Source organism: Pseudomonas sp. OST1909 (genome assembly GCF_015277575.1).
Classification (GTDB): domain Bacteria; phylum Pseudomonadota; class Gammaproteobacteria; order Pseudomonadales; family Pseudomonadaceae; genus Aquipseudomonas; species Aquipseudomonas synxantha_A.
Window position 1 is genome coordinate 5,410,112 of record NZ_CP063780.1, and the last position, 115,343, is coordinate 5,525,454.

Consider the following 115,343-nt stretch of genomic DNA (forward strand, 5'->3'; position numbering starts at 1 on the left):
AACTTCAACCAGGCATGGCGCGCATCCGGGTCAAAGACCTGTGCCTGCGTACTTTTATCGGCATCAACGAGGACGAAATCCTCAACAAGCAGGATGTGCTGATCAACCTGACCATCCTGTATGCCGCTCAGGACGCCGTGCGCGACAACGATATCGACCACGCCTTGAACTACCGCACCATCACCAAGGCGATCATCGCCCATGTGGAAGGCAACCGCTTCGCCCTGCTGGAGCGCCTGACCCAGGAATTGCTGGACCTGGTGATGAGCAACGAATCGGTGTTGTACGCCGAGGTGGAAGTCGACAAGCCCCACGCGCTGCGCTTTGCCGAGTCGGTTTCAATAACGCTAGCTGCAAGCCGCTAGCTGCAAGCTTTAAGCTAGAAGCCATACGTATTACAACTTGCAGCTTGAAGCTTACCCGCTTGAAGCTGTCTCGAAGAGACCGCCATGAACGACCAACAACGCCTCGAACTTGAAGCCGCCGCCTTTCGCCGATTGGTGGCCCACCTGGACAGCCGCAAGGATGTGCAGAATATCGACCTGATGAACCTCGCCGGCTTCTGCCGCAACTGCCTGTCCAAGTGGTACAAGGCCGAGGCCGATGAGCGCAAGATCGAGGTCAGCCTCGATGACGCCCGTGAAGTGGTGTACGGCATGCCGTACGCCGAGTGGAAAGCCCAATACCAGCAAGAAGCCAACGCCGACCAACAGGCCGCGTTCGCCAAAGGAAAGCCCCATGACTGATCTGAACAACCTGCGCGCCAGCCTAAACAGTGGCGAACACGTCTTTGCCGACACCCTGGCCTTTATCGCCGACGGTTACGACTACCAGCCACAAGCGTTCACCAATGGCGATGTGGAAAACGCAGCCGGACAAAACGAAGGGTCGTGCAAGACCCTGGGTCTGGCCTTGCTGGAAGGCTTGAGCGATCAGGAAGCGTTGCTGGCGTTTGGCGAGCATTACCGGTCGGTGGTCGCGACGCCTGAGGGCAGTGACCATGGCAATATTCGGGCGTTGATCAAACAGGGCTTGGGCGGCGTGACGTTCACAACGCTGCCACTGACTCGAAAATCCTGAGTCAAACAACCTGTGGGAGGGGGCTTGCCCCCGATGGCGGTGTGTCAGCTACAGATAGGCTGACCGACACTCTGCTATCGGGAGCAAGCCCCCTCCCACATTTGTTTTGCGGTGTTGGCTAGATCGCGCACATAAAAAAACCGGCCTCGCAGCCGGTTTTTTCAGTTCAATGGGTTCAGAACGAAGCGTCCTTCAAACCATCGAGGTAGCGCTCGGCATCCAGGGCCGCCATGCAACCGGCGCCAGCCGAGGTAATGGCCTGGCGGTAGACGTGGTCAGCCACATCACCGGCAGCGAAGATACCTTCGATGTTGGTCGCAGTCGCATTGCCTTCACGGCCGCCCTGCACCACCAGGTAACCGTCTTTGGCTTCCAGCACGCCCTCGAACAACGAAGTGTTCGGAGTGTGGCCGATGGCAATGAACACGCCATCGACTTTCAGTTCGTCGAAGCTGCCGTCGTTGTTTTTCAGGCGAGCACCGGTCACGCCCATGTTGTCGCCCAGGACTTCATCCAGGGTGGCATTGAGCTTGAGGATAATCTTGCCTTCGGCAACACGTGCATGCAGCTTGTCGATCAGGATTTTCTCGGCGCGGAAAGTCTCACGGCGATGAACCAGGGTCACGGTGCTGGCGATGTTGGCCAGGTACAGCGCCTCTTCGACAGCTGTGTTGCCACCGCCCACAACGGCAACCGGCTTGTTGCGATAGAAGAAACCGTCGCAGGTGGCGCAGGCGGAAACGCCCTTGCCCATGAACGCTTCTTCGGACGGCAGGCCCAGGTAACGTGCGCTGGCGCCAGTGGCGATGATCAGCGCGTCGCAGGTGTACACACCGCTGTCACCGGTCAGGCTGTAAGGCTTTTTCGAGAAGTCGACCTGGTTGATATGGTCGAAGACGATCTCTGTTTCGAAGCGCTCGGCGTGCTCTTTCATACGCTCCATCAGCACCGGGCCGGTCAGGCCGTGGACATCGCCCGGCCAGTTGTCGACCTCAGTGGTGGTGGTCAACTGGCCGCCCGCCTGCATGCCAGTGATCAGCAGCGGCTTGAGATTGGCCCGGGCAGCGTAGACGGCAGCGCTGTAACCGGCAGGGCCGGAACCGAGAATAATCACTCGGGAATGACGGGTATCAGTCATGACTCACTCCTATCGACCGCCCGGACCACAGAGCGGCTGGAATAAAAAAGGACGGCGAAGCACTTGGGGAAGGCTTTAACTCGCCAGGTCCTGAAAATAATGGGTGCAGCGTATCGAGGGGGGCAAGATTAAGGAAATACGCATTAACAATCCAGCTCATAGCTACTCTCTATGCGCCTGGTCAGGTTAATCGATGCCTTTGTAACCCCGGATGTCGCCTGCCGGCCCATGCTTTCACATCGCGTGCAAAGCCGGTAAGGTCGGCGCGTTCGTCACCTTGCTCGGAGTTCTCCATGCCTGCCCCTGCTCTTTCCGGCCCGCAATACCTGCGTGAAGGTCTCAAACTGGTGTTGAGCCCCGGCTTGCGCCTGTTTGTACTGCTGCCGCTGGCGATCAACCTGGTGTTGTTCGTCGGACTGATCTATTTCGCCGGCCATCAGTTCAGCCTGTGGGTCGATAGCTTGATACCGACCTTGCCCAGCTGGCTAGGCTTTTTGAATTACTTGTTGTGGCCGCTGTTTGTCGTGCTGGTGGTGCTGATGGTGTTTTTCACCTTCACCATGCTCGCCAATATTATCGCCGCGCCGTTCAATGGGTTTCTCGCAGAGAAAGTCGAGGTGGTGGTACGTGGCACCGATGACTTTCCACCGTTCAGTTGGAGTGAGCTGATCGCCATGGTGCCCCGCACCCTGGCCCGGGAGATGCGCAAGCTGGGTTACTTCCTGCCGCGGGCCATCGGCCTGTTTATCCTGTCGTTCATTCCCGTGGTCAACCTGATCGCGGCGCCGCTGTGGTTGCTCTTTGGCGTATGGATGATGGCCATCCAGTACATCGACTACCCGGCCGACAACCACAAACTGGGCTGGAACGAGATGCTCGCCTGGCTGCGCCAGAAGCGCTGGCAGAGCATGAGCTTCGGCGGCATTGTCTATCTGGTGCTGCTGGTGCCGGTTGTCAACCTGCTGATGATGCCGGCGGCAGTCGCCGGGGCGACGTTGTTCTGGGTGCGTGAGCAAGGTGCCGAGGCGATGGCGCAGCAAGCCGTGACCCCGTCATAAATTCATCATCACACAGACACAATGGCGACATGGCCCACGGTGACACTGTGGGTCATGACGACAGCCTCGCTTCACATCACCCTTATTACCGAAACCTTCCCGCCGGAAATCAACGGCGTGGCCAATACCCTTGGCCGCCTGTGCGAGGGTTTGCGCTCGCGTGGTCATCAGGTCGAACTGGTGCGTCCACGCCAGGGTGCCGATCAGAGCCGACCGAGTGACGATCAACTGCTGCTGTGCCGCGGCTGGCCATTACCCGGTTATCCAGGGCTGCAATGGGGCCAATCGTCGATGCGCAAACTGCTCAGACGCTGGAGCCGCCAGCGCCCGGACGTGTTGTATATCGCCACCGAAGGGCCGTTGGGTTTATCCGCTCTGCGTGCGGCGCGGCGTCTGGGAATCAGTGTTGTCAGCGGCTTTCATACCAATTTCCAGCAGTATTCGAACCAGTACGGTTTGAGCCTGCTCAGTCGCATTGTCACCCATTACCTGCGCTGGTTTCACAACCGATCGAGCCTGACCCTGGTACCGAGTGCCAGTCAGCGCCTGGAACTGGAGCGTCGGCATTTTGAGCGCCTGGGGATGTTGGCCAGGGGCGTCGACAGCCAATTGTTCCACCCCGCCAAACGCGACAGCGCTCTGCGGGAAAGCTGGGCATTGAATAATGGGCAAATCGCAGTGCTGCATGTAGGGCGGCTGGCCCAGGAAAAGAACCTTGGCCTGCTCAAGCGCTGTTTCGAGACCTTGCAGAACAGATACCCATTGCGCCAGATGAAACTGATCATCGTCGGTGATGGACCACAACGAGCAATGCTGGAAAAGGACCTTCCCGAAGCAATTTTCTGCGGTGCCTTGCGCGGTGAAGAACTGGCTCGTCATTACGCGTCAGGCGATGTGTTCCTGTTCCCCAGCCTGACCGAAACCTTTGGCAACGTGGTACTGGAAGCCATGGCGTCGGGGTTGGGTGTCGTGGCCTATGACCAGGCTGCCGCCACCCAGCATATACGTCATGGATACAACGGGGTGCTGGCGATGCCGGGGGATGAAAATGCGTTTTGCGATGCCGCCAACTGGCTGCTGGAGGACGCAGAGAGTCTACGCCGTATGCGCCTCAATGCCCGTCAACACGCAAGCCGCCAGGGTTGGCCAGCGATTGTCGAACAGTTCGAACAGCAGTTGCGAGGTGTGTGTGGGGAACATTTTATCGTCCCAACACAGCCGCACGCAGGCTGAAGACTCAGCAATGACTGTAAGCCACTTCACCTGCCTGACAGACGAGCCCCCGAGTAATGGCCCAGGCGGTAGGCTTTTTCGCGCCAGAGCGCCTGAATAAGCGCCCCCCAACAGGATATTTCTGGAACGCCACAGGATTTATCACCACCCACATGACACCTGTCTTATCAGGGGTGTCTTTTACAGATCGCACCCGAGAGGCAGGCATTCATGATGGAAACTTGAGAGATAACTATGTCGACACTGATAAACGAATCCATGGTTCCACGGTACCCGACTACCGATACCTTCGGCCAGAGGCCTACGGGGCCCGACAATGGCTGGCATCGCCCACAGCAACCCCCACGCCCCGACTACGGCTGGCATCGCCCGCAGCAACCTACACGTCCCGACTATGGCTCGCATCGTCCGCAGCAACCCACACAACCCGATTATGGCTGGCATCGTCCGCAGCAACCCACACAACCCGATTATGGCTGGCATCGTCCGCAGCAACCCTCACAACCCGATTACGGCTGGCATCGTCCGCAACCCTCACAACCCGATTACGGCTCGCATCGTCCACATCAACCCACACGCCCCGACTACGGTTCGCATCGTCCACAGCAACCCACACATCCATACGACCAAACCCTGACGCAGCCAGTACGCCCCTATTGATCAGCCAACCACAGGAGATACGGAACATGTCAATTTATGGAATGGGTGTACGCAATGGCGTCAACATGCCAACCGCGCAATGGACCCAGCAGCAACAATGGCTGGATCAAGCCCGTGCTGAACCGCCAATCTACGGCCAGCCTGGCCATAAAGACGCGCTCAAGACTGATCACGGTAAAGAGTTGAATAAGCGACCAGAGTATTAATCGCTAAAGAGAAGAAACTCCCTGTGACGCTCACAGGGAGTCCAGCCTTTTACACCAGAGTGGTCAACGCGTCGCGACTGAAGGGCAAGATGTCACTTTCGCGCCCTTCACGCACCTTCACGGCCCAATCCGGGTCTACCAGCAGCGCACGCCCTACGGCCACCAGGTCGAACTCATCGTTATTGAGGCGCTCCAGCAGCTTTTCGAGGCTGGCAGGTTGCGCGACCTTGTCGGTGTTGACCATAAATTGCAGGAACTCGCCATCCAGGCCAACACTGCCCACGGTGATGGTTGGCTTACCCGTGAGCTGACGCGTCCAGCCAGCCAGGTTGAGGTCGGAGCCTTCAAACTCCGGCTCCCAGAAACGGCGAGTGGAGCAGTGGAAAATATCTACGCCGGCCTCAGCCAATGGCTTGAGGAACTCACCCAGCGCCTCAGGGGTTTGCACCAGGCGTGCGGTGTAATCCTGCTGCTTCCACTGCGAGAAACGCAGGATGATCGGAAAGTTCGGCCCTACAGCAGCACGAGTGGCCTCGATCAACTCAATGGCAAAGCGCGAACGGTTGGCCAGGCTGCCACCGTATTCGTCGGTGCGCTGGTTGCTGCCCTCCCAGAAGAATTGATCCACCAGGTAACCGTGGGCGCCATGGATTTCTACACCGTCCATGCCGATCGCCTGGGCGTCCTTGGCAGCTTGGGCGAAGGCGTTGATCACGTCCCTGATGTCCTGTTGCGTCATACCGTGCACAACCACGTTGCCGTCCTTGAGCTTTTCCATCGGGCCATAAGCAGGCACGCTGGCATCAGGCTCGGTGCCGATACGGCGCACGCTACCCACATGCCACAACTGCGGGACAATCTTGCCGCCTTCGGCGTGTACTGCGTCGACCACTTTCTTCCAGCCGGCCAGCGCGGCTTCACCGTAGAAATGCGGGACGTTGGGGTAGCCGTTGGACGCCCGGTGATCGACCACGGTGCCTTCAGTGATGATCAGGCCCACACCGGCAGCCGCACGACGACGGTAGTACTCGATGACCTTGGAGTTGGGTACACCACCCGGAGAGAACGAACGGGTCATGGGCGCCATGACCACGCGGGTCGACAGTTGCAGTCCACCGAGCTGGAAGGGTTTGAACAAGGCTTGGACAGGCATGGCGCACTCCACCAGGACGGGATTTATGACGCGGATAATATGCTGAGTGTGCAGCGCTTAGTAGCACTATTGATCTGGGTGATTAAGGGGTATGAAAGCAGTGGGTAGCTGCAAGCTTAAAGCTGCAAGAGAAGCGGTGGCGCGTCTACTTGCAGCTTAAGGCTTGGGACTTGAAGCTACACCGAAAGGTGTTCAGCTCAGGGCTTTTTCGATGGCCAGGATGATAGTCGGGTCATCCGGAGACGTGCGCGGCGAGAAACGCGCGAGCACCCGGCCATCTTTACCCAACAGGAATTTCTCGAAGTTCCAGGTGATATCCCCAGGAAACTCGGCGCCCTCGCCCGCCAGCAGGCGATACAACTGATGGCGCTCAGGACCGTTCACTTCGAGCTTGCTGCCCAGAGGAAAGGTCACGCCGTAGTTCAGGCTGCAGAACTCGCGGATCTCTTCCTCGGAGCCCGGCTCCTGGCCCGCAAACTGATTGCACGGCAACCCAAGCACCGAAAACCCCTGGTCTTTGTATTGCTGATAGAGGTTTTCCAACGCCGCGTATTGCGGGGTCAAACCACATTTGGACGCCACATTGACCACCAGCACAACCTGGCCCTTGAAGGGCGCCAGCGGTAGCTCTTGTCCGTCCAGGGCTTTGAGTTTCAGATCGTGGAAAGCACTCATGACGAACTCCAGATATCCCATATTCTTTGCATTGCAGCTCTCGGAGCTTACAACCGGCGAGTCTGCAATCATAGACGCCGGTGACAAAACTCGCCTGCAGGTTACTGAGCGGTCGGCCAAGGCAGAATCGGAATCGCCGTCACCGCGTTCTGCGGGCTGCCTTCGATCAAGCGGTCGCTGTAGACCAGATACACCAGGGTATTGCGCTTCTTGTCGAGGAAACGCACCACCTGCATGGTCTTGAACACCAGGGAGGTGCGTTCCTTGAAGACTTCATCCCCGTCCTTGAGTTCGCCCTTGAAATGGATCGGGCCAACCTGGCGGCAGGCAATCGAGGCCTCAGCGCGGTCTTCGGCCAGGCCCAGGCCGCCTTTGACGCCACCGGTCTTGGCACGCGACAGGTAGCAGGTCACACCGTCGACCTTGGGGTCGTCAAACGCTTCGACCACAATCCGGTCGTTAGGGCCGACAAACTTGAACACCGTCGAGACCTGGGCGATTTCTTCGGCCGAGGCCAGCAGTGGCATGAGCAATAACAGGCCGAGTAATCCCTTCATTACACGCATCGGGTATTCCTTTCGTTTAAACCAGGATGAGGTTATCGCGGTGCACCAGTTCCGGCTCCGCCATATAGCCCAAGAGTCCGACAATAGCGTCAGACGATTGTCCAATAATCTTCTGCGCCTCAAGGGCGCTGTAGTTGGCCAGGCCACGGGCAATCTCACGACCGTCCGGCGCGACGCACACCACCATCTCACCACGGCGGAAGCTGCCCTGCACCAGCTTGACGCCCACCGGCAGCAAGCTCTTGTTGCCTTGGGACAACGCCGACACCGCGCCCTCGTCCAGCACCAGGGTGCCACGGGTTTGCAGATGCCCGGCCAACCACTGCTTGCGCGCTGCCAGCATGCCGCGTTCCGGTGATAGCAGCGTACCGATGCGCTCACCGGCCTTGAGGCGATCCAGCACGCGCTCCAGGCGCCCACCAACGATGATGGTATGGGCACCGGAACGCGCAGCCAGGCGAGCGGCGCGCAGTTTGGTCTGCATACCGCCACGGCCCAGGGCACCGCCGACACTGCCAGCGACCGCATCCAGTGCCGGGTCATCGGCGCGGGCTTCATAGATCAACTGGGCATCGGGGTTGTTGCGCGGGTCGGCGTCGAACATGCCGTCGCGGTCGGTGAGGATCACCAACAGGTCGGCTTCCACCAGGTTGGCCACCAGCGCAGCCAGGGTGTCGTTGTCGCCGAAACGGATTTCGTCTGTTACCACGGTGTCGTTTTCATTGATGACCGGGATGACCTTGAGCTCCACCAAGGCGCGCAAGGTGCTGCGGGCGTTGAGGTAGCGCTTGCGGTCGGACAGGTCGTCGTGGGTCAGCAGGATCTGCGCCGTGTGGCGGCCGTGCTCGGCAAAGCTGGACTCCCAGGCTTGCACCAGGCCCATCTGGCCGATGGCCGCGGCGGCTTGCAGTTCGTGCATCGCGCTGGGTCGCGCGGTCCAGCCGAGGCGGCTCATCCCGGCGGCAACAGCCCCGGACGACACCAACACCAACTCGACACCGGCCTCATGCAAGGCCACCATCTGCTCGACCCAGACGCTCATGGCTGCGCGATCCAGCCCCTTGCCATCGGCCGTCAGCAACGCACTGCCGATCTTCACGACCCAGCGCTGCGCACCTGTCACTTTGCTCCGCATCATCTTCAACCTTAGAGTGAGGGCCGCGCGACCCAGCGCCGCCCATAACGTTATACCCGGATACCAAAACGCCGCTCCAGGGAGCGGCGTTCAAGTTTATCGCAACGAATCAATCGCGCACGTAAATGATTTCCGGACCGTCTTCATCATCCACGTCTTCTTCGTCCCAATCATCGTCGCCGATGTCATGGACCGACTTCACGCCGCTGCGGCGCAGGGCACGCTGGTCGTCCAGGGCCTGCAACTGGGCACGGGCTTCGTCTTCGATCTGCTGGTCAAGCTCGGCAAGCTCGGCCTTGAATACCGGGTCGGCCGCCAGGCGGTCAGCACGGTCTTCCAGGTAACGCATGATGTCGCGGGTCAGGCGTTCGGTGCCTTCTTTGGCAATGGCCGAGATCACATAGACCGGGCCTTCCCATTCCAGGCGATCGACGATTTCCTTGACGCGCTCTTCGTGCTCTTCCTCAAGGATCTGGTCGCACTTGTTCAGTACCAGCCAGCGATCACGCTCGGCCAGGGCCGGGCTGAACTTGGTCAGCTCGCTGACGATCACTTCGGCGGCATCCGCAGCGCTGGTGTCATCCAGCGGCGCCATGTCGACGAGGTGCAGCAGCAAACGGGTGCGGGACAAGTGCTTGAGGAAGCGAATGCCCAGACCAGCACCGTCGGAAGCGCCTTCGATCAGGCCAGGAATGTCGGCAACCACGAAGCTCTTCCAGCGGTCGACGCTGACCACACCCAGGTTTGGCACCAGGGTGGTGAACGGGTAGTCGGCGACCTTCGGCTTGGCGGCCGATACCGAGCGGATGAAGGTACTTTTGCCGGCGTTCGGCAGGCCCAACAGGCCCACGTCGGCGAGTACTTTCATTTCCAGCTTCAGGTCACGCTGTTCGCCCGGCTTGCCCGGCGTGGTCTGGCGCGGCGCACGGTTGGTACTGGACTTGAATCGGGTGTTACCCAGGCCGTGCCAGCCGCCCTGCACAACCATCAGTTTCTGGCCGGCCTTGGTCAGGTCGCCAATCACTTCCTGTGTCGCGGAATCGATGATCGTGGTGCCGACCGGTACGCGCAGTACCAGGTCCTCACCTTTTTTGCCGGTGCAGTCGGTGCTGCCGCCGTTGGAGCCACGCTCGGCATCGAAGTGCCGGGTGTAACGGTAGTCGACCAGGGTGTTGAGGTTTTCGTCGGCCATCATGTAGATGGAGCCGCCGTCACCGCCGTCACCGCCGTTCGGACCACCGTTTTCGATGAATTTTTCGCGACGGAAACTCATGCAACCGTTACCGCCGTCGCCTGCTTTTACTCGGATGGAAACTTCATCAACGAACTTCATAACAAAACGCCTCTCGCCGCATGGACGAGCTTAAGAAACCAAGACATAAGACTCTTGCAAAAATGAGCGCAGCGACCTCAATCAGCGACCGAAAACTTGCGCCTGAGCTCATCACAAACAGCTTTGCAAGAGACTCACTCCACAAACGAAAAAGCCCCGTCGCAAGACAGGGCTTTTCCAGCGATCTCGCAATTAAGCTGCGACAACGCTCACGTAACGGCGGTTGAACGCGCCCTTTACTTCGAACTTGATCACGCCTTCGATTTTAGCGAAGAGGGTGTGATCTTTACCCATGCCAACACCGTAACCGGCGTGGAATTGGGTGCCGCGCTGACGCACGATGATGTTGCCCGGAATGATTTTCTGGCCGCCATACATCTTCACGCCAAGGCGTTTGGCTTCTGAGTCGCGACCGTTACGGGTACTACCACCAGCTTTTTTGTGTGCCATGAGTCAATTCTCCTAGTGAGGAATTAGGCTGAAATTAAGCCTGAATACCGGTGATTTTGATCTCGGTGTACCACTGGCGGTGGCCCATACGCTTCATGTGGTGCTTACGACGACGGAACTTGATGATGCGGACTTTATCGTGACGACCTTGGGAGATCACTTCAGCCACAACGGTAGCGCCAGCAACAACTGGAGCGCCGATGTTCACGTCATCGCCATTGGCGACCAACAGAACGCGATCAAAAGTAACGGATTCGCCAGTAGCGATTTCCAGTTTTTCGATCTTCAGGTATTCACCTGGGGCGACTTTGTATTGCTTGCCACCAGTAACAATTACTGCGTACGACATGGTATTTCTCCGATAATCCTGCTCACCCAGCGCTTTATAAGAAGAGGTATTGGCTGGCATGGCTGCATGGGATGGACGTCCCGAATGCAATTGCGTAAGGCAGGTGCTGCCCAGGAAGTTCAGGGTGCGCGATTGTACGCAAGGTAAATAGGTGTTGCAAGGGGCCGCCAGTCGCCTTGAAAGCGTAACGAGCGAAGGGAAGACAAGGAAAAAACAGGCGAGGAAGCGGAGTTTACTGGTTGTAAATGAGCATTCCGAGCCTGTTTTTGACGCAGGATTACCGAGCGCAGTAGCTTTCATGGTGACTGGGCGCGCCTTGACACTGCGGGGTCAGGGTCCTAGCATGCCGCGCAACCCTTCTGGAGCGACTGTCGCTGATGCAACCCCAAGCTTTCTACCGCGCGGTCGCGGACGATTTTAGCGCCGTCGACGGCATCATCAAGCAGCAGCTGACGTCTAAAGTGCCGCTGGTCTCCAAAATTGGCGACTATATTACGTCGGCGGGCGGTAAACGCCTGCGTCCTTTATTAGTGCTGCTGTGTGGCAAGGCGCTGGGCCGCGAAGGCGATGACCTGCGCTTGCTGGCCGCGACCATCGAGTTCCTGCACACCGCCACCCTGCTACATGACGACGTGGTCGACATGTCCGGTATGCGGCGTGGCCGCGAGACCGCCAATGCCATGTGGGGCAACGCACCCAGCGTGTTGGTGGGCGACTTCCTGTACTCGCGCTCGTTTGAAATGATGGTCGAACTGGGCTCGATGCCGGTGATGAAAATTCTTTCACAGGCCACGCGCATCATCGCCGAAGGCGAAGTGTTGCAGCTGTCCAAGGTCCGCGACGCCAGCACCACCGAAGAAACCTATATGGAAGTGATTCGCGGCAAAACCGCGATGCTCTTCGAAGCCTCCACCCACAGCGCCGCCGCGCTGTGTGGCGCCACCGCGGAACAGGCCGAAGCCCTGCGTACCTTTGGCGATCACCTGGGCGTGGCGTTCCAACTGGTGGATGACCTGCTCGACTACAAGGGCGATGCCGAAACCCTGGGCAAGAACGTCGGTGATGACCTGGCCGAGGGCAAGCCAACCTTGCCGCTGATCTACACCATGCGCGAAGGCACGCCGGAACAGGCCGCCCTGGTGCGCAAGGCCATCCAGAAAGGCGGGATCGAAGACCTGGAGGCCATCCGTGCCGCCGTCGAAGCCTCCGGTTCCCTGGAGTACACCGCGCAACTGGCGCGTGACTACGTGGCGCGGGCGATCCAGTGCCTGGAAGCCTTGCCGGCCAGTGAATACCGGGATGCATTGGTGGAACTGAGTGAGTTCGCGGTGGCCCGTACTCACTGATTCCGCGTTGATTAATGTGGGAGCTGGCTTGCCTGCGATGACGGTAGTGAATTCACAATCGCTATCGCAGGCAAGCCAGCTCCCCCATTTAGATCGCATTCACCACTGACCTCCCCGCTCTCGCCGCAAAACCCTATATAATGTGCGACTTTTAGTCATCCCTGAACCTCAAGGAGCTTTAGTGAGCACGTTGCCACCCTGCCCGAAATGCAATTCCGAATACACCTACGAAGACGGCACCCAACTGGTCTGCCCGGAATGCGCCCATGAGTGGTCCGCCAATGGCGAGGCCGAAGTGGCCGGCGATGAGACCGTGAAGAAAGACTCTGTGGGCAACGTCCTGCAGGACGGCGACACCATCACCGTGATCAAGGACCTCAAGGTCAAGGGCACCTCACTGGTGGTCAAGGTCGGCACCAAGGTCAAGAACATCCGCCTGTGCGACGGAGACCACGATATCGACTGCAAGATCGACGGTATCGGCCCGATGAAACTCAAGTCCGAGTTCGTGCGCAAGGTCTGAAGCTGCTGCATCCATCCCGCGCCCGCCGCGGGATGGCGTTTCGCCCTCCTGATTGATCGAAAACAATATCCACACAAAAAAACCCGGAAACCGCCAATAGATACTTGCTATTCTACGAATAAGAATTATTCTCATTGAAACTCATCAAGGAGAACGACCATGACTTATTTGATAGATGCCTGGCTGGATCGCCCCCACCCTTACCTGCGAATCCTGCATCGGGAAACCGGCGAAGTCTGTGCGGTGCTTGAGGAAGAAGCGCTGAACGAACTACAGGACCAGGGTGACCTGGACGTCAATGGCCTGAGTTCCAGTGAGCCTGGAGTACTGAAGGAAGTGGTGAGGAATTTGTTTCTGTTCTGCTATGCCCGAGCATTGCGCCCGGCGACCGACTTGAATGGCAAGTTCCATCCATGAAGAAACTGGCAAATGCCTGTTGGGGCGAACGCGTTCGTCCCAACAGGTAACCAGCAGGTCTTACAGAACGTCGAGCAGCTCGACGTCGAATACCAGAACGCTGTGCGGCGGGATGCTGCCAACGCCTTGAGCGCCGTAAGCCAGTTCGCTCGGCACGTACAGACGCCATTTGCTGCCGGCATTCATCAGTTGCAGGGCCTCGGTCCAGCCAGCGATCACGCCGCCAACCGGGAATTCTGCAGGCTGGCCGCGCTCGTAGGAGCTGTCGAACACAGTGCCGTCGATCAAGGTGCCGTGGTAGTGGGTACGCACTTGATCTTCACGGGTCGGCTTGGCGCCGGTGCCAGCAGTCAGCACTTCAAATTGCAGGCCGGAAGCCAGGGTGGTGATGCCATCACGCTTGGCGTTTTCAGCCAGGAATGCCAGGCCGGCACCCGCAGCAGCTTCAGCCTTGGCAGCGGCTTCGGCTTGCATGATCTCGCGGATCACTTTGAAGCTGGCAGCCATTTGCTCCTGGTCAACACGGCTAGGCTGGCCTGCAAATGCGTCGGTCAGGCCGGCCAGGATTGCGTCCAGGCTCACGCCCGGTGGCGGGTTGTCGCGCAGTTGGTCGCCCAACTGACGGCCGATACCGTAGCTGACGCGGGTTTCGTCGGTGGACAGATTAACTTCGGACATGAAGAGGCTCCGCTGTAGGACAACATGGTTTCCCGTGCTGCCCAGAACTAAAAGGGCCCGCAGACTAGCACACAAGAGCGGCCCATGATCAGCCCCACCCCGGCATCGCCTTAGCGCACCAGCGACCCTTCGTCGCCCATCAATAAAAGTATTTCAGAATTATCCCATGCCGCCGATACAGCCCTACACATCTTGGCTGGCTCAAACAACAACACACCGTCCAGCAGACAGACATCACTCTTCAAGGAGCTTTCGATGAACAGCTGGTTCGGTAACATCAGCGTCAACCTCAAACTCGGCCTGGGCTTTGGCCTGGTGCTGGTCCTCACCTCGATCCTGGCGCTCACCGGCTGGACCAGCCTGGGCGGCCTGATCGACCGCAGCAACTGGATGAGCGACATCACCCAGCTCAACGCCTCGCTGACCAAGCTGCGGATCGTACGCCTGCAATACATGCTGGCCAATGGCGACGAAGCCGTGGCGCAGAATGTGCAGACCAGCCTGGATGCCTTCGCAGCTCAACAACAGAAATTGCTGGACAGCTTCAAGAGCCCGGAAAACCTCAAACTGCTCAATGACCAGAAAGCCGTCATCACTGCTTACCGCCAGTCCCTGAACAAAATGCGCGAGGCCTACCGCAATGGCAACGCTGCGCGCGACGTCATGAGCGCCAAAGCCGATGTCGCCAACGCACAAATCAATGCACTGGAAACCAGTGTGCAGCAGGCGCCCGATAGCCCGGAGCGCTTCACGCAATTTCTGGCCGTGACCCAAGCCAAGAATGAGTTCCAGCAAGCTCGCTACGAAGTGCGCGGCTATACCAATAGCCCCAACGCAGAAACCGAAGCCCGCGCTGCTGCGCAACTGGAAAAAGCCGTCGGCGGTTTGAAGGGCCTTAGCGCGGCGTTCGGTACCGGCCAGCAAAACGCATTGTCCGCACTGGAAGCCGCCCTCGGTGCCTATCGCAGCGCCGTGCAGAGCTACAAGGCAGCCAACGCCAACATCGTCACCGCCCGCGCCGAAATGACCACCCAGGGCGCCGATATCGTGACGATCAGCGACAAGCTATACGACATCCAACTGGAACGTCGCGACGCTGAAAGCACCCAGGCCCGCAGCCTGCAATTGATCAGCACCTTGCTGGCACTGCTGGTCGGCGTGATTGCCGCCTGGGTCATCACCCGTCAGATCACCCGCCCGATCCAGGACACCCTGGCGGTGGTGGAGCGCATCGCTTCAGGCGACTTGAGCCAGAACATCCAGGTGACCCGTCGTGATGAGCTGGGCGTATTGCAACAAGGCATCCAGCGCATGGGCACGACCCTGCGCGAATTGATCAGCGGCATCCGCGATGGCGTGACCCAGATCGCCAGCGCCGCTGAGGAGCTATCGGCCGTGACCGAGCAAACCAGCGCCGGTGTGAACAGCCAGAAGATCGAGACCGATCAGGTGGCCACCGCCATGCATGAAATGACCGCTACCGTGCAGGAAGTTGCGCGCAATGCCGAGCAGGCGTCCCAAGCCGCCTCCGACGCCGACGGCCAGGCCCGCGAAGGCGACAAGGTGGTGGCCGAAGCTATCGCCCAGATCGAACGCCTGGCGGCCGAAGTCGCCCGCTCCACCGACGCCATGACGCACCTGCAACAAGAGAGCAACAAGATCGGCAGCGTGATGGACGTGATCAAGGCCGTGGCCGAACAGACCAACCTGCTGGCCCTCAACGCTGCCATTGAAGCGGCGCGTGCCGGGGAAGCCGGCCGTGGCTTTGCCGTGGTCGCCGACGAAGTGCGTGGCCTGGCCCAGCGCACGCAGAAATCCACCGAAGAAATCGAAGGCCTGGTGGCCGGCTTGCAGAACGGCACCCAACAAGTCGCCAGCGTGATGAACAACAGCCGCAGCCTCACCGACAGCAGTGTCGAACTGACACGCAAGGCCGGCGTGTCACTGGAAAACATCACCCGTACGGTGTCGAATATCCAGTCGATGAACCAGCAGATTGCCGCGGCCGCCGAGCAGCAGAGCGCCGTAGCGGAAGAGATCAGCCGCAGTATCGTGAATGTGCGGGACGTGTCGGAGCAGACCGCGACTGCCAGTGATGAGACGGCCAAGTCGAGTGTGGAACTGGCTCGATTGGGTAGCCAGTTGCAGCAGATGGTCAGTCATTTCCGGGTGTAGACACCAAAAAGCCGCCTCGATCTAGACCGAGGCGGCTCCACCTCTCAGACCTTAACGGTCATCGAAGCTGTCCCGCAGGAACTTCCATACGTGATACGCACGCAGGCAGTTCACTACGAGGTTCCATGTACGTCGTGCAAACTTAGACATACTCGGCCCTCCGTGAGTTGGGCCTTACCTCCAGCGCACTTACCGGAACATGTGGGCCTTTGGATGCACACCAGTGCTCCTGTGAGGCGGCTGGGTTTATGGTCCTCCCGCGTGAATCCGGCACGGATTACTAGCCCGTGGCGGGCGGTCCAAAATTTGCGCGCGAACCCAGCCAACCTACTTCACGACGAACACAGAACGAGGGCGATACTAGCTCAGCACTCTGCTCCAAGGTGTAACGAACAACGGCCAGCTAGCCTTAAAATCTGTTGCTGTTTTTTGCAAAGTTAAACAACACAAAAGATCAATGCTGCCGTGAAAAACTCTTGTTCGTCTGGTGTTGCATAACGCCCTAAAGCAGCAGTAGTATTGTGACCACGCCAGTGCTCCTGTGAAGCCGCAACCCCAGCCACTAACTGGGTTTGCAAAAAAAACCGCCCTATCAAGGCGGTTTTTTATTGCCTGCCATTTGCCACTTAGCCCTCGCTGTCCTCGACAAACACCAAGCGATTCCCGAACGGATCCCGGATGCTCATTTCCCGCGATCCCCAAGGCGTTTCCTCGACCCCAGGCTTGGCATAGCGGTAATCCTTGCCGAGCAATTGCTGCTGGTACGCATCCACCCTTTGCGCCTGGATCCGCACCGCCGCGCCCGGCGAAGCATCGCCATGGTGCTCGGACAAATGCAACACGCACTCACCCAGCGACACTTGCAGGTACAACGGGAAATTCGCCTCGAACCGATGCTGCCAATCGACCTTGAACCCCAGGAAGTCGACGTAGAATTCCAACGCTTTGGTGTCGTCGAAAATCCGCAGGATGGGGGTGACTTTTCCTAAGTGCATGGCGACCGCTCCGTGTATGAGAACGCCCACTATAAAGACGAAAAGCCGCCACGCAAATCCCCACTGCGCGCCAGGAATCGCCCTGGCCGCTGGCCATTGGCCTGCCCATTGCTGTAGCTCAGTACGCCGTTAACCCACACACCGTCGATCCCTTCCGCTGCACGTTGCGGTGTGTTGAAATCTGCCACATCACGCACCCGCAACGGGTCGAACAACACCAGGTCGGCCCAGTACCCTTCGCGGATTTCGCCACGCTCGGATAAGCCAAAGCGCGCTGCCGACAGACCAGTCATCTTGTGCACCGCCGTGTGCAACGGGAACAAGCCGACATCGCGGCTGAAGTGCCCCAGCACCCGCGGGAACGCCCCCCACAAGCGCGGGTGGGGAAACGGATCTTCGGGCAAACCATCGGAGCCCACCATCGACAACGGATGGGCGAGGATGCGCCGCACATCGTCTTCGTCCATCCCGTAGTACACCGCTCCCGCCGGTTGCAGGCGACGGGCAGCGTCCATTAGCGAAACGCCCCACTCGGCAGCGATAGCCTGCAGATCCCGCCCACCCATTTCGGGGTGCGGCGTCGACCAGGTGATGGTGATGCGAAACGCGTCGGTCACCTGCTTGAGATCCAGAGTCGAGGAGCTGGCGGCGTAGGGGTAGCAATCGCAACCCACCGGGTGGTTTTTCGCCTCAGCCTCCAGGGCCGCCAACAACTGCGGACTACGCCCCCAGTTACCAGCACCAGCGCATTTAAGGTGGGAAATAATCACCGGCACCCTGGCATGTCGGCCGATCAGAAACGCCTCATCCATTGCCTCCAGCACCGGCTCGAACTCGCTGCGCAAATGCGTGGTGTACACCGCACCATAGGCCGTCAGTTCCTCAACGAGTTGCAACACTTCATCGGTCTCGGCGTTGAATGCGCTGGCGTAGGCCAGGCCTGTGGATAACCCCAGGGCACCGGCCTCCAGGCTCTCTTGCAACTGCACGCGCATGGCCGCGATTTCATACGGTGTGGCGGTGCGATGCAGATCATCCATATGGTTGCTGCGCAGCGCGGTGTGACCGATCAATGCCGCGACGTTGACTGCCGGATGGGCGCCTTGCACTGCGTTGCGATAATCGCTGAACCGCGGATAACAGAACTGCTCACGGCTGCCCAACAAGTTCATTGGGTCTGGCGGGTCACTGCGCAAACTCACCGGCGAAGCGCTGATGCCACAGTTGCCGACAATCACCGTGGTCACGCCCTGGCTGAGCTTGGGCAGCATCTGCGGCTGGCGGATCACCACCGTGTCATCGTGGGTGTGTACATCGATAAAGCCCGGCGCCAATACCAGGCCATGCGCATCGATGACATGCGCGGCCTCGTCGGTGGACAGGTCACCCATCGCCTGGATACGCCCACCGCGCACGCCCACATCGGCGACAAACCCTTCGGTGTTGCTGCCATCAATGACCAGCGCCTGGCGAATCAGCGTGTCGTATTTCATATCAGTCTCCAAGCGGCAGGCTGTCAGGGCCGCCGCGGTAATCATCCAGGGCCAGCTTGATCCGGCGCAGGCGTTCCTGATTGTCGTCCGGCAAGGCCAGCGCCAGCTCGGTGGCAAGCAGGTCGATGGCCAGTAACATGCCGTAGCGGGCGGCGGTGGGTTTGTAGATAAAACTGGTCTCCGCCGGTTGCAGCGGCAGCAACACATCCGCCAGTTCGGCCAGGGGTGAGTCCGCGAGGGTGAGGGCAATAATCCGCGCGTCGTAGTTGCGCGCCAGCTTCACCACATCCAGTAATTCGGGCGTACGGCCGGTGAGGGAACAGACAATCAAGGCATGTTGCGGGCCCAGGGTCGCGGCCGTGACACGCATCATCACCGGGTCATGGCAGGCGGCAATCGGGTAGCCCAGACGCACCAGGCGCACTTGCAGTTCATCGCTGCACAGGCTGGAGGGGCCGCCCATGCCGAACGCGTGAATCATCCGCGCCTTGCCCAGCAAAGTGACCGCATCGGCAAAGCTGTGCTGGTTGAAACCGGACAAATGCTGGCGCAACGTCGCTTCGATATCGCCCAGGATTTGCCGATGAAAGGCCGACTGTTCCGGCAGCCCCGCCGGGTCCAGGAAGCGACTGCCCACGCCACTGGCCTGGGCCAGTTGCAGGCGCAAATCGCGTAAGTCACGGCAGCCGACGCTGCGGGCAAAACGCGACAAGGTCGCGGTGCTGACCTCGGCCCGCTGAGACAACGCCTCCAGGCTGGCCGAGGCGGCAAAGCCCACATCCTCAAGCATCAACTTGGCGATACGCCCTTCGCCGGCGCTGAACGAGTCCTGGCGGGCGCGGATCTGGTAGAGGATGTCCATGGAGGCTCCGGTTAGAGGGTCAGGCTCATAAAACCAGTGACAGGCCGTAGGTCAGACCGAAGGCGACCAGCGAAATCAGGGTCTCCAGTACGGTCCAGGTCTTGAAGGTCTGGATCACCGTCATATTGAAGTATTCCTTGATCAGCCAGAAGCCGCCGTCGTTAACGTGAGAAAAAATCACCGAACCCGCGCCGGTCGCCAGCACCAGCAATTCGGGGTGTGGATAACCCAGGCCCAAAGCGACGGGCGCGACCACCCCGGATGCAGTGGTCATGGCAACGGTGGCCGAGCCCGTGGCGATGCGCATCAACGCAGCGAACAGCCAGCCCATCACCAGCGGCGACAAGTGGAACGCGTGGGCCAGGCCGAGGATTTCATTGGTCACACCGGCGTCCACCAGAATGCGATTCAAACCACCGCCCGCGCCCACCAGCAAGGTGATACTGGCGGTCGGCGCCAGGCATTCGTTGGTGAACTTGAGAATCGACTCCCGGTTGAAGCCCTGGGCCAGGCCCAGGGTCCAGAAACTCACCAGGGTCGCGACCAGCAGGGCAATCACCGAGTTACCGATAAACAGCAGGAACTGATTGAAACCACTGCCCGGGGTGGAAATCACATTGGCCCAGCCGCCGATCATCATCAGTACCACCGGCAACAGGATGGTGCCCATGGTCAGTGCAAAACTGGGCAGGCGAGTACGCGGTTCGCGCTCGATAAACTGGCGTTCCAGCGGGTTCTCGGCCGGCAGGTGAATATGCGGCACGATGAACTTGGCGTAGACGGGGCCGGCGATGATCGCCGTGGGGATACCGATCAAAATCGCATACAGCACCGTCTGCCCGACCGAGGCGTTGTAGGCCAGCACCGCCATCATCGCCGCCGGATGCGGTGGCACCAGCGCGTGCACCACCGACAAGCCGGCGACCATCGGCAGGCCGACCATCAGGATCGACACGCCCACGCGCCGCGCCACGGTAAAGGCAATCGGCACCAGCAGCACAAAGCCGACCTCGAAAAACAGCGGCAGCCCCACCAGGAACGCAATGCACACCATCGCCCAGTGGGCATTACGTTCACCGAAGCGGTTGATCAGCGTACGCGCCACCTGCTCGGCGCCACCCGACTCGGCCATCATCTTGCCGAGCATGGTGCCCAGCGCCACCACCAGGGCGATATGCCCCAGGGTTTTACCGACGCCCGCCTCATACGACCCCATGATCGTGTCCGCCGGCATTCCGGCCATCAGCGCGAGGCCGATGGACACCAGCGTAATGACGATAAAGGGGTTGAGTCGGTAACGTGCAATCAGCACGATCAATGCAATGATGGCAATGGCAGCGTATGCCAATAGCCCGAAGCCCGGTAATGCGGCCATGCGGTACTCCTCGGAAAGGGTCACGTCGAATTGGTTGTGAAACTCATAAATCATTACCGAGGAGTATTTTCAATTTTCATGAAAGTAATTTTCGCCCACGGACAAGCGCTGTCGCATGGAGATATGTCCAGCGCCAGCCCATGAAAATACGGGGGATGTTCTTACATGAAGATCAGGAATGCCGGAAACTCAAGCGCCGCCCTTGAGTCATAGAATGCGCATCCACTCATGCTCAGGAAACCGCCCATGATTCGCACCACACTCGCCGCCAGCGCCCTGCTTCTCTGCTTGGGTGGCACAGCGTATGCCGCCGACAATGCCGCGTTGAAAAAATGCATGGACAGCGCCAATACCACGGCAGACATGGTCAATTGCAACGCCAAACAAGCGAAGGTTCAGGACGAGCGCTTGAACCGCGCCTACAAGACCGCCCTCGCCGCCCAGGACGGCGCGCACAAGCAGCAACTGCAAGACGTGCAGCGCCTGTGGATCAAATACCGCGATGCCAACTGCGCCTTCGCCGGCAGCGCCACCGGCGGCACCATTGATCAGGTCAACGGCTCCGGCTGCATGCTGGACATGACCCAGACCCGCGCCCAGGAGCTTGAAGACCTGGTAGGCCCCTGACTGCTGGAGCCGGTCTATTGTGGCGAGGGAGCTTGCTCCCTCGCCACAGGGGCTCACTCAGTCATGGTGAACCCTGGCGCGCTTGAGCAGCTTCTTGCAGCGCTCGGATAAATGCAGCACCCGCAGATGCTTACCGGCCTTGGTATAGCGCTCGCGCAAGGTCATCAGCGCAGCGATCGCCGAATAGTCGACAACACTCAGGTGGCGGCAATCCAGCGTCACCTGGGCCGGGTCATTGGCCGGGTCGAATTGGTTCAAGAACGGCGTGGTCGAGGCGAAGAACAAGGTGCCATGCACCCGGTAAAGCTTGCTGCCGTCGGCCTCCAGATGTTCATCGGCGTACAGCTCTCGCGCCTGCTGCCAGGCAAAATTCAACGCGGCGATGACGATACCGCACAGCACCGCGGTGGCCAGATCCGTGAACACGGTGATGATCGTCACCGCCATGATTACCAGCACATCATTGAGCGGCACCTTGTTGATCACCCGCAACGAGGCCCAGGCGAAGGTCTGCTGCGACACTACAAACATCACGCCCACCAGCGCCGCCAGCGGAATACGCTCAATCAGCGGTGACAGAAACAGAATGAACAGTAGGATCATCACGCCGGCAAACACCCCTGAGAAACGCCCGCGCCCACCGGAGCTGAGGTTGATCACGGTTTGCCCGATCATCGCGCAACCGCCCATGCCGCCAAACAGGCCCGAGACCATATTCGCTGCGCCCAGCGCCACGCTTTCGCGGTCGGGGTAGCCTCGGGTTTCGGTAATTTCGTCGGTGAGGTTGAGGGTCAGCAGGGTTTCCAGCAGGCCGACCATCGCCATCAGGAACGCGTAGGGCGCGATGATGCCGAGAGTGTCGAAGGTCCAGGGGATTTGCGGCAGGGCGAAGGTCGGCAAGCCACCGGCGATGTGCGCCATATCGCCCAGCGTACGGGTCGGCAGACCAAGCAGGTACACCGCCAGACCAACGCCAAGGATCGCCACCAACGCGGGCGGCACAGCGCGGGTCAGGCGTGGCAGCAGGTAGACAATCGCCATGGTCACCACAACCAGGCCCGCCATCACATATAAAGGCGTGCCGCTTAGCCAGCGTTCGCCGCTCTTGAAATGTTCCAGTTGCGCCAGCGCAATGATGATCGCCAGGCCATTGACGAAACCGAGCATCACCGAGTGCGGCACCATGCGCACCAGCTTGCCCAGGCGCAGCAGGCCGAAGGCGATCATGATCAACCCGCCCAGCAGTACTGTCGCCAGCAAATACTCCACACCGTGTTGCACCACCAGCGCAACAATCACCACCGCCATCGAGCCGGCTGCGCCCGAGACCATGCCCGGGCGGCCGCCGAACAAGGCAGTGAGGGTGCAGATGATAAAAGCGCCGTAGAGCCCCATCAGCGGGTTGAGGTGGGCCACCAGGGCAAAGGCGATGCATTCGGGCAGCAGCGCAAAAGACGTGGTGAGGCCGGCCAGGGCGTCGGCGCGCAGACGGGTGAGGTTCATGGAGTACCGGGGAATTGCGAGGGATAAGGCGGGGAATGGTACGGAATTGCGGCGAGTGGGGCTAGCCTCCAGGACTGAGTGGCCCCAATCGGGAGCAAGCCCCCTCCCACACTTGAATGCATTCCAAAGTTGGAAATCGGTCAAATGTGGGAGGGGGCTTGCTCCCGACAGCTACACCCAGGCCTCAAGCGAATCAGACCATCTCGTTGCGAATCCACTCCACCACCGACGTACGCTTGGGCACCCAGCCCAACAGTTCGCGGGCGTGCTTGCCGCGTACGCGACTGTTGGAGCCCAACCCGTAGTTGGCCATTTCATAGCCCCACTCGGCTTCAGCCTCGGCCAACGGCCAATCCTGCGGTTCGCCCAGGTTCAGCGCCTGGGCAATCGCCGTGGTCATGTCGATAAACGCCGCTTCGCTGCTTTCCACAAAGTAGAAAGTACCCGGGACGTTTTTGGTCAGTGCCAGCAGATACAGGGCGACCACATCCTCAATGTGCACGTTGGACCAGATGTTCTGCCCGCTGCCCACATGGCGCACTACACCGCTCTTGCGTGCCTGCTTGAGCAAGCGTGGCAATTGCACGCTGTCACGCTTTACGCCCAGGCTGTGGCCGTAGATCAGGGTGTTGCAGATCACCGCCGAATTCACACCGTCACTGGCCGCCGCGAGGATCAGGTTGTCGATCGCCACCCGCGCGGCTTTGTCGGCGGTCGGCTCAGGCAGGTTGTCTTCGAAGTAGATGACTTCACTGGCCTTGCCGCCCGACGCATCCCCAACAATGCTCGACCCGCTGGTATGCAGGAACGGCTTGTTCGAGCCTTTCAAGGCGGCCAGCAAGGTTTCCACGGCGGCGCGATGGTCGCTGCTGGCAGCGTTGATCACCGCATCAGCCTTCTGTGCCTGCTCGGTCAATACGGCTGCGTCGTCGAGGGTGCCGATCACCGGCGTAATGCCCAGGGCGGTCATTTCGGCGGCTTGCTCGGCGCTGCGCACCAGGCCGGTGACGTCATGGCCAGCGTTGACCAGGCCGGTGGCGATGGAACCGCCGATAAACCCTGCTGCACCGGTAACGAATACATTCATGGAGGTTGCTCCTGACTGGGTAAGTGATGCGCCCAGTATCGAGCCCCCACTGCTGTCGAATAAGCCCGTACGGCCCAATTCACTCTTGCGTGCAAGTCACGAATCAGCGCGCATACCGCGCCAGCTTGGCCTGAATGAACTCCAGGAAGCACTGAATGCGCAGCGCCAATTGCGAGTTGCGATAGAACACCGCGTGGATCGGCTGGCGATAACCGCTGTTGGACGCCTCCAGCATGGGCACCAGGCGGCCAGCATCGATATCGTCGACCGTCATGAAATTCGACAGGCAACAAATACCCTGCCCCTGCAGCGCCAACTGGCGCACAGTTTCGCCACTGGACGCGCTGACACTGGGCTGGATCAGCCAGCGGTCACCTTCGCCATGACGCAGCGGCCAGTGGTTGAGGGTCTCGGTGTGAGTGAAGCCCAGCAAGGTGTGATCGGCCAACTCGGCAACGGTCGTCGGCGTGCCGTACTGCTTGAGGTAGTCGGGGCTGGCCAGGATATGCAGCGGCGTGCTGCCCAGGGAGCGCGCATGAAGGGTCGAGTCGGCCAGGGTGCCGATACGAATGGCGATGTCGGTGCTTTGTTCGAGCAGGTCGATGATCAAGTCGTCGCTGTTGAGTTCCAACTGGATATCCGGGTACAAGCGGCGAAACTCGGCGATGTACGGCACGATCCCGTGCAGCATGAACGGTACTGCGGCATTGATACGCAGGCGGCCGGCCGGTTTTTTCTGGCGCGACGACAGGCGCTCTTCCAGCTCGTCCATCTGCGCCAGGATCACCTTGGCCTGCTCGAAGAAGTACTTGCCCTCTTCAGTCAGGTCCATGCGTCGCGTGGTGCGGTTGATCAGCGTGGTGTCGAGCTTGGCTTCCAGGCGCGACAGCGTGCGGCTGACCGCAGACGGCGTTTGCCCGACCTTTTCGGCAGCGGCAGAAATCGAGCCGCATTCAATCACGCTGACGAAGATCTGTAGCTCATCGGAACGGGCTTTCACGGGCGGTCCTTCATTTATCGGCTGACACAGGCACGGTCATTATTAACCAGCCAGCAACAAATGGCCTCCCAACAACGCCATGCCCGTGAAAAACCCGCGTTTGAACCACAGCGCACTGATGCGTCGGCGAACCACTTGGCCCAGCCACATCCCCAGCAATGCCGGCACCAGCGCCAACACTGACGCACCGATTTCACCACCGCCCAGGGCTCCGCGCCAGGCCAGCCCGGCGGCCAGCGCCAGTGTCGACACCGTGAACGACAGCCCCAGCGCCTGCACCAACTGATCACGGCTCAAGCCCAGCGCTTGCAGATACGGCACCGCAGGGATCACGAAAACACCGGTGGCCGAGGTGATGATGCCGGTGATCAGCCCACACAAGGGCCCCAGCCAGCGCTCGGTTCGGGGCGCGACCTTGAAGGTCGGCAGGAACAAGCCGCTCAACGCATACACCAACAACGCCGCACCCAACGCGCGGACCACCCACGGCCCACCGTCCATGCCCAGCCACACGGAGCCCAGACCGGTGCCGAAAAAAATCAGCAACAGCATCGGCCACAGGCGTTTGAGCAAGGCACTCAAATGACCGCCAAACGTCAGCTGCCAGAGATTGGTGATAGTCGAAGGAATGATCAGCAACGCCGCAGCCTGCGTCGGTAACATAGCCAGGCCGAGCATACCCATGGCTACGGTGGGCAGGCCGAGGCCGATGATGCCCTTGACCGTGCCGGCCAGCAGGAAGGTAGTGATGACCAACGCCGTCAGGGTTGGACCAAGGTTTTGGTAGAACGCTAGGAAGGTATTCATGCACCGATTGTGCAGGGCTGGAGAGAGGCTGAAAATTCGCCATATACTGAGGCAGCCTCTTGTTTTTTGTGAGGCTGATGCCGTCATCGCAGGCAAGCCAGCTCCCACACTTGAATGTATTCACAGTCAAAATGTGGGAGCGGGCTTGCTCGCGAAGGGGCCCGCCCAGTCACCGGAAACCTGCAGCCATGCACTTTGACCTGATCGACCTGCGCCTCTATCTGCACATCCTCGACAGCGGCAACATCACCGCCGGTGCGGCTCGCAGCCATTTATCCCTGGCGGCCGCCAGCGCACGCATCCGGGCAATGGAGTCTTCACTGGGCATCGCGTTTCTTGAGCGTGGCCGCCGTGGCGTCACCCCAACGCCGGCAGGCGAAGCCCTGGCTCGGCACGCTCGCCTGCTGTTGCAACAGGCCGAACACCTGCAACAGGACCTGGCCGAATACGCCAATGGCGTCAAAGGCCAGGTACGCTTGCTGTGCAATACCACCGCCCTTAGCGAGTACCTGCCTGAATTGCTCGCACACTTTTTGCGCGAGCACCCCAACCTCGATATCGACCTGCAAGAATTGCCCAGCCTGCGCATCACCCACGCCTTGCGCCAGGGCACCGCCGACCTGGGGATTATTTCCGATGCCGTGGACACCCATGGCTTGCAGACCCTGGCGTTTCGCGATGACCCACTGGTGCTGATCATGCCCCTGGACCACCCGTTGACCCGCCCGAGTTTTATCGACAGCTTGCAATACGACTACGTGGGCCTGGCGGCCAACAGCGCGCTGGCGGTTTACCTGGAAGAACAGGCACTGCACGCAGGCTTTCGCTTGCAGACGCGCATTCGCGCCGACGGTTTTGATGGGTTGATTCGCATGGTCGCCGGCGGCGCGGGCCTGGGTATCGTGCCTCAGGCAGCCCTGGAGCGCTGGCCGTCAGAACGCCGTTTCAAAGCCCACCCCCTGCAAGAGGAGTGGGCCTGCCGCTCGTTGCTGTTATGCGCACGCTCGTTCGAGCAACTGCCGGGTTACGCCAGGGCTTTGTTCGACGCCTTGGCCCTGCCCTTGCGGAAGAACCCGTAATACACCGCCGACAGAATCAACAGGAACGGCACGCCGAAGACCAAGGTCATCTTGAACGCTTCGGTGAAATAGGTGGTGATCATTACCGCCCCCATCAGCACCAACCCCAGCAGCGTACTGTAGGGAAACAGGCGCAACTGGAACGACAACTTCGCCCCGCCATGGCGCTTGCGATAGCGACGAAAGAACAGGTGCGTGAGGAAGATCATGAACCAGGTGAAGATCGCGCCAAACATCGAGATCGCCATCATCAGGGTGAATGAGCTTTCCGGGTACACCACATTCAGCAGGGTCGCCAGGGCAATGCCCGAGCTGGAAAGCAACAAGGCATTCAGCGGGATGCCGTTCTTGCTCAAGGCGCCCATGGACTTGGGTGCAAAACCTGCGCGCGACAGGCTGAACATCATGCGCGTGGTGATGTAGAGCTGGCTGTTCATCGCCGACAGCGCTGCGATCAGAATCACGAAATTCATCACCCCGGTGGCGCCCGGAATGCCGATGGTCTGCATCACCGTGACGAACGGGCTCTGGGCCTGTCCGGCCTGGTTCCACGGCACGATGGCGAGCATCAGCGCCAGGGTCAGCAGGTAGAACACCACCAGCCGTACGATGGTAGCGCGGAACGCTTTCTTCACCGCCTGCTCCGGGTCGGCGGCTTCACCGGCGGCCACGGCGATCATCTCGACGCTGAGGTAACTGAAGATCGACACGATCACCGCGATCCACATGCCACTCAAGCCATGGGGAAAAAAGCCCTCGTGGGCCGTGTAGTTCTGCACGCCGTACTGCGGGTTGCCAGAACCGAACACCACATACACCGCCAGGATGATGAAGCCGACAATGGCGCTGATCTTGATGGTCGAGAACCAGTATTCGAAGTTGCCGAAAGTCTTCACGCTGATCGCATTGAGCACAATCAATACACTGGAAAACGATACGATCCATACCCATTCCGGCACATTGACGAACCAGTACTTCATGTACATCGCCACCGCCGTAACCTCGGCCCCCACCGCCAGCACAATCGCCGCCCAATAGGCATACCGCACCAGGAACCCGGCCAGCGGGCTGATGTAGAACTCGGCATAGGCGCCAAAGGAGCCAGAGGTGGAATGGGCCACCGTCATCTCCGCCAGGCAGCCCATCAGCAGCAAGGTGATCAAGGCGCCGATGGCATAGCTCACCAGCACGCTGGGCCCGGCATAGCCAATGGCGTAGGCGCTGCCCATGAACAGCCCGGTGCCGATGGCGCCACCGATAGCGATCATGCTCATCTGGCCGGAAGTGAGCTGGCGCCTGAGGCCCAGTTCGCGGTGGGTGATTTCTGCAAAGCCGTTGTCTGGCGTGGTCACTGGAGTGCCCCTTTATTATTGTGATGGTGGCTGACGCTGAACCTGTGGGAGCTGGCTTGCCTGCGATAACGGTAGTGAATGCACCGACGCTATCGCAGGCAAGCCAGCTCCCACATTTGACCTGTGTTGCTCTTAAGTAACGCTGTTGCGAACTTTGAATTGCGCTTGGTTCCACGTGGCGTTGTCGAGGATCTCACCGAGGATTTCCACGGCGTCCCACACCTCGGTAAAGCTTGTGTACAGCGGCGTGAAACCAAAGCGCATGATCCGCGGCTCACGGTAATCGCCGATCACGCCTCGGGCGATCAGGGCCTGGATCACCGCGTAACCTTCGGGGTGTTCGAAGCTCACATGGCTGCCGCGCCGGGCGTGCTCACGCGGCGTGATCAGTTCCAGGCCATGGGCGGCGCAGCGGCTTTCGACCAACGCGATAAACAGGTCGGTCAATGCCAGGGATTTGCTGCGCAGGCTGGCCATGTCGGTCTGGGCGAAAATGTCCAGGCCGCATTCCACCATGGCCAACGAAGTGATCGGTTGGGTACCGCACAGGTAGCGCGCGATGCCGGCGCTGGGGGCGTAGCTCGACTCCATGGCGAATTGGCGGGTATGCCCGAACCAGCCCGACAACGGCTGACGCACCACATCCACCAACGCCGGATTGACCCACACAAATGCCTGAGAGCCCGGGCCGCCATTGAGGTATTTGTAGGTGCAGCCAATGGCATAATCAGCGCCGGCCTGGTGCAGGTCCACAGGCACCGCGCCCGCTGAGTGCGCCAGGTCCCAGAGGCTCAGCGCGCCACACTCGTGGCTCAGCGCAGTCAGCGCCGCCATGTCGTACATGTAGCCAGTCTTGTAGTTGACGTGGGTGAGCATCACCACCGCCACGTCTGCGTCGATGGCCTTGGGCAGTTCGGCCGGGCTGTTGACCAGGCGCAGGGAATAGCCTTGTTGCAGCAGTTCGGCCAGGCCCTCGGCGATATACAAATCGGTGGGAAAGTTATTCGCTTCGCTGACGATCACCTTGCGCGCCGGAGAGCGTTGACGCTGCACACTCAACGCCGCGCTCAGCACCTTGAACAGGTTGATCGAGGTGGTATCGGTGACCACCACTTCGTCCTCACGCGCACCGATCAACGGTGCGAGGCGATTACCCAGGCGCTGGGACAAATCTGCCCAGCCCGCGCTGTTCCAGCTGCGAATCAAGCCATTGCCCCACTCTTGGGCGATCACCTGCTGCGCCCGCTCCAGCGCTGCCACCGGGCGCGCGCCGAGGGAGTTGCCGTCGAGGTAGATCACGCCCTCGGGCAGGGCGAATTGGGCACGCAGGGGAGCCAAAGGGTCCTGGGTGTCGAGGGCTTGGCAATGGCTTCGAGTGGTCATGGGTCGTCCTGGTTTTTATAAGTGAGGATGGACCAAATAATGAACGAACTTTTAGAGAATTTTCGTGCAAAGTGGTGGGTAAACGGCTATTTAAGCTGTAGGAAATTCGAATTTAAACTCAAAACACGCGGATATCTTCCAAGCATGATTCTCGACGCCACCGACCTGCGCCTCCTGCATTTTCTGCAACAGGATGGCCGTATCAGCAACCAGGAACTGGCGGAAAAAGTCGCGCTGTCACCCTCTGCCTGCCTGCGCCGTTTGCGCTTGTTGGAGAGCGAAGGAATCATCAGCGGCTATCGCGCGGTATTGAATGCCGAACAGTTGGGGATCGAACTCGAAGCCATCGTGCACCTGTCGCTGCGCCAGGATATCGAGGACTGGCATGAGACCTTTATCAAGAAGGTGCAAGGCTGGCCGGAGGTGGCGAGCGCCTATGTGATCACCGGTGCCAGCAACTATGTGCTGCGGGTGCAGGCACGCAACCTCAAGCACTTTTCGGACTTTATCGTGAACCACCTGAACCGCACGGCGGGGGTGATGGATATCCGTTCGGAGATAGTGCTGCAGAAGATCAAGGACCGGGATGAGGTGTTGGACCTGGTCGTGCGCAAATAACACAAACACCCAAAACCAATGTGGGAGCTGGCTTGCCTGCGATAGCGGTGGAACATTCACCATCGCTATCGCAGGCAAGCCAGCTCCCACAGATCAGTCCTCGAGGGCACGTACGCGCTGCATGCGTTTCTGCTCTACCGGCGCATCAGCCACCTGCAACTCAAAGTCAAAATCAATCTGCGCAAACCGCCCTTCCACGCCAAATTCGCGCGCCAGTTGCGGATCGTCGCTGAAGCGGATCTCGGCAATCAGTTCATCGCGGGTGGCATAGGCAAAGTCATCATGCAGGTACGGGTCATCCGAGAGGTTGATCTGGGTGGTCAGGTGCCGATGCCCGGGCGCCGAGATGAAAAAGTGGATATGCGCCGGCCGTTGCCCGTGGCGCCCCAATTGGTCGAGCAACTGCTGCGTCGGCCCGGTCGGCGGGCAGCCGTAGCCCGAGGGTACGATGCTGCGAAAACGGTAGTGGCCCTGGGCATCCGTCTCGATACGTCGGCGCAGGTTGAATTCAGACTGATTCGGGTCGAACCACGAATAAGTACCGCCCGTATTGGCCTGCCACACATCGACAACCGCCCCCGCCAATGGCCCGCCCTCGGTATCGCGCACTTGCCCGCGCATGAACAACGGCACCGCGTCATCCTTGCCATCATCCAGCCGTGCCTCGTATTTGGACAGCGGCGCGCCGGCCACGTACAGCGGGCCTTCGATGGTGCGCGGTGTACCGCCGGACTTGCCCGCCTGCTCATCGGCGGCGTCCATCAACAGGTCCAGGTAATGCTCCAGGCCCAGGCCAGCGGCGAGCAGGCCGGCTTCCTGGTTTTTACCCAGATCATTGAGGTAGTTGACCGCCTTCCAGAACTCCTCGGGGGTCACTTCCAGGTCTTCGATGATGTTCACAGTGTCGCGCAGGATCCGGTAGATCAGCGCCTTGGCGCGCGGGTTGCCGGCGTCATTGAGGTTGCCGCTGGCTTCTTCGAGAAAGCGTTGGGCGTGGGCAGTCTGGGACAGGCGGATGGACATGGTGCACTCCTTATCTTGTAATTATCAGGTTGAAACCGGCTTAGCGGTCGTCCGCATGGATGGACGACGGGTGCCGGCACAGCGCATTCACTTCGATAGCCATGTAAGGAAACAATGGCAGTTGCATCAGCAGGTCATGCAGGTCCTGCACGCTGTCGACATCGAACACGCTGTAGTTGGCGTAGTGCCCGGCGATGCGCCACAGGTGGCGCCACTTGCCCTCTTGTTGCAGGTGTTGCGCCAAGGCTTTCTCTTCGGCCTTGAGGCTGTCGGCAAGCTCGGAGGGCATGTCGAGGGGCAGGTTCACAGTCATTTTTACGTGGAACAACATGGCAGGCGCCTCTTAGTGTTTGTCACGGCAAAAGAACGCCAGACGCTCTTCATCGAGCGCCAGGCCCAGGCCCGGAGCGGTGGAAACATGCAGCTGGAAATCGCGGTACACCGGTGGCTCGGCAAGGATGTCTTCGGTGAGCAACAACGGGCCGAACAGCTCGGTGCCCCACGCCAGTGTGTTCAGCGTGAGGAAGGCATGGGCCGACGCCAGGGTGCCGATACCACCTTCGAGCATGGTGCCGCCGTACAGGCCGATGCCTGCCGCCTCGCCGATCGCCGCCGTACGCAGCACGGCGCGGGGCCCACCGTTCTTGGCAATCTTGAGGGCAAACACCGAGGCCGCGCCTTCACGCGCCAGGTTGAACGCATCTTCGACACACTCGATGGACTCATCGGCCATGATCGGCACCGGGCTCGACAGGTTGAGCCGGGCCATACCGCCACGGTTGTTGCGTGAGATGGGTTGCTCGATAAGGTCGATACCGTTGTCGCCGAGCACCTTGCACGCCCGCAGCGCCACGGCCTCATCCCAGGCCTGGTTGACGTCGACACGCACACTGGCGCGCTCGCCCAGGGCTTTTTTGATCGCGATCACATGGGCCAGGTCGCGGCTGACTTCACCGGCGCCGATCTTCAATTTGAAGATGCGGTGACGGCGCAGGTCGAGCATTTTCTCGGCCTCGCTGATGTCCTGTTCGGTATTGCCGCTGGCCAGGGTCCAGGCCACCGGCAACGCGTCACGCACGCGCCCGCCCAGCAGTTCGCTGACCGGCAGGCCCAGGCGTTTGCCGAGGGCGTCGAGCAAGGCGCTTTCGATGCCGGATTTGGCAAAGGTGTTGCCGCGAATACTGCGCTCCAGGCGCAACATGGCGGCGTTGATATTGTTCGCATCCTGGCCGATCAACAGCGGCGCGAAATGGCGGTCGATGTTGACCTTGATGCTGTCGGGGCTTTCATTGCCATAGCTGAGGCCACCGATGGTGGTAGCTTCGCCGATGCCTTCAATGCCGTCGGTGCACCGCAGACGGATAATCACCAGGGTCTGGTTTTGCATGGTGTGCATCGCCAGCTTGTGCGGGCGAATGGTGGGGAGATCGACGATGAGGGTGTCGATCGACTCGATGGTGCAAATCGGCATGGCAATACCCGTTGGGTTCTTTATAGATTAGCGTCGATTCTGTTCCGCATTTTTTCGGGGTTCCAATATAGAATTGGTCTTGTGCGATACCCTCAAGGTATGAAAGGAGTCGATATGGAACTGCGTCACTTGCGCTATTTCCAGGTGCTGGGCGAGACCCTCAATTTCACCCGGGCTGCCGAACGCCTGCACATCGCCCAGCCGCCCCTGAGCCGGCAAATCCAGCAGCTGGAGGATGAACTGGGGGTGCTGCTGCTGGAGCGGAGCCGACCGTTGCGCCTGACCGAAGCCGGGCGGTTTTTCTATGAACACGCCAATGTGCTGCTCGAACAGCTGGGCACGGTTTGCGACAACACGCGGCGTATCGGCCTTGGCGAGAAGACGTGGCTGGGCATCGGCTTTGCACCCTCGACCTTGTACGGCGTGCTGCCCGAACTGATTCGCAGGCTGCGCAATCACGAGGCCCTGGAGCTGGAGTTGGGCTTGTCGGAGATGACTACGCTGCAACAGGTCGAAGCGCTCAAGGCCGGGCGCATCGATGTGGGTTTCGGGCGCATTCGCATCGACGACCCGGCCATCGTCCAGCGCGTATTGGTGGAGGATCGCCTGGTGGCCGTGCTGCCCAGCGGCCACCCCTTGCTGGGTACCCCTGCCACCCTCGCCCAGTTGGCCACCGAGCCCTTTGTGCTCTACCCAGGCAACCCGCGCCCCAGTTATGCCGACCATGTGATCGCGCTGTTCGACGCCCACGGTTTGAGCCTGAAGGTGGCGCAGTGGACCAACGAGTTGCAGACCGCCATCGGCCTGGTAGGCGCCGGTATGGGTGTGACGCTGGTACCGGCGTCGGTGCAGGTGCTGCATCGGGCGGATATCGGCTATACGCCGGTGGTGGAGGCGACTGCAACCTCGCCGATCATTCTGAGCCGACGGGTGAATGACCAGTCGCCGGGGCTGACTCATTGCCTGCAACTGGTGGAGGAGTTGATCTGAGATTCCATATGCACTGAAAATCCAATGTGGGAGGGGGCTTGCTCCCTCCCACATTTTGATCTTCATCAGGTTCAAGTAATGCGCAGGCGCTTGCGTTGCAATGTCTGGCTGGGCGACTCATCAAACAGCTTGCGGTACTCCGCCGAAAACCGCCCCAAGTGCGTAAACCCCCAACCCAACGCAATTTCAGAGATGGTTCGGATCGAGCCCTGTTCAAGAATCTCCAGGCGCACCGCCCCCAGCCGATGCTTCTTCAGATACGCCATGGGCGACAAGGCGAAGTACTTGCGAAACGCATCGAAAAGCTTGAACCGCGACACCCCGGCCGCCGCTTCCAGGTCTTCCAGGTGCAGCGCTTCACGGGCGTTGTCGTGGATGTACTGGCGCGCACGAATCAGGTAGTGCGGCAGTTTTACCCCCAACACCTCGCGCAATTCTTCAGAATAGTTATTCGGCTGGGCCAGGATCAGCCCTTTGATCAGCGAGCTTTCCAGGTCCCGGGTAAATGCGGCCTGCTCGTACAACTCGCTGCTGCATTCCAGTTCGGCGATGAAGTATCGCGCCATGCGCCACCACGAAGCCGGGGCGCCGTCCACGGCATCCATCACCGATTCAAAGCGCAGCGGCGCATCAATGGGCCGTTGCAGCAAACCTTCCAGCGACTCGCTCATCGCCGCACGGGTGATCACCACCTGCAACTTGCGACAGTCACCGGAAATCGCCAGCACCTGGTGCTCGTTGGGTGAAATGATCACGCCCTGGTCGCGGTTGGACCTGAGGCGTTCACCGTTCTTGCTCAGTTCCTGTTCGCCCACCAACGGCAGGCTCAGGCTGTAGCTGCTGAAATGCTCGGCGTCTTCGATGTCGATGGTCACGTCGGTGCCGTACTCAATCACGCCCAGGGTGGTGGCGCGGGACTTGAACACGTTGGCGCTGTGGTGAAATCGCAGGCGCTCGGGGTTAGCCGTCGCCAGGCGATGGGGCCCGCAGATACCGGACATCCAGCTGCGGGCGCCTTCGAGGTCAAAGCGTTGAATGTGAATATCGCGTGTCTGGCTACTCATCGGGCTGCACCCACGGCGGTTAGGCGTTTGCGCGCTCTGGCGGCGCGTCGTTGAACATCGACAGCAAGTTCCAAGCCACGTCGGCACCGTTGCAACCACGTGGATAGCAACCGTCGACTATGTGGATAAATTCAGGTTTTCTGCGACCGTCACCTGCAATGACAGTAGCCCATTGCGTCACCGCGCCGCACCGTGTTGGGTATTTGCTGCCCAACTTTGCGGCCCATCTTCCCCCATTAAGCGGATAGCCCACCGCCCTCTTGCAGCGCCTTAATGGCTCACCCGTTTTAGCCATTATCAAAAGGTGCCTCCCATGAGTGGTGCAAGAACCGTCGAGCAGTGGAAAACCTTTATCGAAAGCTGCCTGGACTTTCGCCCGGCAGATGAAGTGTTCCGCATCGCCCGCGACATGTTCACCGAACCCGAGTTGTTCGACCTGGAGATGGAACTGATCTTCGAGAAAAACTGGATCTATGCCTGTCACGAAAGCGAACTGGCCAATAACCACGACTTCGTGACGATGCGTGCCGGGCGCCAGCCGATGATCATCACCCGCGACGGCGAAGGCCGGCTCAACGCGCTGATCAATGCCTGCCAGCATCGCGGCACCACCCTCACTCGCGTGGGCAAGGGCAACCAGTCCACCTTCACCTGCCCGTTCCACGCCTGGTGCTACAAGAGCGATGGCCGGCTGGTCAAGGTCAAGGCGCCGGGGGAATACCCGGAAGGTTTCGACAAAGCCACCCGCGGCCTGAAAAAGGCGCGCATCGAAAGCTACAAAGGCTTTGTGTTTATCAGCCTTGACGTAAACGGCACCAACAGCCTGGAAGATTTCCTTGGCGACGCCAAAGTGTTCTTCGACATGATGGTGGCGCAATCGGCCACGGGAGAGCTGGAAGTGCTGCCGGGCAAGTCGGCCTACACCTACGACGGCAACTGGAAGCTGCAAAACGAAAACGGGCTGGACGGTTATCACGTCAGCACCGTGCACTACAACTACGTGGCCACGGTGCAGCACCGCCAGCAGGTCAATACCGAGAACGGCGCAGGCGCGAGTACAACGCTGGACTACAGCAAGCTCGGCGCCGGCGACGCGAATACCGATGACGGCTGGTTCGCCTTCAATAACGGCCACAGTGTGTTGTTCAGCGACATGCCCAACCCCAGCGTACGTTCCGGCTACGCCACCATCATGCCGCGCCTGGTGGCCGAACATGGCCAGCAAAAGGCCGAATGGATGATGCACCGCCTGCGCAACCTGAACATCTACCCCAGCCTGTTCTTTCTCGACCAGATCAGTTCGCAGCTGCGCATCATCCGCCCAGTGGCCTGGAACAAGACCGAGATCATCAGCCAATGCCTGGGGGTCAAGGGTGAATCCGACGCGGATCGCGAAAACCGCATTCGCCAGTTCGAAGATTTCTTCAACGTCTCGGGCATGGGCACGCCGGACGACCTGGTGGAGTTTCGCGAAGCCCAGCGCGGTTTCCAGGGCCGCCTGGAACGCTGGAGCGATATATCACGGGGCAGCCACCGCTGGGAGACCGGACCCACGCCCAACAGTGAAGCCATCGGCATTCAACCGGCCATGACCGGCACTGAATTCACCCACGAAGGCTTGTACGTCAACCAGCACCGCAATTGGCAACAGTTTCTGCTCAAGGGTTTGGACCAGCAGGCCCTGAGCCTGCGGGAGGTGAAGTGATGAATGCGCAATTGCAGTACCGGGTCGAGCAGTTTTTTTACCGTAAATCCGAACTGTGCGACGCCCAGGACTGGGACGCCTACGTGCAGTTGTTCGACCCCCAGAGCGAATTCCATTTGCCGCAATGGGACTCGGAACACGTCTACACCAAAGACCCAAAACGTGAGATGTCGTTGATCTACTACGCCAACCGTTCAGGCCTGGAAGACCGCGTGTTCCGCCTGCGCACAGGCAAGGCTGCCTCGGCCACGCCAATGCCGCGCACTCTGCACCTGATCAATAACCTGCGCATTTCGGAGCAGGCTGACGGCACCTTGGAGGTGCGCTTGAACTGGCACACGTTGTTCTATCGCCTGGCCACATCCGAGCAGTTCTACGGGCATGCCACGTACCACCTGAAGCCTGCGGGCGACAGCTGGCTGATCATGCGCAAGCACGCCTTGCTGCTCAACGACACCATCAACTCGGTGCTGGATTTCTATCACCTATAGGCACCGGGAGTTTTTCCAATGAATCACAAAGTGGCCTTCAGCTTTGCCGATGGCAAAACCCTGTTCTTCCCGGTGGGCGCCAATGAAATCCTGTTGGATGCAGCCCTGCGCAACGGTATCAAGATCCCGCTCGATTGCCGCGAAGGCGTGTGCGGAACCTGCCAGGGGCGTTGCGAATCCGGCGAGTACACCCAGGACTATGTCGACGAAGAAGCGCTCTCGAGCCTCGACCTGCAGCAACGCAAGATGCTCAGTTGCCAGACTCGGGTGCAGTCCGACGCCACCTTCTACTTCGACTTCGATTCAAGCCTGTGCAATGCATCCGGGCCAGTGCAGGTACGCGGTACGGTGAGCGACGTGCAGCAGGTCTCCACCAGTACGGCGATCTTGCAGGTGCAACTGGACCAGCCACTGGATTTCCTGCCCGGCCAGTACGCTCGTGTCGCGGTGCCCGGCACCGACAGTTGGCGCTCCTACTCCTTCGCCAATCGGCCGGGTAACCAACTGCAGTTCCTGGTGCGCCTGCTGCCGGATGGGGTGATGAGCAACTACCTGCGCGAACGCTGCCAGGCGGGCGACGCGATGCTGCTGGAGGCGCCATTGGGGGCGTTCTACCTCCGGCATGTCACCCGGCCGCTGGTGCTGGTGGCGGGCGGTACCGGGTTGTCGGCGTTGCTGGGTATGCTCGATGAACTGGCGGCCAACGGTTGCTCGCAACCGGTGCACCTCTACTACGGCGTGCGCAGTGCCGAGGATTTATGCGAAGCGGCGCGTATCCAGGACTACGCGAGGAAAATCCCGGGATTTCGCTACACCGAAGTACTCAGCGATGCTTCATCCGAATGGCCCGGCAAGCGCGGCTACCTCACCGAACATTTTGACCTGGCCGAATTGCGGGACAGATCGGCGGATATGTACGTGTGCGGCCCCCCTCCAATGGTCGAATCCATTCAACAATGGCTGGTGGATCAGGCACTTGATGGCGTTCAGCTGTATTACGAAAAGTTTACGCAGAGTAATATCTGACCCTCAGCAGTTCTGAGGGGCCGATGCGGCGTGCAATCACCCTTGAGAAAAACAAGTAGAAGGGAATGTTAATGGCGGATGACATGGTTAACCCGGTGGGCCTCAAGCGTGGCCTGAAGAACCGGCACATTCAGCTGATCGCCTTGGGAGGCGCGATTGGTACAGGCTTGTTCCTCGGCTCGGCCGGGGTACTCAAGTCGGCGGGGCCGTCGATGATCCTGGGCTATGCAGTGGCCGGCTTTATCGCGTTCCTGATCATGCGCCAGCTCGGCGAGATGATCGTCGAAGAGCCGGTGGCCGGCTCCTTCAGCCACTTCGCGCACAAATACTGGGGCGGCTACGCGGGTTTTCTGGCGGGTTGGAACTACTGGGTGCTCTACGTGCTGGTGGGCATGGCCGAGTTGACGGCGGTAGGCAAGTACATCCAGTTCTGGTGGCCGGAGATTCCAACCTGGGTCAGCGCGCTGGTGTTCTTTGTTGCGGTGAACCTGATCAACACCCTGAACGTGAAGTTCTTCGGTGAAGCCGAGTTCTGGTTTGCGATCATCAAGGTGGTGGCGATTGTCGGCATGATCGTGCTCGGCTGCTACCTGCTGTTCAGCGGCACTGGCGGCCCGCAAGCGTCGGTCAGCAACCTGTGGAGCCACGGCGGTTTCTTCCCCAACGGCGGCATGGGGCTGCTGATGTCCATGGCCTTCATCATGTTCTCGTTCGGCGGCCTGGAACTGGTCGGCATCACCGCCGCCGAAGCCAGCGAACCGCGCAAGGTGATCCCCAAAGCGATCAATCAGGTGGTGTACCGCATCCTGATTTTCTACGTCGGCGCGCTGACCGTGCTGTTGTCGCTGTACCCGTGGGATCAATTGCTGCAAACCCTCGGCGCGTCGGGCGATGCCTACAGCGGCAGCCCGTTTGTGCAGATCTTCTCGCTGATCGGCAACGACACCGCCGCCCACATCCTCAACTTCGTGGTGCTGACCGCGGCGTTGTCGGTGTACAACAGCGGCGTGTACTGCAACAGCCGCATGTTGTTCGGCCTGGCCGAGCAGGGTGACGCGCCCAAGGCGCTGATGAAGCTGAACAAACAAGGCGTTCCGCTGCGGGCCCTGGCGATTTCGGCGTTGGTGACGATGCTGTGCGTGGTGGTCAACTACGTCGCGCCGCACAGTGCGTTGGAGTTGCTGTTCGCGCTGGTGGTTGCTTCGTTGATGATCAACTGGGCGCTGATCAGCCTGACCCACATCAAGTTCCGCAAGGCCATGGGCGAGCAAGGCGTGACGCCGTCGTTCAAGACCTTCTGGTTCCCGTTCAGCAACTACCTGTGCCTGGCGTTCATGGTGATGATCATTGGCGTGATGCTGGCGATTCCGGGGATTCGCGAGTCGGTGTATGCGATGCCGGTGTGGGTGGGAATTATCTACATCGCCTATCGGTTTCGGATCAGAAACGGGAAAGTTGCAGTCACCCAGTAAACTCTGTGGGAGGGGGCTTGCTCCCACATTTTTAGCTGCATTCCAAATGAAAAGCCCCGCAGATGCGGGGCTTTTTTGTTTAGAGCGTGGAACGTACTCGCCAGAGTTCAGGGAACAGCACCGTGTCGAGCATCTTGCGCAAATACCCCACGCCTTCGGTGCCGCCGGTACCCGGCTGAAAGCCGATGATGCGCTCCACTGTGGTGACATGTCGGAAGCGCCATTGGCGGAACGAATCTTCCAGGTCGATAAACTTCTCGGCCAATTGATACAAGTCCCAATACCGATTCGGGTCGCGATACACCTCGCGCCACGCCGCCTCCACGGAGTCGTCATGCACTGTGGCCGCCGTCGGGTCGCGCTCGGCGCGCTGAGGGTCAATCGCCAGTCCGGCCTTGACCATCAGGTTGACCGCTTCGTCATACAGCGACGGCGTGGCAATCGCCACCTGCAATTGCTGCAGCAAATCCGGGCGATGAGCATGGGGCCGCAGCAGCGCCGGGCTTTTGTTGCCCAGGATAAATTCGATCTCGCGGTACTGGAACGACTGAAACCCCGACGACTGCCCCAGGAACGGGCGAATCGCCTTGTACTCCGACGGCGTCATGGTCGCCAGCACGGCCCAGGCGTGCACCAGTTGATCGAAGATCCGCGACACCCGCGCCAGCATCTTGAACGCTGGTGGCAGCTCACCCAGGCGCACATGTTCGCGGGCAGCCTTGAGTTCGTGAAGCATCAGCTTCATCCACAGCTCCGAGGTCTGGTGCTGGATGATGAAGAGCATTTCGTTGTGGTCTGGAGAAAGCGGGTGCTGGGCGCTGAGGACTTTGCCCAGGTCCAGGTAATCGCCATAGCTCATGGACTCGGAAAAATTCAGTTCGGCGTTATGCCATTCTTCCGGCGGTTGGTAATCAGCTGAGAAAGGACATTGGCTCATCGCGTGGGCTCCTTGAGCGGGCGGAGAATGGCGCGGACCGGGCTGGCATCGAGATGGGCAAAACGTAGCGGCAGCGCGATCAGTTCATAGTCGCCCTCCGGCACTTCATCGAGCACGATGCCTTCGAGGATCGCCATGCCATGGCGCGCCACGGCGTTGTGGGAATCCATGGTCTTGGATTGTTGCGGGTCCAGGGACGGCGTATCGATACCGATCAGGCGCACACCCAGGCCGGCGAGCAGCTCAATGGTTTGCGGGGCGATGGCAGTGAAATTCGAATCCCATTCAGTCAGTGGCGCTTGTGGATAAGTACGCAACAACACGCGCTCCGGCAGGTTATCCACACGCCCTTGCAACTGATGCGGCTGCACCAACGCGCCGCTGCCCAGGCAATGCAATACCCGGCACGGCCCCATATATACATCCAGCGAAACCTCGCCAATCGGCGCGCCATCGGCGCTGTAATGCAGCGGTGCATCCACATGGGCACCGGTGTGCGGCGACAGGGTTACGCGCCCCACATTTACCGGACACTCCGGGCCGAACTGCCACACGCGCTCTTCCTGGAACGGCGTATCGCCCGGCCAGGTCGGGGTCGCCGTGCTCAAGGGCGGGCTGATATCCCACCACGTTTTTATTGGGTTCATTGCAAGGCTCTCACTGGGTACTGGGGTGAATGATACGAGGGCCAGCTCTGAATTTTCTTGCGAATTCTGGCGTGAGATGGGAAATATTTCGCACTTACTGCGAGGAAATGGTCAGTTACTGCACAAATCTTTCGTTTAGACATGCCCCTTGTGGGAGCCGGGCTTGCCCGCGATGACGATGGCGCAGCCAGCCTCTTCATTGCCTGACACTCCGCTATCGCGGGCAAGCCCGCTCCCACAGGGATGGGGGTGATTTCCAGCTCATCACATGGCCTGCGCTTCTGGACATCCCGATGTCGAGTTCAGACCACTGGCGCAGCGCCCAAGGCCTTAGGGTTGAGCTTTCCCTTCCCTGCCTCGGAGTCATCATGTCCAAGCCCATCACCGTACTGCGCGACACCCACCCACTGCCGGTCCTGGATGCCTGCAAATGGGAAAAGCTTGAAGGCGACCCGCACACCGTCAACCTCAACGCCTATACCAGCGAAGACGGCAGCAAGATCATGGGCACCTGGATCTGCACGCCGGGTAAGTGGTACGTGGAGTACGTGAAGTGGGAATACTGCCATTTCCAGGAAGGCTACTGCGTGATCACGCCTGAAGGCATGGCGCCGATCCATCTGCGCGCTGGGGATATCTTCGTGGTGGAGCCAGGCATGAAAGGTACCTGGGAAGTAGTGGAGACCGTGCGCAAGTACTTCGTTTTTGCTTGATCCCGCCACCTGAAAAAGGGTCATCCTGGCCCTTTTTGCTTTAACCCCCTCGACCTCGCCCCTACGTCCCAACCACAAAAATCAAAAGCAAACAACAGCTTTTTTTTCGATCTGTATTTTTCGGCGAAACGCTGAAAAAAAACCCGGCATAATGCGCAAGAATCGCCTGACCACATTTATCAGCGCGCCTATACACTACTTTAGTTATAGACAGTATTAATTTTGACAGCCCCCACTACTTCGTATAATTTCATTGGAGCCTTGTTAGTATTCAGGCTCATTGGATTACAATCGCATGATAATAGGGATATTGGTAAAAGGTGCAGGAGCTCACATTATCTCAACTTTCAATCACCCTCTGTAGAAAACACCAGGAGAGTTGAATTAGAATCCCGCTGTACTGACTGCACGGTTCAAGGCTTCAATACTTCTCGTATCACTTGCTGCCCGCGGCAGTTGAGACCGCGCTTTTGTATGTAAAAGGACTAGAAAAATGCCTGATAAAACTACGCGCCTGACCATCCTCATCGACGCGCCGACCAAACAACGGCTGGAATCCTTGTCCAACGACGTTGACCTTACTATCTCTCAGGTCATTCGCAAACTGATTCGCGATCACCTCCAACAGCACGAAAACCTCGTGGCTTCACCTGTCAGAGAGCCTGCAAAGGAAGACTCTTCGATGTATTCCTGATATATAAATTCGAACATCAGCCTACGTACGGACAATAACTTCTGCCGCGAGAAAGTTTGCATTTCTTGACGTACCCAGCGTCAATTAATAATAGCCGTCGCCAAGTTATGATGCATGGAGAGTTTTGCCTGTGAAACAGCAACTGCTCGCTTGCCACACTCTTTTGAGCAAACACGCTAACGAGCTGGCTGTCTCAGCAGACGCCCCGCACACCTGCACTTTATTTTTTTCAATAAGTGATAGTACCTACCGTGCGGTGGTTTTTCATATTACCGCTGACAACTTCGAAACTGCCTGGCGATTGGGTGAGCTTGAACTCGAACGTCTCTGCTCCCACGCTCCACGCCAAGGGTCTGATAAAACCGATCGTTCATGGATCCGCGTCGAACGTGCGTTCAACGTGGCGCCAATAACCTGGGAACAGTTCAGTGAGCGCCTCAAGCGCCACAAGCGCAACTACTTCAGGCACGGCCTTGCATTCGATGCCGATATGCAGCTGGCAATCACCGAACAGGAATTGAATGCCAATGCCATCCTGTACGGCGGCAGCGACATTGCCCACGCGACCTTCAACACCAATAACTTCGTCACCTATGCCAAGCGGCGGTTCAGCGGCTCACAGGCCGCAGCCATCGTGGCAGCGCTTGCCCCCGAAACCCGCGTGTTCACCTTCAACACCATCGGTGTGTTCTGCGCCGAAGATGGCATCGCCCACCCCCTTAACAGCAGCGGGCCGCAAACCGGCTGGCGTGCCCTGGGAGTGCTCGCACCTGATGATGTTCGGGCGTGTATAAGCAGCGCATCCAGCTACCTGAGCACACAGGTGCAAGACAGCGGGCAATTTATCTACGGCTACTTCCCCTGCTTTGACCGAACCATCAAAAACTACAACACGCTGCGCCACGCAAGCACCACATACTCGATGATCGAGGCCTGGGCACTGACCGGCGATGAACAGCTCAAGGCAGCGATCGAGCGCTCGCTGAATCACCTCGCCGAGGTACTGATCAGACCCTCGTTGCTGCCCAATGGCAGCGTGGCGGCGTTTCTCATCGACACCGACAACGAGATCAAGCTGGGCGGCAATGCGGTGTGCCTGCTGGCACTGGTCAAGTACAGCGAAGTCACCGGCACTCGCCGTTTCCTGCCGCTTCTTGAAGCCCTCGCCAACGGCATGGCCTGGATGCAGGATCCTGTCAGCGGGGCGTTTGTGCACGTTTTGCATGCCCATGACCTGAGTGTCAAAGAGCCCTTCAGGATTATCTACTACGATGGCGAGGCCGCTTTCGGGTTGATCCGCCTCTATGGGCTGACCCACAACGAGCGCTGGCTGGCCGTGGTGGAAAAAGCCTTCGATTATTTCATCGAGAAAGAGCACTGGCGCGAGCATGACCATTGGCTCAGCTACTGCGTGAACGAACTGACCCGCTACCGACCTGACGAAAAATATTTTCGCTTTGGCCTGAACAACGTCGCCGGCTATCTGGGGTTCGTCCAGCAACGCATCACCACCTTTCCGACGTTGCTGGAGTTGATGATGGCAGCGCAGCAGATGCTGACACGCATCGCCCGGCAACCATCACTGCGCCACCTGCTTGAAGAGATTGATCTGCACGCGTTCTACCGCGCGCTGCATCATCGCGCCCGCTATCTGCTCAATGGCTATTTCTGGCCGGAACTGGCGATGTATTTTGCCAACCCGGCGCGCATCGCCGGGGCCTTCTTTATTCGTCATCACGCGTTCCGGGTACGGATCGACGATGTAGAACACTATCTTTCCGGGCTGATCGCTTACCACCGTTATCTGCTTGATGGTGCCCCTCAGGTCAGTTGGGTCCAGGCCGAAACCGGCGTGGATCAAGCCTGGAACGCAGATACCCTGGCGCAAGTCACCCAGGGCACGTGGGCAACCCCACCGCCGCCCGGCTGGCGCGCAACGGGGCTGACGCCCTCCATGCAGTTCTTCAAGCCGCAGCGGATCCTCAGTCGCCATCCCAGCCGGGTCGGCCCCAATGAAGCGCAATCGGCGCAACGCTGGGCCCAGGCCAAACCCGAACGTCGACCGTCAGCCTTCCTGTGTGTAGACCCCACCCCCTACCTGGGCAGTGGGCTGCCGGTATTGCAGGTTGCCGACACCAGCGAGGCCATGTTGCAGATGGGCCGCCACGCCCGGCAGCACTTCAGTGGAACAGTGTTTGGCGTGACCGGCAGTTTCGGCAAGACCACTGTGGTGGCGATGCTTGCCCAGGCGTTGAAACCCTGGGGCAACGTGGGCCAGACCGAAGCCAACGCCAACCTGCCCCACGGCATTGCCTGGAACCTGGCGAGCATGACCGAGCCGGCAGAATTCTGGGTGCTGGAAATGGCCGTTGGGCGTATGCCGATCAACTCGGCGCTGGTTCGCCCGCAGATCGCCGTCGTCACCGGCATCGCACCGGCGCACTTGGAGTATCACGGAACCCTGGAAAACCTGGCGCGCAAAAAAAGCGCGATATTCGCCTCCATGGCCCCGGGTGGTCACGCGGTACTCTGTCGCGACATGCCTTACTACGAGCTGTTCGCCGAAGCCGCCGAGGTGGCCCACTTGCACGTGGTCAGCTTCGGCGAGCACCCCGAAGCCGACCTGCGCTTGCTGGATTGGAACAGTGAAGTCCATCAAGTAAACGTCAACGCACTCCTTGCCGGGCAACCCTTGAATTTCAGTCTGAAGGCGCGCGGCAGGCATATGGTAATCAACGCGCTGGGAGTACTCGCTGCCCTGTCTGCACGCGGGCTTGCGGTCGAGCAGGCGCTGGAAACCCTGGACACTTTCATGCCCGTCGAAGGCCGCGGCAATACCTTGTCAATCGCCTGCACAGGCGGCCACTTCCAACTGATCAACGATGCCTACAACGCCAACCCTGGGTCGATGAGTGCCGCCCTGCGCTCAATGACCGATCTGCCTGCCCCACCGCAGCACCGTGTGCTGGTGCTGGGGGATATGCTCGAACTCGGGGCCGACGCCCAACGTTATCACCTGGAGATGGCCGAGCCTTTGCGGGCGGTGGCGCCACGGCATGTGGTGCTGTGCGGCCCGTTGATGCACGCGCTGTACCTGTCGTTGCGTGACGAGCTGCCAGTGCAATGGTTCGAGAATGCCAAGGCGCTGAACCAGGCACTGGCGAACGACCCGCAACCGTGGTTTCAGCCTGGCGATTGGGTCATGGTCAAGAGCTCGGGCGGGACGGGGCTGTCGCAGCTGTGTGATTGGTTGAGCTCACGCGAACAGGTGGTGCCGGCCTAGCCCGCGCACTGCGCCGCCGTCTTCAGCCCGATGTCATGGCGCAACTGGTGAAAGGCCGTCGGCACGCCTTGGGCCTTGATCAAATGCGCCTGATGCCCGGCCCGCGTCAGTGCCTGGAAGAAAGCTTCCTGCAGGGCGAACGGTGCGACCTGATCGTCCGGGCTGCCAATCACATACAACTGCCGTGCGGGTGCGACGGCGATACCATCGATGTGCCGGGCCGGGTCATAAGGGTGCAGCAACCCATTGGTGTCACGCCCAGGCCTTGAAGGCAGGCCCTTGCTCTGGCGGATCATCTGCGCCCGCTGCACCAGCGAGAAAGCACCGGAAGTCATCACCGCGCATTTCACGTCGGTACGGCCCAGCGTCAACAGTGCGGCGGCAGCCGTAGCGCCACCACTGTGCCCGAGCAACACGAACTGCCCAATGCCATAGCGCTCGCGCAACTGATCCAGCGCCCCATTGAGCACAATGAACTCCTGCGCCTGACGCCGTTGCCCGTGGTTGCCGCTGGAACCGTAGGTGCCGGGGCGCGCTACGATCACCAGGGGCACACCCGCGCGCTTGGTCAGCATCGTGGCCTGGCTGACTTTGGCGGCCAGGGTGTTGCCGGCAATCGCCTGCGGCGCACGATGCATCTCGCTCGTGCGATCACCGTGGAACATCACAATCACCACGGGCGCACGCTCCAGGGCGCCGCCAGCGAAGTAACGAATGCACGCATCGCCTCGGGCAATCTCGACCCACAGCGCCGAACCCGGCTCAGTGCAGGTGGCGCGGTCGGCGGGCGCATTCCAGCGCAGCGGGGTCGTCGCCTCATCGAACGCCTGCGCCCAGGACGTACAGACCATCGTCAGGCCGAACAGCACACCGATGCCGAACGTTCTACCCATCCTGCCTCCCTAACGTTCTCGCAACGCTTCGCGTGCCCGATTCATCGGTTTGATCAGGTAGTCGAGCACGGTTTTCTGACCGGTCTTGATGTCTACCGAGGCGATCATGCCGGGCACGATCGAGAACGTCTTGCCGGCCTTGTTTTTCAAGGTGTCGGCATCGGTGCGGATAAACACCCGATAGTAAAAAACTTCCGGTTTGACTTCGTCCTGAATGGTGTCCGGCGAAATGGTCACTACCTTGCCGTCCATGCCGCCGTAAATGGCATAGTCATAGGCCGTGATCTTGACCTTGGCCATCTGGTCGGGATGGATGAAGGCAATGTCCCTGGGCGAGACTCGCGCCTCGATCAGCAACTGTTCATCCAGCGGCACAATCTGCATCAGCCGCCCATTGGGAGGGATGACGCCGCCGATGGTCGTGACCTCGATATCCTTGACGATACCGCGCACCGGCGAGCGCAAGGTCAGGCGGGTTACCGAATCCGAACGCCCGCGCATCACCGACGACAGCGTCTGCACATCCGCGTTGACCTTGGCCAGGTCCTCACCGGCGCGCACCAGGTAATCGGAGCGCGCCTGGCTGAGTTTCAATTCCAGCTCGGCCTTCTGGCGCTTGAGGCGCAGCACCTCGACATTGCTGGCAGCCCCGACCTTGGCCAGGTTCTCGGTAATCTCCAGCTCACTGCGCACAAGCCCCAGGGAAGAGCGCACACCGGCCAGGGATTCCTCAAGGCCTTTGCGTCGGGTGTTGAACAGATCGGTCTCAGCGCTGATCAGCGCCGGGTAACGTGACAGCTCCGCTGGGAATGCCAACGGCTTGCCGTTCACTTCCGCCTGCAACCGCGCCACGCTGGCCAGGGACGCACGGTACTTGGAAGCGCTTTCATCGAAGTTGGATTCGGTCTTGGTCGGATCAAGCCTGGCCAGGACCTGCCCCTGTTTGACGATATCGCCCTCCCCCACATTCAGCTCCGTGACGATCCCGCCTTCCAGGGACTGAATGATCTGCTCGCGGGAGGTGGGAATGACCTTGCCGCTGCCGGTGGACACCTCGTCCACTTCAAACACGTAGGCCCAGGCGCCAAACGCGACAAGAATGACGGCCACCCACGCCACCACCCGTGTAGCGCGCAGCACCGTACTGTCATCCACGCCCGCGTGGGGGCGGCCGATGTGTTCGTCTTCACTGGCAAGCAGGGGGATTGTTTTCAGCGCATGGGTTTTCACTGGTTTTTCCCCTTGGGTCTGGATAGCCGTGCAATGGCGTTGTCCTTGCTGTCATCGACGATGACCTGGCCGTTGTCGACCACAATGATGCGGTTGACCAGGCTCAATACACTCATGCGGTGGGTGGCGATGATCAGCGTGCGATGGGCCGCCCAGCGATCCAGGTTCTGAATCAATTGGCGCTCGGTGGCTTCATCCAGGGACGCGGTGGGCTCGTCGAGCAAGACAATATGCGGTTGGCGAATGATCAAGCGTGACAACAGCAACGATTGGCGCTGGCCGCCAGAGAGGCCGAGCCCGCCTTCGAGGATCAGGTGGTCCATGCCGTCGGCGAATTTGCCGATGAAGTCGGCGGCGCCGGTTACCGCCAGGGCCTGGAGGATTTCCTCATCCGATGCATGCGGCGCCCCCATGATCAGGTTGTCACGCAGGGTGCCGTGGAACAGACGCGAGTTTTGCGTCATCAACCCCACATCCCGGCGCACGTCCGCCGGGTCGAGATGGCCCAGGGCAACCCCGTCGAGGCTGATGTTGCCGCTCTTGAGGTCGAGCATCCCGGCCAGGGCCTGCAGCAAGGTCGATTTGCCCGCGCCGTTACGGCCGAGAATGGCGATGCGCTCGCCCGGCTGGATCTGCAGATCCGCCACCAACAACGCCGGCACCGGCGCTTCATCGCAATACTGGAAGGCCGCCTGTTTGAGCACGTAGTGACCGCGCACCACCGGTAAATGCACGCGCTTGCTGCCTTCAGCGTGGTCCACCGGCAATTCCATGATGCGGTTCAAACTCTGCAATGCCACCTTGGCCTGCTGCCAGCGCGTGAGTACCTGAGTGATCTGCGACATCGGCGCCATCATGCGCGAGGCCAGGATCGAGGCGGCCACCAGGCTGCCGGTGGTCATATCGCTGGCCATGACCATGGGCGCCCCGAATACGACGACCACGGCAAACACCGAGCCCTGGACGTTGTTGCTCCATGCCACCAACTTATTGGTGAGCAGGCGCAGGCGCAGGCTGGCATCGCCACACGTGGCGTTGTAATGGTTCCATTGCTGCGAAAAACGCTGCTCGGCTTGCAGGGCCTTGATGTCGTCGAGGCCTTGTACGGTTTCAACTAGCATCGCGCTGCGCAACGCGCCTTCGCGCATCGACTCAGTGGCCAGCGCCGCGAGTTTTTTCTGCGCCAGCAGGCCCGGCACCACCAGAAACAGCACGGCCACCAGGGGCACAGCGACCAACGGACCGGCGATCAACCAATAGATCACCAGAAACAGCAGGAAAAACGGCAGGTCTGCCAGCGCGGTCGCCGTGCTTGAGGTGATCAGTTCACGCAATTGTTCCAATTCCTTGAGTTGGGAAATGAACGAACCGGTGGACTTGGGTCGGGCGCTGTTGCGCAGGCGGATGGCGTGCCCGAACACCAGGTCCGAGACGCGCAGGTCGGCGCGTTTGCCGAGCATGTCAGTGATGCGCACGCGGGTGATGCGCATGATGAAATCAAAGACCAGCGCCAACATCACGCCGCCGAACAGCACATACAGGGTGGGCATGGATTCGGCGGGAATAACGCGGTCGTACACCTGCATCGAAAAGAGCACGCCGGCGAGGCCAAGTACGCTGGTGACCAGGGACGCCAGCATCACGTAGCCATACGGCCGCAGGTCGCGCAGCACGATGGCACTGAACCAGTTCTTTTGGTACGGCTTGATGTAATCATCGACGCGAGTGTCGCGCACCGCGCGCATTGGCCGCAGAATCACCGTCTTGCGTGCCTGCTCAAGCAATTCGCGGCGGCCCAGACGGCTTTGCAAACCGCCATCACCGCTGTAGGCGATGCCGATGCTGTCATCCTCACCGATGAGCTCCAGCACACCGACCTGCCCATCTGCAAACTGCACCACCAGCGGCAACTGGCGTTGCATCAGGGTTGCGGCGCTAAAGTCGCCGATCACGCAATTCAACCCGGCCTGACGCGCCATACGCCGCACCACGTCTTCCACCGACGCGCTGTCGGTCCATTGGGCTGCCAGGCGCACGCTTTGCGCTGAACACTCCAGGCGGTAATGGCGGGCCACCCCCAGAATTGCCTCCAGCCATACCTCGTAATCAAAGGTCGGCGGCGGTGTGTGCTGTGGGGGCGCTGCACTCATGTCGTCATCCAGTTTCACGGCTTCATTCATGGCCGAATCTCCACACCCTGCAGGGTGCTGTTGTCCAAATGGAACGCCGTGCGAAGCCCGCCCGTGTTGTAGAGGCAATCGATATTCAGGCGACGCAGGTCTGCCGCCGTGTTTTCCCGATCCATGCGCGCCTGGTGGATTTCCTGCTCGGCATTGAGCAAGTCGAGCAACGGCCGCGTGCCCAGCTCAAGGTATTGCTGGCGATAAAGGTCACGGGTTTCGGAGATGCTGCGCTCACGAAAATCCAGGGTCGACAGACGTTGCGACAGGCTTGAGATCTGGTCGCGGGCTTCGAGCAAGCCCTGGCGAACGGCAAGCCGCGCGGCGTCGTTGGCCGCCTCGGCCGAGCGCAGCGCCTGCTGCGCCGCGGTTTTGCGCGCGGTGATTGCGCCGCCCTGGTACAGCGGCATCTTCACGTTGAGAAACACGCCATAGCGGGTGCGATCGCGGCCGCCGGGCAGGTTGCTTTCATCGTTGTTATCCAGGTAGTGCGTGATGGACGGGTCCAGCGACACCGTGGGCAAGGCCTCGGCACGCGCCTGTGCAATCAGTGCCAAGGCATCGACCCGCTGGGCCTGGGCGATCAGCAACGTGGGGGTGACGGCGGCATCGGGCACCACGCCCACGCAGGACTGTTCCAGGCTGGCAGGAAAGCCGCTGGCCACGTTCACCGGCGACTGGGCCCCCAGCAAACTGCTCAAGGCGCTGCGCCAGCGGTTGAATTGCGCGGTGAACTGCATTTGGGTGGCCATTGACGCCTCGACCCGCGAACGGGCCTGGATCAAATCGGAACGGGTGCTGGCGCCCATGTCGCTGCGTTTTTTGGCCAGTTCGGCAATCGCCGAAATTCCCTCGATCTGCTCGCGGGCCACAGTCACCAAACGTTGCGAGCGTTGCAGTTCGATCATTGCAAACGAGGTGTCGCGGGCCACTTGGTCAATCGACAACAGGATCGCCGCCTGGCTGCCGCTGACCCGCGCCAGTGCGCTGTCCACTGAGCTGGAAACCTTGCCGAAGTCATAAAGCATCTGCGACGCCGACAACGAAAACGCTCGGCTTTGGCCATTGCCACTCAAGCCGCTGTCATAGCCCGAATTGAAGCCACCGCTGACTTGCGGGTAATACCCGGACCGGGCGATGTTCACGTTCTCGTTTTGTTGGTACAGCTGGCCGATCGCCTCGGCAATCGCCGGGTGCCACTCTACGGCCAACTGAATGGCGCGCATGAGGTCGAGGTTGCTCGGTATGTTGCGCTGGGGTGCCACCGGTGCGCTGACGCCCGCTGGCCCTCCCGGTAAATTCGTGCCCAGGTTGCTGGGGCTGATGATGTTGACGGGTTCTTCATCGTCGAAAAGCGACGTGGCCATGACCGGCTCAATCCCTGGCGCGATCATTGCGACTGCCAGAACCGTGGCAGACAGTTGGTTGGCCAAACTCTTATGCCTCACTGCAAGTCACCTGACTGTTGTCAAACCGGAGGGGGACAACAACGAACCGTGACTGGCATCAGTCACGGCCCATCGCTGCAAGCTTGTTGGTAAGGAAAACCGGGCATTGCGGCCCGGTTATCGGGAAGTGGCGTTACACCACGTTGATGCCGCTTTGTACCCAAAGCTGATGGGCCTGATCTTCCGCACTGGTGTAGATCACGTACTCCAGACCGTTCTCTACTTGCGTCACACCGCCAGTCCAGTCGCCAGTCAGGTGCACACTGTCCTGATCGTCGCCCTGAATCATCAAGCGATCCGACTCAGGCCCGGTGATGGACACCAGGTCTTCCAGGCTCAACGTCAGGTCAACGGCGCTGATATCGTTCAGGTCGATACTCTGTACATCGCTGACTTTGCCGATCAGGTCGGTGAGGTTGATGGCAGCATCCCCCCCTTCCCACAGCAACCCGTTTGCACCCGCACCCGCATCGACGTGGGTGAAGTCGGTGTCATCAACCACCACCGCATCGTGGTGCTGAGCATCAACGCTGGCGGCGTCATCCGTGGTCTGATCCACCGCCCCCAGGGCTGCGGCAAAGCCGACACCCTCTGTGGCAGGCGCACCCGGGTTGGCGTCGTCCCAGACCAGGTCACGGTCTGGCGAGTCGATGCGGATGTACACGTCTGCGGTCTCTTCCTGACCCGTCGGCGTGGTGAGTTTGTAGGTGAATTTATCCACCTGGCCAATCTCATCCAGCGTCAGGCCGGCATTCGGCGTGTAGACGTATTTGCCATCGGCAAAGACGGTCAACGTGCCGTGGTCACCGACGACTTGCGCCCCCGTCTGCCCAGGCACCACATAAGCCCCGGCTACCAGCACGCTCAACACCGTCAATGGCGAGCCGAGCACATCCGGCCCGGCCAGGCTGCCAGCCAACAAGTCGCCGGTGGCGTTGGTCATTTCACCGGCCACAAATTGCGTAGTGAAGGTGGTGGTCAAGGTCTGAGCCACCGTGATGGTCGACAATGACAGCACCGAGCCTGTGGATGCGGTGACCCGATACGAACCAGCGTCCAGCCCGGTGAACGTATGCGACGACTGGGTGGTGGTCTGTTGCGTTTCCCATTGGCCTGCAATCAGTTTTTGCAGATTGACGGTGGTGGACGGCAATAGGGTCAAGCCGGAAGCGCTGACATCGACCTTCAACACAGCCGTAGAGTCGGCCGCGACGACTATGACTTGGCCCGTACCCGAGCCCGTGCCGATCGCCGGCAGGTTGTAGGTCAAGGCCGGCGCGTCGCTCTCTGTCACCAGGTTGACGATCGCTATCTGCGCCGAGCCCAGGTCATCGTTCGCTACCGGGCTGACCGTGCCTGGAGCCGATGGGTCTGTTGCGTTCCAGGTCACGTCGACACTTGGGCTGTCGATGCGCACATACAAGGTGGCGGCGGCAGAACCACCCGCACCATTGACCAAGTGGTATTCGAACGCATCCACTTTGCCGATGTTGGCGACATCGCCGTTCGGGGTGTACTTGTAGTCACCATTGGCAAAAATAGTCAGTTGACCATATTGGCCTTGCAGCACCGTGCCGGTAGTGGCGTCCGCATCGACGAATTCACCGCCGACCTCGACCTGCACCTTGACGGGCCCGCCGTTGCCCGGCACATCCGGAGTGCCTCCCACACCCGGGTCGGTGATGACGTTGCCGGAGACTTCGGGACCGGCTTCGCCAGTGAAATCAGTCAGGCTGTTGTTGGTGACGCTCAATACCGCCGTCGCCCCCGCACCGATGCTGACCAGGTTTGGGTCCAGCTGGAGGGTGAAGCGGTATTGCCCGGCCTGCAGCCCTTCGATCTCGGCAGTGGTGCTTTGACCGAACAGGCCCAACAGATCCAGCAAGCCCGAACCGTTACTGCCCTGCTGAACCGGCAACCAGCCACCCGCGCCGTCGCTCACCTCCAGGACCGCGGTGAAACCGCCTCCCAGCAGCGAAACCAGATCCGCCTGGGCAAACTGCAGATTCAGCGTGCCGCTGGAACCTTCGGCAACCGTGAACTCCTGCGCCTTGGTGTGATCGCCCAGGATGATCCCGCCAACACCCAGCAGGGTGAAGACACGCATATCAGCCAGGTTGGTGTTGGATGTAACGGGTTTGATGGTCACTTCGCTTGTGGCGAGGTCGTCGAAGGCTTCTAGGTCGGCGTCGGCATCGGCATCGGCATCGGCATCAGCGTCAGCATCGGCATCGGCATCGGCATCGGCATCGGCATCGGCATCAGCATCCGCATCCGCATCCGCATCCGCATCAGCATCAGCATCGGCGTCGGCGTCGGCGTCCGCGTCGGCATCGGCATCGGCATCGGCATCGGCATCGGCATCAGCGTCGGCGTCCGCATCGGCATCGGCATCGGCATCCGCATCGGCATCGGCATCCGCATCCGCATCGGCATCGGCGTCCGCATCGGCGTCAGCGTCAGCATCGGCGTCAGCATCGGCGTCAGCATCCGCATCAGCATCGGCGTCCGCATCAGCGTCGGCATCGGCATCAGCGTCGGCGTCGGCGTCAGCGTCAGCATCGGCGTCAGCATCCGCATCAGCATCGGCGTCGGCGTCCGCATCGGCGTCGGCATCCGCATCGGCATCCGCATCCGCATCCGCATCCGCATCCGCATCCGCATCCGCATCGGCATCGGCATCGGCGTCGGCATCAGCGTCGGCGTCGGCGTCGGCGTCCGCGTCGGCGTCCGCATCAGCGTCGGCATCGGCATCGGCGTCCGCATCAGCGTCAGCATCGGCATCGGCATCGGCGTCAGCATCCGCATCCGCATCCGCATCCGCATCCGCATCCGCATCGGCATCGGCGTCGGCGTCGGCATCAGCGTCAGCATCAGCGTCAGCGTCAGCATCGGCGTCGGCATCAGCGTCGGCGTCGGCGTCGGCGTCGGCATCAGCGTCAGCGTCAGCGTCAGCGTCAGCGTCAGCGTCGGCATCGGCATCGGCATCAGCATCAGCATCGGCATCGGCGTCAGCATCGGCATCGGCGTCCGCGTCGGCGTCGGCGTCGGCGTCGGCATCGGCATCGGCGTCCGCATCGGCATCAGCATCAGCGTCGGCATCGGCATCGGCATCGGCATCAGCATCGGCATCGGCATCGGCATCGGCATCGGCGTCAGCATCGGCATCGGCATCGGCATCGGCGTCCGCGTCCGCGTCGGTGTCATCAATATCAACGGCGACCACGTTAGTCGGGACAGACTCATTCCCTGCAAGGTCCGTCAAGGTGACGGCAAGCGTTTCACCGTTAACCTGAGGCGTGTTCAAGGTAACCTGGAAGGTCCCGTCATCCCCCACTGTCCCGGTGCCAATTACATTGCCATCGGTATCCTTTATGGTCACCGTGGCATTGGGTTCGCCTTTACCGCTGAGCGTTGCGCCGTCGGTGCTCAACGCCAGGTCGGTCGGTGCGGAAGGTGCGGTGGTATCACCCGCCACCACAGGGCTGGCAGGGGATTCATTGCCGGCAGCGTCTTTGAGAATGACGCTCAGCGTTTCGCCGTTAGTCTGCGGCGTGTTTAAGGTGACCTGGAAGCTGCCGTCATCCCCCACCGTGCCGGTGCCGATTACATTGCCATCGGCATCCTTTATGGTCACCGTGGCATTGGGTTCGCCTTTACCGCTAACGGTCGAGCCGTCAGCGCTGACCTCCAACGCTGAAGCGGCGGCAGGTGCCGTGGTGTCGCCGGCGACAACGGTTGCAGGCGGCGAGACTTGGCCCGCTGGATCTGTAAGGGTGACCTGCAGTGTTTCACCATTGGTCTGCGGCGTGTTCAGGTCGATCTGGAAGCTGCCGTCGGCCCCCACTTTGCCGGTACCAATCACATTCCCTTCGGCGTCGCTGATGGTGACAGTGGAATTGGGTTCGCCCTTGCCGCTGACGGTCAAACCGTCAGGGCTGACCTCCAACTCTGAAGCGGCGGCAGGTGCCGTGGTGTCACCGGCGACAACAGTTGCAGGCGGCGAGACTTGGCCCAAGGCATCCTTGAGGGTGACTTGCAGCGTTTCACCATTGGTTTGCGGTGTGCCCAGGCTGACCTGGAAATTACCGTCTGTGCCAACAGTGCTGGTGCCGAGCACATTACCCGCGGCATCTTTGACCGTTACCGTCGTACCGCCCTGGCCTTTACCGGTGAGGAGCGTGCCCGCACTGTTGACGGCCAGACCGCTTGCGGCTCCTGGAGCGGCGGGTGGCGAATCGTTACCACCGCCTCCGCCGCCGCCACTCATTGCTGCGGCGGCGCCGCCCACGGCGAGGAGCCCCAGCCCCCACAGCACCCAGTTCGGAACAGAACTGTCTGCGGCGATGGCGGCCACACCCAGGTCGTCGAGGGTCGAAATCTCAGTGAAGGTGAAGCCCGAATAAGGCGTGGAATAGTTGCCGAGCAACAAAGTGCCGTCTGCACCTTCCAGCACCAGTTGGTTTTTCGCACCGTCGGCGCCCACCACAAAAAAGTTCTGAACCGTGACGGTCTCACCTGACTTCAGCGTGACTACCAGATTCTGCCCGGACTGTTGAAACGACTGAACGCTTTCCGGCCCGAAGGGCAACTTTACAATGCTGGTGCCTTTGAGGCTGGTAGTTCCCAAGGCATGTTCCGTCGCCGTCCCCGTCGCCTTGTCGACAATTGTTATATTTTTCATCTCTCACCCGTTTCAATTTATGGACACACAAAGCTCAGCGCGAGCGAATGCCCACGACAGTGATTACCGTCGAGCGCTAAATTTGTTTTTGCGGTATTGGTGAACTGTTCGGACTAAGTGGCGATCACCCAACGCCCGTTTCTTCACGCAGTCGCGCGTTGATGGGCTCGGACTCGCGACTCACAGACGGCAATTGATGTGACAGGCAGGTAAGCCTGGAAGGCGCCGCCACCGGCAATGAGTGGGTACGCCCGCAAGCCCATAAATCAAGCAATCGGGAGAGATGGAGAGCCATGAGACTGGCCTTGTCGAGTCCCTGACCGGTGTGGGCCAAAGCAGCTGATCGCTCGGCAACACTCGCTGTCCGCTTCCTTTCGCTAGCCATTTCTAAGGCACCTGCACAACCTGGAAAGAGTAAAACACTGCAGTGAAAACTGTGGAGGCATACCCAACTGAAAACGCCCGCCAGCCAGATACTAGCGAGGCAATAGCCGACATCAAAGGGAAAACTAAACAGGTATTAAGCACGCCTAATTAACGATCATGCCCATCACATATATGACGCCCATCAATTATTTTTTCATCATCACACCATGATAATTAATCACTCCACATATGCGCTCTACATGATGAATCAATGATCAAAAACCGAGAAAAACCATCAAACTTTTCCAAGTTGTAATAATTTATTTCAAGGCGGTACACCCCTCAAACAGGCTCATGCGAACCAGTTAGTTGATTAGTAATAAAAACGCATATAGCTGCGAAGCTCGCGTAATGCGAGGCAGCAAAAGTTGTTAATCACGATGGGGACAGGTATTAGGGGATATATCGAGGGGGCAGGTGCACAAGGCGCCTGAAATGCTGCGAACGCATAGACAAGCCAACCTCCGAGAACCCACCAAAAGGGGGCTCTCGGAACTTGCCTTTATTGAGGTTTGCGATAGCTATTGATGATGGCAGAGAAGTCTTTACCCCCCTCCCCGCGCTGGCTCATCGACTGGTACAACTGCTGGGCCACTGCACCGAGGATCACCGGCTGATGCGCCTGGCGTGCGGCTTCTGTGGCCAGGCCCAAATCCTTGAGCATCAGGTCGGCACCAAAGCCACCGGTATAGCCACGCGATGATGGCGCGGTTTCGATCACGCCCGGCCAGGGATTATAGGTATCGGAACTCCAGCAGCGCCCGGTGGAGCTGTTGATGATGCCGGCCAGCACTTGCGTATCAATGCCGAGCGCATCGCCCAGGGCCATGGCCTCACTGACGCCGACCATGCTGATACCCAGCAGCAGGTTGTTACAGATCTTGGCGATTTGCCCGGTGCCGACATCGCCGCAGTGCACGATGTTGCGGCCCATCTGCGCCAGCACCGGTTGCAGGGTAGCGAATAATTCCGGGTTGGCGCCGACCATAAAGGTCAGCGTCCCGGCCTGGGCACCGCCGGTGCCACCGGAGACCGGTGCATCGGCCACGGCCACGCCTTGTTTCGCTGCCGCTGCCGCTACATCACGGATGGTTTGCGGATCGATGGTGCTGCAATCCACCGCTGGGACGCCTTTGCCGATGCCCGCGAGCACACCGTCGTCATTGAGCCATACGCTGCGCACGTGAGCAGCGGCCGGCAGCATGGTAATCACCAGTTCGGCGCCCTGAGCCGCATCACGCGGTGAGCTGCTGATGGTGCCGCCCAGTTCGGCGAGTTCCTTGAGTACCGCCTGGTTCAGGTCGAACAGGTTAAGCGCGTGCCCAGCCTTGATCAGGTTGCGGGCCATGGGCGCGCCCATGTTGCCCAGGCCGATAAATGCAATCTTCATGGTCGTCTCCCTGGTTTAGCGCAGGTTGATGGTGGTGTTGACGCCATCGTTGACCGTGTCGTCATCGAACCAGCGGCTGGTGACGGTTTTGGTCTGGGTGTAGAACTGCACCACTTGCTTGCCGTACGGGCCCAGGTCGCCGAGCTTGGAACCGCGCGAGCCGGTGAAGCTGAAGAACGGCACTGGCACCGGAATCGGGATGTTGATGCCGACCTGGCCCACATCGATTTCGCTCTGGAATTTACGCGCCGCCGCACCACTTTGGGTGAACAGGCCCGTGCCATTGCCGAACGGGTTGGCGTTAACCAGGGCGATGGCTTGGTCGAGGGTGTCGACTTCCAGCACTACCAGCACCGGGCCGAAGATTTCCTCGGTGTAGATGCGCATGTCGGTGGTCACGCCCGAGAACAGAGTCGGGCCGACAAAGTTACCTTGTTCGAAGCCCGGCACCTTGATATCGCGGCCATCCAGCTCCAGCTTGGCGCCTTCTTTCACGCCGCTTTCGATCAGTTCAAGGATGCGTGCCTTGGCGCGCCTGGAGATCACCGGGCCGACATCCGTGCCGGCTTCGCTGCCAGCATTGACCTTGAGCTTTTGTGCCAGGGCCTTGAGATCCGGCAGCCACTGCCTGGATGCGCCCACCAGCACCACCACCGAGGTGGCCATGCAACGCTGGCCCGCCGCGCCGAAACCGGCGCCGACCAAGGCATTGAGGGTGTGTTCACGGTTGGCATCCGGCAGCACCACAGCGTGGTTCTTGGCGCCCATCATCGACTGAACGCGCTTGCCGTGTTTGCCGGCCAGGTCGTAGACATGGGTGCCGACGGCGGTGGAACCGACGAAGGACACGGCCTTGATATCTTTATGAGTACAGAGTGCATCCACCACATCCTTACCGCCGTGCACCACGTTGAGCACACCGGCCGGTACGCCGGCTTCCAGCGCCAGTTCTACCAGCAGCATGGTCGACAACGGGTCTTGCTCGGAAGGCTTGAGGACGAAGGTGTTACCGCAGGCAATCGCCATCGGGAACATCCACAGCGGAATCATCGCCGGGAAGTTGAACGGAGTGATGCCAGCGCACACGCCGATAGGTTGGCGCAGGGTGTAGGTGTCCACGCCACCGGCCACGTTTTCGGCGAATTCGCCCATTTGCAGGGTGCCGATGGAACAGGCGTGTTCGACCACTTCCAGGCCACGGAAAATATCGCCCTCGGCATCGGCAATGGTCTTGCCCTGCTCGGCGCTGAGGACCACGGCGATACGCTTGGAATGTTCACGGATCAGGGCTTGCAGCTTGAGCATGATGCGCATCCGCGCACCGATCGGCGTCAGCTTCCAGGTCTGAAAGGCGCGATGGGCGGCGTCGATGGCAGCGTTGACTTCATCGGCAGTGGCAAACGGGACCTTGGCCAGCACTTGTTGGGTGGCCGGGTTGACGATGTCTTGCCACTCGGTGGTCTTGGATTCGACCCACTCGCCGTTGATCAGCAACTTGACCTGTTGCACGGAAATATCGGCAGATGCGTTCATGTGGTCTCCAGAATCTTGTAGTTATGCAGAGAACCAAGGCGTTGAATCGCCTTGAAGAATGAGGCGTTCGGACTGTTTTTGGAGTATAGATGTGCAAACTTCTAATAAGAACGCACATAAAAGCCGGTCCAATATGCAAAAAAACATCACCTCCCTGGGCGCCCTGAACTGGGATGACCTGAAGTTTTTCCTCGAAGTGGCGCGCACCCGCAAGGCCAGCGTGGCCGCCAAGCGCCTGGCGGTGGACTACACCACCGTGTCGCGGCGCATCAGTTCACTGGAAGTGTCGCTCGGTACGTTGCTGTTCGAGAAATCCCGGACCAGCGGCTTCGTGCTCACCACCGAGGGCCAGCGGTTGCTGGGTTATGCCGAATCCATCGAAAGCACGCTGCACATGGCCTGCGAACAGGTATCCGGCTCCGGCGTGGCGCTGTCCGGCCATGTGCGCATGGGCTGCACCGAAGGGTTCGGCAGCTTCTTCGTCACCCCGCAGTTGAGCCATTTCGTCGACACTTATCCCGCGATCTCGGTAGACATCCTGCCCCTGCCCCACTTCATCAGCCTGTCCAAGCGCGAAGCCGACATCGTCATCGCCCTGGAGCGCCCGGAACACGGGCCGTATGTGTGCTGCAAACTGTGCGACTACAAATTGCAGTTGTACGCCACCCAGGACTACCTCGACCAACACCCGCCAATCCGCAAACCTGCGGATTTGGCCGAGCATCCGTTTATCAGCTACGTGGATGACCTGGCCTTCAGCTCGGAGCTGCTGTACCTGGCCAACGTCGTGCCCGGCGCCAGCGCCAGCCTGCGCAGTACCAGCGTGATCGCGCAGTACGTGGCGGCGCAGCAGGGCCGGTCGATGGCGATATTGCCGTGCTTTCTGGCGGCGCAGGATCCGCGCTTGTTGCCGGTGCTGGGAGAGCAGATTGCGATTACGCGGCAGTTCTGGATGTATTGCCGGGAGGATTTGAGGAAGTTGAAGCGAATTACGTTGTTGTGGGATTACATCCGGGAGGTGACGGAGCAGAATCAGGGGTTGTTGATGGGGCAGACGCGGGAAATGCGGTTTGCAGACTGAATGTGGGAGCTGGCTTGCCTGCGATAGCGGTGTATCAGCAAAAGCTATATCTACCGATCAACCGCCATCGCAGGCAAGCCAGCTCCCACATATTGAATGCATTTCAGCTGGGGGAAGGTGAACCCGCTTAGTCTGCGATCACAACAATCGACACCCGGCGATTCTCGGTGCGGCCTGCCGGGGTCGTATTCGGCGCCACCGGCTCGCTGCTGCCCAAACCGCGCAGTTGGATGTTTTCTTCTTTCATACCCACGCGGGTCAGCACCTTGCCCACGCTTTTTGCACGGCGCAGGGACAGCGCCACGTTGTAGGGTTCTTTGCCGGAGGCGTCGGTGTGGCCGTCGACACGTACGCGCTCGATGCCTGCGCCTACCAGGGCCTGGCCGATGCGTTCGACGATGTCGGTGCTGGGTTTATTGAGGGTTTCGACGTCGCTGCCAAACAGGACCTTGCCGGACAGGCCGAAGGCCCAGCCCTCGTCGGTCAGCTCGAAGCCTTGCTGCTTGAGTACGGCGACTTGCGCCGGGGTGAGCCCCTTGGGCGGGGGCGTCTGGCAGCCGCTGAGGGCCAGAAAGGCAACGAGTAAGGAAATAAATAAAACGCGTGTGTTAGCGAACAAGGGAATCAACTCCTGTGTTGAACGTTGACGACGGGATGCTCCGACTCCGCCGTTTGCTGGCCGCCTGAAGACAGGCGTTTGGCCTGGTACATCGCCGCATCGGCGGCGTTGAGCAAGGTGCCGGGAGTGGCGCCATGATCGGGATAAATGGCAATGCCGATACTGAGGGAGGTCAACACCTGGGTACCGCCTGGCAGCGGAATCGGTACGTCCATGCTGGCGATGATTTTATCGGCGATGCGGTGGGCGTCTTCGGCCTTGTGCAGCGGCGCCAGCAATACCGCAAATTCATCGCCGCCCAGGCGTGCCACCAGGTCATCCTCGCGCAGTTGCGCACGCACGCGATCGGCAACAGCCACCAGCACGGCATCGCCAGCAGCGTGACCGAAGCTGTCGTTGATGTCTTTGAAGCGGTCGCTGTCGAGAAACAGCACCGCCACCCGCTCGTTGACCTTGGCGGCGCTACGCAAGGCGCGGATCAGCCGGCCTTCGAAGAACGCGCGGTTGGGCAGGCCAGTGAGGCTGTCGTGGCTGGCCTGGTGGGCCAGGGTTTCGTTTTCGCTTTGCAGGTGGCTCTGCCAAGCCTCCATCTCGCCGAGCAGGGCATTGAAGTCGCTGCCCAGGCTGTCGAGTTCGGCGATCTGCGCCGAGGGTACGCGGCGGTCAAAATCTCGCTCGCTGCGCGCGGCGTGAGCGACGGCGGCCAGGCGTTGCAGTGGCACAGTGATGCCATTTAACAGACGCCGCGACAAGTGCAATGCCACCCAGGCGCTGAGGGCGGTGCAGATCAGAATCCCGATCAGGCCGCTGAGCAAGAAGCGCAACAGGCTGCCACCGTGGCCGACCAGATGGATGCTGCCGACGGTTTGCCCTTGGCGCAGAATCGGCTGGCTGATGGGCTGTTCGAGCAGCGCGTGCGCTATTTGCAACTCGACCCGTGACAACATGCCGGTTTCCGGGCGAACCCAGCGCGCCAGCAGCTTGCCGTTGATATCGAATACTTCTGCCTGGGCCACTTCTTCGGTGGAGGCGATCAGGCTCAGGGCTTCGGTGGCCGCCGCGCTGTCGTTGAACACCACGGCCGCTTCCACGGTGTAGTTGATGGAACGGGCGATCAGGTGCAGGTTGTGCTCGGCGTAAACCCGCAGGGCAAGTACGCCGAGCAGGGTCAGGGACACACTGGCCAGGGTGACCGCCACCAGCGCCAGAATCATATGCCCGCGGGCAATCACCGAGCGCAGGGTCGGCCGCACTTTATCGCGGCTCATGAGCCAGGCGCTCGACGGCGAGACAACTGCAACACACTGGGATGGATACGCACGCCGCTGCGGGCGACGGAATCCAGGTTGACCTCGAACGACACCTGCTCATCGCTGACGCGCAGGCAGAACAGGCTGCCCACCGTGCATTGGTCGCCCCCTTCGCTAATGCTGAGTACAGGGTGGCCAATCAATGAGGTAAACAGGCGGTTGCGTTCGTCGGGGGTGATTTTGCCGATGTAGACGGCATCGCAGGCATTGACGATATCCGGATGATCGACCAGCAGGCGCCGTACCAGCACTGGACGACCGGTGGCCTGGGTGGTGCCTTTGACCAGGTCATCGGTGTACTGAGTCGGCCCGACGATGCACAGCCGTAATTGCGCAGGCTCCACCGGCCATCGCGCATAGCTGAGAATGCCCAGAACGACCTGGGTGACCGCCTGGGCGCGCTGCTCGGCAAGGCTCGGCGTCTGCGCCCAGACGCGCGGTGCGAGCAGGCACAGAACCGCCACCAGCAACATCCGTCTCCAGCTCAAACTGCGCTCTGTGGGCGAGACAGCCACGTTCATGCAGCACTTCTCTCAGGTATTTTCCAGGGTGATGCCGCAACGATAGCACAGCGGCGGGAAACCCCACGCCGCACGCCAGGCATGGGGCCTACTATTTTTTCAGAAAAATCAGACATCTGAATCAGAAATATTTCATGACCTATCAGTCAGTTTTTCAGGCATGGCGTCCAACTCCAGCATCAGCCCGCTCAAACGCTTGACCTTGCGCCGTACCGCCTCCTCAAACACCCCACCGCGTGGCTCGATCAAGCTGAACCAGCGCTTGGCGCGGGTAATACCGGTATAGATCAACTCTTTGGTCAGCACCGGGTTCAAAGCGTCCGGAAGGATCAGCGCCGTATGGGTGAACTCCGAGCCCTGGGATTTGTGCACGGTCATCGCATACACGGTTTCAACATCATTCAAGCGGCTGGGCAGCACAAAACGTACGCCGCCTTGGCCATCGTTACGTGGGAAGGCCACCCGCAGCACGTGGGGGCCGCCCTCGCTTTCGGGCAATTTCAGCGCGATGCCAATGTCGCCGTTCATCAGGCCCAGGCCGTAATCGTTGCGGGTCATCAGCACCGGTCGACCTTCGTACCACTGCTCGTCACCTTCGATCAGACGTACTTTACGCAACGCCGCAGTGATGCGCAGGTTGAGCCCTTCGACCCCCCAAGGGCCTTTTCGCACGGCGCACAACAGCTGAAACGCGTCGAAGGCGTGCAGCAATTGTTGCGCCCAATCGGTCCAGGCTGGATCGTCACGCGGGGTGTCGGCAGCGGGGCGTGCCGATTGCAGCAGGTTCAGGTAGTAGCGGTAACCCTGAGCGCCATCGCCCTGCCCGTCCAGGACCAAGCGCTCAAGGGCATGGTCATGCTCGCCCTTGAGGCTGACGCAGAACAGGTCTTCGTGACGGCCTGCGGCTAACAGCTGGCGGGCCTCTTCGGCGTTTTGCTGGTTGACCCAACGCGCCAGTTGGCCAATGCCGCTGCCCTCACCGAAGCGGCGCGAATAGCGCAGCATCACCACTTGCTGGGCCAGCGGATGGCTGCCATTGAGGTCTGCTTGCAGGCCACTGGTGCTGAGGTCTTCACCGCTGACGGCTTGCAGCCAGTGGCGGGTCTGCGGGCTGTACCAGCCGGCTTCGGCATCACGGCACAAATCGCCGAGAACGGCCCCCGCTTCTACCGAGGCCAGTTGGTCCTTGTCGCCCAGCAATACCAGGCGTGCGTGGGGCGGCAGGGCGTCGAGCAGGTTGGCCATCATTTCCAGGTCGATCATCGAGGCTTCGTCCACCACCAGCACATCCAAAGGCAGCAGGTTACCCAGGTGATGACGGAAGTGCCGGGTGCCCGGACGGCTGCCCAACAAACGGTGGACCGTGGTGACCTGGGTCGGGATTTTTTCCCGCACGTTGTCGGGCACTGTCAGCGACAGCACTTGCTGGCTGATGGATTCGGTCAGGCGCGCAGCGGCTTTACCGGTGGGCGCAGCCAGGCGAATGCGCAACGGGCTGCCGGATTCCACGGCGGGCGCCTGCAACAGCGCGAGCAGGCGTACCACGGTGGTGGTCTTGCCGGTACCGGGGCCGCCGGTGACGATGCTGAAGGCGCCGCGGGTCGCCAGGGCGCAGGCGAGCTTTTGCCAGTCAATCACCCCATCGGGCGCCGGTTGGTCGAACAGGCGATTGAGACGTCGCGGCAGATCGGCGGCGGCCTCTTCCACGTTGGCAAGGCGCAGGCGCAGGGCGTGGTCGATGCGCCGCTCGTAAGTCCAATAACGGCGCAGGTACAGACGCTTGCCGGACAACACCAACGGGCGGCTGCGGGCCTCCTCGCTGCCATCGACGGCCAGCGCGACCAACGGGCTTGAAGCCAGGGCATGGCACCAATGCGCGCCATCCAGGCCGTGCAGCAACTGCGAGGGTAGCAGCATGGCGCCGGTGTGCAGGTCGCCTTCGGGCGGCAATGACAGGGCGAAATCAGGCGCCTTGAGGGTTTCGAACACATCCAGGCAGACGTGGCCATGGCCCAGTTGATGGCTGGTCAAGGCCGCCGCCAGCAGCACCAGGGGATCGGCCTTTGGGTCCAGCTCGTACAGGAAGCCGACGAAGGCTTTGTCCAAGGCCCTCAGCCAACCCCGCTCGACCCAACGCGCAAGCAACTGCAGCAGGTCGGCGGCACGATCGAGGGGCAAAAGCGCCTCCAGCGGTAACGGCGACAGGCTCATAAGAGCACTCCTTGTTCCCAGGCGGGCTCAACCTTGGGTGGGATGGGCTTGCCCTGGAACAACAGGTCCAGGCTTTCGATCAACTCACGGGGCGGGCGGGTGAAATACGCGCCCTGGCTCACTGACTGGCTACCGCGCAGGAACAGGTACAGGGCACCGCCGACGTGCTGGTCATAATCGTAATGCGGCAGGCGCGCCTTGAGTTGGCGGTGCAGGGCCAGCAGGTAAAGTACGTATTGCAGGTCGTACCGATGCTCGAGGATCGAGTGTTCCATGGCGTCCTGGGTGTAGGCCGAGTCGTCAGGGCCGAGCCAATTGGATTTGTAGTCCGCCACGTAGTAACGACCATCGTGCTCGAACGTCAGGTCGATAAAGCCTTTGAACATGCCGTTGAGCAACACCGGTTCGGCGGCCACACGGGACACGCCGCCATGGGTGTGCTGGCACACCAGTTTGTCGAGGGCGAGTACGTCGACGGTGTGACTGGCAAACCAGAATTCCATCTCGATCTGGTACTGCTGCAGGCCGCTGAGGGTGAAGCGGTCGTTGTACAGGGGCAGTGGCGTTTGCAGCAGATGCTCCAGCCAGCCGCTGAGGGTGACGATCCAGCCTTCCCAGTTGCGGCGGTTACAGCGTGCGCCCACAGCTTTTTCGATGGCCTCGGGGGCCACGTTGAAACCTTCTTCACCGGCCCACTCCAACAAGCCGTGAAGGAAGGTGCCTGGGTTAGGGCCGCGTGGGAAACGGTGAATATCCCCGCCGGAGGCGACCGTTTCCCGAGGGGCATCGGGGTCGAGGCGTTCGTCATCGAACAGCTTCTGGGCCTGTGGGCTTTCGGGGGCTTCGAGGTTGGCGGCGCTCATGCTGTCGCCAATGCGCAAGGCGCTGTAGGAGGCAATCCACCAGTTTTCCGCGGCCTTGCGTGCAGGCAGCAATGGCGCGAGCAGGGCCGCTTGATTACGCGGCGGGTGGAAAAGGACGTCTTGGGCGTCCGGCACAAGGTCATAACGGATTGCCGCACAGTCTTGCTGCAAATCCAGCAACCAGCGCGCCAGAGCCGCTGATTCGCCCAACGACGCGCCGGCACCGAGCAAATAGCCCAATGCAGACAGGTGCAAGACCGAGCCGCTGTTATTGCCGCGCTTGAGGTCGGCAATACCCAACCAGCACGCGTGTTTGGCGCGGGTCAAGGCCACGTAGAACAAACGCAGGTCTTCGGCCAGGCGCTCGTCATCGGCTAGGGCGATCAGCTCGGCCGTTGGCCGCAGGCTCACCTGGGACTTGCCGTGTTCATCGTGGTAATGCAGCGGCAAGCGACTGCCATCCACCGGTTTGGCCGAGCAGATGAAGGGCAAGAACACCAGGTCGTATTCCAGGCCCTTGGATTTGTGGATGGTCACCACCTTGACCAGTTGCTCATCGCTTTCCAGACGCAGGATCTGTTCTTCACCGGCCTGGCCCGACAGTGCCAGGTGTTCGGCCAGGTGGCGGATCAACGCCTGTTCACCATCGAGTTCCGACGCGGCTTGTTGCAGCAACTCACTGAGGTGCAACAGGTTGGTCAGCACGCGCTCGCCATCACTGCGGGCGATAAGGGTTTGCGGCAGCTTGAAGTCGTGGAGCAGGCGACGCAGCATCGGCAGCACGCCTTGGGTGCGCCAGATTGCGCGGTAGCCACGGAACTGCATCACGCGTGATTCCCACGCCAATTCGTCCTGGTTCAGACGCTCCAGCTCCGCCAGGGACAGGTTCAAGGTGACGCAGGCCAGGGCGGCGCGCAGCGGGCGCTCGACATCCGGCTCGGCGCAGGCCTTGAGCCAGGCCAGCAGGTCGTGAGCTTCCTGGGCGGCGAAAACCGAGTCCTTATCCGACAGGTACACACTGCGCACGCCACGGCTGGCCAACTCAGCGCGCACGGCCTGGGCTTCCTTGCCGTCACGTACGAGGATGGCGATGTCTGACGGCAATACGCCCTTGAGACTGCCCTCTTTTACAAAACCTGCTGTGCCTTGCTGCCCACCATTGAGCAACGCGACGATCTGTGTGGCGCAGGCCGCAGCCAAGTGCTGACGGTAAACCGCGGTGGAAATCGGCTGGTCGGTAGGCAGGTGCCACAGGTTCATGGCCGGCAACGGTTGGCCGTCAACCTGCAGGTGCTCGCTGCGGCCCTGGGACAGCACCGGGTGAAACGGCACCGGGTTCTCGCCGTTCGGCTCGCGGAACAGGAACGCACCACGGCCGGTTTCCGCACGCTGGAACACGTGGTTTACCGCTTCGACCATCGCATGGCTGGAGCGGAAGTTGGTGCCCAGGGTGTGATGGCGGCCGGTGGTGGACTGCCGGGCGCGCAGGTAGGTGTAGATGTCGGCACCGCGAAAGGCGTAGATCGCCTGCTTCGGGTCGCCGATCAAGAACAGGCCACTGTCCAGGTGGTTTTCGTCGATGCGGTAGATGCTGTCGAAGATGCTGTATTGCACCGGGTCGGTGTCTTGAAATTCATCAATCAGTGCCACCGGGAATTGCTCACGGATCACACTGGCCAGGCGCTCGCCACCGTCTGCCTGAAGGGCCGCGTTGAGGCGGATCAGCATGTCGTCGAAGCCCATTTCAGCGCGGCGACGCTTCTCTTCTTCGAAGCGTTTACCCACCCAGCCGGCAGCATGTTGCAATACCGCTGCGTCTGGCGTTGGCAAGGCGTCAAGGCTGGCTTTGAGGCCGGCCATCGCCTCGATCCCCGGGTGCTGCGGCGGTTCGCCCTTCCAGGCTTCGGCCATGCCCTCGGGCGTCAGGCGCGTGAAGCCGGTACCGATGTCCAATTGCTCCAGGGTTTCATCGGCGGCCCAGGCGCTGATCTTTTCGAACCAGGGTTCGAAGTAGCGCGCTTGCATCTTGCGCCCATCGACCGTTTTGGCGGCGACGGCTTGCAGGCAGATATCGCGCAGCTCGGCGGCCCATTGTTGCCAGGGTGCCTTGAGGGTCGTCAGCGCGGCGCGACGCTCTTGCAAACAAGCGTTGATCAGTTCGGCCGGCTCGCGACTTTCGTCGGTGGGCCGCTCGCTGCCGAACAGCGCACGCACCCTTGGCATCAGCGCCGCGGGGCCGCCCCAATTGTTGCGCACCCAGTTGAGCGCATCGTCGTGCATCGGGTAGCAGAACAATCGCCAGTAATCGCGCAGCACTTCGCCCAGCAGGTCGCTATGGTCAGTTTCCAGGGTCTGGGTGAACAGGCTGCCACTGTCGAACGCATGTTCACGCAACATACGCTGGCACCAGCTGTGGATAGTCGAGACCGCCGCTTCATCCATCCATTGCGCGGCGATGTCCAGGCGGTTGGCGCAGGCCGGCCATTGCTGCGGGGCGTATTGCTCGCGCAGGTCGGCGATCAACGCATCGGGCTGTTCGATTTCGTCGCGAAAGAAGCGCGCAGCTTCGGCCAGGCGGATGCGGATGCGTTCACGCAGCTCCTTGGTGGCCGCATCGGTGAACGTGACGACGAGAATTTGCGGCGGCAGCAGTTCGCGGCCGAAGCCGGACTCATCACCACCATGGCCGAGCACCAGGCGCAGGTATAACGCAGAGATGGTGAAGGTCTTGCCAGTGCCGGCACTGGCTTCAATCAACTGGCTGCCTTTAAGCGGGAATGCCAGGGCCAAGGGTTTGCCGATCATGCGCTGGCCTCCGCGCTGGAAAGCGATCGCCATGGTGCGTTGATGAGCGGACGATACAGGGTTTCGCACCAGCCTTCGAATTCCTCACTGGCGACCAACGCCGCGTAGTCGGGAAATTGCCGCGTGAGAGCAGGCGTTTCGCGGCGTTCGCCGTCAGTGGTGATGCCATCGCCTTCGTAAGCTTTGCTGGCCGCGGCTTGGGCCTTGGCGGGGTCAGTTTGGCCGAGCCAGGCGAAAGCGGTTTTTACTGCAACGGGCAGCGGTGTGCTCATACCGGTGTGCCAAGCCAGCAGCAGGTTGCCGAGGATTTCCTGGGCAGTAGGTTTATCCAACGGCTCGAGCAGCAAGGTGTCGTCACTTGCTACCAGGCCGGTACTCAATGGCAGGCCACAGGCGCAGGCCACCACATGGTTGACCCAAGGGCGGATCAAGCGATGCCACTTGCGTGTCTTGATCGAGCCAATGCTGTTGGGGATGGTGGTAACGCTTAACAGGCCGCCATCGCTGCGGCGATGCAAGCCGCTGATCCAGCCTTCCAACTGAATGCCTCGATACTCAAAACTGATAGGTTCAGCGCCGGTATGTGGGGTCGGCCACAGCGCCAGGAGCTGTTGATAGCGCTGCACCAGGTCAGGCAACGGCTCGATCAACTCCTTACGCAGGCACTCACCGAAACCGACCATCGGCAACAGGCCACTGCCTTGCAAACGCAGGGCTTGGGCGTGGAGGGCCTGGTCAAGGTGTTCGGGGTGGGTCAGTGCAGCATTTAGCAGGCTGTCGCTGAGGCTATAGCGTTGAAGCGCGTCGAGGACGAAGGGTTCTTCGTCAGCCAGAGGCACTTCTGCGGCCTCGAAGAATACTTTCAGACGCTGGCTGAAGAAATGTTTGACCGGGTTGCGCAAGAAGTCCTGCAACTGGCCGAGACTGAGGGGTTCTTCCTGTTGATGCTGCACCAGTACATTCGTTGGGGGCATGACATCCCGCGCTTCATGCAGTAATTGCCATTCGCGGGCGTAGCTGAACAGTGGATCGCCCTCATGGAAGTAGCGGGCGCTGAAGGGTTGGAGCGGGTGTTCCTGGGTCATTGCGTCGATCAGCGGCTTATCGCTGCCGGCGTGCTGCCAGCCGCTGGCGAGGTGGTCGCGCAACTGGCCGATCAATACCGAGGCAGGGCGATCGCTGTTATCGCGGATGCTGCGGCCTACCCAGCTGATATACAACTGGTCGCGGGCCGAGAGCAGCGCTTCGAGTAATAGGTAGCGGTCGTCTTCGCGGCGCGAACGGTCACCGGGACGGTAGTCGCTGCCCATCAGGTCGAAGTCCAGCGGCGGTTGTGCTCGTGGATAGTCGCCGTCGTTCATGCCGAGCAGGCAGACCAGTCTGAACGGGATCGCACGCATGGGCATCAGAGTACAAAAATTGACAGCTCCGGCGAGAAAGCGCTGGGACAGGCGGCCCTGATCCAATCCGGCCAGCCAAGCCTCACGGACGACCGTAAGCGGTAACTCGTCCTGCAAGCCAACGGATTCGCAGGTTTCCAGCCAGGTCTCTCTCAGTTGCTCAAGCTGGCCCAAGAGGTAGTCATCGTGTTCGCTGCTGGGCAGGAAGAACAGCTGCATCAAGCGTTGCAATCGCTCGCCCCACACCAGGGGAGCAGCCGGTTGTGATAACGCCTGATGGGCATCATTCAAGGCATCGAGCAGGGCGACCAGCGGGCCGATCAATGCCGCATCGAGGCCGCCGATTTCGTCGTAGGGCTCAATGCCTTCACAGGCCATGCCAGTGCCGACTGCATAGCCCAGCAACATACGGCGCAGGCCGAATCGCCAGCTGTTTTGTTCCAGATCTGTGGGTAGACCCAAACCGACACGTTGTTCGGCGTTCAGCCCCCAGCGGATACCGGCGCCTTCGATCCAACGATGCAGGGTAGGCAGGTCGCGCTCTTTGATAGCAAAACGCTCACGCAGGGCGGGAACGTCGAGCAGGTCGAGGATTTCACTGACGGGGAAACGACTGTCGGGAAGCTTGAGCAGATGTTCGACGGCGATCAGTAGAGGATCGCGGCCGCGTTGGCCTTGGTCTGTCAGGGTATAGGGGATGAAGCGTGGGTCATTTCGCTCAAGCTGGCCGAAGACCGCGCGGATGTGCGGCGCGTAGCTGTCGACGTCGGGAACCATGACGATGATGTCCCGAGGGCGCAACGTTGGATCGGCGCTGAAGCGTTGGAGCAATTGGTCGTGGAGGATTTCCACTTCGCGCTGGGCGCTGTGGGCGATGTGGAACCGGATGGACGTATCATGCTCCAGATCAACAGCGGGCCACAGTTTGCGGGTTTCATTCAGCGGGCGCAGTTCGAGGATATCGTCCTGGAGCTGGTTGAGCAGCGTGTTGGGTTCGCTGTCGCTGAACAGATCGATGCGCCCATCGCGAAATGCGGCGCGGTAGCTGTTGGGGTCATCGTAGCTGTCCAACAAACTGATGTAATCACGGCCCTGCTTGCCCCAGGCTGCCAGTAGCGGATGGGCGTGCTGGTGCAGGGTTTGGGGATCGATAGTGACCGGCATACCGGCTTTGCGCGCCTGGCGCTTGTATTCGTTACGCAGTAAATCCTTGTCGGCGACGATGTCGGACCAATGATGGCGGCAAGGGTTATGCACACAGAGCAGGACCTGGCTGAAACGGGCCAGACCAGCGAGGGCTTCAAGTGCTTGAGCCGGCAGTGATGAAATGCCGAACACAATCACCCGGGAAGGCAAGCCGGGCGGCGCTTGCTCAAGGCTGTTGATGCGCTCGATGAAGCGCTGGTGAACGCCGGCTCGGCTTTCAGCCATGCCCTCCTCTCCTACATCCAGCAGCAGCGCACGCCATAACTCGGCTTGCCAGCAGTTGGCAGGGTTGAGGGGCTTGGATTCGCCTCGACCATTGCGCAGTTGGTGCCGACCTGCGGCCCAGTCTTCCAGCCAATCAGCGCGGTAGACCTGGTATTGGTCGAACAAATCGGCCAAGCGCTCGGCAAGTTGGTAGCGTTTGCGCAGGTCGGTGTCTTGAGTCAGGAAGCGCTGTAGGGGCTCAAAATGCGGCTGGCCAATCAGTTCGGGTAACAGGCGCATAAGACGCCAGGTCAGCGGGGCTTTATCGAGCAGGGACTTGGGTGGAATTTCATCACGGCCCAGGACCATGCGGTAGAGCTGCCACATAAAGCTGCCAGGCAGTTGCACGTCGATTGCTGCGGCAATGCCGCAGCCGCCCATATCATCTTCTTGCGGATCTTCAGCCAAGGCCAGCTTGAGCCATTGGGCGATGCCGTTGCTTTGTACCAACGCGATTTCGTTTTCCAAAGGTGCCAGTGGATAACGGCGCATCCAGCTGACCACCAGGCTGCGCAGTTCGTCCAGGCGGTTACCGTGAACCACCATGAATCCAGGGCTGAGGGACGTTGCGTCCGGCATAACGGCTTCCTTGGGAAAAGCAAAATCGAGGGGTGGACTTTAGCACTGTGGTGCATGGGGCGGACACAGCCTGACAGGCGTGCGCGGATAGAGTGGACACTTTTCGACCGCCCAAAACAAAACCCCTGTTTGCGTTAGCAAACAGGGGTTCTGGAATTTAATCTTGACGATGACCTACTCTCACATGGGGAAACCCCACACTACCATCGGCGATGCATCGTTTCACTGCTGAGTTCGGGATGGGATCAGGTGGTTCCAATGCTCTATGGTCGTCAAGAAATTCGGGTACTGAGTCGCGACCAGTTGGTCTCGCTTCAGCAAATTGGGTATGTGACAACTTTCGGTGTTTTGTGAGCGTCGAACTTTCGGTTCATCTTCGTCTTCACACACCGCAATCTGATGCTCTTTCGAGAAACAAATTGCTTGGGTGTTATATGGTCAAGCCTCACGGGCAATTAGTATTGGTTAGCTCAACGCCTCACAGCGCTTACACACCCAACCTATCAACGTCGTAGTCTTCGACGGCCCTTCAGGGAACTCAAGGTTCCAGTGAGATCTCATCTTGAGGCTAGTTTCCCGCTTAGATGCTTTCAGCGGTTATCTATTCCGAACATAGCTACCCGGCAATGCCACTGGCGTGACAACCGGAACACCAGAGGTTCGTCCACTCCGGTCCTCTCGTACTAGGAGCAGCCCCTCTCAAATCTCAAACGTCCACGGCAGATAGGGACCGAACTGTCTCACGACGTTCTAAACCCAGCTCGCGTACCACTTTAAATGGCGAACAGCCATACCCTTGGGACCGGCTTCAGCCCCAGGATGTGATGAGCCGACATCGAGGTGCCAAACACCGCCGTCGATATGAACTCTTGGGCGGTATCAGCCTGTTATCCCCGGAGTACCTTTTATCCGTTGAGCGATGGCCCTTCCATACAGAACCACCGGATCACTAAGACCTACTTTCGTACCTGCTCGACGTGTCTGTCTCGCAGTCAAGCGCGCTTTTGCCTTTATACTCTACGACCGATTTCCGACCGGTCTGAGCGCACCTTCGTACTCCTCCGTTACTCTTTAGGAGGAGACCGCCCCAGTCAAACTACCCACCATACACTGTCCTCGATCCGGATAACGGACCTGAGTTAGAACCTCAAAGTTGCCAGGGTGGTATTTCAAGGTTGGCTCCACGCAGACTGGCGTCCACGCTTCAAAGCCTCCCACCTATCCTACACAAGCAAATTCAAAGTCCAGTGCAAAGCTATAGTAAAGGTTCACGGGGTCTTTCCGTCTAGCCGCGGATACACTGCATCTTCACAGCGATTTCAATTTCACTGAGTCTCGGGTGGAGACAGCGCCGCCATCGTTACGCCATTCGTGCAGGTCGGAACTTACCCGACAAGGAATTTCGCTACCTTAGGACCGTTATAGTTACGGCCGCCGTTTACCGGGGCTTCGATCAAGAGCTTCGCGTTAGCTAACCCCATCAATTAACCTTCCGGCACCGGGCAGGCGTCACACCCTATACGTCCACTTTCGTGTTTGCAGAGTGCTGTGTTTTTAATAAACAGTCGCAGCGGCCTGGTATCTTCGACCGGCATGAGCTTACGGAGCAAGTCCTTCACCCTCACCGGCGCACCTTCTCCCGAAGTTACGGTGCCATTTTGCCTAGTTCCTTCACCCGAGTTCTCTCAAGCGCCTTGGTATTCTCTACCCAACCACCTGTGTCGGTTTGGGGTACGGTTCCTGGTTACCTGAAGCTTAGAAGCTTTTCTTGGAAGCATGGCATCAACCACTTCGTTAACTAAAAGTTAACTCGTCATCAGCTCTCGGCCTTAGAATCCCGGATTTACCTAAGATTCCAGCCTACCACCTTAAACTTGGACAACCAACGCCAAGCTGGCCTAGCCTTCTCCGTCCCTCCATCGCAATAACCAGAAGTACAGGAATATTAACCTGTTTTCCATCGACTACGCTTTTCAGCCTCGCCTTAGGGACCGACTAACCCTGCGTCGATTAACGTTGCGCAGGAAACCTTGGTCTTTCGGCGTGGGTGTTTTTCACACCCATTGTCGTTACTCATGTCAGCATTCGCACTTCTGATACCTCCAGCAAGCTTCTCAACTCACCTTCACAGGCTTACAGAACGCTCCTCTACCGCATCACTTACGTGATACCCGTAGCTTCGGTGTATGGTTTGAGCCCCGTTACATCTTCCGCGCAGGCCGACTCGACTAGTGAGCTATTACGCTTTCTTTAAAGGGTGGCTGCTTCTAAGCCAACCTCCTAGCTGTCTAAGCCTTCCCACATCGTTTCCCACTTAACCATAACTTTGGGACCTTAGCTGACGGTCTGGGTTGTTTCCCTTTTCACGACGGACGTTAGCACCCGCCGTGTGTCTCCCATGCTCGGCACTTGTAGGTATTCGGAGTTTGCATCGGTTTGGTAAGTCGGGATGACCCCCTAGCCGAAACAGTGCTCTACCCCCTACAGTGATACATGAGGCGCTACCTAAATAGCTTTCGAGGAGAACCAGCTATCTCCGAGCTTGATTAGCCTTTCACTCCGATCCACAGGTCATCCGCTAACTTTTCAACGGTAGTCGGTTCGGTCCTCCAGTTAGTGTTACCCAACCTTCAACCTGCCCATGGATAGATCGCCCGGTTTCGGGTCTATTCCCAGCGACTAGACGCCCTATTAAGACTCGCTTTCGCTACGCCTCCCCTATTCGGTTAAGCTCGCCACTGAAAATAAGTCGCTGACCCATTATACAAAAGGTACGCAGTCACCCAACAAAGTGGGCTCCCACTGCTTGTACGCATACGGTTTCAGGATCTATTTCACTCCCCTCTCCGGGGTTCTTTTCGCCTTTCCCTCACGGTACTAGTTCACTATCGGTCAGTCAGTAGTATTTAGCCTTGGAGGATGGTCCCCCCATATTCAGACAAAGTTTCTCGTGCTCCGTCCTACTCGATTTCATGACTAAGAGATTTTCGCGTACAGGGCTATCACCCACTATGGCCGCACTTTCCAGAGCGTTCCGCTAATCTCAAAGCCACTTAAGGGCTAGTCCCCGTTCGCTCGCCACTACTAAGGGAATCTCGGTTGATTTCTTTTCCTCAGGGTACTTAGATGTTTCAGTTCCCCTGGTTCGCCTCTTGCACCTATGTATTCAGTACAAGATAACCATCTTATGATGGCTGGGTTCCCCCATTCAGACATCTCCGGATCAAAGTCTGTTTGCCGACTCCCCGAAGCTTTTCGCAGGCTACCACGTCTTTCATCGCCTCTGACTGCCAAGGCATCCACCGTATGCGCTTCTTCACTTGACCATATAACCCCAAGCAATCTGGTTATACTGTGAAGACAACATTCGCCGAAAATTCGAATTTCTCGATTAAGAGAACTCACAAATTTTACCTTAGCCTGATCCGTTACCAGTGAAAGTAACGTTCAGTCTATCTTTCTATCACATACCCAAATTTTTAAAGAACGAACTAGTCAAAGACTAGAAATCAACATTCACCATCACAACGATGGAATGCTCATTTCTAAGCTTTATACAAACAGAAGCAGTAGTGGTGGAGCCAAACGGGATCGAACCGTTGACCTCCTGCGTGCAAGGCAGGCGCTCTCCCAGCTGAGCTATGGCCCCGTATTTCTACAGGCGTTTCCCACACAAAATTGGTGGGTCTGGGCAGATTCGAACTGCCGACCTCACCCTTATCAGGGGTGCGCTCTAACCAACTGAGCTACAGACCCAATTTCGGGCTGCTTCTTTCGTCTTCTTCAATGAATCAAGCAATTCGTGTGGGAACTTATGGAGCAGCTGATGTCGTCGATTAAGGAGGTGATCCAGCCGCAGGTTCCCCTACGGCTACCTTGTTACGACTTCACCCCAGTCATGAATCACACCGTGGTAACCGTCCTCCCGAAGGTTAGACTAGCTACTTCTGGTGCAACCCACTCCCATGGTGTGACGGGCGGTGTGTACAAGGCCCGGGAACGTATTCACCGCGACATTCTGATTCGCGATTACTAGCGATTCCGACTTCACGCAGTCGAGTTGCAGACTGCGATCCGGACTACGATCGGTTTTGTGGGATTAGCTCCACCTCGCGGCTTGGCAACCCTCTGTACCGACCATTGTAGCACGTGTGTAGCCCAGGCCGTAAGGGCCATGATGACTTGACGTCATCCCCACCTTCCTCCGGTTTGTCACCGGCAGTCTCCTTAGAGTGCCCACCATGACGTGCTGGTAACTAAGGACAAGGGTTGCGCTCGTTACGGGACTTAACCCAACATCTCACGACACGAGCTGACGACAGCCATGCAGCACCTGTCTCAATGTTCCCGAAGGCACCAATCTATCTCTAGAAAGTTCATTGGATGTCAAGGCCTGGTAAGGTTCTTCGCGTTGCTTCGAATTAAACCACATGCTCCACCGCTTGTGCGGGCCCCCGTCAATTCATTTGAGTTTTAACCTTGCGGCCGTACTCCCCAGGCGGTCAACTTAATGCGTTAGCTGCGCCACTAAAAGCTCAAGGCTTCCAACGGCTAGTTGACATCGTTTACGGCGTGGACTACCAGGGTATCTAATCCTGTTTGCTCCCCACGCTTTCGCACCTCAGTGTCAGTATTAGTCCAGGTGGTCGCCTTCGCCACTGGTGTTCCTTCCTATATCTACGCATTTCACCGCTACACAGGAAATTCCACCACCCTCTACCATACTCTAGTCAGTCAGTTTTGAATGCAGTTCCCAGGTTGAGCCCGGGGATTTCACATCCAACTTAACAAACCACCTACGCGCGCTTTACGCCCAGTAATTCCGATTAACGCTTGCACCCTCTGTATTACCGCGGCTGCTGGCACAGAGTTAGCCGGTGCTTATTCTGTCGGTAACGTCAAAATTGCAGAGTATTAATCTACAACCCTTCCTCCCAACTTAAAGTGCTTTACAATCCGAAGACCTTCTTCACACACGCGGCATGGCTGGATCAGGCTTTCGCCCATTGTCCAATATTCCCCACTGCTGCCTCCCGTAGGAGTCTGGACCGTGTCTCAGTTCCAGTGTGACTGATCATCCTCTCAGACCAGTTACGGATCGTCGCCTTGGTGAGCCATTACCCCACCAACTAGCTAATCCGACCTAGGCTCATCTGATAGCGCAAGGCCCGAAGGTCCCCTGCTTTCTCCCGTAGGACGTATGCGGTATTAGCGTCCGTTTCCGAACGTTATCCCCCACTACCAGGCAGATTCCTAGGCATTACTCACCCGTCCGCCGCTCTCAAGAGAAGCAAGCTTCTCTCTACCGCTCGACTTGCATGTGTTAGGCCTGCCGCCAGCGTTCAATCTGAGCCATGATCAAACTCTTCAGTTCAAACATCTTTGGGTTTTTAAGAAACCCTAAACTTGGCTCAGCAATCGTTGGTTACATCTTTGATTTCTCGCGGAGTAACTTGTGATGCTGATAATCTTGTTGACTATCAGTCTGACTCCACAAGCACCCACACGAATTGCTTGATTCAGTTGTTAAAGAGCGGTTGGTTAAGATCTTTCGTCTCAACCGAGGCGCGCATTCTACAGCAGCCTCATTTGCTGTCAAGTGATTATTTTCAGAAGCTTTCGAAGATTTCTTCAACAACTTCAACCACTTGCGCTTAAGATCTCTCCGAAGCGGGAGGCGAATTCTACAGCGTTACACGCTGCTGTCAACACCTCTTTTTCAACTTCCTTTTGGCTTCGATGAACTGAAGCAACTTGCTATCGAAAACCACGTAACTCATTGTTTACCAAGGAGTTTTCCGTTTCGACTGCGCCGGAAGTGGGGCGAATTATAGGCTTCCAGAATCTGCCGTCAAGGGTTAATTACACTTTTGTGGCAGGAGGGGTCTTTTTAGCAATAAGGCGAGGGATTCGGCGCATCACCGGTGGCACCCGCAATAGAAGAAGCAGCGCACCAATGGAAGCGTAAACAGCCCACTCCTTCAGATCAGCCCGAACTATCCAGAGCATGTGCAGCAAACCCAGGCCCAGGATCACATAGGTCAAGCGATGCAACTTCTTCCAGCGGCTACCCAACCGACGCTGGCTATAGCGGTTGGATGTGGCAGCCAGCACCAATAGAGCCATAAACCCCAGCGCCCCCACAATTATGTAGGGCCGCTTGCGCAGTTCTACGCCGAGCTGCGACCAATCGAGCCCAAGGACGAACACGCAGTATGCCGCCAAATGCAGTACTACATAGGCGAAGCACCACAGCCCCAACTGCCGGCGTACCGCGATCCATCCTGCCCAACCGCTCAACTTCTGCAGCGGCGTCATCCCAAGCGTGATCAGCAGCAGGATCAACGTACCCAGCCCCAGGCGATCAACCAGCACTTTGCCCGGATCAGGCCCCAGGGCGAAACTCCATGCTTCATATAACCAGAGCAATGGCCAAACCGCCGCAGCTGTAAAGACTCCAATGCGCCAGATTTGAAAGCGCATCAGTAGTTCTTCCGCAGATCGAGACCTGTATATAAAGACGCGACCTCATCCGCGTAGCCATTGAACATCTGCGTATCGCGCACGTTCGGGCTGAACAGGCCACTGGGTAGACGTCGCTCCCGCGCCTGGGTCCACCGCGGATGATCGACCGTAGGGTTCACATTTGCGTAGAACCCATACTCATCAGCCGCAATGCTCTGCCAGGTGGTTTTCGGCTGCTCGCTGACAAGGCTGATCCGCACGATGGATTTGACACTTTTGAAGCCGTACTTCCACGGCACCACCAAGCGCAACGGCGCACCATTCTGATTAGGCAGCTCGCGCCCATACATACCTACGGCGAGAATCGCCAGCGGGTTCATCGCTTCGTCCAGACGCAGCCCTTCTACATAAGGCCAGTCAATCAAGCCGAAACTGGAGCGCTGCCCAGGCATGCTCTTCGGGTCCTGGAGGGTTTCAAAACGGATGTACTTCGCTTTGGAGGTAGGTTCAACCTGCTTGAGCAAGGCCGAGATCGGGAAACCGATCCACGGAATCACCATCGACCAGGCTTCAACGCAGCGCAATCGATAGATCCGTTCTTCCAGCTCATAGGGTTTCATGAAGTCTTCCAAGGCATAACGCCCAGGCTTGGCCACCTCACCATCGATCACAACACTCCACGGCTCGGTCTTGAGCGAACCTGCATTCGCCGCCGGGTCGCCCTTGTCGGTACCGAACTCATAAAAGTTGTTGTAGTGGGTTGCATCCTTGAACGGCGTGATCGCCTCGTCCTTGACCGTCACCGCCTGCCATTTCGTACCAGGAAGCTTCTCGGCAAACCAGTTGGGCGCCCTGCCCGCTTCGACATCGGCATAACGCGCCGCATCGCCCGCACGGGCCCAACGCGGCAAGCTACTGGCGGCAATACCGGCCAGCGCACCACCGAGCAAACTGCGACGAGAGAAATAGAGGGATTCAGGCGTGACATCCGATTCATGGCAATCGGACGCTTTGGGTAGTTTGATTAACATGGCAACTCCGCAGCATTGGAGAACTGATGCACCAATAGACTGCGGAGTATGGGGGAAATTACATTAAGGCAATGTTTTGTCCCGGCGCAGATGCAGCAAATACTGAATCGGACCAGAAGCGGCATAAACCAGGAACGCCAGCAGCAGAATCCGCGGCGGATCACTGAACACCACAGCAAACACAAGCACCACCACAAGGATCGCCACGAAAGGCACGCGCCCTTTGAGGTCCAGCTCCTTGAAGCTGTTGTACTTGATATTGCTGACCATCAGCATCCCGGCCGCCGCAACCATCAACGCTACCAGGAACGACATCTTCGACCCCTGGATACCGTAATCACTGAACGCCCAGACGATACCCGCCACGACGCCGGCGGCTGCCGGGCTGGCAAGCCCGATGAAGTAACGCTTGTCGGCAGTGCCCACCTGCGTATTGAAACGTGCCAGCCGCAACGCGGCACCGGCGACATAGATGAAGGCAACCATCCAGCCGACCTTGCCCATGTCACCCAATGCCCAGGCAAAAGCCAGCAGCGCAGGGGCGACACCAAAGGCAACCATGTCCGACAGCGAGTCGTACTCGGCACCGAAGGCACTTTGGGTGTTGGTCATACGCGCCACGCGACCATCCAGGCCGTCGAGCACCATGGCCACGAAAATTGCAATGGCGGCAAAACCGAAGTATTTGCTGGCACTCGCGGCATCACCGGCCGCCAGCGCACTCTGGGCGCTCATGGAATTGATGATGGAATAGAAGCCGGCAAACAGGTTTGCCGTGGTAAACAGGTTGGGCAGCAGATAGATGCCACGATGCCGGACCTTGCGGCCTTCGGCGTCATGCCCTTCTTCGACATGTTCATCGATCGGCAGCATGCTTTCGGCGTCGGAAGCCTGATTTGGCTCTTCGGGACGTTCGCTCATGGACTTTACCTTGCAACGGTGTGAAAAAATTCGACAGATACTTGCGGCGAGTGTTCGCCCGCAAACGATGCAGCTTTATACCAGAACCGACCCCTCAAACGAAAAAACGCGGCCTAAGCCGCGTTTTCCCTTGATGCGTACGACTTAGTTCTTGGCTTTGTCAACGATCTTGTTGGCACCGATCCACGGCATCATGGAGCGCAGTTGCTCGCCGATGACTTCGATACCGTGAGCGGCGTTGTTACGGCGCTTGGCGGTCATCGAAGGGTAGCCGGTAGCGCCTTCGCTGATGAACATTTTGGCGTATTCGCCGTCCTGAATACGTTTCAGGGCGTTGCGCATGGCCTGGCGGGACTCGGCGTTGATCACTTCCGGACCGGTCACGTACTCGCCGTACTCGGCGTTGTTGGAGATCGAGTAGTTCATGTTGGCGATACCGCCTTCGTACATGAGGTCAACGATCAGCTTCAGTTCGTGCAGGCATTCGAAGTAGGCCATTTCCGGCGCATAGCCAGCTTCAACCAAGGTTTCGAAACCGGCCTTGACCAGCTCAACGGTACCACCGCACAGAACGGCTTGCTCGCCGAACAGGTCGGTTTCAGTCTCGTCCTTGAACGTGGTTTCGATGATGCCGGTACGACCGCCACCGACGCCAGCAGCGTAGGACAGTGCAACGTTCTTGGCGTTGCCCGACGCGTCCTGGTAGATCGCGATCAGGTCAGGGATACCACCGCCTTTGACGAACTCGGAACGCACGGTGTGGCCCGGCGCTTTCGGCGCGATCATGATCACGTCGAGGTCAGCGCGCGGCACAACCTGGTTGTAGTGAATCGCGAAACCGTGGGAGAAGGCCAGGGTAGCGCCCTTCTTGATGTTCGGCTCGATTTCGTTCTTGTACAGCGAGGACTGGAACTCGTCCGGGGTCAGGATCATGACCAGGTCGGCAGCCGCTACGGCGGAAGCAACGTCGGTCACTTTCAGGCCGTGGGCTTCAGCCTTGGCAACAGTAGCCGAACCTTTGCGCAGGCCAACGGTGACGTCCACGCCGGAATCTTTCAGGTTGCACGCTTGTGCGTGGCCCTGGGAACCGTAGCCGATGATGGCGACTTTCTTGCCCTGGATGATCGACAGGTCACAATCTTTATCGTAATAAACTTTCATGAGGTTCCTCTATATATCCAGGCCGTAAGGCCATTCGCTAATTTGGGTTAGATGCTGAGTACTTTGTCGCCACGGGCAATCCCGGTGACACCACTGCGTACGGTTTCCAGAATCGAGGCCGTCCCGATCGACTGGATGAAGCTGTCCAGCTTGTCGCTTGTACCGGTCAGTTGAACGGTATAAACGCTGGCGCTCACATCGACGATCTGCCCGCGATAAATATCGGTAGTGCGCTTGATCTCGGCACGCTGGGCACCCGTGGCCTTGACCTTGACCAGCATCAGTTCGCGCTCGATGTGGGCGCTTTCCGACAGGTCGACCAGCTTGACCACTTCGATCAGCTTGTTGAGGTTCTTGGTGATCTGCTCGATCACCTCATCGTGACCAACAGTGGTCAACGTCAGGCGCGACAGGGTCGGGTCTTCGGTCGGCGCCACGGTCAGGCTTTCGATGTTGTAGTTGCGTTGCGAAAACAGGCCGACAACACGGGACAAGGCGCCGGGCTCGTTCTCCAGAAGCAGGGAGATAATATGCCGCATGATTAAGTACGCTCCGTCTTGTTCAGCCACATGTCGCGCATGGAGCCGTCTTTGATTTGCATCGGATAGACGTGCTCGCTGGTATCGACCTGAATATCGATGAACACCAGGCGGTCTTTCATGGCGAACGCTTCTTCCATCTTCGGCTTCAGATCTTTCAAATCAGTGATGCGAATGCCGACGTGGCCATAGGCTTCAACCAACTTGATGAAATCCGGCAACGATTCCATGTAGGAATGGGAGTGACGGCTACCGTAGCTCATGTCCTGCCATTGACGAACCATGCCGAGCACGCCGTTGTTCAAGCAGACGATCTTCACTGGAAGACCGTATTGCAGGCACGTCGACAGCTCCTGGATGTTCATCTGGATGCTGCCTTCGCCGGTGACGCAGGCAACGTCGGCATCCGGGAAGCTCAGTTTCACACCCATGGCCGCAGGGAAACCAAAGCCCATCGTGCCCAGGCCACCGGAGTTGATCCAGCGGTTAGGCTTGTCGAACTTGTAGTACTGCGCCGCGAACATCTGGTGCTGGCCCACGTCGGAGGTTACAAAGGCGTCGCCCTTGGTCACTTCGCACAGGGTTTCGATCACGGTTTGTGGCTTGATGATGCTGCCGTCGCCCTTGTCATAAGGGAACAGGCCGCGATCACCACGCCATTCGTCAATCTGCTTCCACCAGCTGGCAACGGATTCCTTGTTCGGCGCCTCGCCGATGTCCTTGAGCGCTGCGACCATTTCGGTCAACACACTCTCCACCGGCCCCACGATCGGCACATCGGCCTTGATGGTCTTGGAGATGGACGCCGGGTCGATGTCGATATGGATGATCTTGGCATTCGGGCAAAATTTGCTCGCACCATTGATCACACGGTCATCGAACCGCGCGCCCACGGCCAGGATCACGTCAGCGTGGTGCATGGTCAGGTTGGCGGTGTAGCTGCCGTGCATACCGAGCATACCGACGAACTGGCGGTCCGTACCGGGGAATGCGCCGAGGCCCATCAGGGTGTTGGTCACCGGCAGGTTGAGCAGCTTGGCCAGTTCGGTCAGCGGAGCGGAACCGCCGCCCAGAATCACGCCACCGCCGGAGTACAACACGGGGCGCTTGGCCGCCAGGAGCATTTCTGCCGCCTTGCGGATTTGCCCCGAGTGCCCGCGGACGGCCGGGCTGTAGGAACGCAGCTTGGCTTTCTTGGGGAAGATGTATTCGAATTTTTCGGCCGGGTTGGTCATGTCTTTCGGGATATCGACCACCACAGGGCCCGGGCGACCGGACTGTGCGAGGTAGAACGCCTTTTTCATGACTTCCGGGATTTCCGACGCGTGCTTGATCATGAAGCTGTGTTTCACGATCGGGCGGGAAATACCGATCATGTCGGTTTCCTGGAAAGCGTCAGTGCCGACCATGGTGCTTGGCACCTGGCCAGAAATGATCACCATCGGGATGGAGTCCATATACGCAGTCGCAATACCGGTAATGGCATTGGTTGCGCCTGGGCCAGACGTTACCAGTACCACACCGGCTTTACCGGTGGCACGGGCGTAACCGTCAGCCATATGGGTCGCGGCCTGTTCGTGGCGAACCAGGATGTGGGTAACAGCCGGTTCCTTGAACAGTGCGTCGTAGACATGCAGCAGAGCACCACCTGGGTACCCGTAGATATAGTCGACGCCTTCGTCACGCAAAAAGCGGACGAGCATCTCACCGCCAGATAAAAGCTCCACGTTGTTCACCTCTAAAACGCCAGAATACCGTCCGTTAAAAACCGACGGGTCTTAATAGGTTTACTTCTCAACAGAGCATGAGCGACGGTGGTCGCCGACTACGTCAGCACTGACTGAGCAAGTATTGGGATCGTCCCAAGTGTTGCGGGCTTTTCCCACCCAGCGCGAGGTAACGCGTTGCGGGTGTTACAGGTCGGCGCGGGTGTGCGCCTCATGATCTGCTGAGCGGGCCTGCTTCTGGCAGTCCCGATACAGCGGACTTTGGATTCTTCTGTTTCAGGCCCTTCAAGTCAAGCAATAATTGCGCTTTTTTCCAACTAAGCGCATGAGAACGTAGAAGAAAGGGCTTTGAGGAGGGATAAAACTCGCCTGAATGTCGTCAAGCGGTAGAAATGTGCGCAAGACTGCCGAAAAACCCGGCAGTCAGGCAATTAACGAGCGTCGACGATCAATTGATCGAACTTTTTCAGCGCGTTACGCAAGCCGAGGCTCTGTAACGGTCGGTCGGCATAGACCATCTCGGCCATTTCCAGGATCCCCGATGCATTCGGCAAGGGCAGGTCCTGTTCAAGGATCTGCTTCATGCGTACCAGGAAGATCCATTGCAGCCACTGGTGGAAGTCCAGGGTATCGACTGAAAAGGGTTCGACACTGCTGAGCGCTTCAGCACCGGGGGACTCTTCATCCCACCAGCCCTGCACGCGCAGTTCTCGCTCGATCAGCAATAGCTGTTCGGCAATCGCTGGGAAACGTGCATCCATCAGAGGCTGACCTTGGCTTTCTGTCGCGACTGGGCGGCACCCGCTGCATCGCCCTGGGCGGCACGCGCATCACCGATCAAGGCCCAAAGGCTGGCTTGCAGGTCTGGACGGCCATTGGCCAGGCTCAGGCCACGGCGAGCGAATTGCTCGGCCTGGGGCGCATCGCCCTGGGCCATGCGCACCTGGGCCAGGCGATACAGCACTTGTGGCTCACGCGGCGCCACGCGCTGGGCACGTTCAAGGCTCGACGAGGCGCCATTCAAATCGCCACCCGCCTGCTGCTGCTGAGCGGTGGTGAGCAGCGCCAGCACCGGGCCATCGAGTTGTTCGTCAGCCGACAACCCGCCCGCATTGGACGATGACGGAATACCGCTCAGCGTCGAAGGCATGTTGTAGGTGCCCTGGTTGACCGGCGCGGTTTGAATCGGCGTGGCGTTAACCGGCCCGGAAGTGCTCGGGCCTGGGGTCCATGGCTCGGCACTGATAGGCGCCGAGGTTGCAGCACCACTGCCGGGCACCATCACCACGACGCCGGAGTCCTGGGGAATTGCCTGGGTTGCAGCTTGGGCAGGCCGCTTGACCACGGTCTGGCGGAAGCCGCCATTGGCCGAAATGCGGTCGTTATTGGAGACGGACGTGCTTGAGTCCACCACAGGGATGGAGCCGCGCTGCACGCTGGAGCAACCGCCGAGCAAAGCCAGAGCCGTAATTGCTGGAATCCACAACTTGTTCACTTGAAACCCTCTTTGCTTAATTCATCCAGCCCTTGACCCAATCCATCACCGAATCCGCGTCAGCAGGGGCACTGCCACCGCACGCAGGGCCGGGTGGTGGTTCGCTGCCGCGAATATACGGCATCTGCACCGCCCCCGGACAGTTGGCATCAGAGCCCTGGCCGGTGTGCGGATCAATCCAGGCCTGCACGATATTGTCCGGCTGGGGCATGTTGAGCGGCAACGGGTCAGCCTTGCGCATGAAACTGGTCCATACCTGCAGTGCGCCGGTCGCACCGGTAAACGGCGTCTTGCCGTTATCGTCACGCCCCAGCCACACCACGGCCAATACATCCTGGCCGAAACCCGCAAACCAGCTGTCACGCGAGTCGTTACTGGTACCGGTCTTGCCCGCCAGCGTCAGGTTCGACGGCAGCACGCTGTACACCGAGCGCCCTGTACCCTCACGCATCACACGCTGCATGGCGTTCTGGATCAGGTAGATAGAGCCCGCGTCAAAACGCTGCTGGATCTGGAACGGGTAGCGCTTGAGCGGTTCGCCTTCGGCGGTCAGCACACTGCGGATCCCGCGCATCGGTGTATTGAAGCCACCGTTGGCGAGGGTCTGGTACATGGTCGCCACTTCCATCGGGGTCATGGCCGCAGCGCCCAGAAGCATGGACGGGAATGCAGGGAACTCACGCTCCACCCCCAGTCGCGCAATGGTTTTCAGGACATTTGGCACACCGACCTCAAGCCCCAGGCGCGAGGTGGAAATATTGTAGGAATGCGCCAGCCCCTGATACAGGAACACCGTGCCGTGGGAACGGCGATCGAAGTTCTTCGGCGTCCATACCTGGCCATTCGCGCCTTTGACCGACAACGGGTCATCCGACAGCCAACTGGTCAGCGTGTACTTGCTGGGTTTTTCCAACGCACTCAAGTAGACCGCAGGCTTGACCAGCGAGCCAATCGGCCGCACGGCGTCCAGTGCGCGGTTGAAGCCGGCGAAACTGGCCTGGCGGCTGCCGATCATGGCCTGGACTTCACCGGTTTCCGGGTTGGTCACGACCATGGCGGCTTCGACTTCATCCGAGCCTTTACGGCCGGTCAGGCGTTTGAAGGTGTCGTTGACGGACGCCTCGGCCTTCATCTGCAGGATCGGGTCGAAGCTGGTGAAAATCCGCAAGCCCTCTTCGGTCAAGTCTTCGTCGCGGTAGTCTTCACGTAACTGGCGCTTGACCAGATCGATAAAGCCGGGGAACGAGCTATCAGCCAACTTGCCGCGAGTGGTCACACCCAACGGCATTTTCTTCGCGGCGGCCACTTGCTCAGCCGTGGCGACACCCTGCTGCTCCAATACATCGAGTACCAGGTTGCGACGTTCGAGCGCACGCTCCGGGTTGCGACGCGGATTGTAATAGGACGGCCCCTTGACCATGCCCACCAGCAGCGCGACCTGATGCAACTTCAACTCGGATAACGGTTGCCCAAAGAAGAACTGGCTGGCCAAACCGAAACCGTGCACCGCGCGCTGGCCATCCTGACCGACGAAGACCTCGTTGAGGTACGCCTCAAGGATTTCCTGCTTGCTGTAATGCAGCTCCAGCAACATCGCCATCATGGCTTCGGTGAGTTTACGGGTGAGACTGCGCTCGTTGGTCAGGTAGAAGTTCTTGACCAATTGTTGCGTGAGCGTACTGCCGCCCTGGGTCATCTTGCCACCGGAGGTGTTGACCCAGACAGCGCGGGCAATCGACTTCGGCGAAACGCCCCAATGGCTGTAGAAATCGCGGTCTTCGACCGCCACAAGGGTTTCCAGCAAATAAGGCGGTACCTGATCAAGCTTGATCAGGATGCGATCTTCAAGGTTTTTCGGATAAATACCGCCAATCATCAACGGTTCCAGGCGCACTACCGGCAGCTTGGAGCCATTGAGCGAGGACAATTCAGCCACATAGTCGCCGGAGAAACGCACGCGTACCGGCTGGGCTTTTTCCAGGCCTTCGTAGAACTGGAACCCACGGGTATTCAGGTCGACGGTGTTGCCGCTGACGGCTGCGGCGCCGGGGCCATTACTCACAGGTTCGCGGCGATAGCCCAGTGCGTCGAGCTCGGTAAGGAAGTCTTCCTTGCTCAGCTTCTGGCCGGAGAACAGTTCCAGCGGGCGTGCATACACCTTGGCCGGAATCGTCCAGCGCTTGCCGGAGAATTTTTCCTGCACCACGGCATCGAGGTACACCGCAAAGCCGGCGACCACCACAAGGCCAACCAGGCCCAGCTTGAGCGCCCAGCCCAACCAGGGGCGCAAGCTGCGGGAAGGAGGTTTTTTACGGGAACGGGGAGATCGGGTTCGAGTCATGGCGGCGGATTATACGCACTTTATTGATGATCAACATGAGCCGGACAGCGGTTTGCACGACTGGCATCAGCAGCCATAATGGCCACCATGATTTCTCCCAGACTTTGAAGGATCGCCCGTGAGCCAGTCCCTGATCGCAGCCCTGCAAAACCCGGCTTTATACCCTCATCCGGTTGAAGCATTTCAAGTCATCGAGACCCATATTTCCTGGGTGGTTCTGACAGGTCCCTATGCTTACAAATTGAAGAAACCGATGAACTTCGGATTTCTGGATTTCACCGACCTGGAAAAACGTGGCCACTTCTGCAATGAGGAGCTGCGTCTCAACCAGCGCTTGACCAAAGATTTGTATCTTGAAGTGTTGCCGATTACCGGCACTGCCGACGCGCCGCAGTTGGGCGGCGACGGCCCGGTCATCGAGTACGCACTGAAAATGCGCCAGTTCCCGCAAAGCCAGATGCTCAGCACCCTGCAAGCCAACAGCGAACTGACCAACGCCCACATCGACGAGATGGCCAGGCAGATTGCGCACTTTCACCTCACTGCCCCCAAGGTCCCGCAAGAGCACCCGGCCGGCACGCCGGATGAAGTCATGGCGCCGGTACGCCAGAACTTCGACCAGATTCGCCCGTTCCTCAGCGACAAAGCCGACCTGACTCAACTTGAGGCCCTGCAAGCCTGGGCCGAAAGCAGCTTCGAGCGCCTCAAGCCACTGCTTGAACAACGCAAGCTCGATGGTTTCACTCGCGAATGCCACGGTGACATCCACCTGGGCAACGCCACCCTGATTGACGGCCACGTCGTGATCTTCGACTGCATCGAGTTCAACGAGCCTTTCCGCTTTACCGATGTTTACGCCGATACCGCCTTCCTCGCCATGGACCTTGAAGACCGTGGGCTCAAGTCTCTGGCGCGCCGCTTCATCAGCCAGTACCTGGAACTGACCGGCGACTATCAAGGCCTGGAAGTGCTGAATTTCTATAAAGCCTACCGTGCGCTGGTACGTGCAAAGGTTGCGCTGTTCAGTATGCCGAGCGAGGCAAGCCCGGTGCAGCGCGCCACTACCCTGCGCCAGTACCGCAACTACGCCAACCTGGCGGAAAGCTACAGCACCATTCCGTCGCGCTTTCTGGCAATCACCCATGGTGTTTCAGCGGTGGGCAAGAGCCATGTAGCCATGCGCCTGGTCGAGGCCCTGGGCGCCGTACGCCTGCGTTCGGATGTGGAGCGCAAGCGTCTGTTTGGCGAGCAGCAGGTCGAAAACGCGCCACAGGCCGGCATCTACAATCAGGACGCCAGCATTGCCACCTATACACGCTTGAACGAAATTGCCGAGACCGTACTGCGCGCCGGTTACCCGGTGGTGCTGGATGCGACCTTCTTGAAACGCGCTCAACGTGATGCGGCAGCCCAGATCGCCGAAGCCACCGGCGCGCCATTCCTGATCCTCGATTGCAACGCACCTCAAGCGGTTATCAGCAGTTGGCTGGCACAACGTCAGGCGGATCAAAACGATCCGTCCGACGCAACGCTGAGCGTTATCCAAGAGCAGCAAGCCAGTCGTGAGCCGTTGACGGCGCAAGAGCTGTTGCTGAGCAAGCGCGTGGAAACCAATGAAAGCGGAACGCTGGATGCGTTGGTCGCGCATATTCGCCAGCGCCTCCCGGGCTTGTAAGCAATATTTCCTGGTCGCGTCGCCCACATGGCGCACGACCCGGCAATATAGCCACTATAATGACATCACCACCTAACAGGAGTCGCTATCGTGAGTCAGCCCAAGCTTCTTGATACCCCGCTCTATGCGCTCCTGCACAAGGATGACATCCGCGGATTCAACCAGCAGCGCCCTCAAGACGGCACCATCGACATGCGCGGTGGCGACTTCCGAGGGCTGGACCTGCGAGATCTGAACGCCGCAGGTGTTGACTTCACCGACGCCTATTTTCGCTCTGCCGACTTGCGCGGCCTGGATTTACGCGACTGCTCGCTGGAAGGCGCCAGCCTGGCCCACGCGCAGATTTCCGGCACTTACTTCCCACCCGAGCTCACGGCTGACGAGATCCTGATGTCAGTCAACTTCGGCACTCGCCTGCGCTACCGCACCAAGTAATCCACCTTCTGAACCCCGGCGTCGCCTCAAGCGTGCCGGGCGTTTCACGCCTGCCCGTCAGCTAAAGCATCGCCACATTCTTATAAGCTTTTCAGCCGTTCCTGCCCAAAGAACTGCGTTTTTCCTACTGAGCGCTACACTCATTTTCAGGCTGCCTGGTCACGATACCCACCGCACCATTCGGCCGTCGCAAGGAGGCTTGATGAACGATGAGCTGCAACACCTGAAAAACCTCGGCAAGACATCAGCGCAGTGGCTGCATGCGGTGGGTATCCACAGCGCGTCTGACTTGCGCCGCCTGGGCGCGGTCGATGCTTACCGAGCCGTACGGACTCGCGGCTTCCGAGCTTCGAAAGTTCTGCTGTACGCCATTGAAGGCGCATTGATGGATGTGCACTGGAACGACCTCCCATCTGAACGCAAGGAGGCGCTGAACCGCCAGTTGGATGCCCTGTCAGCGCGGCAGAAAAACTAGATCGGCCCTCAAGCCCAATGTTTACAAGTATTACAAACGAGCGTTTGAGAAAAACTGGATGAGCAGATAAAACAATAGTTGACTCTCAAATGAGAATCGTTATGATTATCACAACTGGTCGCGAGATCAGCCGATAACTGAAAGACCATTGGTTCGGACTCTCAGATTATCTCCTCATCAGGCTAATCACGGTTATTTGACCCGGCTCTTGCCGGGTCTTTTTTTGCCTGCAAATTACTGATTTCAGCGCGCAATGATCAGCGGATGCCCCCGCTCCGGATGCGGTTGTACCAGCACATCCAGACCAAATACAGCCTTGAGTGGCTCAGGTTGCAGGACTGTTGCGGGCCTATCCAGAGCATGAGGGCGTCCGCCTTCCAGCAGCAGGATCCGGTCGCAGTAACGCGCCGCCAGGTTCAAGTCATGCAGGATAACCAGCACCGCAGCCCCCTTGTCGGCAAAGCTGCGAATCGCCTGCAAGGTGGTGTGCTGGTGCAGGGGATCGAGCATCGACGTTGGCTCGTCCAACAACAACGTTTGCCCCGCCTCACCTGGCCATAACTGCGCCAACACCCGCGCCAGGTGCACCCTTTGTCGCTCGCCGCCCGACAAGGCCAGGTAACTGCGGCCACTCAGGTGGCCCACATCGGCCGCGTGCAGCGCCGCGCGGATAATTTGATCGTCGCGCACTCGCCCGGTCTGATGAGGCAAGCGTCCCATGCCCACCACCTCTTCGACACGAAAGGCGAAGTCCAGGGTGGAAGTCTGTGGCAACACCGCCAGACGCTGGGCACGTTGCACCCCTCCCAGACTCTTCAATTCTTGCTGGTCCAACCAGATCTTGCCCTCGTCAGGCGACAACTCCCCGCACAGCGCTCCGAGCAAGGTACTTTTGCCCGCACCATTGGGCCCCAGCACACCCAACACTTCGCCCGGCAGCAGGTCCAAGGTGACATCGGACAACACGGTTTTACCACCGCGCCGAATCTGCAACGCTTCTACCCGCAGCATCAGGCGCGCCCTCGTAACAATAAATAGAGGAAAAATGGCGCACCGATAAATGCAGTGACAATACCGATCGGCAGTTCCGCCGGCGCCAACGCCAAGCGCGCCACCAGGTCGGCAAACAACAGCAGGCTCGCCCCCGCCAGCACTGACGCCGGTAACAACACCCGATGATCCGGCCCCGCCAGCAGCCGCACCAGATGTGGCACCACCAAACCGACAAAACCAATCATGCCCGCAGCCGCCACGGCTGCGCCAACGCCTAGGGCCGTGCAGAACACTAACTCGCGCTTGAGCCGTTCAACATCAATGCCCAGATGATTGGCCTCCGACTCACCCAGCAGCAATGCGTTCAGCGCTTTCGCCCGGCGCGGCAACCACAGCGCCACGCCAGCGCTTACCAACAGCAACGGCCACAACCGCGAATAGCTCGCGCCGTTGAGGCTGCCCAGGTTCCAGAACGTCAGGGTGCGCAAGGTGGCATCGTCGGCCAGATAGGTAAACAGCCCCACCGTTGAGCTGGCCAGTGCCGTCAGCGCGATACCTGCAAGCAGCATCGTCGCGACATTGGTCTGGCCATTGCGACGCCCCAACCGGTAGACCAGTGCGGTAACGCCCAGCCCCCCCAGAAATGCGCACAGCGACAACAAATAGGGACCGAACGCATCCGGCAGCCCACCGAAGAACGAACCGCCGACAATCGCCACCGCTGCCCCCAACGCCGCACCGCTGGACACACCCACCAACCCAGGATCGGCCAGCGGGTTGCGAAACAACCCCTGCATCGCCACGCCCGACAACGCAAGGACACCGCCGACGGCCAGCCCCAAGAGGGTCCGCGGCAGGCGAATCTGCCCCAGGATCAATTCAGCCTGCTCCAACCCCGCCGCCTCAATCGGCACACCCAGTAGCCTTAACGCGGCTCTGAGCGTATCAATCAACGGCAAGCTGACCGGTCCGAGGGCCAATGAAAGCCAGATCGCCAACACACACAGCAGCGACAGGCCAATAAACAGTGTCTTGGGCTTAAGCAGCGTGGTCATGGGGCCGATTTAGTCTGGGACGGATAAAAACCAGCGGACAGTTTCACCAGGTTTTCTGGCAATCGCGGCCCCAGGCCACCCACCAGCAAGGTCGGATCCAGCTCAAACACTCGCCCACGCTTGGCTGCCGGTGTCGACGCGAGAATCGGGTTTTCCTTGAACAAGGCTGCGCGCGCCGCATCACCGGTCAGCGCGCGATCGGCAAACACCAGCACATCAGGACTCAACCCCGCCAAAGACTCGACTGAAAAGGGCTTATAGCCCGAGTGCGTGGCCAGGTTACGACCGCCGGCCTGCTGCAATATCCAATCGGCGGCCGTGTCCTTACCCGCGATCAGCGGCTTGCCACCGGCATGGCCCAGCAACAACAGCACGCCCGGAGCCTTTTGCGCCGCCTGGGCCTTGGTCACCCAGCTTTTTTGCTGCTCCAGCGCCTGCCCGTATTTGGCAAACAGTGCGTCTGCCCGGGTCTCACTGCCCAGCAGTTTTCCCAAGTGTTCAAGGTTGCCCTTCAATGTCGACAGATCCGGCCGGGCCGAAAACATCTCGACCTGCACGCCGGCATTGCGAATCTGCGCCAGTACCGGCGGCGGCCCCATTTCCTCAGTGCCCACAAGGATTTGCGGGCGCAGGCTGAGAATGCCTTCAGCCGACAGCTGCCGCTGGTAGCCAATGCTCGGCAACGCCTTGAGCGACTGCGGATGCTGGCTGGTGGTGTCGACCCCGACCAATTTCGATTCGCCGCCCAAAGCCGTCACCCATTCTGATAGCGCCCCTCCTGCACTGACCCAGCGTTGTGGCAGTTCAGAGGCGTGTGCCCCGTGGTTGACCAGCAATGAGACAACAAGCGCAATAGCGCTGGTACTCAGGCGCATAACAGGGTTTCCTTCCTAGGGCAGGGCCATTCAGGCACTCATCAATGTGACAGAACATTGCTGCCGGACATCGTATTAAGCACCCAGTCAGCTGACGGGCGAAGCGGCCATTTGATAATTGTTTGCATTTGAACGTCAAGGCACTTAAGGATTGAAATGAAGTTTCTCTGCCCCTCAAGCGACCTCGCACCCAACAGCAGCCGCGGTTTTGATATCGATGGCCATAAACTGCTGGCCGTGCGCCGAGACGGCATTGCCTACTTTTATCGCAACCGCTGCCCCCATCGCGGCATCCCGCTGGAATGGCAGCCCGACCGCTTCCTCGACGCCAGCGCCAGCCTGATCCAATGCGCCACCCATGGCGCCCTGTTCCTGATCGAGAACGGCGAGTGCATCGCCGGCCCGTGCGCAGGCCAAAGTCTCACCGCCCTGCCCGGCCATGAGGATGAACAAGGCTTGTGGGTAGAACTCTAGTCGCCCAACAACACTTTCAGTCGACGCTCGACATACATCTCTTGCGGTGTGACCCGCACGCCGTAAGCCAGCACCTCCACACCCGCGGCCTTGGCCTCGCGTAACGCCGCAGCGTAACCGGCGTCAATTTCCACCGCTGGGCGAACCGCATCGATGCCCGACAAATTCACGCAATACAACTGCACCGCCCGCACACCTTCACGCGCCAGGTGAGCCAGTTCGCGCAAGTGCTTGGCACCGCGCTGCGTCACTGCATCAGGAAAAGCCGCCACCGAGGTTGCGTCAAAACCCAGGGTGACGCTTTTGACCTCCACGAAGGCGGCGCCCTGTGGGTAATCCAGGCGAAAGTCAATGCGGCTCTTCTCCTGACCGTAAGGCACTTCACGCTTGAGCGCCGTAAAGCCATTGAGTTCAGTGATCACGCCAGCCAGCAGCGCCTCTTCAACCAGCTGATTGGCCCGCGCGGTGTTGACGCACGCCAGCCGGCCCTGAGGCGTTTCGGCAATTTCCCAGGTGCCTGGCAACTTGCGCTTGGGGTCCGAGGACCGGCTGAACCAGACCTGACCACCTTCGACCATGCAATTGAGCATCGAGCCGGTGTTCGGGCAATGGATGGTGAGCAACTCGCCGGTAACGGTTTCGATATCGGTGAGAAAACGCTTGTAGCGGCGGATCAGCCGCCCTTCTTCAAGAGGAGGATAAAAGCGCATCAGCCTTGCCAGCTCCGCAGGCCACGAGCGATGCGTTCCACCGCATCTTGCAGCCGGTCAATATTTTGCGTGTAGGCAAAACGCACATGGTGGCCCGCTTGATAACGACCGAAATCCAGCCCGGGCGTAAAAGCCACGTGCTCGGTCTCCAGAAAGTGACGGCAGAACGCGAAGGCATCGCCGCCGAACGCGCTGATATCGGCATACAAATAGAACGCCCCTTCCGGCTCCACGGCGATACCGAATCCAAGCTCACGCAAGGCCGGCAGCAGAAAGTCACGACGCCGGCCGAATTCGGCGCGGCGCTCTTCAAGAATGCTCAGGGTCTGCGGGGTAAAACAGGCCAAGGCAGCGTACTGGGCCATGCTCGGCGCACTGATGTAGAGGTTCTGCGCCAGTTTCTCCAATTCGCTGATCGCAGCAGGAGGCGCTATCAGCCAACCGAGGCGCCAGCCGGTCATGCCGAAATACTTCGAAAAACTATTCAAGACGAAGGCGTCATCGTCGACTTCCAGCACGCTGGCGGCATCGGTGCCGTAGGTGAGGCCGTGGTAGATCTCGTCCACTACCAAGTGGCCGTTACGCGCTTTGACTGCACTCGACAAGCCTGCCAGTTCGTCCCTTGTGAGGACTGTGCCGGTAGGATTGGCCGGGGACGCAACCAGCGCGCCCACGCTGTCCTGATCCCAATGCCTGGCGACCAGATCGGCGGTCAACTGATAGCGGACCTCAGGCCCTACCGGCACCAATTGCGCCGCGCCCTCTACCAATCGCAGAAAGTGTCGATTGCAGGGGTAGCCTGGGTCAGCCAGCAGCCAGTGCTTGCCAGGGTCGACCAGCAAGCTGCTGGCCAACAGCAACGCGCCGGAGCCACCGGGCGTAATCAGGATACGCTCGGGATCGACGCTCAAGCCGTAGCGCTGCTGGTAAAACCCGCTGATGGCCTCGCGCAACTCGGGCACCCCACGGGCAGCCGTGTAGCGCGTCTTGCCATTGGCCAACGCAGCCTGGCCGGCCTGGATGATCGGCTCGGCGGTGGTAAAGTCCGGTTCGCCGATTTCCAGATGGATCACGTCGTGGCCGGCAGCCTGCAGTTCATTGGCGCGTGCCAGCAACGCCATGACATGAAAAGGTTCGATGGCGCGACTGCGCGCACTGTAGGGCTGAGCCATTAGCCTTCCTTAACGGTGAGGACAAAATCAGGATTCTACCGAACCCTCGCGGTAAAACATGCTCTATTGCCTGATTGGGGCTGCAAGTGCACCCTGCGCACGCTCGTAAAACAGCTAAAATCAACATTCGAGGCGATACATACCCAGTCATGGCGGGCTGCTGCAGTTTGCAACCCCTTTGCCCTGGAGCTCGACAACCGGGAGTAGCGCACCCTGAATCTATCTGGTAAGTTCGCCCGCTTGCAGCCGCAGGGCCGGCAGGTGTCGGTGACGTTGCAATCCTGCGCAATGGATTAGAAGAGTGAGAGGCGGTCTATTCATGTCCACCCAAGCAAAGCAACAGAGCATCAGCGGTTTCCAGCCCTACGTTGAATCCAAGGGCGAGGAATACATGGGCAAGCCCATGCGCGAGCACTTCTCCAAAATCCTGAAGCAGTGGAAGCAGGACTTGATGCAGGAAGTCGACCGCACGGTTGACCATATGAAGGACGAAGCAGCCAACTTCCCGGACCCGGCAGACCGTGCCAGCCAGGAAGAGGAATTCGCCCTTGAACTGCGCGCTCGTGATCGCGAACGCAAGTTGATCAAGAAGATCGACAAGACCCTGCAATTGATCGAAGACGAAGAGTATGGCTGGTGCGAATCCTGCGGCGTCGAGATCGGTATTCGCCGCCTCGAAGCCCGCCCGACTGCGGACCTGTGCGTAGACTGCAAGACCTTGGCTGAAATCAAGGAAAAACAGGTCGGCAAGTAACCCTGCCGAGCTGAACGAATGGGGCGTGCAAACGCCCCATTTTTGTTTCTGGCGTTTACCGGTTTTGCAGTAGTATCCGCCCATGACAGCCTCTACCTATATCGGGCGTTTCGCCCCCACGCCCAGCGGCCATTTGCACTTCGGTTCCCTGGTTGCCGCCCTCGCCTCCTACCTCGACGCACGCGCCCAACATGGCCGCTGGTTGATGCGCATGGAAGACCTTGACCCTCCCCGTGAAGAGCCCGGCGCCCAGGCAGCGATCCTGCATGCCCTGGAACGCTACGGCTTTGAGTGGGATGGCGAGCTGGTTCGGCAGAGCGAGCGGCATGACGCCTACGCCAAAGTGCTGAATGACCTGTTCAACCATGGCCTGGCCTATGCCTGCACATGCTCGCGCAAGCAACTGGAACCCTACAACGGGATTTACCCAGGCTTGTGCCGCAATGCCGGCCACGACCAGCAGGATGCTGCCATCCGTCTGCGTGTACCCGAACTGGAATACCACTTTACCGACCGCGTGCAGGGCGAGTTCCGACAGCATCTGGGCCGCGACGCCGGCGACTTCATCATCCGGCGCCGCGACGGCCTCTACGCCTATCAGTTGGCCGTGGTCCTCGACGATGCCTGGCAAGGGGTTACCGATATCGTGCGCGGCGCGGACCTGCTGGACTCCACACCGCGCCAGCTTTACCTGCAAGAACTGCTCGGCCTGCGCCAGCCACGTTACCTGCATGTACCGCTGATTGTGCAACCGGACGGCAACAAACTGGGCAAATCCTACCGTTCCCCACCATTGACCACCGACCAGGCCACGCCCTTGCTGCTTCGCGCACTGCGCGCCCTCGGCCAGCCAGCCGGTAACGAACTGCTTTACGCAAGCCCACGAGAACTGCTGGATTGGGGCATTACGCACTGGGACGCGACGCAGATCCCGCGCACACTCACGCTGGCCGAAGCGCAATTGAGTTGAAGGCGCTTGCAGGTTGCCCGCCATCCGTTACCATCGCCGCAGATTTTTAATCAGAGGCCAATATGTACATCTATCGATTGGTCCTGTTGCTGGTCGTCGGGATCTACCTGTTCTCCCCCGCCATCATGGATTGGTGGATCGACGCCACGGGTGCCTGGTATCGCCCTTATCTGCTGTGGCTGATCCTGATCGTCGTGACCTTCATCCTGCAGAGCCAAAAAGATGCCGATGAGCTTTAGCCTCACCCAGATGCTGCTGATCAGCGCCGCCTACCTGGCTGCGTTGTTCGGCGTGGCCTGGATCAGTGAGCGCGGAATGATTCCGCGGGCGATCATTCGCCATCCGCTGACCTACACCTTGTCCCTGGGCGTGTACGCCAGCGCCTGGGCGTTCTACGGTACGGTGGGCCTGGCCTATCAGTACGGCTACGGTTTTCTGTCCAGTTACCTGGGGGTGTCCGGTGCGTTCCTGCTGGCGCCGGTGTTGCTGTACCCGATCCTGAAAATCACTCGTACCTACCAGTTATCATCCCTGGCGGACCTGTTTGCCTTCCGCTTTCGCAGTACCTGGGCCGGTGCGCTGACCACGATTTTCATGCTGATCGGCGTACTGCCGTTGCTGGCCCTGCAGATTCAAGCAGTGGCAGACTCCATCAGCATCCTGACCCGCGAACCCGTGCAACACCGTGTTGCCCTGGCTTTCTGTGCACTGATCAGCCTGTTCACAATTTTCTTCGGCTCGCGCCATATTGCTACCCGCGAGAAACACGAAGGCTTGGTGTTCGCAATTGCCTTTGAGTCGGTCATCAAGCTGATCGCCATCGGCGGCGTCGGCCTGTATGCGCTCTACGGCGTATTTGACGGCCCGCAACAGCTGGAGCTGTGGCTGCTGCAAAACCAGACTGCCCTCGCCGCCCTGCACACACCCTTGCAGGAAGGCCCGTGGCGCACGCTGCTGTTGGTGTTCTTCGCCTCGGCGATCGTAATGCCGCACATGTACCACATGACCTTCACCGAAAACCTCAACCCACGCTCACTGGTGAGTGCGAGCTGGGGCTTGCCGCTGTTTCTGTTACTGATGAGCCTGGCGGTGCCGTTGATCCTGTGGGCCGGCCTGAAACTGGGAGCCACCACCAACCCTGAGTATTTCACCCTGGGCATCGGCATTGCCGCCAACAGCCCGGCGTTGGCACTGCTGGCATATGTTGGCGGTTTGTCGGCGGCCAGTGGATTGATCATTGTCACCACGCTGGCACTCTCGGGCATGGCACTCAACCACTTGGTGCTGCCGCTGTACCAGCCGCCGGCTGAAGGCAATATCTACCGCTGGTTGAAATGGACCCGCCGTGCGCTGATCGTCGCGATCATTACCGCCGGCTACGGGTTCTACCTGCTGCTCGGCGCCGGGCAAGACCTGGCCAACCTTGGCATTGTCGCGTTTGTCGCCACCTTGCAGTTCCTGCCGGGGGTGTTGTCGGTGCTGTACTGGCCGACCGCCAACCGCCGTGGTTTTATCGCCGGGCTGCTGGCGGGGATCCTGGTGTGGATCGTCACCATGTTGCTACCACTGGTCGGCAACTTGCAGGGCTTCTACATCCCGTTGCTGAACATGATTTACGTGCTCGACGACACCAGTTGGCACATGGCGGCTATTGCCTCGCTGGCCGCCAACGTACTGATGTTCACTTTGATCTCACTGTTCACCAACGCCAGCGCCGAAGAAACCAGCGCCGCCGAAGCCTGCGCAGTGGACAACGTGCGTCGCCCGCAACGCCGCGAGCTGCACGCAGCCTCGCCCCAGGAGTTTGCCACGCAACTGGCCAAGCCTCTGGGCGCCAAGGCGGCGCAAAAGGAGGTCGAGCAAGCACTGCGTGACCTCTACCTGCCGTTCGACGAGCGTCGCCCCTATGCCCTGCGCCGTCTGCGTGACCGTATCGAGGCCAACCTCTCCGGCCTGATGGGCCCCAGCGTGTCCCAGGACATGGTCGAAACCTTCCTGCCCTACAAGGCGGGCGGCGAAAACTACGTGACCGAAGACATTCATTTCATCGAAAGCCGGCTGGAGGATTACCACTCGCGCCTCACCGGCCTGGCCGCCGAACTCGATGCCTTGCGCCGTTATCACCGCCAGACCTTGCAGGAACTGCCGATGGGTGTCTGTTCCCTGGCCAAGGACCAGGAAATCCTGATGTGGAACAAGGCCATGGAAGAACTCACCGGCATCGCCGCGCAGCGGGTAGTGGGCTCGCGCCTCAATACCCTGGCCGATCCGTGGAAAGAACTGCTTCAGGGGTTTATCAACCTGCCCGACGAGCATTTGCACAAGCAGCACCTGGCCCTCGACGGCCAGACCCGCTGGCTCAACCTGCACAAAGCCGCCATTGATGAGCCCCTGGCCCCCGGTAACAGCGGCCTGGTTTTGCTGGTGGAAGACCTCACCGACACACAGATGCTCGAAGACAAGCTGGTGCATTCCGAGCGCCTGGCCAGTATTGGTCGTCTCGCAGCCGGCGTGGCCCACGAAATCGGCAACCCGATCACCGGTATCGCCTGCCTGGCGCAGAACCTGCGCGAAGAGCGCGAGGAAGACGGTGAAATCACCGAAATCAGCGGGCAGATCCTTGAACAGACCAAGCGTGTTTCGCGCATTGTGCAGTCGCTGATGAGCTTCGCCCACTCCGGCGCGCATCAAAACCAGGACGAAGCGGTATGCCTGGCCGAGGTCGCGCAGGACGCCATTGGGCTTCTGGCCTTGAATCGGCGCAATTTCGAAGTACAGTTCTTTAATCTGTGTGATCCGGAACATTGGGTCGATGGCGACTCGCAACGCCTGGCCCAAGTGCTGATCAACCTGCTGTCCAACGCACGCGATGCATCGCCGGCCGGCAGTGCTGTGCGCGTCAAGAGCGAGGCTTTCGAGCACACGGTCGACCTGATCGTGGAGGACGAAGGCAGCGGCATCCCACAGAACATCATGGACCGATTGTTCGAACCCTTCTTCACCACCAAGGACCCCGGTGAAGGTACCGGTCTGGGCCTTGCACTGGTCTATTCCATCGTTGAAGAGCATTATGGACAAATCACCATCGACAGCCCGGCTGACACCGAAAGCCAACGCGGCACCCGTATCCGGGTGACCTTGCCGCGTCATGTCGAAGCGACGTCCGCTGTGAACTGAGACCGTCGAGAGAATTGAATCAATGCCGCACATTTTGATCGTCGAAGACGAAACCATTATCCGCTCTGCCTTGCGTCGCCTGCTTGAACGAAATCAGTACCAGGTCAGCGAAGCCGGCTCGGTGCAGGAAGCCCAGGAGCGGTTCAGCATCCCCACGTTCGACCTGATTGTCAGCGACCTGCGCCTGCCTGGAGCCCCGGGCACCGAGCTGATCAAGCTGGGCCAAGGCACCCCGGTGCTGATCATGACCAGCTACGCCAGCCTGCGCTCGGCGGTCGACTCGATGAAGATGGGCGCGGTGGACTATATCGCCAAGCCTTTCGATCACGATGAGATGCTCCAGGCCGTGGCCCGCATCCTGCGTGACCGTCAGTCGGCCAGCAGCGCGCCTGCCGAACAACGCCCAGCCGGTAAAGCGACCAACGGCGCCGACAAACCTGGTGTGGACAACAGCAATGGCGAGATCGGCATCATCGGCTCCTGCCCGCCGATGCAGGATCTGTACAGCAAGATCCGCAAGGTGGCGCCGACCGATTCCAATGTATTGATCCAGGGCGAGTCGGGCACCGGCAAGGAGCTGGTAGCCCGCGCCCTGCACAACCTGTCCAAGCGCGCCAAGGCACCGATGATCTCGGTGAACTGTGCGGCAATCCCTGAATCGCTGATCGAGTCCGAACTGTTCGGTCACGAGAAAGGCGCGTTCACCGGCGCCAGCGCCGGGCGTGCCGGCCTGGTTGAAGCGGCGGACGGCGGCACCTTGTTCCTCGATGAAATCGGCGAGCTGCCACTGGAAGCCCAGGCGCGCTTGTTGCGGGTGTTGCAGGAAGGCGAGATTCGCCGAGTCGGTTCGGTGCAATCGCAAAAGGTTGATGTGCGGCTTATTGCAGCGACGCACCGTGACCTCAAGAGCCTGGCCAAGATCGGCCAGTTCCGTGAAGACTTGTATTACCGCCTGCACGTGATCGCCCTCAAATTGCCAGCCCTGCGCGAGCGCGGCGCCGACGTCAACGAGATCGCCAGTGCGTTCCTGTTACGCCAGAGCGCACGCATCAACCGTACCGACCTGAAGTTTGCCGCGGACGCCGAGCAGGCAATCCGGCATTACTCGTGGCCGGGTAACGTGCGGGAATTGGAGAACGCCGTGGAGCGCGCGGTGATCCTGTCGGAAAGCCCGGAGATTTCCGCCGAGCTTTTGGGCATCGATATCGAGCTCAGTGACCTGGAAGACGATGACTTCATCGGCCTGGCCCCACAACAGGGCGGCGGTAGCAATACCAGTCATGAGCCGACGGAGGATTTGTCACTGGAAGACTACTTCCAGCATTTCGTCCTGGAACATCAGGACCATATGACCGAGACCGAACTGGCCCGCAAACTGGGTGTGAGTCGCAAGTGCCTGTGGGAACGGCGCCAGCGCCTGGGCATTCCGCGGCGCAAGACCGGGGTTGCCAGCGAGAGTTGAGGGGGCGCCCCCACAGGTAACACCTGCAGATGTGAAAAAACTGTTACCGCTGACTTTTCACGTAACAAAAGCCGGGGCTTACGGTAACGAAGCCCCGGCTTTTTTTTGCCCCCTAAAACTGCAAAACCACCTCAACCCCCTGATTTTGCTGGCCGGCACAAAAGTTGGCACGCACCCTGCTATATGCTTAGTACAAAAACAATAACAAGCTTTGTACAAGACAATAAAAATAAGACGAATCGACTCACGCATAACAAAAACAACACGGCGGAGGCGCAGCTAACTGATTCTTTTGGAGAGGCGTTGCATTTGGGGCTTGCCCCGCAACCAGGCCGAGAACAACAAAAACTGCCCTGAGGCAGAGCCTGAACTGGTTGGATCGTAGATCAGCAACACAGCGACCAAAGCAATCCGTTTGCTCTTGACTCTCGATTGGGAGTGTCATGAAGGTGAAGCTTCATGGCGAGGGCGATCAACAAAAACAAGAAGCCCGAAATCAATAATAAAAATAGAGCACGCAACTACTTCTGGGGGAGCTTCGGCTCCCCTTGTAGTTTCCGGGATTTGCCCCCAAAACGCTTATGGCGCAATGCCTGTAGCTTGTTCCTACACCATCCCCTGACTAAATGCTAGAATCCCCGCCCATCATGCGGTCATTCTTCGTTATGGCCGAACATTCCTTCAAACAGTGCATCCCATGCTGAAGAAGTTGTTCCAGTCATTCCGTTCTCCCTTGCGTCGTACGCAACACAAACGCAGCACGCCTGAAGTGCTCAACAGCAGCCAGCATTCGTTGCAGCGCGCTCAATTCAGCCGTTATGCAGTGAACATCGTCGAACGTTTGCAGAACGCCGGCTACCAGGCTTACCTGGTGGGTGGTTGCGTACGCGACATGCTGCTCAATATCACGCCCAAGGATTTCGACGTAGCCACCAGTGCCACGCCTGAACAAGTGCGCGCCGAGTTTCGTAACGCACGAATCATCGGCCGGCGTTTCAAGCTGGTGCATATCCATTTTGGTCGCGAAATCATCGAGGTCGCGACCTTCCGCGCCGGTCACCCGCAAAACGATGACGAAGAAGACACCAATCAGTCTTCCCGCAACGAGAGCGGGCGCATCCTGCGCGATAACGTCTACGGCACCCTGGAGGAGGACGCGCAACGTCGCGACTTCACCATCAATGCCCTTTATTACGATCCGGTCAGCGAGCGCATCCTCGATTACGCCAATGGCGTACACGACATTCGCAATAACCTGATCCGCCTGATCGGTGACCCGACCCAGCGCTATCAGGAAGATCCGGTGCGTATGCTGCGCGCCGTGCGGTTCGCGGCCAAACTCAACTTCGGTATCGAGAAGCACACGGCCGCGCCGATTCGCGAGCTGGCGCCCATGCTGCGGGAAATCCCCTCGGCACGCCTGTTCGAAGAGGTGCTCAAGTTGTTCCTCTCCGGGTATGCCGCCGACACCTTCGAAATGCTCGTCGACCTGCAGTTGTTCGACCCGCTGTTCCCGGCCAGTGCCGAGGCGCTGGAATACAACCCGACGTACACCCACACGCTAATCAGCGAAGCGTTGGTCAATACCGACCTGCGCATCAAGCAGAACAAACCGGTAACCCCGGCATTCCTGTTTGCCGCCCTGCTGTGGCCAGCGCTGCCCAAGCGCGTACTGCGCCTGCAGGACCGTGGCATGCCGCCGATCCCGGCCATGCAGGAAGCCGCTCACGAACTGATCGCCGAGCAGTGCCAACGCATCGCCATCCCGAAACGCTTCACCATGCCGATCCGCGAAATCTGGGACATGCAGGAACGTTTGCCGCGTCGCAGCGGTAAGCGTGCTGACCTGCTGCTGGACAACCCGCGTTTCCGTGCCGGCTACGACTTCCTGCTGCTGCGCGAAAGCGCCGGTGAGCAGACCGATGGCCTGGGCGAATGGTGGACTGACTATCAGGACGCCAATGACAGCCAGCGCCGCGAAATGATTCGTGAGCTTGGCAGCAAAGGCGATGGTGCCGGTGAAGGGCCGAAAAAGCGTCGCCGCAGCGGCAGTAAGCGTAAACGCAGCAGTGCCGATGCCTCGGGCGCCGCGGGCGAATAAACGTGGAACGTATCTACATCGGCATGGGCAGCAACCTGGCTGCCCCGCAACAGCAATTGCGCAGCGCGATCGAGGCGCTGGCGCAACTGCCTGGCACCCACCTCGCTGGTGTGTCCGCCTTCTATCAAAGTGACTCCCTGCTCCCGGGCCAACCGCGCTACACCAACGCGGTTGCGGCACTGGACAGCAGCCTGGCGCCGTTGGACCTGCTCGACGCACTGCAAACCATCGAGAATGACCAGGGCCGCGAACGGCTTGAGCGCTGGGGCCCACGCACACTGGATCTGGATATCTTGCTGTTCGGTGATCGCCTGATCGACGAACCGCGCCTCAAGGTGCCGCACTACCAGATGCATCTGCGCGCCTTTGTGCTGTATCCGCTGGCTGAACTGGCGTCAGCCGACCTGCAACTGCCTGACGGCCAACGCTTGAGCGCCCTGCTCACAGCCTGCCCATTCGTCGGCCTGGAACGCTTACCGCAAGAATGACTCGGTCAATGTGGGAGCTGGCTTGCCTGCGATACAAGCGACTCGGTGTATCAGCCACACCGCGTGGATGCCATCGCAGGCAAGCCAGCTTCCACATTTGATCTCCTCTGCCGTAAAACCGCGCACAAGTTGCGCAATGGCGTCAGTAACAGCGGTAACACCGCCATCGTAACAATGCGGTAACACATCCAATTGACTTCCCGTGTCCTCCTCACGACTATAGGCGTCCCGCTGCCGCCAACCCGGCGCTACAGGGCGCAATCCAGGCCTTATAAGCACTGCTTTCAAGACAGTGCGCCTGTATAAACGAAGACTCACGCGCGTTACTCGCTGTTTCCAAGCGCCTGAACGAGGACCCTTTTCATGCCAGACATTACCCTGACCACCTTGCAGAGCCTCAAGCTCAAGGGTGAAAAAATCACCATGCTGACCTGCTATGACGCCACCTTCGCCAACGCCTGTTGCCAGGCCGGGGTTGAAGTGCTGTTAGTGGGCGACTCCCTGGGCATGGTTCTTCAAGGGAATGACAGCACCTTGCCCGTGACCACGGATGAACTTGCCTACCACACCGCCAGCGTCAAGCGTGGCAACGACGGCGCCTTGATCATCGCCGACCTGCCGTTCATGGGGTACGCCACGCTTGAGCAAACCTTCCAGAACGCCGGCAAGCTGATGCAGGCCGGCGCCCATATGGTCAAAGTCGAAGGCGCCGTGTGGCTGGCCGAGTCGATCCGGCTGCTGGCTGAACGCGGTGTACCGGTATGTGCACACATGGGCCTGACCCCGCAGTCGGTGAACATCCTCGGCGGCTACAAGGTACAGGGTCGCAATGAAGCCCAGGCACGCCAGATGCGTGCCGATGCCATCGCCCTGGAACAAGCCGGTGCCGCGATGATTGTGCTGGAGTGCGTCCCCAGCGAACTGGCCGCAGAAATCACCCAGGCCGTCAAAGTGCCGGTAATCGGCATTGGCGCCGGCTCCGCCACCGATGGCCAGGTGCTGGTCCTGCACGACATGCTCGGCCTGTCGATTAGCGGTCACGTGCCCAAGTTCGTGAAGAACTTCATGGCCGGCCAGGACAGCATTCACGCAGCCCTGAGCGCTTACGTCAGCGAAGTCAAGAATGTGACTTTCCCAGGCGTTGAACACGGATTCTCGGCATGAACACCGTTAAAACCGTCCGCGAACTGCGGGCTGCCGTGACCCACGCCCGCAGCGCCGGCAAACGCATCGGCTTTGTGCCTACCATGGGCAACCTGCATAGCGGCCATGCCACCCTGGTGACCAAGGCCGCGCAGCAGGCGGATTTCGTGGTGGCGAGCATTTTCGTCAATCCACTGCAATTCGGTGCCGGCGAAGATCTGGATAAATACCCGCGCACATTGGCCGCCGACCAGGAAAAACTCCTGCAGGCGGGCTGCAACCTGCTGTTCGCGCCCACTGTCGAGGAAATGTACCCCGATGGCATGAACGGCCAGACCCGCGTCAGCGTGCCACAAGTGTCCGAAGGCTTGTGCGGCGCCAGCCGCCCAGGGCATTTCGAAGGCGTGGCCACGGTGGTCAGCAAGTTGTTCAACATGGTCCAGCCCGACATGGCCGTATTTGGCCAGAAGGACTACCAACAGTTGGCAGTCATTCGCGCCATGGTCAGCGATCTGAACATGCCGATCCAGATTATCGGTGAACCCACCGTGCGTGCAGCGGACGGCCTCGCGCTGTCATCACGCAACGGTTACCTCACCGAGGAACAACGTGCGATCGCGCCGGTGCTGTACCGCGCGCTCAGCCAGATCGCCACGGCCATCCAAGACGGTGATCATGATTTCGCCAAGCTTCGCGCCGAGCAAATCCAGCAGATTGAAGCCGCAGGGCTACGCATGGACTACCTGGAAGTGCGCCAAGGCGTAAATTTGCGCCCGGCCACGGCTGAAGATCGGGATGTGGTGATCCTGGTCGCCGCTTATCTGGGCGCCACGCGCCTGATCGATAACCTGCACCTGAACCTCGCCTGACCCCACTTTACCCTCCACCTGTTGCCCCGACGGCTGTGCCGGTATAAAAAAGTACCGGCCACAGCGCAGACAAAGCCAAGACATATCCACACGCTAGGTTTAATGTAATCGCCCTGCGCTATGGTTAGCGCTGTCTGGAACCCAGTCGTTGAGACAAGAATGGATGTTCCGGGCTTTTAAGTGTCCTAAAGGCAGTCCCTGTAATAAAAGGAAACCCGCAGCGATGGCGTACTACCGCACCCCTCACGACGTTACCGCTCTGCCCGCCTGGCAAGCGCTTGTTCAACATCGCCAAGCCATGCAGGATTTCAGCATGCGCGAAGCGTTCAATGCCGACCCTCAGCGCTTTTCCCAATTTACCTTGAGCAGCTGCGGACTTTTCCTCGATTACTCGAAAAACCTGATCACCAGCGAAACCCGCGACCTGCTGGTGGACCTGGCCAAGGAAGTGAACCTTAAAGGCGCGATTGATGCGCTGTACGCCGGCGAGCCCGTCAACTCTTCCGAAGGCCGCCCGGCGCTGCATACCGCCCTGCGCCGCCCGGTGGGTGACAAGCTGTCGGTCAACGGCGTGAACATCATGCCGGACGTGCACAAGGTGCTGAACCAGATCACTGACCTGGTCGGCCGCATCCACGACGGCCTGTGGCGTGGCTACACCGAAAAGCCGATCACCGACGTGGTGAACATCGGCATCGGTGGTTCGTTCCTCGGTCCGGAACTGGTCTCCGAGGCTCTGCTGTCCTACGCCCACAAAGGCGTGCGTTGCCACTACCTGGCGAATATCGACGGCAGCGAGTTCCACGAGCTGACCATGAAGCTGCGCGCCGAGACTACGCTGTTCATTGTCTCGTCCAAATCCTTCAACACCCTTGAAACCCTGAAGAACGCCCAGGCCGCCCGCGCCTGGTACCTGGCCCAGGGTGGCTCGGAAGCTGAGCTGTATCGCCACTTCATCGCCGTTTCGAGCAACAACGCGGCGGCCGTGGCCTTTGGCATTCGCGAAGAGAACATCTTCCCGATGTGGGATTGGGTAGGCGGGCGTTACTCGCTGTGGTCTGCGATTGGCTTGCCAATTGCCCTGGCCATCGGCATGTCCAACTTCAAGGAACTGCTGTCGGGTGCCTACACCATGGACCAGCACTTCCTGAACGCGCCGTTCGAAGCCAACATGCCTGTGCTGCTGGGTTTGCTGGGCGTGTGGTACGGCAACTTCTGGGGCGCGCAGAGCCATGCGATCCTGCCGTACGACCATTACCTGCGTAACATCACCAAGCATTTGCAACAGCTGGACATGGAATCCAACGGCAAGAGCGTGCGCCAGGACGGCACGCCAGTGTCCACCGATACAGGCCCGGTGATCTGGGGCGGCGTAGGCTGCAACGGGCAGCACGCTTACCACCAGCTGCTGCACCAAGGGACGCAACTGATCCCGGCCGACTTCATCGTGCCGATCGTCAGCTTCAACCCGGTCTCCGATCACCACCAGTGGCTATACGCCAACTGCCTGTCCCAGAGCCAGGCACTGATGCTCGGCAAGACCCGCGGCGAAGCCGAAGCCGAGCTGCGTGAAAAGGGCCTGCCGGAAGCGGAAGTGCAGAAGCTGGCACCGCACAAGGTGATCCCGGGCAACCGTCCGAGCAACACCATCGTGGTCGAACGCATCAGCCCGCGTCGCCTCGGTGCGCTGGTGGCGATGTATGAGCACAAGGTGTTCGTGCAGAGCGTGGTCTGGGGCATCAACGCTTTTGACCAATGGGGCGTTGAACTGGGCAAGGAACTGGGCAAAGGCGTTTACAACCGCCTGACGGGCGCCGAAGAAACCTCAGCCGAGGACGCTTCGACCCAGGGCCTGATCAACTACTTCCGCGGTCGTCACCGCGGCTGATGCTGATCACTCAAGGCCAACGTCTGTTTGGACGTTGGCCTTGAACCCTCCCACCACAGGGTGCATCTTTATCACTTGTCGCAAAAACAAGAATAAGGATCGCTCATGTTCGATATCAGCACGTTTCCCACCGCCGATGCCGTCCGCCGGGCTGCGCAACTCAGTCAAGAGGACTATCAGCGCCTCTATCGCCAATCCATCGAGCAGCCGGACACTTTTTGGGCCGAACAGGCCAAGGCCTTTCTGGACTGGATAACACCGTGGCACACCGTCCAGCAGTCAGACATCAATACCGGTGCCGCCCAATGGTTTGCCGGCGGCCAACTGAACGTCAGCTACAACTGCATTGACCGTCACCTGGCGCAACGCGCCGATCAGCCGGCCTTCATCTGGGAGGGCGACGATCCGTCAAAATCCTCCACGATCACTTACCGCCAACTGCATCAAAACGTCAGCCGCCTGGCCAATGTGCTGAAAAACCGTGGCGTGAAAAAAGGCGACCGCGTGTGCATCTACATGCCGATGATCCCGGAAGCGGCCTACGCCATGCTGGCCTGCACGCGAATTGGCGCGGTGCACTCAGTGGTGTTTGGCGGGTTTTCGCCTGACGCCCTGCGTGACCGTATTCTCGATGCCGACTGCCGCACCGTGATAACCGCCGACGAAGGCGTGCGCGGCGGCAAGCCCGTGGCGCTGAAACAGAATGTCGATAAAGCCCTGGCCAGTTGCCCGAACGTCAGCACGGTGCTGGTGGTCGAGCGCACCGGAGCCAGCGTGAACTGGAACGAGGGCCGCGACCTCAAGTACCAAGCGGCCCTGGACGCCGCCAGCGACAACTGCCCACCCGAGCCGATGGACGCCGAGGATCCGCTGTTCATCCTCTACACCTCCGGCAGCACCGGCAAACCCAAGGGCGTGCTGCACACCACTGGCGGCTACCTGCTGCAAGCGGCGATGACCTTCAAGTACGTACTCGACTACCAAGAGGGCGAAGTGTTCTGGTGCACCGCCGATGTGGGCTGGGTCACCGGGCATAGCTACATCGTCTACGGTCCGCTGGCCAATGGCGCCACTTCGCTGATGTTCGAGGGCGTACCGAGTTATCCGGACAGCTCGCGCTTCTGGCAGGTGATCGATAAACATCAGGTGAATATTTTCTACACCGCGCCCACCGCTTTGCGCGCCCTGATGCGTGAAGGCCACGGTCCATTGGAGAGCACCTCCCGCGCCAGCCTGCGCCTGCTGGGCAGTGTCGGTGAGCCGATCAACCCGGAAGCCTGGGACTGGTACTTCAAGGCGGTGGGCGAACAGCGCTGCCCCATCGTCGATACCTGGTGGCAAACCGAAACCGGCGGCATCATGCTCAGCCCGCTGGTCAGCGCCCAGCGCATCAAGCCGGGCTGCGCGACACAGCCGATGTTCGGCGTACAACCGGTGCTGCTCGATGAGCAGGGCAAGGAAATCAGCGGCGCCGGCAGTGGCGTGCTGGCGATCAAGGCCAGCTGGCCGGGGCAGATTCGCAGCGTCTACGGCGACCCGCAGCGCATGGTCGACACCTACTTCAAGCCCTATCCCGGCTACTACTTCACCGGCGACGGCGCGCGCCGCGATGAAGACGGCGACTACTGGATCACCGGTCGCATCGATGATGTGATCAACGTATCCGGCCATCGCATCGGCACCGCCGAGGTCGAGAGTGCCCTGGTGCTGCATGACCAGGTCGCTGAAGCCGCTGTGGTCGGCTATCCCCATGACGTCAAGGGCCAGGGCATCTATGCCTTTGTAACGCCAATGAACGGCGTCGAGCCCAGCGATGCGCTGAAAAAGCACTTGCTGGACCTGGTCAGCAAGGAAATTGGCAGCTTTGCCAAACCGGAACTGATCCAGTGGGCGCCTGCCCTGCCGAAAACCCGCTCCGGAAAGATCATGCGGCGCATCTTGCGCAAGATCGCCTGCAACGAACTGGACAGCCTGGGCGATACCTCAACCCTGGCTGACCCAAGCGTCGTAGACGGGTTGATCGACAAACGCCTGAACCGATAGCGCTCAGGATAATCCCCGGCCTGTGCAGGCCGGGGTTAACTGTTAAACTCCGCGCCCCGATTTTCTTATTTTTCTGCAAGCAAGGCGCGCTTCATGACCCCCCTGAATCAGGCGCTGCGCGCCGCCCTCGATCACCGCCAAGACCTGATCAACGAACTGCACGCCCAGGGTACGGACTGCTACCGGCTATTCCACGGCAGCCAGGAAGGCGCCGGCGGCTTGACCATCGACCGCTACGGCCCGCAATTGCTGGTGCAGAGCTTCCATCAGTCGCTGGACAGCGCAGACCTTCTGGACCTGCATCAGCTGATCAACCAATACATAGGCCTGGAATTGCTGCTGGTGTACAACGACCGTGCCCGAGGCAACTCGCGTATCGATCGTGAAGATACGGTATACCGCGCAGAGCCTGCGGCGCTGGAAGACCTGGTCGGCCACGAGTGGGGCCTCAGCTACCGTGTGCGGGGGCGCCATGCCGGGCAGGACCCGTTGCTGTTCCTCGACCTGCGTAACACCCGTGGCTGGGTGAAGGATCACAGCGCCGGCAAAAGCGTGCTGAACCTGTTCGCCTACACCTGCGGCGTGGGCTTGAGCGCGGCCGCCGGCGGCGCACGCGAAGTGTGCAACTTGGATTTTGCCGAGGGCAACCTGGCGGTTGGGCGTGAAAACGGCCTGCTCAACCCACAATTGCCGAGCATGGAATTCGTACAGTCCGATTACTTCCCGGCCATTCGCCAACTGGCGGGCCTGCCGATCACCCAGCGTCCCGGCCAAAAACTGCCGAGCTATCCGCGCCTGGAGCAGCGCCAGTACGACCTGGTCCTGCTTGATCCGCCCGCCTGGGCCAAGAGCGCGTTCGGCACCGTCGACCTGCTGCGCGACTATCAGAGCTTGCTCAAGCCAGCGCTGCTGACCACCGCTGACAATGGCGTACTGATCTGTTGTAACAACCTGGCCAAAGTCAGCATGGATGACTGGCGTGAACAGGTGCTGCGTTGCGCAGAAAAAGCCGGTCGCCCAGTGCGCGACTGGCAGGTCATGACACCCGGGGCGGACTTTCCTTCCACGGATCAGCAGCCTCCGTTAAAGACCTTGATCCTGCATTTGTAGGAAGTTTCCCAGCGGCCACTGTTCTTCGGAACCGAATTACCGTGCCATACTCCAAGGCACTCTCGTTCGACACAGATGGCGTCACCCATGCCCAAAGGATTGATCCGCGCCGCAGGCGCCTTGTTGACCGCCCTGGCTTTGTACAGCTTGCTGGGCTTTCTGATTTTACCCGGCATCGCTCTTCGCATTGCCAACCAACAGTTGGCGAATTACGCCACGGTGCCGGCGCGAATCGAGCGCATCGAGCTCAACCCGTTCAGCCTGGAACTCACGCTGTGGGGCCTGAAGATCGGTGAGCCGGGCAAAGAACAAGTGGGCTTCCAGCGCTTTTACGCCAACCTGCAGGCCGACAGTCTCTGGACCCGCGCCCTGCACCTGGCCGATGTGCAACTGGACCAGCCCAAGACCGAACTGCTGTTCGACAAATCCGGCCAGTTGAACCTGGCGCAGTTGTTCAAACTGCCGCCGAGCGAACCGACTCCCGCAGATCCCGATGCCAAACCGTTCCCGCTGCGTATCGACAGCATCAAACTGGCGGGCGGCAATCTGCACTTCAGAGATCTGCGCCCCAGCGAACCTATCGAATTCCTCTACGACAAACTCGACTTCGAGCTGAAAAACCTCAGCACCCTGCCCGAAGACAACGCCGACATGACCCTGGTGGCCGCTGGCCCTGACGGCGGGCAGATCCACTGGAAAGGGAATGTCAGCCTGGTACCGATCACCTCCGAAGGTACCTTGAAGGTCACCGACGGCAAGATGAAAGCCTGGTGGCCGTATGTACGTGACGCTTTGCCGCTGGTGCTGGAAGACGGCGTGCTTAACTTCAGCACCGACTATAAGTTCAGCCTGGCCAAAGAGACCGAACTGAACTTGACCAACACCGCCGCCAGCATTGCGCCCTTCGCGATCAAGGCGCCGGATGGCCGGCCATTGGTACGCCTGGAACGCCTGGATGTCAGCGAAACCACGGTGGACCTGGCCAAGCAGCAAGTAGTTGTCGGCAAAATCCGCAGCAACAAGCTGGAAACCTGGGCCGCTCTTGAAGCCGATGGCCAACTCGACTGGCAGAAACTGTTCGCCAGCCAGCCAGGCAAGCCAGCACCAGCACCAGCACCAGCCAACGCCGACACGCCTGAACCTCAACCGGCAGCGCCAAGCAAACCCTGGCAAGTGATGCTCAAGGATGTGCAACTGCGTAACTATCAGGTACATCTGGCCGACCGCCAGGCCAAACCTGCGGTGGCGCTGGAACTGGGCCCGTTGAATGTCGACATGCAGAACTTCGACAGCCTCAACCAAAGCCCCTTCACCTTGAAGGTCGATAGTGGCGTGGGCAAGCAAGGCAAGATCCAGGCAACCGGCGAGGTTAACCTCAACCCGGTCAGCGCCAAGCTGAAAGTGAATACCCAGGACATCGACCTGCGGGTGGCCCAGTCGTATATCAGCCCATTTATTCGCCTGGAACTGCGCAGCGGCATGTTGGGCAGCAACCTGGATGTGAACCTCAAGAGCACCGAGCCGTTGGCCCTGCAAATCACCGGCCGCGCTCAGGTCGATCAGTTGCATACCCTGGACACCCTCAAGACCCGCGACTTCCTCAAGTGGCAGCGCCTGGTACTGGAGGGTGTGAACTATCAGCACGGTCAGAGCCTGTCGATCGACAAGGTCAACCTGCTGCAGCCGTATGCACGCTTCATGATCAACGACGATCGCACCACCAACATCGATGACTTGCTGATTCCCCAGCCTGCCGACAGTGGTGCCAAATCAGCCGCCAAGCCGGCGGCCAGCAAAGACAAACCCTTGGGCATCCACATCGGGCAGATCGCAATTAACGATGGTTCGGCCAACTTTGCCGACTTTAGCCTCACGCCCAACTTCGCCACCGCGATTCAACAGCTCAACGGCCAGATTGGCACCATCGATAGTCGCCAGGCCAAACCGGCCAGCGTCGATATCAAGGGTAAGGTAGACCGTTACGCCCCGGTGACCATCAAGGGCAGCGTGAACCCGTTTGATCCGATGGCAGCCCTGGATATCGCAACCAGCTTCAAACGTGTCGAGTTGACCAACCTGACACCTTACTCGGGCAAGTTCGCAGGCTTCCGTATCCGCAAGGGCCGGCTGAATCTCGACTTGCACTACGTGATCACCAAGGGCCAGTTGAAGGCCGAAAACAAAGTGGTGGTCGAACAGTTGCAACTGGGTGAGAAAGTCGACAGCTCCGATGCGGTGGACTTGCCGATTCGCCTGGCCATCGCCCTGCTCAAGGACAGCGACGGCAAGATCTCGATCGAACTGCCGGTCAGTGGCGACCTGAACAACCCGCAATTCAGCGTGATGCCGATTGTGTGGCAGACCCTGCGTAACCTCGTCGTCCGCGCAGCGACGGCGCCCTTCAAGTTTATTGGCGGGCTGGTGACGGGTGGCGGCTCTGAAGACTTGGGTAATGTTTCGTTCGCCGCGGGCTCCAGTGAGCTGAACAAAGATGCCGAGGGCGCGCTGAATACCTTGGCCAAGGCATTGAAAGAGCGCCCTACCCTGCGCCTGGAAATCGAAGGCACGGCTGCTGCCAGCAGCGACGGGCCGTTCCTGGCGGCACAGCGACTGGAACGTGAATACCAGTACAACTACTACAAGATCCTCCAGCGCCGTGGCGACAAAGTCCCGGCCCAAGCTTCGTTGCTTGAAGTGCCCGAGAAAGAAAAAGCACCGTTGCTGGAAGGTATCTACCGCACCCGTCTTAAACAGCAACCTCCCGCCGAATGGAAAGACCTGGGCAGCGATGAGCGCTCGGCGAAGCTCAAAGAGGGTGTGATCAAGTTCTGGAGCGGCAGTGATGTGCTGCTGCGCCAACTGGGCCAGGAGCGCGCCAGTACCATCAAGGATTACTTGGTGGACAAGGGCCAGTTGGAAGACGACCGGGTGTACTTCATTGATGCGCAGCTGGGGCAGGCGGAGAAAGATGGTCGCGTCATCACCCCAATGCATCTGGATGCTGAGTAACTTCTGAGCAACGCCTATCCTAATGTGGGAGCTGGCTTGCCTGCGATAGCACCACCTCGGTGCAACTGAATGACTGAGGTGCCAGCATCGCTGGCTAGCCAGCTCCCACATTTTTGGGGGGGCTGGCAGTTTTTGTTTCAACCCCAAAATAGAACAGGCCCCGACACAAGTGCCGGGGCCTGTAATGACCACATCCGTGTGGTCGGTCGCATGAACTCCAGAGGTGCATCGGGTGGATAACTAGCTCACCCTAAGCCGCCGCTATATCGT

General features: G+C 59.7%; 91 protein-coding genes, 2 tRNA genes and 3 rRNA genes (1 of these 96 cut by a window edge). 39 read left to right on the top strand and 57 right to left on the bottom strand.

Annotated features, from left to right (window positions below):
- The 3 genes from folX to IH404_RS23565 all read left to right on the top strand — a co-directional run.
- Positions 1-365: the 3' portion of a dihydroneopterin triphosphate 2'-epimerase gene (gene folX, locus IH404_RS23555; protein ID WP_032857710.1), read on the top strand. 7 nt of this gene lie to the left of the window's left edge; the window shows 365 of its 372 coding nt (coding positions 8-372); its start codon lies off the left edge, out of view; the stop codon is at positions 363-365.
- 84 nt (positions 366-449) lie between these two features.
- Positions 450-746, top strand: coding sequence for a DUF1244 domain-containing protein (locus IH404_RS23560; protein ID WP_005791288.1), 297 nt, complete (start codon positions 450-452; stop codon positions 744-746).
- The gene (locus tag IH404_RS23565; RefSeq protein ID WP_194439170.1) at positions 739-1,080 is read left to right on the top strand and encodes a HopJ type III effector protein; all 342 of its coding nucleotides are present in this window, start codon (positions 739-741) and stop codon (positions 1,078-1,080) included. Before IH404_RS23560 ends, IH404_RS23565 begins: the two co-directional genes overlap by 8 nt.
- A 175-nt stretch (positions 1,081-1,255) precedes the next feature.
- Here IH404_RS23565 and trxB read toward each other — a convergent pair whose 3' ends face one another.
- Positions 1,256-2,218, bottom strand: coding sequence for a thioredoxin-disulfide reductase (gene trxB, locus IH404_RS23570; RefSeq protein ID WP_194439172.1), 963 nt, complete (start codon positions 2,216-2,218; stop codon positions 1,256-1,258).
- Positions 2,219-2,511: 293 nt separating this feature from the next.
- Between trxB and cysZ the strand changes: the two genes are divergently transcribed.
- The 3 genes from cysZ to IH404_RS23585 all read left to right on the top strand — a co-directional run bounded on the left by cysZ (position 2,512) and on the right by IH404_RS23585 (position 5,375).
- Positions 2,512-3,276 (top strand): sulfate transporter CysZ, encoded by a 765-nt coding sequence (cysZ, locus tag IH404_RS23575; protein ID WP_005791294.1) that lies wholly within the window; start codon positions 2,512-2,514, stop codon positions 3,274-3,276.
- A 54-nt stretch (positions 3,277-3,330) separates the two neighbouring features.
- On the top strand, positions 3,331-4,509 hold the full coding sequence (locus tag IH404_RS23580) for a glycosyltransferase family 1 protein (protein WP_194439174.1): 1,179 nt from the start codon (positions 3,331-3,333) through the stop codon (positions 4,507-4,509).
- A 686-nt stretch (positions 4,510-5,195) separates the two neighbouring features.
- The gene (locus IH404_RS23585; RefSeq protein WP_005791298.1) at positions 5,196-5,375 is read left to right on the top strand and encodes a hypothetical protein; all 180 of its coding nucleotides are present in this window, start codon (positions 5,196-5,198) and stop codon (positions 5,373-5,375) included.
- Between the two features lie 49 nt (positions 5,376-5,424).
- On the opposite strand, the gene IH404_RS23590 is transcribed toward IH404_RS23585, so the two are convergent.
- The 7 genes from IH404_RS23590 to rplU form a co-directional block, all read right to left on the bottom strand.
- Entirely contained in the window at positions 5,425-6,528 is a 1,104-nt protein-coding gene (locus IH404_RS23590; protein WP_005791299.1) for an NADH:flavin oxidoreductase, read from the bottom strand.
- 192 nt (positions 6,529-6,720) lie between these two features.
- Positions 6,721-7,203 carry a glutathione peroxidase gene (locus IH404_RS23595; protein ID WP_005791301.1) on the bottom strand — a complete coding sequence of 161 codons (483 nt, stop codon included), beginning with the start codon at positions 7,201-7,203 and terminating at the stop codon, positions 6,721-6,723.
- A gap of 101 nt (positions 7,204-7,304) precedes the next feature.
- Entirely contained in the window at positions 7,305-7,769 is a 465-nt protein-coding gene (locus tag IH404_RS23600; protein ID WP_032879534.1) for a CreA family protein, read from the bottom strand.
- Positions 7,770-7,785: 16 nt separating this feature from the next.
- On the bottom strand, positions 7,786-8,904 hold the full coding sequence (gene proB / locus IH404_RS23605) for a glutamate 5-kinase (RefSeq protein WP_005791305.1): 1,119 nt from the start codon (positions 8,902-8,904) through the stop codon (positions 7,786-7,788).
- Between the two features lie 109 nt (positions 8,905-9,013).
- Positions 9,014-10,237: an Obg family GTPase CgtA gene (gene cgtA / locus IH404_RS23610; RefSeq protein ID WP_005791308.1), complete on the bottom strand. Its 1,224-nt coding sequence runs from the start codon at positions 10,235-10,237 to the stop codon at positions 9,014-9,016.
- 192 nt (positions 10,238-10,429) lie between these two features.
- Positions 10,430-10,687 (bottom strand): 50S ribosomal protein L27, encoded by a 258-nt coding sequence (gene rpmA, locus IH404_RS23615; protein ID WP_003176049.1) that lies wholly within the window; start codon positions 10,685-10,687, stop codon positions 10,430-10,432.
- Between the two features lie 34 nt (positions 10,688-10,721).
- Entirely contained in the window at positions 10,722-11,036 is a 315-nt protein-coding gene (gene rplU, locus IH404_RS23620) for a 50S ribosomal protein L21 (protein WP_003176051.1), read from the bottom strand.
- A 377-nt stretch (positions 11,037-11,413) separates the two neighbouring features.
- Here rplU and IH404_RS23625 point away from each other — a divergent pair, with 377 nt between their 5' ends.
- The 3 genes from IH404_RS23625 to IH404_RS23635 all read left to right on the top strand — a co-directional run bounded on the left by IH404_RS23625 (position 11,414) and on the right by IH404_RS23635 (position 13,322).
- Positions 11,414-12,382, top strand: coding sequence for a polyprenyl synthetase family protein (locus tag IH404_RS23625; RefSeq protein ID WP_005791318.1), 969 nt, complete (start codon positions 11,414-11,416; stop codon positions 12,380-12,382).
- A gap of 181 nt (positions 12,383-12,563) precedes the next feature.
- Entirely contained in the window at positions 12,564-12,905 is a 342-nt protein-coding gene (locus IH404_RS23630; protein ID WP_005791320.1) for a zinc ribbon domain-containing protein YjdM, read from the top strand.
- A gap of 159 nt (positions 12,906-13,064) precedes the next feature.
- Positions 13,065-13,322, top strand: coding sequence for a hypothetical protein (locus tag IH404_RS23635; protein WP_005791321.1), 258 nt, complete (start codon positions 13,065-13,067; stop codon positions 13,320-13,322).
- Positions 13,323-13,382: 60 nt separating this feature from the next.
- Here the strand turns inward: IH404_RS23635 and IH404_RS23640 are convergent, their stop codons facing one another.
- Entirely contained in the window at positions 13,383-14,000 is a 618-nt protein-coding gene (locus IH404_RS23640; RefSeq protein ID WP_014719893.1) for an FKBP-type peptidyl-prolyl cis-trans isomerase, read from the bottom strand.
- Positions 14,001-14,255: 255 nt separating this feature from the next.
- On the opposite strand from IH404_RS23640, the gene IH404_RS23645 reads away from it, so the two are divergent.
- Positions 14,256-16,175, top strand: coding sequence for a methyl-accepting chemotaxis protein (locus IH404_RS23645; protein ID WP_005791325.1), 1,920 nt, complete (start codon positions 14,256-14,258; stop codon positions 16,173-16,175).
- Positions 16,176-16,801: 626 nt separating this feature from the next.
- On the opposite strand, the gene IH404_RS23650 is transcribed toward IH404_RS23645, so the two are convergent.
- The 4 genes from IH404_RS23650 to IH404_RS23665 are packed head-to-tail and all read right to left on the bottom strand — an operon-like array spanning position 16,802 to position 20,900.
- Positions 16,802-17,170, bottom strand: coding sequence for a glyoxalase superfamily protein (locus IH404_RS23650; protein WP_005791326.1), 369 nt, complete (start codon positions 17,168-17,170; stop codon positions 16,802-16,804).
- A 29-nt stretch (positions 17,171-17,199) separates the two neighbouring features.
- A complete protein-coding gene (locus tag IH404_RS23655; RefSeq protein ID WP_194439177.1) occupies positions 17,200-18,663 on the bottom strand; it encodes a D-aminoacylase in 1,464 nt (487 codons plus the stop codon).
- 1 nt (position 18,664) lies between these two features.
- Entirely contained in the window at positions 18,665-19,525 is an 861-nt protein-coding gene (locus tag IH404_RS23660; protein WP_005791330.1) for a MurR/RpiR family transcriptional regulator, read from the bottom strand.
- 25 nt (positions 19,526-19,550) lie between these two features.
- Positions 19,551-20,900 (bottom strand): gluconate:H+ symporter, encoded by a 1,350-nt coding sequence (locus IH404_RS23665; protein WP_228308955.1) that lies wholly within the window; start codon positions 20,898-20,900, stop codon positions 19,551-19,553.
- A 246-nt stretch (positions 20,901-21,146) separates the two neighbouring features.
- Between IH404_RS23665 and IH404_RS23670 the strand changes: the two genes are divergently transcribed.
- Positions 21,147-21,527: a lysozyme inhibitor LprI family protein gene (locus IH404_RS23670; RefSeq protein ID WP_194439179.1), complete on the top strand. Its 381-nt coding sequence runs from the start codon at positions 21,147-21,149 to the stop codon at positions 21,525-21,527.
- A 57-nt stretch (positions 21,528-21,584) separates the two neighbouring features.
- Here the strand turns inward: IH404_RS23670 and IH404_RS23675 are convergent, their stop codons facing one another.
- The 4 genes from IH404_RS23675 to IH404_RS23690 all read right to left on the bottom strand — a co-directional run bounded on the left by IH404_RS23675 (position 21,585) and on the right by IH404_RS23690 (position 25,924).
- On the bottom strand, positions 21,585-23,030 hold the full coding sequence (locus IH404_RS23675) for a SulP family inorganic anion transporter (protein WP_194439181.1): 1,446 nt from the start codon (positions 23,028-23,030) through the stop codon (positions 21,585-21,587).
- Positions 23,031-23,223: 193 nt separating this feature from the next.
- Positions 23,224-24,117 (bottom strand): NAD-dependent epimerase/dehydratase family protein, encoded by an 894-nt coding sequence (locus tag IH404_RS23680; RefSeq protein WP_194439183.1) that lies wholly within the window; start codon positions 24,115-24,117, stop codon positions 23,224-23,226.
- Between the two features lie 103 nt (positions 24,118-24,220).
- Positions 24,221-25,117 carry a LysR family transcriptional regulator gene (locus tag IH404_RS23685; protein WP_005791340.1) on the bottom strand — a complete coding sequence of 299 codons (897 nt, stop codon included), beginning with the start codon at positions 25,115-25,117 and terminating at the stop codon, positions 24,221-24,223.
- A gap of 42 nt (positions 25,118-25,159) precedes the next feature.
- Entirely contained in the window at positions 25,160-25,924 is a 765-nt protein-coding gene (locus IH404_RS23690) for a sulfite exporter TauE/SafE family protein (RefSeq protein WP_194439185.1), read from the bottom strand.
- A 188-nt stretch (positions 25,925-26,112) separates the two neighbouring features.
- Between IH404_RS23690 and IH404_RS23695 the strand changes: the two genes are divergently transcribed.
- The gene (locus IH404_RS23695; RefSeq protein ID WP_194439187.1) at positions 26,113-27,003 is read left to right on the top strand and encodes a LysR substrate-binding domain-containing protein; all 891 of its coding nucleotides are present in this window, start codon (positions 26,113-26,115) and stop codon (positions 27,001-27,003) included.
- Here the strand turns inward: IH404_RS23695 and IH404_RS23700 are convergent.
- Both IH404_RS23700 and kynU read right to left on the bottom strand, forming a co-directional pair.
- Positions 26,949-28,355, bottom strand: coding sequence for an amino acid permease (locus IH404_RS23700; RefSeq protein WP_194439189.1), 1,407 nt, complete (start codon positions 28,353-28,355; stop codon positions 26,949-26,951). The two genes, IH404_RS23695 and IH404_RS23700, sit on opposite strands and share 55 nt — an antisense overlap.
- A gap of 132 nt (positions 28,356-28,487) precedes the next feature.
- Entirely contained in the window at positions 28,488-29,738 is a 1,251-nt protein-coding gene (gene kynU, locus IH404_RS23705) for a kynureninase (RefSeq protein ID WP_194439191.1), read from the bottom strand.
- Between the two features lie 144 nt (positions 29,739-29,882).
- Between kynU and IH404_RS23710 the strand changes: the two genes are divergently transcribed.
- The gene (locus IH404_RS23710; protein WP_005791350.1) at positions 29,883-30,356 is read left to right on the top strand and encodes an Lrp/AsnC family transcriptional regulator; all 474 of its coding nucleotides are present in this window, start codon (positions 29,883-29,885) and stop codon (positions 30,354-30,356) included.
- Between the two features lie 93 nt (positions 30,357-30,449).
- Here IH404_RS23710 and catA read toward each other — a convergent pair whose 3' ends face one another.
- The 3 genes from catA to IH404_RS23725 are packed head-to-tail and all read right to left on the bottom strand — an operon-like array spanning position 30,450 to position 32,850.
- Positions 30,450-31,379 (bottom strand): catechol 1,2-dioxygenase, encoded by a 930-nt coding sequence (catA, locus tag IH404_RS23715; RefSeq protein WP_194439193.1) that lies wholly within the window; start codon positions 31,377-31,379, stop codon positions 30,450-30,452.
- Between the two features lie 40 nt (positions 31,380-31,419).
- The gene (gene catC / locus IH404_RS23720) at positions 31,420-31,710 is read right to left on the bottom strand and encodes a muconolactone Delta-isomerase (RefSeq protein ID WP_005791354.1); all 291 of its coding nucleotides are present in this window, start codon (positions 31,708-31,710) and stop codon (positions 31,420-31,422) included.
- Between the two features lie 12 nt (positions 31,711-31,722).
- A complete protein-coding gene (locus IH404_RS23725; RefSeq protein ID WP_005791355.1) occupies positions 31,723-32,850 on the bottom strand; it encodes a muconate cycloisomerase family protein in 1,128 nt (375 codons plus the stop codon).
- Between the two features lie 114 nt (positions 32,851-32,964).
- On the opposite strand from IH404_RS23725, the gene IH404_RS23730 reads away from it, so the two are divergent.
- The gene (locus tag IH404_RS23730; protein WP_005791357.1) at positions 32,965-33,840 is read left to right on the top strand and encodes a LysR family transcriptional regulator; all 876 of its coding nucleotides are present in this window, start codon (positions 32,965-32,967) and stop codon (positions 33,838-33,840) included.
- 71 nt (positions 33,841-33,911) lie between these two features.
- Here the strand turns inward: IH404_RS23730 and IH404_RS23735 are convergent, their stop codons facing one another.
- Entirely contained in the window at positions 33,912-34,904 is a 993-nt protein-coding gene (locus IH404_RS23735) for a helix-turn-helix domain-containing protein (protein WP_194439195.1), read from the bottom strand.
- 313 nt (positions 34,905-35,217) lie between these two features.
- On the opposite strand from IH404_RS23735, the gene antA reads away from it, so the two are divergent.
- From antA to IH404_RS23755, 4 genes are all read left to right on the top strand, one after another.
- Positions 35,218-36,609, top strand: coding sequence for an anthranilate 1,2-dioxygenase large subunit (gene antA / locus IH404_RS23740; RefSeq protein ID WP_005791361.1), 1,392 nt, complete (start codon positions 35,218-35,220; stop codon positions 36,607-36,609).
- Positions 36,609-37,100 (top strand): anthranilate 1,2-dioxygenase small subunit, encoded by a 492-nt coding sequence (gene antB, locus IH404_RS23745; protein ID WP_005791362.1) that lies wholly within the window; start codon positions 36,609-36,611, stop codon positions 37,098-37,100. The genes antA and antB overlap by 1 nt, the downstream gene beginning before the upstream one ends.
- 18 nt (positions 37,101-37,118) lie before the next feature.
- Entirely contained in the window at positions 37,119-38,126 is a 1,008-nt protein-coding gene (antC, locus tag IH404_RS23750) for an anthranilate 1,2-dioxygenase electron transfer component AntC (RefSeq protein ID WP_005791364.1), read from the top strand.
- A gap of 71 nt (positions 38,127-38,197) precedes the next feature.
- Positions 38,198-39,598, top strand: coding sequence for an amino acid permease (locus tag IH404_RS23755; protein WP_005791366.1), 1,401 nt, complete (start codon positions 38,198-38,200; stop codon positions 39,596-39,598).
- A gap of 79 nt (positions 39,599-39,677) precedes the next feature.
- Here the strand turns inward: IH404_RS23755 and kynA are convergent, their stop codons facing one another.
- The gene (gene kynA / locus IH404_RS23760; protein ID WP_005791367.1) at positions 39,678-40,535 is read right to left on the bottom strand and encodes a tryptophan 2,3-dioxygenase; all 858 of its coding nucleotides are present in this window, start codon (positions 40,533-40,535) and stop codon (positions 39,678-39,680) included.
- A complete protein-coding gene (gene kynB, locus IH404_RS23765; protein WP_005791369.1) occupies positions 40,532-41,182 on the bottom strand; it encodes an arylformamidase in 651 nt (216 codons plus the stop codon). The genes kynA and kynB overlap by 4 nt, the downstream gene beginning before the upstream one ends.
- Positions 41,183-41,550: 368 nt before the next feature.
- Between kynB and IH404_RS23770 the strand changes: the two genes are divergently transcribed.
- The 3 genes from IH404_RS23770 (at position 41,551) to IH404_RS23780 (ending at position 45,872) form a co-directional block, all read left to right on the top strand.
- Positions 41,551-41,895 (top strand): cupin domain-containing protein, encoded by a 345-nt coding sequence (locus tag IH404_RS23770; RefSeq protein WP_003194115.1) that lies wholly within the window; start codon positions 41,551-41,553, stop codon positions 41,893-41,895.
- A gap of 493 nt (positions 41,896-42,388) precedes the next feature.
- Positions 42,389-42,589 (top strand): hypothetical protein, encoded by a 201-nt coding sequence (locus IH404_RS23775; RefSeq protein ID WP_005791371.1) that lies wholly within the window; start codon positions 42,389-42,391, stop codon positions 42,587-42,589.
- A gap of 400 nt (positions 42,590-42,989) precedes the next feature.
- Positions 42,990-45,872: a UDP-N-acetylmuramoyl-tripeptide--D-alanyl-D-alanine ligase gene (locus tag IH404_RS23780; protein WP_242462629.1), complete on the top strand. Its 2,883-nt coding sequence runs from the start codon at positions 42,990-42,992 to the stop codon at positions 45,870-45,872.
- Here IH404_RS23780 and IH404_RS23785 read toward each other — a convergent pair.
- The 7 genes from IH404_RS23785 to IH404_RS23830 all read right to left on the bottom strand — a co-directional run bounded on the left by IH404_RS23785 (position 45,869) and on the right by IH404_RS23830 (position 59,656).
- Positions 45,869-46,723, bottom strand: coding sequence for an alpha/beta hydrolase (locus IH404_RS23785; protein WP_157264231.1), 855 nt, complete (start codon positions 46,721-46,723; stop codon positions 45,869-45,871). The genes IH404_RS23780 and IH404_RS23785 overlap by 4 nt on opposite strands.
- Before the next feature lie 51 nt (positions 46,724-46,774).
- Positions 46,775-47,941, bottom strand: a complete 1,167-nt coding sequence (locus IH404_RS23790) for an HlyD family efflux transporter periplasmic adaptor subunit (RefSeq protein ID WP_199803505.1) — start codon at positions 47,939-47,941, stop codon at positions 46,775-46,777.
- 50 nt (positions 47,942-47,991) lie between these two features.
- On the bottom strand, positions 47,992-50,175 hold the full coding sequence (locus IH404_RS23795) for a type I secretion system permease/ATPase (protein WP_194439197.1): 2,184 nt from the start codon (positions 50,173-50,175) through the stop codon (positions 47,992-47,994).
- Positions 50,172-51,569 carry a TolC family outer membrane protein gene (locus IH404_RS23800; protein WP_050549390.1) on the bottom strand — a complete coding sequence of 466 codons (1,398 nt, stop codon included), beginning with the start codon at positions 51,567-51,569 and terminating at the stop codon, positions 50,172-50,174. Before IH404_RS23800 ends, IH404_RS23795 begins: the two co-directional genes overlap by 4 nt.
- Before the next feature lie 187 nt (positions 51,570-51,756).
- Positions 51,757-56,307, bottom strand: a complete 4,551-nt coding sequence (locus tag IH404_RS27730; protein WP_199803503.1) for a BapA/Bap/LapF family large adhesin — start codon at positions 56,305-56,307, stop codon at positions 51,757-51,759.
- Between the two features lie 928 nt (positions 56,308-57,235).
- Positions 57,236-58,123 carry a 3-hydroxyisobutyrate dehydrogenase gene (mmsB, locus tag IH404_RS23825; RefSeq protein WP_005791381.1) on the bottom strand — a complete coding sequence of 296 codons (888 nt, stop codon included), beginning with the start codon at positions 58,121-58,123 and terminating at the stop codon, positions 57,236-57,238.
- Positions 58,124-58,138: 15 nt separating this feature from the next.
- Positions 58,139-59,656, bottom strand: coding sequence for a CoA-acylating methylmalonate-semialdehyde dehydrogenase (locus IH404_RS23830; RefSeq protein WP_005791383.1), 1,518 nt, complete (start codon positions 59,654-59,656; stop codon positions 58,139-58,141).
- A 133-nt stretch (positions 59,657-59,789) separates the two neighbouring features.
- Between IH404_RS23830 and IH404_RS23835 the strand changes: the two genes are divergently transcribed.
- The gene (locus IH404_RS23835) at positions 59,790-60,737 is read left to right on the top strand and encodes a LysR family transcriptional regulator (protein ID WP_005791385.1); all 948 of its coding nucleotides are present in this window, start codon (positions 59,790-59,792) and stop codon (positions 60,735-60,737) included.
- Between the two features lie 127 nt (positions 60,738-60,864).
- Here the strand turns inward: IH404_RS23835 and IH404_RS23840 are convergent, their stop codons facing one another.
- The 20 genes from IH404_RS23840 to mrcB form a co-directional block, all read right to left on the bottom strand.
- The gene (locus tag IH404_RS23840; protein ID WP_005791386.1) at positions 60,865-61,356 is read right to left on the bottom strand and encodes an OmpA family protein; all 492 of its coding nucleotides are present in this window, start codon (positions 61,354-61,356) and stop codon (positions 60,865-60,867) included.
- 5 nt (positions 61,357-61,361) lie between these two features.
- The gene (locus IH404_RS23845) at positions 61,362-62,624 is read right to left on the bottom strand and encodes a diguanylate cyclase (protein WP_078822304.1); all 1,263 of its coding nucleotides are present in this window, start codon (positions 62,622-62,624) and stop codon (positions 61,362-61,364) included.
- Positions 62,621-63,187 (bottom strand): YfiR family protein, encoded by a 567-nt coding sequence (locus IH404_RS23850; protein WP_005791389.1) that lies wholly within the window; start codon positions 63,185-63,187, stop codon positions 62,621-62,623. The genes IH404_RS23845 and IH404_RS23850 overlap by 4 nt, the downstream gene beginning before the upstream one ends.
- 132 nt (positions 63,188-63,319) lie before the next feature.
- Positions 63,320-65,398, bottom strand: a complete 2,079-nt coding sequence (recD, locus tag IH404_RS23855) for an exodeoxyribonuclease V subunit alpha (RefSeq protein ID WP_194439199.1) — start codon at positions 65,396-65,398, stop codon at positions 63,320-63,322.
- Positions 65,395-69,066: an exodeoxyribonuclease V subunit beta gene (recB, locus tag IH404_RS23860; RefSeq protein ID WP_194439201.1), complete on the bottom strand. Its 3,672-nt coding sequence runs from the start codon at positions 69,064-69,066 to the stop codon at positions 65,395-65,397. The genes recD and recB overlap by 4 nt, the downstream gene beginning before the upstream one ends.
- On the bottom strand, positions 69,063-72,515 hold the full coding sequence (gene recC / locus IH404_RS23865; RefSeq protein WP_194439204.1) for an exodeoxyribonuclease V subunit gamma: 3,453 nt from the start codon (positions 72,513-72,515) through the stop codon (positions 69,063-69,065). The genes recB and recC overlap by 4 nt, the downstream gene beginning before the upstream one ends.
- 161 nt (positions 72,516-72,676) lie before the next feature.
- A 5S ribosomal RNA gene (rrf, locus tag IH404_RS23870) occupies positions 72,677-72,792 on the bottom strand.
- A 157-nt stretch (positions 72,793-72,949) separates the two neighbouring features.
- Positions 72,950-75,841: ribosomal RNA gene (locus IH404_RS23875) — 23S ribosomal RNA — on the bottom strand.
- A 247-nt stretch (positions 75,842-76,088) separates the two neighbouring features.
- Positions 76,089-76,164 (bottom strand) — tRNA-Ala (locus tag IH404_RS23880).
- Between the two features lie 30 nt (positions 76,165-76,194).
- A tRNA-Ile gene (locus IH404_RS23885) sits at positions 76,195-76,271 on the bottom strand.
- Between the two features lie 81 nt (positions 76,272-76,352).
- Positions 76,353-77,889, bottom strand: a 16S ribosomal RNA gene (locus tag IH404_RS23890).
- Together the 16S, 23S and 5S rRNA genes with 2 tRNA genes alongside form the textbook arrangement of a ribosomal RNA operon.
- Before the next feature lie 488 nt (positions 77,890-78,377).
- A complete protein-coding gene (gene msrQ / locus IH404_RS23895) occupies positions 78,378-78,998 on the bottom strand; it encodes a protein-methionine-sulfoxide reductase heme-binding subunit MsrQ (RefSeq protein WP_005791396.1) in 621 nt (206 codons plus the stop codon).
- On the bottom strand, positions 78,998-80,011 hold the full coding sequence (gene msrP, locus IH404_RS23900; protein ID WP_005791397.1) for a protein-methionine-sulfoxide reductase catalytic subunit MsrP: 1,014 nt from the start codon (positions 80,009-80,011) through the stop codon (positions 78,998-79,000). The genes msrQ and msrP overlap by 1 nt, the downstream gene beginning before the upstream one ends.
- 63 nt (positions 80,012-80,074) lie before the next feature.
- Positions 80,075-80,932 (bottom strand): CDP-diacylglycerol--serine O-phosphatidyltransferase, encoded by an 858-nt coding sequence (gene pssA / locus IH404_RS23905; protein ID WP_005791399.1) that lies wholly within the window; start codon positions 80,930-80,932, stop codon positions 80,075-80,077.
- A 144-nt stretch (positions 80,933-81,076) separates the two neighbouring features.
- Positions 81,077-82,093: a ketol-acid reductoisomerase gene (ilvC, locus tag IH404_RS23910; protein ID WP_003194132.1), complete on the bottom strand. Its 1,017-nt coding sequence runs from the start codon at positions 82,091-82,093 to the stop codon at positions 81,077-81,079.
- A 47-nt stretch (positions 82,094-82,140) separates the two neighbouring features.
- Entirely contained in the window at positions 82,141-82,632 is a 492-nt protein-coding gene (gene ilvN / locus IH404_RS23915; RefSeq protein ID WP_003176102.1) for an acetolactate synthase small subunit, read from the bottom strand.
- A gap of 2 nt (positions 82,633-82,634) precedes the next feature.
- Positions 82,635-84,359, bottom strand: coding sequence for an acetolactate synthase 3 large subunit (locus IH404_RS23920; protein ID WP_005791407.1), 1,725 nt, complete (start codon positions 84,357-84,359; stop codon positions 82,635-82,637).
- A gap of 431 nt (positions 84,360-84,790) precedes the next feature.
- Complete coding sequence (locus IH404_RS23925) at positions 84,791-85,120, bottom strand: YqcC family protein (protein ID WP_005791409.1); 330 nt, start codon at positions 85,118-85,120, stop codon at positions 84,791-84,793.
- The gene (locus tag IH404_RS23930) at positions 85,120-85,854 is read right to left on the bottom strand and encodes a tetratricopeptide repeat protein (RefSeq protein ID WP_194439205.1); all 735 of its coding nucleotides are present in this window, start codon (positions 85,852-85,854) and stop codon (positions 85,120-85,122) included. Before IH404_RS23930 ends, IH404_RS23925 begins: the two co-directional genes overlap by 1 nt.
- Positions 85,855-85,870: 16 nt before the next feature.
- Positions 85,871-88,195 carry a penicillin-binding protein 1B gene (gene mrcB, locus IH404_RS23935; RefSeq protein WP_005791412.1) on the bottom strand — a complete coding sequence of 775 codons (2,325 nt, stop codon included), beginning with the start codon at positions 88,193-88,195 and terminating at the stop codon, positions 85,871-85,873.
- Positions 88,196-88,313: 118 nt separating this feature from the next.
- Between mrcB and IH404_RS23940 the strand changes: the two genes are divergently transcribed.
- From IH404_RS23940 to IH404_RS23950, 3 genes are all read left to right on the top strand, one after another.
- Positions 88,314-89,870: a bifunctional aminoglycoside phosphotransferase/ATP-binding protein gene (locus IH404_RS23940; protein ID WP_005791415.1), complete on the top strand. Its 1,557-nt coding sequence runs from the start codon at positions 88,314-88,316 to the stop codon at positions 89,868-89,870.
- A 90-nt stretch (positions 89,871-89,960) separates the two neighbouring features.
- On the top strand, positions 89,961-90,305 hold the full coding sequence (locus IH404_RS23945; RefSeq protein WP_005791416.1) for a pentapeptide repeat-containing protein: 345 nt from the start codon (positions 89,961-89,963) through the stop codon (positions 90,303-90,305).
- Positions 90,306-90,507: 202 nt separating this feature from the next.
- The gene (locus tag IH404_RS23950; protein ID WP_005791418.1) at positions 90,508-90,780 is read left to right on the top strand and encodes a TfoX/Sxy family protein; all 273 of its coding nucleotides are present in this window, start codon (positions 90,508-90,510) and stop codon (positions 90,778-90,780) included.
- 243 nt (positions 90,781-91,023) lie between these two features.
- Here the strand turns inward: IH404_RS23950 and IH404_RS23955 are convergent, their stop codons facing one another.
- From IH404_RS23955 to IH404_RS23965, 3 genes are read right to left on the bottom strand one after another with little or no spacing between them, the layout of a single operon-like run.
- The gene (locus IH404_RS23955; protein ID WP_005791419.1) at positions 91,024-91,791 is read right to left on the bottom strand and encodes a heme ABC transporter ATP-binding protein; all 768 of its coding nucleotides are present in this window, start codon (positions 91,789-91,791) and stop codon (positions 91,024-91,026) included.
- On the bottom strand, positions 91,791-92,774 hold the full coding sequence (locus IH404_RS23960) for an iron ABC transporter permease (protein ID WP_194440710.1): 984 nt from the start codon (positions 92,772-92,774) through the stop codon (positions 91,791-91,793). The genes IH404_RS23955 and IH404_RS23960 overlap by 1 nt, the downstream gene beginning before the upstream one ends.
- Positions 92,775-92,824: 50 nt before the next feature.
- Positions 92,825-93,703: an ABC transporter substrate-binding protein gene (locus IH404_RS23965; protein ID WP_005791423.1), complete on the bottom strand. Its 879-nt coding sequence runs from the start codon at positions 93,701-93,703 to the stop codon at positions 92,825-92,827.
- A gap of 156 nt (positions 93,704-93,859) precedes the next feature.
- Between IH404_RS23965 and IH404_RS23970 the strand changes: the two genes are divergently transcribed.
- A complete protein-coding gene (locus IH404_RS23970) occupies positions 93,860-94,177 on the top strand; it encodes a Rieske (2Fe-2S) protein (RefSeq protein ID WP_194439207.1) in 318 nt (105 codons plus the stop codon).
- Here the strand turns inward: IH404_RS23970 and sfsA are convergent.
- Together sfsA and IH404_RS23980 are read right to left on the bottom strand one after the other, a co-directional pair.
- Entirely contained in the window at positions 94,174-94,887 is a 714-nt protein-coding gene (gene sfsA, locus IH404_RS23975) for a DNA/RNA nuclease SfsA (RefSeq protein WP_005791427.1), read from the bottom strand. The two genes, IH404_RS23970 and sfsA, sit on opposite strands and share 4 nt — an antisense overlap.
- Positions 94,887-96,059, bottom strand: a complete 1,173-nt coding sequence (locus tag IH404_RS23980; RefSeq protein WP_194439209.1) for a pyridoxal phosphate-dependent aminotransferase — start codon at positions 96,057-96,059, stop codon at positions 94,887-94,889. The genes sfsA and IH404_RS23980 overlap by 1 nt, the downstream gene beginning before the upstream one ends.
- A gap of 319 nt (positions 96,060-96,378) precedes the next feature.
- Here IH404_RS23980 and dksA point away from each other — a divergent pair, with 319 nt between their 5' ends.
- The 13 genes from dksA to IH404_RS24045 all read left to right on the top strand — a co-directional run bounded on the left by dksA (position 96,379) and on the right by IH404_RS24045 (position 115,073).
- Complete coding sequence (gene dksA / locus IH404_RS23985) at positions 96,379-96,813, top strand: RNA polymerase-binding protein DksA (RefSeq protein WP_005791430.1); 435 nt, start codon at positions 96,379-96,381, stop codon at positions 96,811-96,813.
- Between the two features lie 82 nt (positions 96,814-96,895).
- Entirely contained in the window at positions 96,896-97,783 is an 888-nt protein-coding gene (gene gluQRS, locus IH404_RS23990) for a tRNA glutamyl-Q(34) synthetase GluQRS (protein ID WP_005791432.1), read from the top strand.
- A gap of 62 nt (positions 97,784-97,845) precedes the next feature.
- Complete coding sequence (locus tag IH404_RS23995; RefSeq protein ID WP_003176118.1) at positions 97,846-98,022, top strand: hypothetical protein; 177 nt, start codon at positions 97,846-97,848, stop codon at positions 98,020-98,022.
- Positions 98,006-100,960, top strand: coding sequence for a sensor histidine kinase (locus IH404_RS24000; protein ID WP_005791453.1), 2,955 nt, complete (start codon positions 98,006-98,008; stop codon positions 100,958-100,960). The genes IH404_RS23995 and IH404_RS24000 overlap by 17 nt, the downstream gene beginning before the upstream one ends.
- Positions 100,961-100,982: 22 nt before the next feature.
- Positions 100,983-102,422, top strand: a complete 1,440-nt coding sequence (locus IH404_RS24005) for a sigma-54 dependent transcriptional regulator (protein ID WP_005791455.1) — start codon at positions 100,983-100,985, stop codon at positions 102,420-102,422.
- 697 nt (positions 102,423-103,119) lie between these two features.
- Positions 103,120-104,523 carry a polynucleotide adenylyltransferase PcnB gene (locus tag IH404_RS24010; protein ID WP_194439211.1) on the top strand — a complete coding sequence of 468 codons (1,404 nt, stop codon included), beginning with the start codon at positions 103,120-103,122 and terminating at the stop codon, positions 104,521-104,523.
- 2 nt (positions 104,524-104,525) lie between these two features.
- Entirely contained in the window at positions 104,526-105,011 is a 486-nt protein-coding gene (gene folK, locus IH404_RS24015; RefSeq protein WP_194439213.1) for a 2-amino-4-hydroxy-6-hydroxymethyldihydropteridine diphosphokinase, read from the top strand.
- A gap of 363 nt (positions 105,012-105,374) precedes the next feature.
- Positions 105,375-106,175 carry a 3-methyl-2-oxobutanoate hydroxymethyltransferase gene (gene panB / locus IH404_RS24020; RefSeq protein WP_005791461.1) on the top strand — a complete coding sequence of 267 codons (801 nt, stop codon included), beginning with the start codon at positions 105,375-105,377 and terminating at the stop codon, positions 106,173-106,175.
- On the top strand, positions 106,172-107,023 hold the full coding sequence (gene panC, locus IH404_RS24025) for a pantoate--beta-alanine ligase (protein ID WP_194439214.1): 852 nt from the start codon (positions 106,172-106,174) through the stop codon (positions 107,021-107,023). Before panB ends, panC begins: the two co-directional genes overlap by 4 nt.
- A gap of 223 nt (positions 107,024-107,246) precedes the next feature.
- Positions 107,247-108,911 (top strand): glucose-6-phosphate isomerase, encoded by a 1,665-nt coding sequence (pgi, locus tag IH404_RS24030; RefSeq protein ID WP_005791464.1) that lies wholly within the window; start codon positions 107,247-107,249, stop codon positions 108,909-108,911.
- A gap of 105 nt (positions 108,912-109,016) precedes the next feature.
- The gene (gene acs, locus IH404_RS24035; RefSeq protein WP_194439216.1) at positions 109,017-110,954 is read left to right on the top strand and encodes an acetate--CoA ligase; all 1,938 of its coding nucleotides are present in this window, start codon (positions 109,017-109,019) and stop codon (positions 110,952-110,954) included.
- Positions 110,955-111,047: 93 nt separating this feature from the next.
- Entirely contained in the window at positions 111,048-112,064 is a 1,017-nt protein-coding gene (locus tag IH404_RS24040; protein WP_194439218.1) for a class I SAM-dependent methyltransferase, read from the top strand.
- Positions 112,065-112,151: 87 nt separating this feature from the next.
- Positions 112,152-115,073, top strand: a complete 2,922-nt coding sequence (locus IH404_RS24045) for a DUF748 domain-containing protein (RefSeq protein ID WP_194439221.1) — start codon at positions 112,152-112,154, stop codon at positions 115,071-115,073.
- The last annotated feature ends 270 nt before the right edge of the window (positions 115,074-115,343 follow it).

Coding starts and splice junctions, on each gene's coding strand:
- IH404_RS23560 (WP_005791288.1), top strand. CDS start 450: ATGAACGACCAACAACGCCTCGAACTTGAAGCCGCCGCCTTTCGCCGA.
- IH404_RS23565 (WP_194439170.1), top strand. CDS start 739: ATGACTGATCTGAACAACCTGCGCGCCAGCCTAAACAGTGGCGAACAC.
- trxB (WP_194439172.1), bottom strand. CDS start 2,218: ATGACTGATACCCGTCATTCCCGAGTGATTATTCTCGGTTCCGGCCCT.
- cysZ (WP_005791294.1), top strand. CDS start 2,512: ATGCCTGCCCCTGCTCTTTCCGGCCCGCAATACCTGCGTGAAGGTCTC.
- IH404_RS23580 (WP_194439174.1), top strand. CDS start 3,331: ATGACGACAGCCTCGCTTCACATCACCCTTATTACCGAAACCTTCCCG.
- IH404_RS23585 (WP_005791298.1), top strand. CDS start 5,196: ATGTCAATTTATGGAATGGGTGTACGCAATGGCGTCAACATGCCAACC.
- IH404_RS23590 (WP_005791299.1), bottom strand. CDS start 6,528: ATGCCTGTCCAAGCCTTGTTCAAACCCTTCCAGCTCGGTGGACTGCAA.
- IH404_RS23595 (WP_005791301.1), bottom strand. CDS start 7,203: ATGAGTGCTTTCCACGATCTGAAACTCAAAGCCCTGGACGGACAAGAG.
- IH404_RS23600 (WP_032879534.1), bottom strand. CDS start 7,769: ATGCGTGTAATGAAGGGATTACTCGGCCTGTTATTGCTCATGCCACTG.
- proB (WP_005791305.1), bottom strand. CDS start 8,904: ATGCGGAGCAAAGTGACAGGTGCGCAGCGCTGGGTCGTGAAGATCGGC.
- cgtA (WP_005791308.1), bottom strand. CDS start 10,237: ATGAAGTTCGTTGATGAAGTTTCCATCCGAGTAAAAGCAGGCGACGGC.
- rpmA (WP_003176049.1), bottom strand. CDS start 10,687: ATGGCACACAAAAAAGCTGGTGGTAGTACCCGTAACGGTCGCGACTCA.
- rplU (WP_003176051.1), bottom strand. CDS start 11,036: ATGTCGTACGCAGTAATTGTTACTGGTGGCAAGCAATACAAAGTCGCC.
- IH404_RS23625 (WP_005791318.1), top strand. CDS start 11,414: ATGCAACCCCAAGCTTTCTACCGCGCGGTCGCGGACGATTTTAGCGCC.
- IH404_RS23635 (WP_005791321.1), top strand. CDS start 13,065: ATGACTTATTTGATAGATGCCTGGCTGGATCGCCCCCACCCTTACCTG.
- IH404_RS23640 (WP_014719893.1), bottom strand. CDS start 14,000: ATGTCCGAAGTTAATCTGTCCACCGACGAAACCCGCGTCAGCTACGGT.
- IH404_RS23645 (WP_005791325.1), top strand. CDS start 14,256: ATGAACAGCTGGTTCGGTAACATCAGCGTCAACCTCAAACTCGGCCTG.
- IH404_RS23650 (WP_005791326.1), bottom strand. CDS start 17,170: ATGCACTTAGGAAAAGTCACCCCCATCCTGCGGATTTTCGACGACACC.
- IH404_RS23655 (WP_194439177.1), bottom strand. CDS start 18,663: ATGAAATACGACACGCTGATTCGCCAGGCGCTGGTCATTGATGGCAGC.
- IH404_RS23660 (WP_005791330.1), bottom strand. CDS start 19,525: ATGGACATCCTCTACCAGATCCGCGCCCGCCAGGACTCGTTCAGCGCC.
- IH404_RS23665 (WP_228308955.1), bottom strand. CDS start 20,900: ATGGCCGCATTACCGGGCTTCGGGCTATTGGCATACGCTGCCATTGCC.
- IH404_RS23670 (WP_194439179.1), top strand. CDS start 21,147: ATGATTCGCACCACACTCGCCGCCAGCGCCCTGCTTCTCTGCTTGGGT.
- IH404_RS23675 (WP_194439181.1), bottom strand. CDS start 23,030: ATGAACCTCACCCGTCTGCGCGCCGACGCCCTGGCCGGCCTCACCACG.
- IH404_RS23680 (WP_194439183.1), bottom strand. CDS start 24,117: ATGAATGTATTCGTTACCGGTGCAGCAGGGTTTATCGGCGGTTCCATC.
- IH404_RS23690 (WP_194439185.1), bottom strand. CDS start 25,924: ATGAATACCTTCCTAGCGTTCTACCAAAACCTTGGTCCAACCCTGACG.
- IH404_RS23695 (WP_194439187.1), top strand. CDS start 26,113: ATGCACTTTGACCTGATCGACCTGCGCCTCTATCTGCACATCCTCGAC.
- kynU (WP_194439191.1), bottom strand. CDS start 29,738: ATGACCACTCGAAGCCATTGCCAAGCCCTCGACACCCAGGACCCTTTG.
- IH404_RS23710 (WP_005791350.1), top strand. CDS start 29,883: ATGATTCTCGACGCCACCGACCTGCGCCTCCTGCATTTTCTGCAACAG.
- catA (WP_194439193.1), bottom strand. CDS start 31,379: ATGTCCATCCGCCTGTCCCAGACTGCCCACGCCCAACGCTTTCTCGAA.
- catC (WP_005791354.1), bottom strand. CDS start 31,710: ATGTTGTTCCACGTAAAAATGACTGTGAACCTGCCCCTCGACATGCCC.
- IH404_RS23725 (WP_005791355.1), bottom strand. CDS start 32,850: ATGCCGATTTGCACCATCGAGTCGATCGACACCCTCATCGTCGATCTC.
- IH404_RS23730 (WP_005791357.1), top strand. CDS start 32,965: ATGGAACTGCGTCACTTGCGCTATTTCCAGGTGCTGGGCGAGACCCTC.
- IH404_RS23735 (WP_194439195.1), bottom strand. CDS start 34,904: ATGAGTAGCCAGACACGCGATATTCACATTCAACGCTTTGACCTCGAA.
- antA (WP_005791361.1), top strand. CDS start 35,218: ATGAGTGGTGCAAGAACCGTCGAGCAGTGGAAAACCTTTATCGAAAGC.
- antB (WP_005791362.1), top strand. CDS start 36,609: ATGAATGCGCAATTGCAGTACCGGGTCGAGCAGTTTTTTTACCGTAAA.
- antC (WP_005791364.1), top strand. CDS start 37,119: ATGAATCACAAAGTGGCCTTCAGCTTTGCCGATGGCAAAACCCTGTTC.
- IH404_RS23755 (WP_005791366.1), top strand. CDS start 38,198: ATGGCGGATGACATGGTTAACCCGGTGGGCCTCAAGCGTGGCCTGAAG.
- kynA (WP_005791367.1), bottom strand. CDS start 40,535: ATGAGCCAATGTCCTTTCTCAGCTGATTACCAACCGCCGGAAGAATGG.
- kynB (WP_005791369.1), bottom strand. CDS start 41,182: ATGAACCCAATAAAAACGTGGTGGGATATCAGCCCGCCCTTGAGCACG.
- IH404_RS23770 (WP_003194115.1), top strand. CDS start 41,551: ATGTCCAAGCCCATCACCGTACTGCGCGACACCCACCCACTGCCGGTC.
- IH404_RS23775 (WP_005791371.1), top strand. CDS start 42,389: ATGCCTGATAAAACTACGCGCCTGACCATCCTCATCGACGCGCCGACC.
- IH404_RS23785 (WP_157264231.1), bottom strand. CDS start 46,723: ATGGTCTGTACGTCCTGGGCGCAGGCGTTCGATGAGGCGACGACCCCG.
- IH404_RS23795 (WP_194439197.1), bottom strand. CDS start 50,175: ATGAATGAAGCCGTGAAACTGGATGACGACATGAGTGCAGCGCCCCCA.
- IH404_RS23800 (WP_050549390.1), bottom strand. CDS start 51,569: ATGATCGCGCCAGGGATTGAGCCGGTCATGGCCACGTCGCTTTTCGAC.
- IH404_RS27730 (WP_199803503.1), bottom strand. CDS start 56,307: ATGAAAAATATAACAATTGTCGACAAGGCGACGGGGACGGCGACGGAA.
- mmsB (WP_005791381.1), bottom strand. CDS start 58,123: ATGAAGATTGCATTTATCGGCCTGGGCAACATGGGCGCGCCCATGGCC.
- IH404_RS23830 (WP_005791383.1), bottom strand. CDS start 59,656: ATGAACGCATCTGCCGATATTTCCGTGCAACAGGTCAAGTTGCTGATC.
- IH404_RS23835 (WP_005791385.1), top strand. CDS start 59,790: ATGCAAAAAAACATCACCTCCCTGGGCGCCCTGAACTGGGATGACCTG.
- IH404_RS23845 (WP_078822304.1), bottom strand. CDS start 62,624: ATGAGCCGCGATAAAGTGCGGCCGACCCTGCGCTCGGTGATTGCCCGC.
- IH404_RS23850 (WP_005791389.1), bottom strand. CDS start 63,187: ATGAACGTGGCTGTCTCGCCCACAGAGCGCAGTTTGAGCTGGAGACGG.
- recD (WP_194439199.1), bottom strand. CDS start 65,398: ATGAGCCTGTCGCCGTTACCGCTGGAGGCGCTTTTGCCCCTCGATCGT.
- recB (WP_194439201.1), bottom strand. CDS start 69,066: ATGATCGGCAAACCCTTGGCCCTGGCATTCCCGCTTAAAGGCAGCCAG.
- recC (WP_194439204.1), bottom strand. CDS start 72,515: ATGCCGGACGCAACGTCCCTCAGCCCTGGATTCATGGTGGTTCACGGT.
- msrQ (WP_005791396.1), bottom strand. CDS start 78,998: ATGCGCTTTCAAATCTGGCGCATTGGAGTCTTTACAGCTGCGGCGGTT.
- msrP (WP_005791397.1), bottom strand. CDS start 80,011: ATGTTAATCAAACTACCCAAAGCGTCCGATTGCCATGAATCGGATGTC.
- pssA (WP_005791399.1), bottom strand. CDS start 80,932: ATGAGCGAACGTCCCGAAGAGCCAAATCAGGCTTCCGACGCCGAAAGC.
- ilvC (WP_003194132.1), bottom strand. CDS start 82,093: ATGAAAGTTTATTACGATAAAGATTGTGACCTGTCGATCATCCAGGGC.
- ilvN (WP_003176102.1), bottom strand. CDS start 82,632: ATGCGGCATATTATCTCCCTGCTTCTGGAGAACGAGCCCGGCGCCTTG.
- IH404_RS23925 (WP_005791409.1), bottom strand. CDS start 85,120: ATGGATGCACGTTTCCCAGCGATTGCCGAACAGCTATTGCTGATCGAG.
- mrcB (WP_005791412.1), bottom strand. CDS start 88,195: ATGACTCGAACCCGATCTCCCCGTTCCCGTAAAAAACCTCCTTCCCGC.
- IH404_RS23950 (WP_005791418.1), top strand. CDS start 90,508: ATGAACGATGAGCTGCAACACCTGAAAAACCTCGGCAAGACATCAGCG.
- IH404_RS23955 (WP_005791419.1), bottom strand. CDS start 91,791: ATGCTGCGGGTAGAAGCGTTGCAGATTCGGCGCGGTGGTAAAACCGTG.
- IH404_RS23965 (WP_005791423.1), bottom strand. CDS start 93,703: ATGCGCCTGAGTACCAGCGCTATTGCGCTTGTTGTCTCATTGCTGGTC.
- IH404_RS23970 (WP_194439207.1), top strand. CDS start 93,860: ATGAAGTTTCTCTGCCCCTCAAGCGACCTCGCACCCAACAGCAGCCGC.
- sfsA (WP_005791427.1), bottom strand. CDS start 94,887: ATGCGCTTTTATCCTCCTCTTGAAGAAGGGCGGCTGATCCGCCGCTAC.
- IH404_RS23980 (WP_194439209.1), bottom strand. CDS start 96,059: ATGGCTCAGCCCTACAGTGCGCGCAGTCGCGCCATCGAACCTTTTCAT.
- dksA (WP_005791430.1), top strand. CDS start 96,379: ATGTCCACCCAAGCAAAGCAACAGAGCATCAGCGGTTTCCAGCCCTAC.
- gluQRS (WP_005791432.1), top strand. CDS start 96,896: ATGACAGCCTCTACCTATATCGGGCGTTTCGCCCCCACGCCCAGCGGC.
- IH404_RS23995 (WP_003176118.1), top strand. CDS start 97,846: ATGTACATCTATCGATTGGTCCTGTTGCTGGTCGTCGGGATCTACCTG.
- IH404_RS24000 (WP_005791453.1), top strand. CDS start 98,006: ATGCCGATGAGCTTTAGCCTCACCCAGATGCTGCTGATCAGCGCCGCC.
- IH404_RS24005 (WP_005791455.1), top strand. CDS start 100,983: ATGCCGCACATTTTGATCGTCGAAGACGAAACCATTATCCGCTCTGCC.
- IH404_RS24010 (WP_194439211.1), top strand. CDS start 103,120: ATGCTGAAGAAGTTGTTCCAGTCATTCCGTTCTCCCTTGCGTCGTACG.
- panB (WP_005791461.1), top strand. CDS start 105,375: ATGCCAGACATTACCCTGACCACCTTGCAGAGCCTCAAGCTCAAGGGT.
- panC (WP_194439214.1), top strand. CDS start 106,172: ATGAACACCGTTAAAACCGTCCGCGAACTGCGGGCTGCCGTGACCCAC.
- pgi (WP_005791464.1), top strand. CDS start 107,247: ATGGCGTACTACCGCACCCCTCACGACGTTACCGCTCTGCCCGCCTGG.
- acs (WP_194439216.1), top strand. CDS start 109,017: ATGTTCGATATCAGCACGTTTCCCACCGCCGATGCCGTCCGCCGGGCT.
- IH404_RS24040 (WP_194439218.1), top strand. CDS start 111,048: ATGACCCCCCTGAATCAGGCGCTGCGCGCCGCCCTCGATCACCGCCAA.
- IH404_RS24045 (WP_194439221.1), top strand. CDS start 112,152: ATGCCCAAAGGATTGATCCGCGCCGCAGGCGCCTTGTTGACCGCCCTG.